At 68.3% G+C, this 94,959-nt stretch carries 82 protein-coding genes, 3 tRNA genes and 2 pseudogenes; 45 read left to right on the top strand and 42 right to left on the bottom strand.

Features of this window, described 5'->3' with window-relative positions; all coding sequences use genetic code 11:
• Window positions 1-518: pseudogene (locus KUM44_RS45770) on the bottom strand (flavohemoprotein); the annotation flags it as partial.
• Between the two features lie 672 nt (window positions 519-1,190).
• Between KUM44_RS45770 and KUM44_RS28410 the strand changes: the two are divergent.
• On the top strand, window positions 1,191-2,057 hold the full coding sequence (locus KUM44_RS28410) for a GNAT family N-acetyltransferase (protein ID WP_217212386.1): 867 nt from the start codon (window positions 1,191-1,193) through the stop codon (window positions 2,055-2,057).
• 108 nt (window positions 2,058-2,165) lie between these two features.
• Here KUM44_RS28410 and KUM44_RS28405 read toward each other — a convergent pair whose 3' ends face one another.
• Window positions 2,166-2,588 (bottom strand): heme-binding protein, encoded by a 423-nt coding sequence (locus KUM44_RS28405; protein ID WP_217212384.1) that lies wholly within the window; start codon window positions 2,586-2,588, stop codon window positions 2,166-2,168.
• A 90-nt stretch (window positions 2,589-2,678) separates the two neighbouring features.
• Entirely contained in the window at window positions 2,679-3,890 is a 1,212-nt protein-coding gene (locus KUM44_RS28400) for an MFS transporter (protein WP_217212382.1), read from the bottom strand.
• Window positions 3,891-4,032: 142 nt separating this feature from the next.
• Between KUM44_RS28400 and KUM44_RS28395 the strand changes: the two genes are divergently transcribed.
• Window positions 4,033-4,491, top strand: a complete 459-nt coding sequence (locus tag KUM44_RS28395; RefSeq protein ID WP_217212381.1) for a MarR family winged helix-turn-helix transcriptional regulator — start codon at window positions 4,033-4,035, stop codon at window positions 4,489-4,491.
• A gap of 9 nt (window positions 4,492-4,500) precedes the next feature.
• Window positions 4,501-4,953, top strand: coding sequence for a GNAT family N-acetyltransferase (locus KUM44_RS28390; protein WP_217212378.1), 453 nt, complete (start codon window positions 4,501-4,503; stop codon window positions 4,951-4,953).
• Between the two features lie 45 nt (window positions 4,954-4,998).
• On the opposite strand, the gene KUM44_RS28385 is transcribed toward KUM44_RS28390, so the two are convergent.
• On the bottom strand, window positions 4,999-6,390 hold the full coding sequence (locus tag KUM44_RS28385) for a serine hydrolase (protein WP_217212376.1): 1,392 nt from the start codon (window positions 6,388-6,390) through the stop codon (window positions 4,999-5,001).
• Between the two features lie 60 nt (window positions 6,391-6,450).
• Window positions 6,451-7,929: a replicative DNA helicase gene (gene dnaB / locus KUM44_RS28380; RefSeq protein ID WP_217212374.1), complete on the bottom strand. Its 1,479-nt coding sequence runs from the start codon at window positions 7,927-7,929 to the stop codon at window positions 6,451-6,453.
• A 459-nt stretch (window positions 7,930-8,388) separates the two neighbouring features.
• On the opposite strand from dnaB, the gene KUM44_RS28375 reads away from it, so the two are divergent.
• Entirely contained in the window at window positions 8,389-9,726 is a 1,338-nt protein-coding gene (locus tag KUM44_RS28375) for an MATE family efflux transporter (protein WP_217212372.1), read from the top strand.
• A gap of 157 nt (window positions 9,727-9,883) precedes the next feature.
• Here the strand turns inward: KUM44_RS28375 and rplI are convergent, their stop codons facing one another.
• The 4 genes from rplI to rpsF form a co-directional block, all read right to left on the bottom strand.
• Window positions 9,884-10,330, bottom strand: coding sequence for a 50S ribosomal protein L9 (gene rplI, locus KUM44_RS28370; RefSeq protein ID WP_217212371.1), 447 nt, complete (start codon window positions 10,328-10,330; stop codon window positions 9,884-9,886).
• A gap of 18 nt (window positions 10,331-10,348) precedes the next feature.
• The gene (gene rpsR / locus KUM44_RS28365) at window positions 10,349-10,585 is read right to left on the bottom strand and encodes a 30S ribosomal protein S18 (RefSeq protein ID WP_003949403.1); all 237 of its coding nucleotides are present in this window, start codon (window positions 10,583-10,585) and stop codon (window positions 10,349-10,351) included.
• A gap of 81 nt (window positions 10,586-10,666) precedes the next feature.
• Window positions 10,667-11,266 carry a single-stranded DNA-binding protein gene (locus KUM44_RS28360; RefSeq protein ID WP_217212370.1) on the bottom strand — a complete coding sequence of 200 codons (600 nt, stop codon included), beginning with the start codon at window positions 11,264-11,266 and terminating at the stop codon, window positions 10,667-10,669.
• An 81-nt stretch (window positions 11,267-11,347) separates the two neighbouring features.
• On the bottom strand, window positions 11,348-11,638 hold the full coding sequence (gene rpsF / locus KUM44_RS28355; RefSeq protein WP_005482942.1) for a 30S ribosomal protein S6: 291 nt from the start codon (window positions 11,636-11,638) through the stop codon (window positions 11,348-11,350).
• 263 nt (window positions 11,639-11,901) lie between these two features.
• Here rpsF and KUM44_RS28350 point away from each other — a divergent pair, with 263 nt between their 5' ends.
• The 3 genes from KUM44_RS28350 to KUM44_RS28340 all read left to right on the top strand — a co-directional run bounded on the left by KUM44_RS28350 (window position 11,902) and on the right by KUM44_RS28340 (window position 14,679).
• Entirely contained in the window at window positions 11,902-12,213 is a 312-nt protein-coding gene (locus tag KUM44_RS28350; protein WP_048581466.1) for a hypothetical protein, read from the top strand.
• A 217-nt stretch (window positions 12,214-12,430) separates the two neighbouring features.
• Window positions 12,431-13,549: a peptidoglycan bridge formation glycyltransferase FemX gene (gene femX, locus KUM44_RS28345; protein WP_217212369.1), complete on the top strand. Its 1,119-nt coding sequence runs from the start codon at window positions 12,431-12,433 to the stop codon at window positions 13,547-13,549.
• A gap of 98 nt (window positions 13,550-13,647) precedes the next feature.
• A complete protein-coding gene (locus KUM44_RS28340; protein ID WP_062721160.1) occupies window positions 13,648-14,679 on the top strand; it encodes an alanine racemase in 1,032 nt (343 codons plus the stop codon).
• 92 nt (window positions 14,680-14,771) lie between these two features.
• Here the strand turns inward: KUM44_RS28340 and KUM44_RS28335 are convergent, their stop codons facing one another.
• Complete coding sequence (locus KUM44_RS28335; RefSeq protein WP_217212367.1) at window positions 14,772-16,274, bottom strand: glycosyltransferase family 87 protein; 1,503 nt, start codon at window positions 16,272-16,274, stop codon at window positions 14,772-14,774.
• A 210-nt stretch (window positions 16,275-16,484) separates the two neighbouring features.
• Window positions 16,485-19,112: a transglycosylase domain-containing protein gene (locus KUM44_RS28330; protein ID WP_217212365.1), complete on the bottom strand. Its 2,628-nt coding sequence runs from the start codon at window positions 19,110-19,112 to the stop codon at window positions 16,485-16,487.
• A 352-nt stretch (window positions 19,113-19,464) separates the two neighbouring features.
• On the opposite strand from KUM44_RS28330, the gene KUM44_RS28325 reads away from it, so the two are divergent.
• From KUM44_RS28325 to KUM44_RS28310, 4 genes are all read left to right on the top strand, one after another.
• Complete coding sequence (locus KUM44_RS28325) at window positions 19,465-20,148, top strand: PadR family transcriptional regulator (protein ID WP_217212363.1); 684 nt, start codon at window positions 19,465-19,467, stop codon at window positions 20,146-20,148.
• A 44-nt stretch (window positions 20,149-20,192) separates the two neighbouring features.
• Complete coding sequence (locus KUM44_RS28320) at window positions 20,193-21,275, top strand: inositol-3-phosphate synthase (RefSeq protein WP_217212360.1); 1,083 nt, start codon at window positions 20,193-20,195, stop codon at window positions 21,273-21,275.
• A gap of 99 nt (window positions 21,276-21,374) precedes the next feature.
• Window positions 21,375-22,652: an MFS transporter gene (locus KUM44_RS28315; protein ID WP_217212358.1), complete on the top strand. Its 1,278-nt coding sequence runs from the start codon at window positions 21,375-21,377 to the stop codon at window positions 22,650-22,652.
• A gap of 110 nt (window positions 22,653-22,762) precedes the next feature.
• Window positions 22,763-23,281, top strand: a complete 519-nt coding sequence (locus KUM44_RS28310) for a hypothetical protein (RefSeq protein WP_217212356.1) — start codon at window positions 22,763-22,765, stop codon at window positions 23,279-23,281.
• A gap of 97 nt (window positions 23,282-23,378) precedes the next feature.
• Here KUM44_RS28310 and KUM44_RS28305 read toward each other — a convergent pair whose 3' ends face one another.
• Window positions 23,379-24,845, bottom strand: a complete 1,467-nt coding sequence (locus KUM44_RS28305) for a CCA tRNA nucleotidyltransferase (RefSeq protein ID WP_217212354.1) — start codon at window positions 24,843-24,845, stop codon at window positions 23,379-23,381.
• 271 nt (window positions 24,846-25,116) lie between these two features.
• Between KUM44_RS28305 and KUM44_RS28300 the strand changes: the two genes are divergently transcribed.
• The 7 genes from KUM44_RS28300 to trxA all read left to right on the top strand — a co-directional run bounded on the left by KUM44_RS28300 (window position 25,117) and on the right by trxA (window position 34,834).
• The gene (locus tag KUM44_RS28300) at window positions 25,117-27,525 is read left to right on the top strand and encodes a DUF6049 family protein (protein WP_217212352.1); all 2,409 of its coding nucleotides are present in this window, start codon (window positions 25,117-25,119) and stop codon (window positions 27,523-27,525) included.
• A gap of 45 nt (window positions 27,526-27,570) precedes the next feature.
• The gene (murJ, locus tag KUM44_RS28295) at window positions 27,571-29,811 is read left to right on the top strand and encodes a murein biosynthesis integral membrane protein MurJ (RefSeq protein ID WP_217212350.1); all 2,241 of its coding nucleotides are present in this window, start codon (window positions 27,571-27,573) and stop codon (window positions 29,809-29,811) included.
• Between the two features lie 136 nt (window positions 29,812-29,947).
• Entirely contained in the window at window positions 29,948-31,663 is a 1,716-nt protein-coding gene (locus KUM44_RS28290) for a protein kinase family protein (protein WP_217212348.1), read from the top strand.
• A 30-nt stretch (window positions 31,664-31,693) separates the two neighbouring features.
• Window positions 31,694-32,434, top strand: a complete 741-nt coding sequence (gene sigM / locus KUM44_RS28285) for an RNA polymerase sigma factor SigM (RefSeq protein WP_217212346.1) — start codon at window positions 31,694-31,696, stop codon at window positions 32,432-32,434.
• On the top strand, window positions 32,431-33,312 hold the full coding sequence (locus KUM44_RS28280) for an anti-sigma factor (RefSeq protein ID WP_217212344.1): 882 nt from the start codon (window positions 32,431-32,433) through the stop codon (window positions 33,310-33,312). The genes sigM and KUM44_RS28280 overlap by 4 nt, the downstream gene beginning before the upstream one ends.
• Before the next feature lie 168 nt (window positions 33,313-33,480).
• Window positions 33,481-34,449, top strand: coding sequence for a thioredoxin-disulfide reductase (gene trxB, locus KUM44_RS28275; protein ID WP_217212342.1), 969 nt, complete (start codon window positions 33,481-33,483; stop codon window positions 34,447-34,449).
• A 52-nt stretch (window positions 34,450-34,501) separates the two neighbouring features.
• Window positions 34,502-34,834: a thioredoxin gene (trxA, locus tag KUM44_RS28270; RefSeq protein WP_030049453.1), complete on the top strand. Its 333-nt coding sequence runs from the start codon at window positions 34,502-34,504 to the stop codon at window positions 34,832-34,834.
• A 115-nt stretch (window positions 34,835-34,949) separates the two neighbouring features.
• Here the strand turns inward: trxA and KUM44_RS28265 are convergent, their stop codons facing one another.
• The 9 genes from KUM44_RS28265 to rpmH form a co-directional block, all read right to left on the bottom strand.
• Window positions 34,950-35,567 (bottom strand): GNAT family N-acetyltransferase, encoded by a 618-nt coding sequence (locus tag KUM44_RS28265; protein WP_217212340.1) that lies wholly within the window; start codon window positions 35,565-35,567, stop codon window positions 34,950-34,952.
• A gap of 318 nt (window positions 35,568-35,885) precedes the next feature.
• Entirely contained in the window at window positions 35,886-36,992 is a 1,107-nt protein-coding gene (locus tag KUM44_RS28260) for a ParB/RepB/Spo0J family partition protein (protein WP_217212338.1), read from the bottom strand.
• Entirely contained in the window at window positions 36,989-38,062 is a 1,074-nt protein-coding gene (locus tag KUM44_RS28255; RefSeq protein WP_217212398.1) for a ParA family protein, read from the bottom strand. The genes KUM44_RS28260 and KUM44_RS28255 overlap by 4 nt, the downstream gene beginning before the upstream one ends.
• A gap of 298 nt (window positions 38,063-38,360) precedes the next feature.
• Window positions 38,361-39,077 (bottom strand): 16S rRNA (guanine(527)-N(7))-methyltransferase RsmG, encoded by a 717-nt coding sequence (rsmG, locus tag KUM44_RS28250; RefSeq protein ID WP_217212336.1) that lies wholly within the window; start codon window positions 39,075-39,077, stop codon window positions 38,361-38,363.
• A gap of 122 nt (window positions 39,078-39,199) precedes the next feature.
• Window positions 39,200-39,712, bottom strand: coding sequence for a R3H domain-containing nucleic acid-binding protein (locus tag KUM44_RS28245; RefSeq protein ID WP_217212334.1), 513 nt, complete (start codon window positions 39,710-39,712; stop codon window positions 39,200-39,202).
• Between the two features lie 15 nt (window positions 39,713-39,727).
• Entirely contained in the window at window positions 39,728-40,999 is a 1,272-nt protein-coding gene (gene yidC, locus KUM44_RS28240) for a membrane protein insertase YidC (RefSeq protein ID WP_217212332.1), read from the bottom strand.
• Between the two features lie 3 nt (window positions 41,000-41,002).
• Window positions 41,003-41,356 carry a membrane protein insertion efficiency factor YidD gene (yidD, locus tag KUM44_RS28235; protein ID WP_217212330.1) on the bottom strand — a complete coding sequence of 118 codons (354 nt, stop codon included), beginning with the start codon at window positions 41,354-41,356 and terminating at the stop codon, window positions 41,003-41,005.
• Window positions 41,353-41,724: a ribonuclease P protein component gene (gene rnpA / locus KUM44_RS28230; protein ID WP_217212328.1), complete on the bottom strand. Its 372-nt coding sequence runs from the start codon at window positions 41,722-41,724 to the stop codon at window positions 41,353-41,355. The genes yidD and rnpA overlap by 4 nt, the downstream gene beginning before the upstream one ends.
• Window positions 41,725-41,745: 21 nt before the next feature.
• A complete protein-coding gene (gene rpmH, locus KUM44_RS28225) occupies window positions 41,746-41,883 on the bottom strand; it encodes a 50S ribosomal protein L34 (RefSeq protein WP_003956500.1) in 138 nt (45 codons plus the stop codon).
• Between the two features lie 382 nt (window positions 41,884-42,265).
• Here rpmH and dnaA point away from each other — a divergent pair, with 382 nt between their 5' ends.
• From dnaA to KUM44_RS28170, 11 genes are all read left to right on the top strand, one after another.
• Entirely contained in the window at window positions 42,266-44,227 is a 1,962-nt protein-coding gene (dnaA, locus tag KUM44_RS28220; protein WP_217212326.1) for a chromosomal replication initiator protein DnaA, read from the top strand.
• A gap of 918 nt (window positions 44,228-45,145) precedes the next feature.
• Complete coding sequence (gene dnaN, locus KUM44_RS28215) at window positions 45,146-46,276, top strand: DNA polymerase III subunit beta (RefSeq protein WP_217212324.1); 1,131 nt, start codon at window positions 45,146-45,148, stop codon at window positions 46,274-46,276.
• Between the two features lie 216 nt (window positions 46,277-46,492).
• Window positions 46,493-47,368, top strand: coding sequence for a phosphogluconate dehydrogenase (NAD(+)-dependent, decarboxylating) (gene gnd, locus KUM44_RS28210; RefSeq protein ID WP_217212322.1), 876 nt, complete (start codon window positions 46,493-46,495; stop codon window positions 47,366-47,368).
• A 175-nt stretch (window positions 47,369-47,543) separates the two neighbouring features.
• Window positions 47,544-48,665 (top strand): DNA replication/repair protein RecF, encoded by a 1,122-nt coding sequence (gene recF / locus KUM44_RS28205; protein WP_217212320.1) that lies wholly within the window; start codon window positions 47,544-47,546, stop codon window positions 48,663-48,665.
• A complete protein-coding gene (locus KUM44_RS28200; RefSeq protein WP_217212318.1) occupies window positions 48,662-49,210 on the top strand; it encodes a DUF721 domain-containing protein in 549 nt (182 codons plus the stop codon). Before recF ends, KUM44_RS28200 begins: the two co-directional genes overlap by 4 nt.
• A gap of 481 nt (window positions 49,211-49,691) precedes the next feature.
• Window positions 49,692-51,764 carry a DNA topoisomerase (ATP-hydrolyzing) subunit B gene (gyrB, locus tag KUM44_RS28195; protein WP_308402745.1) on the top strand — a complete coding sequence of 691 codons (2,073 nt, stop codon included), beginning with the start codon at window positions 49,692-49,694 and terminating at the stop codon, window positions 51,762-51,764.
• Window positions 51,765-51,806: 42 nt separating this feature from the next.
• Window positions 51,807-54,404 carry a DNA gyrase subunit A gene (gene gyrA, locus KUM44_RS28190; RefSeq protein WP_217212316.1) on the top strand — a complete coding sequence of 866 codons (2,598 nt, stop codon included), beginning with the start codon at window positions 51,807-51,809 and terminating at the stop codon, window positions 54,402-54,404.
• Between the two features lie 18 nt (window positions 54,405-54,422).
• A complete protein-coding gene (locus KUM44_RS28185; RefSeq protein WP_217212314.1) occupies window positions 54,423-55,244 on the top strand; it encodes a DUF3566 domain-containing protein in 822 nt (273 codons plus the stop codon).
• A gap of 109 nt (window positions 55,245-55,353) precedes the next feature.
• A tRNA-Ile gene (locus tag KUM44_RS28180) sits at window positions 55,354-55,427 on the top strand.
• Window positions 55,428-55,526: 99 nt separating this feature from the next.
• Window positions 55,527-55,841 carry a VOC family protein gene (locus KUM44_RS28175; protein ID WP_217212312.1) on the top strand — a complete coding sequence of 105 codons (315 nt, stop codon included), beginning with the start codon at window positions 55,527-55,529 and terminating at the stop codon, window positions 55,839-55,841.
• A gap of 46 nt (window positions 55,842-55,887) precedes the next feature.
• Complete coding sequence (locus tag KUM44_RS28170; RefSeq protein WP_217212310.1) at window positions 55,888-56,631, top strand: ATP-binding cassette domain-containing protein; 744 nt, start codon at window positions 55,888-55,890, stop codon at window positions 56,629-56,631.
• Between the two features lie 100 nt (window positions 56,632-56,731).
• On the opposite strand, the gene KUM44_RS28165 is transcribed toward KUM44_RS28170, so the two are convergent.
• Window positions 56,732-57,109 (bottom strand): DUF6344 domain-containing protein, encoded by a 378-nt coding sequence (locus KUM44_RS28165; RefSeq protein WP_217212308.1) that lies wholly within the window; start codon window positions 57,107-57,109, stop codon window positions 56,732-56,734.
• Between the two features lie 337 nt (window positions 57,110-57,446).
• Between KUM44_RS28165 and KUM44_RS28160 the strand changes: the two genes are divergently transcribed.
• Window positions 57,447-57,575, top strand: coding sequence for a DLW-39 family protein (locus tag KUM44_RS28160; protein ID WP_003999697.1), 129 nt, complete (start codon window positions 57,447-57,449; stop codon window positions 57,573-57,575).
• Between the two features lie 339 nt (window positions 57,576-57,914).
• Entirely contained in the window at window positions 57,915-59,168 is a 1,254-nt protein-coding gene (locus tag KUM44_RS28155) for a hypothetical protein (RefSeq protein ID WP_308402744.1), read from the top strand.
• Between the two features lie 67 nt (window positions 59,169-59,235).
• Here the strand turns inward: KUM44_RS28155 and KUM44_RS28150 are convergent, their stop codons facing one another.
• Window positions 59,236-60,888 carry a serine/threonine-protein kinase gene (locus KUM44_RS28150; RefSeq protein ID WP_217212306.1) on the bottom strand — a complete coding sequence of 551 codons (1,653 nt, stop codon included), beginning with the start codon at window positions 60,886-60,888 and terminating at the stop codon, window positions 59,236-59,238.
• A gap of 151 nt (window positions 60,889-61,039) precedes the next feature.
• Entirely contained in the window at window positions 61,040-61,588 is a 549-nt protein-coding gene (locus KUM44_RS28145) for a hypothetical protein (RefSeq protein ID WP_062721195.1), read from the bottom strand.
• Window positions 61,589-61,769: 181 nt separating this feature from the next.
• On the opposite strand from KUM44_RS28145, the gene KUM44_RS28140 reads away from it, so the two are divergent.
• Together KUM44_RS28140 and KUM44_RS28135 are read left to right on the top strand one after the other, a co-directional pair.
• Window positions 61,770-61,842, top strand: a tRNA-Ala gene (locus KUM44_RS28140).
• A 142-nt stretch (window positions 61,843-61,984) separates the two neighbouring features.
• Window positions 61,985-62,566, top strand: a complete 582-nt coding sequence (locus KUM44_RS28135) for a TetR/AcrR family transcriptional regulator (RefSeq protein WP_217212304.1) — start codon at window positions 61,985-61,987, stop codon at window positions 62,564-62,566.
• A 326-nt stretch (window positions 62,567-62,892) separates the two neighbouring features.
• On the opposite strand, the pseudogene KUM44_RS28130 reads toward KUM44_RS28135, so the two are convergent.
• A pseudogene (locus tag KUM44_RS28130) lies at window positions 62,893-63,305 on the bottom strand (GTP-binding protein); the annotation flags it as partial.
• A 78-nt stretch (window positions 63,306-63,383) separates the two neighbouring features.
• Entirely contained in the window at window positions 63,384-64,823 is a 1,440-nt protein-coding gene (locus KUM44_RS28125) for a DHA2 family efflux MFS transporter permease subunit (RefSeq protein WP_217212303.1), read from the bottom strand.
• Between the two features lie 104 nt (window positions 64,824-64,927).
• Between KUM44_RS28125 and KUM44_RS28120 the strand changes: the two genes are divergently transcribed.
• Window positions 64,928-65,419, top strand: coding sequence for an FBP domain-containing protein (locus KUM44_RS28120; RefSeq protein WP_217212301.1), 492 nt, complete (start codon window positions 64,928-64,930; stop codon window positions 65,417-65,419).
• 107 nt (window positions 65,420-65,526) lie between these two features.
• Window positions 65,527-65,823 (top strand): hypothetical protein, encoded by a 297-nt coding sequence (locus KUM44_RS28115; protein ID WP_217212299.1) that lies wholly within the window; start codon window positions 65,527-65,529, stop codon window positions 65,821-65,823.
• Between the two features lie 164 nt (window positions 65,824-65,987).
• Here KUM44_RS28115 and KUM44_RS28110 read toward each other — a convergent pair whose 3' ends face one another.
• Window positions 65,988-66,701: a DUF5324 family protein gene (locus KUM44_RS28110; protein ID WP_217212297.1), complete on the bottom strand. Its 714-nt coding sequence runs from the start codon at window positions 66,699-66,701 to the stop codon at window positions 65,988-65,990.
• A 326-nt stretch (window positions 66,702-67,027) separates the two neighbouring features.
• On the opposite strand from KUM44_RS28110, the gene KUM44_RS28105 reads away from it, so the two are divergent.
• Window positions 67,028-67,561, top strand: a complete 534-nt coding sequence (locus KUM44_RS28105) for a peptidylprolyl isomerase (RefSeq protein ID WP_217212295.1) — start codon at window positions 67,028-67,030, stop codon at window positions 67,559-67,561.
• 117 nt (window positions 67,562-67,678) lie between these two features.
• Window positions 67,679-68,566 carry a rhomboid family intramembrane serine protease gene (locus tag KUM44_RS28100; protein ID WP_217212293.1) on the top strand — a complete coding sequence of 296 codons (888 nt, stop codon included), beginning with the start codon at window positions 67,679-67,681 and terminating at the stop codon, window positions 68,564-68,566.
• A gap of 281 nt (window positions 68,567-68,847) precedes the next feature.
• Here KUM44_RS28100 and crgA read toward each other — a convergent pair whose 3' ends face one another.
• Window positions 68,848-69,102 carry a cell division protein CrgA gene (gene crgA / locus KUM44_RS28095; protein WP_062721281.1) on the bottom strand — a complete coding sequence of 85 codons (255 nt, stop codon included), beginning with the start codon at window positions 69,100-69,102 and terminating at the stop codon, window positions 68,848-68,850.
• Between the two features lie 141 nt (window positions 69,103-69,243).
• Here crgA and KUM44_RS28090 point away from each other — a divergent pair, with 141 nt between their 5' ends.
• The 6 genes from KUM44_RS28090 to KUM44_RS28065 are packed head-to-tail and all read left to right on the top strand — an operon-like array spanning window position 69,244 to window position 73,686.
• A complete protein-coding gene (locus KUM44_RS28090; protein WP_217212292.1) occupies window positions 69,244-70,020 on the top strand; it encodes a DUF881 domain-containing protein in 777 nt (258 codons plus the stop codon).
• A 29-nt stretch (window positions 70,021-70,049) separates the two neighbouring features.
• On the top strand, window positions 70,050-70,748 hold the full coding sequence (locus KUM44_RS28085; RefSeq protein WP_217212290.1) for a class E sortase: 699 nt from the start codon (window positions 70,050-70,052) through the stop codon (window positions 70,746-70,748).
• Window positions 70,749-70,765: 17 nt separating this feature from the next.
• Window positions 70,766-70,963 carry a hypothetical protein gene (locus KUM44_RS28080; RefSeq protein ID WP_199830144.1) on the top strand — a complete coding sequence of 66 codons (198 nt, stop codon included), beginning with the start codon at window positions 70,766-70,768 and terminating at the stop codon, window positions 70,961-70,963.
• On the top strand, window positions 70,960-71,598 hold the full coding sequence (locus KUM44_RS28075; RefSeq protein WP_217212288.1) for an aminodeoxychorismate/anthranilate synthase component II: 639 nt from the start codon (window positions 70,960-70,962) through the stop codon (window positions 71,596-71,598). The genes KUM44_RS28080 and KUM44_RS28075 overlap by 4 nt, the downstream gene beginning before the upstream one ends.
• On the top strand, window positions 71,595-72,890 hold the full coding sequence (locus KUM44_RS28070) for a class E sortase (RefSeq protein ID WP_217212286.1): 1,296 nt from the start codon (window positions 71,595-71,597) through the stop codon (window positions 72,888-72,890). The genes KUM44_RS28075 and KUM44_RS28070 overlap by 4 nt, the downstream gene beginning before the upstream one ends.
• 13 nt (window positions 72,891-72,903) lie before the next feature.
• A complete protein-coding gene (locus KUM44_RS28065) occupies window positions 72,904-73,686 on the top strand; it encodes a class E sortase (protein WP_217212284.1) in 783 nt (260 codons plus the stop codon).
• A 405-nt stretch (window positions 73,687-74,091) separates the two neighbouring features.
• On the opposite strand, the gene KUM44_RS47285 is transcribed toward KUM44_RS28065, so the two are convergent.
• From KUM44_RS47285 to KUM44_RS28030, 7 genes are all read right to left on the bottom strand, one after another.
• Window positions 74,092-74,457, bottom strand: coding sequence for a hypothetical protein (locus tag KUM44_RS47285; protein WP_308402743.1), 366 nt, complete (start codon window positions 74,455-74,457; stop codon window positions 74,092-74,094).
• 89 nt (window positions 74,458-74,546) lie between these two features.
• Window positions 74,547-76,571: a Stk1 family PASTA domain-containing Ser/Thr kinase gene (pknB, locus tag KUM44_RS28055; RefSeq protein ID WP_217212282.1), complete on the bottom strand. Its 2,025-nt coding sequence runs from the start codon at window positions 76,569-76,571 to the stop codon at window positions 74,547-74,549.
• Window positions 76,572-76,740: 169 nt separating this feature from the next.
• Window positions 76,741-78,216 (bottom strand): penicillin-binding protein 2, encoded by a 1,476-nt coding sequence (locus KUM44_RS28050; protein WP_217212280.1) that lies wholly within the window; start codon window positions 78,214-78,216, stop codon window positions 76,741-76,743.
• The gene (locus KUM44_RS28045; protein WP_217212278.1) at window positions 78,213-79,664 is read right to left on the bottom strand and encodes an FtsW/RodA/SpoVE family cell cycle protein; all 1,452 of its coding nucleotides are present in this window, start codon (window positions 79,662-79,664) and stop codon (window positions 78,213-78,215) included. The genes KUM44_RS28050 and KUM44_RS28045 overlap by 4 nt, the downstream gene beginning before the upstream one ends.
• 27 nt (window positions 79,665-79,691) lie before the next feature.
• Window positions 79,692-81,269: a Stp1/IreP family PP2C-type Ser/Thr phosphatase gene (locus tag KUM44_RS28040; protein WP_217212392.1), complete on the bottom strand. Its 1,578-nt coding sequence runs from the start codon at window positions 81,267-81,269 to the stop codon at window positions 79,692-79,694.
• 90 nt (window positions 81,270-81,359) lie between these two features.
• Window positions 81,360-81,872: an FHA domain-containing protein gene (locus KUM44_RS28035; protein ID WP_003999678.1), complete on the bottom strand. Its 513-nt coding sequence runs from the start codon at window positions 81,870-81,872 to the stop codon at window positions 81,360-81,362.
• 10 nt (window positions 81,873-81,882) lie between these two features.
• The gene (locus KUM44_RS28030; RefSeq protein ID WP_217212276.1) at window positions 81,883-82,764 is read right to left on the bottom strand and encodes a DUF3662 and FHA domain-containing protein; all 882 of its coding nucleotides are present in this window, start codon (window positions 82,762-82,764) and stop codon (window positions 81,883-81,885) included.
• 505 nt (window positions 82,765-83,269) lie between these two features.
• Here KUM44_RS28030 and KUM44_RS28025 point away from each other — a divergent pair.
• Window positions 83,270-83,353 (top strand) — tRNA-Leu (locus tag KUM44_RS28025).
• A 302-nt stretch (window positions 83,354-83,655) separates the two neighbouring features.
• On the opposite strand, the gene KUM44_RS28020 is transcribed toward KUM44_RS28025, so the two are convergent.
• The 7 genes from KUM44_RS28020 to KUM44_RS27990 form a co-directional block, all read right to left on the bottom strand.
• On the bottom strand, window positions 83,656-84,354 hold the full coding sequence (locus KUM44_RS28020) for a ribosome-inactivating family protein (protein ID WP_217212275.1): 699 nt from the start codon (window positions 84,352-84,354) through the stop codon (window positions 83,656-83,658).
• Window positions 84,355-84,706: 352 nt separating this feature from the next.
• Window positions 84,707-86,137 carry a hypothetical protein gene (locus tag KUM44_RS28015; RefSeq protein ID WP_254390220.1) on the bottom strand — a complete coding sequence of 477 codons (1,431 nt, stop codon included), beginning with the start codon at window positions 86,135-86,137 and terminating at the stop codon, window positions 84,707-84,709.
• A complete protein-coding gene (locus tag KUM44_RS28010; protein WP_217212273.1) occupies window positions 86,134-87,411 on the bottom strand; it encodes a glycosyltransferase in 1,278 nt (425 codons plus the stop codon). Before KUM44_RS28010 ends, KUM44_RS28015 begins: the two co-directional genes overlap by 4 nt.
• A gap of 136 nt (window positions 87,412-87,547) precedes the next feature.
• Window positions 87,548-88,018: a carbonic anhydrase gene (locus tag KUM44_RS28005; RefSeq protein ID WP_308402742.1), complete on the bottom strand. Its 471-nt coding sequence runs from the start codon at window positions 88,016-88,018 to the stop codon at window positions 87,548-87,550.
• A gap of 634 nt (window positions 88,019-88,652) precedes the next feature.
• The gene (locus KUM44_RS28000; RefSeq protein WP_217212271.1) at window positions 88,653-92,372 is read right to left on the bottom strand and encodes a helix-turn-helix domain-containing protein; all 3,720 of its coding nucleotides are present in this window, start codon (window positions 92,370-92,372) and stop codon (window positions 88,653-88,655) included.
• A 582-nt stretch (window positions 92,373-92,954) separates the two neighbouring features.
• Window positions 92,955-93,317 carry a DUF1304 domain-containing protein gene (locus tag KUM44_RS27995; protein WP_217212269.1) on the bottom strand — a complete coding sequence of 121 codons (363 nt, stop codon included), beginning with the start codon at window positions 93,315-93,317 and terminating at the stop codon, window positions 92,955-92,957.
• A gap of 504 nt (window positions 93,318-93,821) precedes the next feature.
• Entirely contained in the window at window positions 93,822-94,472 is a 651-nt protein-coding gene (locus tag KUM44_RS27990; protein ID WP_217212267.1) for an FMN-dependent NADH-azoreductase, read from the bottom strand.
• 113 nt (window positions 94,473-94,585) lie between these two features.
• Here KUM44_RS27990 and KUM44_RS27985 point away from each other — a divergent pair.
• Window positions 94,586-94,959 (top strand): helix-turn-helix domain-containing protein (locus KUM44_RS27985; RefSeq protein ID WP_254390219.1); only part of this gene is annotated, 374 nt, incomplete at its 3' end.

Here is a 94,959-nt window from a genome sequence, read left to right as displayed (position 1 = left end):
GTCGGCACGCGTACGTGCGGGGCGGGCGGGGTGAGGGGGGTGGGGTTCGATATCTCCGGCCGTGCCGCGGTCGTCTGGGCGAAGCCTTGCGGCGCTGGTGCTGGGGATGCGTGTCCTGAGGATGCGTGTCCTGGGGACGAGGTGAGAGCGGGCGTCGGCAGAGCGGGCGACATAGGGCTCGGGGCGGGTGTCGCGGGGGGTGATATCGCCATCGGTGTCTCCCGCTCCGGGGCCTGAGGTCCCGTGGGCGCCGGGGTGGCGGGGACGGATCCGGTGTCCGGCGCAGTGGGTCCCGCCGGGGTGACCGTCGTGGTGGGCTGTGTGCCGTCCTGGGGCGGCGGTGTCGGATCGTCGGCTGCCGCCGTCCTGCCCACCGGGCGCATCGCCGCGAGGCGGCTGCCCTCGGCCGTCTCCTGTTCGCTGCCTGGAGTTGTCGCCAGCTGCTTGCGCGGCGTGAACCAGCCGCCTCCGCCGCCGGAAGTGCCGTTGTCGGCCGACGTGGTGGTCGGAGCGTCCATGGTGTGCCTCGCCTCGAACATCTTTCGGTCGGTCTGCGCACTTCCTCGATCGGAAGGTGCCTGCTTCCCCCGCGACGGCTTGCATTCCCCGTTCGTTGCCACAACCAATACGGCGACATTCAACCCGTATTCACACCCGGTACGGACAAGTAGGCGAGAGTGTGACATTGGCCGCAGTACTCTCTCGCAGCATCCCATCGCGTGTGGGCACCCGGCCGCATAACCGAGAATGCGGGTCTTCGATCTCTCCGTCCCGTTAGGCTGCATTGCCTTGCGCTCGGTCGCCGCTGTGAGCCTCGATCACAGCTCGGACACGAACCGGAGTCGACCATACCGGCAGCCGCCCCGATCACAAGTCCCCCCTTCCTTCCTCACGAATGGGCCGAGAGGCGAACGCGACGCGTTTTCTTCAATTACCGGCGGCTGCACACCAATTCATAGGCTTCCCACAGATCCATCCCATGGAGGAGCGGGTTGCATACGCTCGAGCGCGATGGTCTCCGTTTCCAGCCCGAGTTGCCGTGATGGACGCCCCACGTTCGTCCGTGTTTCACGTGAAACACCCGACGGCCATCGGAGCGCCACGCAGTGGACCATGACATGGCCAAAAGCTCGTACGTCTCCCCGGAAACGGCTGGACGACCAGTGCAGTCGTCAGACAGCCTGACCTGCGTGCCGACTCCTTCCCTCGCCGCTCTGCCCATCCGCCGTCTGTCGCCTCGCGACCTCACCGCCTGCGCCGACTTGTCCGAGGATCGGGGCTGGCCCCGTGAGGAACACAAGTGGAGCTTCCTTCTGACAGCCGGAAAGGGCTACGGGATCGACGACCCCGCCGGCGGACTCGTCAGCGCCTGCGTCATCACGGAGTACGGACCGCGGGACAGCCCCGACCTGGCCGCCATCGGCATGGTCCTGGTCGCCGAGCGCCACGCCCGCCAGGGCATCGGACGCCGGCTGATGCGGCACGTCATCTCCGCGATGGGCACGACACCGCTGACGTTGCACGCGACGCCGTACGGGCGACCGCTCTACGAGGAACTCGGCTTCAAGGCGACCGGCCGGGCGGAGATGCTGCGGGGGACCTTTATTCCCGGCACCTGGAAGCCCTCAGTCGCCACGCGTGCGGCCACCGCCGAGGATCTCAGCGCGATCCTCCGGCTCGACGAGGAGGTGTTCGGCGCCGATCGCACGCACATCATCACGCGGCTGCCCGCTTTCCTCGACCAGCTGCGGGTCGCCGAGGAGAACGGCCGGATCATCGGCTACGCGGGCGCCTGGCCCAACATGGCCACGCAGGTCGTGGGCCCACTGATCGCTCGCGACACGGGGACCGCGAAGGCCCTCATCGCTTCCCTCGCCACCCACACCGACCAACCGCTGCGCACCGATGTCGATGTACGCCATGAGCAGCTGCTGACCTGGGCGAAGGAGCACGGCTTGGCATCGGTCGCCTTCAACTCGGTCATGACGTCGGGCCTCTCGGAACTACCCGGCGACTGGACCCGGCGGTTCGCTCCCCTGACGGTCGCCGCGGGCTGAGATCCTCGGCTGCGAACTGAAGCACTCATGGGAAACGCCGGTCCCCGTCGGGGGCCGGCGTCTCGTCATCGATGCAGGGGTGCGGTCGGGTGCCGCAGAGGTGTGCCGTCAGGCGAGTGCCTCGATCGCGGCCGTCGCGAACTCGTGGTCCTGGTCCGGTGCGCCGCCGCCCACCCCGATCGCGCCGATCAGCCGGCCGTCCCGATGGATCGGCACACCTCCCGCGATGAAGAGCAGCGGCCGGTCGAGCGCGGTGGGCAGGGTGTGGAAGAGGCCACCGGGCTGTACGGCGTCGACGAGATCGGCGGTGGGGGCGTCGAGCTGGAGTGCCGTGTAGGCCTTGCGGGTGCTGGTCTCCCCGGAGATCAGCACGGCTCGGTCGTCCCGCCGGAAGGCGAGCAGCCGGCCTCCGGCATCCAGGATCGTGACGCTGACCGTCACCCCGGCGGCCTCGGCTGTCCGGTGTGCGGCCTCGACCAGGACATCGGCGTCCTGGGTGGTCAAGGGGGCGACGGCGAGGGTGGTGCTCACAGGAGTTCTCCTTGCGGTGTGGTGGTGCTGAGGTGGACTGTCCCGGGACCGGATGTGCGGGGGCGGCCCTGACCCCGCACTCGGGTCGGCTCAGTGGTGGGCGACGGCTCGCTGCTCGACGGGCGCGGTACCCGTGACGACGGTGCCGGAAGAGGCTCCGGCGCGGCGTTCCAGCACTGCCGAGAGGAACGCGAGCAGCAGCGCGGCCGCTGCGAGAGCGGCGCCCACCCAGTTGGGGGACGTGTAGCCGAAGCCGGCGGCGATGACGATGCCGCCGAGCCAGGCGGAGAGGGCGTTACCGAGGTTGAAGGCGCCGATGTTCACGGCCGAGGCGAGGGTCGGGGCGCCGTGTGCCTGGTCGAGGACTCGCTTCTGCAGCGGGGGAACGGTGGCGAATCCCAGGGCGCCGATCAGCGCGATGGTGACGGCCGCGAGGACCTTGTTGTGGGCCGTGAGAGTGAAGAGCGCGAGTACGGCGGCGAGGGCGCCCAGGGAGACGTAGAGCAGGGGCATCAGCGCGCGGTCGGCGTACTTGCCGCCGACGAGGTTGCCGCCGACCATGCCGAGTCCGAACAGGACCAGCAGCCAGGTGACGGATCCGTCGGCGAAGCCGGCGACATGGGTCATCATCGGCGCGATGTAGGTGATGGCCGCGAAGACGCCGCCGAAGCCGAGGACCGTCATCGCCATGGCGAGCAGCACCTGGGCGTTCTTGAACGCGGCCAGTTCGTGGCGCAGGCGTACACCCTGCTGCTTGGGCATGTCGGGGACCAGCTTGGCGATTCCGGCGAGGCCGACGAGCCCGAGGGCAGCGACGATGCCGAAGGTGACCCGCCAGCCCGCTGCCTGTCCGACGAACGTCCCCAGCGGCACGCCGACGACGTTGGCGACGGTCAGACCGGTGAACATCATGGCGATGGCTCCGGCCTTCTTGTCCGGGGCGACCAGGTCGGCCGCGACGACCGAGCCGATGCCGAAGAAGGCACCGTGGGCAAGCGAGGCGACCACGCGGCCGATCAACATGACGGAGAAGGCGGGGGCGAGAGCGGACAGCACGTTGCCGACGATGAACAGTCCCATCAGCAGCATCAGCATCCGCTTACGGGAGACCTTGGTGCCGAGCACGGTCATCAGGGGAGCGCCGAGGACCACGCCAAGCGCGTAGCCGGTCACCAGAAAGCCGGCCGTGGGGATGGAGACCCCGAAGTCGCCCGCGACCTCGGGCAGCAAGCCCATGATCACGAACTCGGTGGTTCCGATTCCGAAGGCCCCGATCGCGAGGGCCAGAAGCGCGAGAGGCATGAAGGGGTACACCTTCCCAGAAGATTGCAGGAGCGCTTTACATTCGCCAACAATACTTGCAGACGCTCTCTACTTGCAAGCGCGGGCTACCGCGACCTTGCTCTACTCTGACTTCAGCCGCTCCGGGACGGAGGAATACGCCATGACAGCGACGGACCCCGCGCTCACCGCCCTCGCGCAGGGCTGGTGCGCGCTCTCCCTGCTGCACGGCAGGATCGAGGCGCACATCGAGCGCGCCCTTCAGGCCGGGCACGATCTGAGCGTGCGCGAGTACTCCCTGCTGGACGTGCTCAGCCGCCAGCACGACGGCGACGGCGGCCACCTCCAGATGAAGCAGGTCGCCGACGCGGTCGTCCTCAGCCAGAGCGCCACCACCCGGCTCGTCACCCGCCTGGAAGACCGCGGCCTGCTCTCCCGCTACCTGTGCCCCACCGACCGCCGCGGCATCTACACCGACGTCACCGAAGCAGGCCTCCGCCTCCTGGAAGAAGCCCGCCCGACCAACGACAAAGCCCTGCGCGAAGCCCTCGACCAAGCCGCACAGAACCCCGAACTCGCCCCCCTGGTCCGGACGGTGGAGACGCTCCGGGCGCCCGCATAGGGTGCGGTCATGGGAGATCTTGAGATACGAGCCGCTGTCGCCGAAGACATCCCCGCGATCGTCGACATGCTCGCGGACGATCCGCTGGGCACCCAGCGCGAGTCACCGGACGACCTGACTCCTTACCTCGCCGCCCTGGAACGGCTCAGCAGCGACCCGAACCAGCACCTGGTCGTCGCCGTCCGCGAGGGCCTTGTCGTCGGCACGCTCCAGCTCACGATCATCCCCGGGCTGTCCCGCAAGGGCGCGACCCGCTCCATCATCGAAGGCGTACGTATCCATGCCGATGAGCGCGGCAGTGGTCTGGGGACGCAGCTCATCGCATGGGCTGTCGCTGAATCCCAGCGTCAGAACTGCCAGTTGGTGCAGCTGACCTCCGACAACTCCCGTACCGACGCCCACCGCTTCTATGAGCGTCTAGGCTTCACGGCCTCACATGTGGGATTCAAGCTCCAGTTGTGACAGGGCGATGCGCTGTTTCACGTGAAACAGCGCATCGCCCGACGGTCAGAACGAGCTGCTCCCCCGCCACCCGTCCGGATCCACTCCGCCCGGTACGGCAGCCCCCTCGTCGTACGGCTGGCGCGTGAAGACGAAGGATCCGAGGTCCAGATGGTCCACGATGCCGTCCGGGCGTCGTACGACCTTCAGGAGCTCGCCGGCGTAGTAGCCCTCCAGACCCGTCCATGTGCCGTCACCGTTGGGCCGGAACCGGGAGCGGCGGCCCTTGCCGGACAGCGGCTCCAGCGAAGCCAGGCCGTCGGCGGTCAGCCGCAGGGCGAAGGCGTGCGTCCCCCAGTACCACTGCCCCGCCAACTCCAGTTGTGCCGTGTCGACTTCATGCATCGGCCGCCAGGGCTCGGGGAGCCGCGGCTCGGCCTCCGCAACGATCCGGACGAGGTCGGCTGCGACGAGGGACACCAGCGGTCCAGAGGTGCAGTTGGTCAGCACCACGGCGGCCACGTCGTCCTCCACGCTGATCATCAAGCTCGCCAGGAAGCCCGGCAACGATCCACCATGGCCCACAAGCAGCCGCCCGTCCCTGTGCTGGATCTGCATACCGAGGCCGTAGGCCGCTCCCTCCGCCACATCAGCGGCCTCGGGCGGCGCTGCCGGCGTCCGCATCTCCCGTACGGACCGGGCACTGAGCACACGGTCGTCGCCCCGGGCCAGAAAGACGGCGAACCGGGCCAAGTCGGCGGTCGTCGACCACAGTTGGCCGGCCGGCGCCATCCGGCCCAGGTCCTCGCTGGGTTCGGGAAGCATCGCATCCGCCCAGGGATGCACGGCCCAGCCGCCCGCGTGCGGCGCCTGCGGGCGCGTACTCGTGCGGTTCAGCTCCAGCGGTTCGAGCACTTCTCGCCGGAGTACGTCCTCCCAGGCGGCGCCCCTCAACCTCTCGACCAGTGCGCCCAGCAGCGTGTAACCGGGGTTCGAGTAGTGGAACCGGCGTCCCGAAGGATGCAGGAAGGGCTGCACACCCAGCACATCGGACAACTCGGGCCGCAGCGATCCGGGGGTCCGCTCCCACCAGGGCCCCGGCGACTCGGCCGCCAACCCGGTGGTGTGCGCGAGCAGTTCGGCGATGGTCGCCTCCCCCACCCCGGTTCCCGGCAGATGTTTCTCCAACGGGTCAGCGAGGTCGAGCAGTCCCTCGTCGCGCAGTCGCAGAACAAGAACGGCAGTGAAGGTCTTGGTGATCGAGCCGATGCGGTACTGCACGCTCTCGTCCGGCCCATGCCCGTCCACCGAGGTACGCGAGCCATGCCAGACAGCCCTGCCGTCCCGTACCACGGCGGCGACCAGCGAGGGTGCACGGCCTTCGGCCTGGGCCACGGCGATGCGATGCAGAAGCGCCCGACGCGTGCTGGGAAGCAGCTCTTCCTGAGATGTCGTCATGGCCCCAGTCCACCCCGGTGGGCGGCCGACAGTCGAGCGCAAATCCCCGCAGGGGGTGGATCAGGTCTGCGCCATGTCGACGAAACGCGAGTAGTGCCCCTGGAAGGCGACCGTGATCGTCGCCGTAGGACCGTTACGGTGCTTGCCCACGATGATGTCCGCCTCGCCCGCGCGCGGCGACTCCTTCTCGTAGGCGTCCTCACGGTGCAGCAGGATCACCATGTCGGCGTCCTGCTCGATGGAGCCGGACTCACGCAGGTCGGACACCATCGGCTTCTTGTCCGTGCGCTGCTCGGGACCACGGTTGAGCTGCGAGAGCGCGATCACCGGGACCTCCAGCTCCTTGGCCAGAAGCTTGAGGTTACGGGACATGTCCGAGACCTCCTGCTGGCGGCTCTCGGAACGCTTGGACCCACCGGACTGCATCAGCTGCAGATAGTCGATGATCACGAGCTTGATGTCGTTGCGCTGCTTCAGCCGACGGCACTTCGCCCGGATCTCCATCATCGACAGGTTCGGGGAGTCATCGATGTAGAGCGGCGCCGCCGACACCTCGGGCATCCGGCGTGCCAGTCGGGTCCAGTCCTCGTCCGTCATGGTGCCGGAGCGCATGTGGTGCAGGGCCACGCGCGCCTCGGCCGACAGCAGACGCATCGCGATCTCGTTGCGCCCCATTTCCAGGGAGAAGATGACGCTCGCCAGGTTGTGCTTGATGGACGCCGCCCGCGCGAAGTCGAGGGCGAGCGTGGACTTGCCCATGGCGGGACGGGCCGCGATGACGATCATCTGACCCGGGTGCAGTCCGTTGGTGAGCGAGTCGAGGTCAGTGAACCCGGTGGGCACACCGGTCATCTCGCCAGTGCGGGAACCGATCGCCTCGATCTCGTCGAGCGCGCCCTCCATGATGTCGCCGAGCGGCAGATAGTCCTCGCTGGTGCGCTGCTCGGTGACCGCATAGATCTCGGCCTGGGCGCGGTTGACGATCTCGTCGACGTCATCGTCGGCCGCGTATCCCATCTGCGTGATGCGGGTGCCGGCCTCGACAAGTCGGCGCAGGACGGCCCGCTCGTGGACGATCTCCGCGTAGTACTCGGCGTTCGCCGCCGTCGGCACCGTCTGGACGAGCGTGTGGAGATACGCGGCACCGCCGACCTTGTTGATCTCGCCGCGCTTGGTGAGCTCGGCGGCGATGGTGATGGGGTCGGCCGGCTCACCCTTGGCATAGACGTCGAGGATCGCCTGGAAGATCGTCTCGTGCGCGGGCTTGTAGAAGTCATGGCCCTTGATGACCTCGACGACATCGGCGATGGCGTCCTTGGACAGCAGCATGCCGCCGAGGACGGACTGCTCGGCGTCGAGGTCCTGCGGCGGGACCCGCTCGAAGGCGGAGCCTCCGCCGTCCCACTGACCGTTGTCCCGGCCACGATCATGCTGCTCGTCACGTCCACGGCCGCTGTCACCACGTCGGCGGGAGGCGGGCAGACGATCACTGGGACCGCTGTCGGCCCAGGGGTCGTCCAAGGGCTCGGAAATACTCACCGAGCCACCTCCTCCCGTCCGCCGAGCGGACCTCGCCGTGCCCCTCAGTTCTACGGCACGCCACTGACAAATGAGACGCCCAACTCCGGTTCTGGCACGTCGGTTTTGTGATGGTTTCCCGGCCGACGGACGGAGTGGGCGCCGGACCACGGTAGGCCTGTCGGCACCGTCAGCCAATCTGGTTATCCACAGGCCATGTGGACGACGGCCCGGATGCTGTGGAGAACTCCACAAAACCTGTGCACGACACGGTGGACAGCCCTGTGAACAAGCCCCCAGAGATTCCCACACACCGCCCCTGACCTGCTAATTTACCGTCCACCGGCTGTGCAGAAGAAAAACTTCCCCAGTCGGACCAAGATCTCTTCGAACGGTGCACGCAAGCACAGAGCACAACAGAGCAAGTAAGGGTCAGTAGTTCATTGCATCTCTTACCTGTGGACGATTAGATTGGTGGCCATGACACAGGCTCCCGCGACTCCCAAGGCCGCCCGGCGACAGCACGACCGAGAGATCGTCGCCTTGGCCGTTCCGGCCTTCGGCGCACTCGTCGCCGAGCCCCTGTTCGTCATGGCCGACAGCGCGATCGTCGGCCATCTCGGCACAGCACAGCTCGCCGGACTCGGGGTCGCCTCAGCCCTCCTCATGACAGCTGTCAGCGTGTTCGTCTTCCTCGCCTACGCCACCACGGCGGCCGTTGCCCGTCGCGTCGGCGCCGGCGACCTCCAGGCCGCCATCCGCCAGGGCATGGACGGCATCTGGTTGGCCCTCCTTCTCGGTGCCGTCGTCGTCGCGGTCGTCCTGCCGTTGGCACCGTCCCTCGTGGAACTCTTCGGCGCCTCGGACACAGCGGCCCCGTACGCAATCACCTATCTACGTATCTCCGCTCTCGGTATCCCGGCCATGCTCGTCGTACTGGCTGCCACCGGTGTCCTGCGTGGACTGCAGGACACCAGGACCCCCCTCTATGTCGCCGGAGCGGGCTTCGTCGCCAATGCCGTCCTCAACGTGGGCCTTGTGTATGGCGCCGGCCTCGGCATCGCCGGATCCGCCTGGGGCACCGTCATCGCCCAGTGCGGCATGGCCGCGGTCTACCTCGTGGTCGTCGTCCGCGGGGCCCGAGAGCACGGTGCCTCCCTGCGCCCCGACGCGGCAGGCATAAGGGCCTGTGCACAGGCCGGTGTGCCCCTGCTGGTCCGCACCCTCTCGCTGCGGGCGATCCTGATGATTGCCACGGCTGTCGCGGCCCGCCTCGGGGACGCCGACATAGCCGCGCACCAGATCATCCTCTCGTTGTGGAGCCTGCTCGCCTTCGCATTGGACGCCATCGCCATCGCCGGACAAGCCATCATCGGCCGGTATCTCGGTGCCGGTGATGCCGAGGGCGCCCGTGTTGCCTGCCGCCGCATGGTGCAGTGGGGGATCGCAGCCGGCGTGGTACTCGGACTGCTCGTGGTGATCACACGGCCACTCTTCCTGCCATTGTTCACCAGCGACACGGTCGTCCAGGACACAGCTCTACCCGCGCTGCTCATGGTGGCGCTCTCCCAGCCGATCTGCGGCATTGTCTTCATCCTGGACGGCGTCCTCATGGGAGCAGGCGACGGCCCCTACCTCGCCTGGGCCATGGTGCTCACCCTGACTGCGTTCATTCCGGTGGCTCTGCTCGTCCCCGTGACCGGCGGCGGCCTTACCGCAGTCTGGGCAGCCATGACGCTGATGATGACGGTGCGCATGCTGACGCTCTGGCTGCGCACCCGCTCGGGCCGCTGGATCGTCACGGGCGCGACGCGCTGAATGTTTCACGTGAAACACGCTGTTTCACGTGAAACGGACGTACAGCGATCCGCACCTAGACGCCATCCGCACCAGGATGGCGCTGGCCGCACAGCGGAGGGGCCGCACCCCAACGGGTACGGCCCCTCCTCTCAGCTGTTCTAGCCGAGCGCGGTGATCAGGCCGCGACGACCTCGATGTTGACCTTGGCGGCAACCTCGGGGTGCAGACGCACGGACGTCTCGTGGGCGCCCAGGGTCTTGATCGGAGCACCGAGCTCGATGCGGCGCTTGTCGACCTCGGGACCACCGGCGGCCTTGATCGCGGAAGCGATGTCGGCCGGGGTGACGGAGCCGAAGAGACGACCGGCGTCGCCGGAGCGGACGGCCAGACGGACCTTGACCGCCTCGAGCTGGCCCTTGACCTGGTTGGCCTGCTCGATGGTCTGGATCTCGTGGATCTTGCGAGCACGACGGATCTGCTCGACGTCCTTCTCGCCACCCTTGGTCCAGCGGATCGCGAACTTCCGCGGGATCAGGTAGTTGCGAGCGTAACCGTCCTTGACGTCGACGACGTCGCCCGCGGCGCCGAGGCCGGAGACCTCGTGGGTGAGGATGATCTTCATTGGTCGGTCACCCTTCCCTTATCGCGCGGTGGAGGTGTAGGGCAGCAGCGCCATCTCACGGCTGTTCTTGACGGCCGTGGCGACGTCACGCTGGTGCTGCGTGCAGTTGCCGGTCACGCGGCGGGCACGGATCTTGCCGCGGTCGGAAATGAACTTCCGCAGCATGTTCGTGTCCTTGTAGTCCACGTACGTGACCTTGTCCTTGCAGAAAGCGCAGACCTTCTTCTTCGGCTTGCGCACAGGCGGCTTCGCCATGATGTTTCTCCTGTGTGATCAAGAAGTTTGGGTACGACCCGCCCTTTGACCCGGACCGGCCCGCAGGCCTGGCCCGAAGGCCTAGAAGGGGGGCTCGTCCGAGTAGCCGCCGCCCTGGCCGCCGCCGGAGTTTCCACCCCAGCCGCCGCCACCGCCGCCGCCCTGCTGGCCACCGGCGGGAGCGCCGGTCGCCCACGGGTCGTCGGCGGGAGCTCCGCCGCCCTGCTGGCCGCCACCGGAGCTTCCGCCCCAGCCGCCGCCACCCTGGCCGCCACCGCCACCGCCGCCGTAACCGCCCTGGCCACCGCGGGCACCACCAGAGGTCTTGGTGACCTTCGCCGTGGCGTTCCGCAGGCTGGCGCCGACTTCCTCGACGTCCAGCTCGTAGACCGTGCGCTTGACGCCCTCACGGTCCTCGTAGGACCGCTGCTTCAGCCGGCCCTGCACGATGACGCGCATGCCTCGCTGGAGCGACTCGGCGACGTTCTCCGCCGCCTGACGCCAGACCGAGCAGGTCAGGAACAGGCTCTCGCCGTCCTTCCACTCATTCGTCTGGCGGTCGAAGGTGCGGGGGGTGGACGCGACACGGAACTTCGCGACCGCCGCACCGGACGGGGTGAAGCGCAGCTCGGGGTCGTCGACAAGATTGCCGACGACCGTGATGACGGTCTCGCCTGCCATGGGGGAACCTCTCGGCGGGTTTGCTGCTCTGGCTGCTTGGTTGCTGCTACTCGAATCCCGAGTTCAGCTGAGCGGGAGAGCTCAGTGGGTCTCGGGGCGGAGGACCTTGGTCCGGAGGACCGACTCGTTCAGGTTCATCTGGCGGTCGAGCTCCTTGACGACCGCAGGCTCGGCCTGCAGGTCGATGACCGAGTAGATGCCCTCAGGCTTCTTCTTGATCTCGTACGAGAGACGACGACGGCCCCAGGTGTCGACCTTCTCGACCTTCCCGTTGCCCTCACGGACGACGGAGAGGAAGTTCTCGATCAGGGGGGCGACAGCGCGCTCCTCCAGATCGGGGTCGAGGATGACCATCACCTCGTAGTGACGCATGTGGAACCCACCTCCTTTGGACTCAGCGGCCACGGTCGTTCCGTGGCAGGAGGGTTGTGATGCGTACGCAACGGTATCGGCCGCCACTGACAATCGGGGGTGACCTCACGGTTCCCCGAGCTGGCCCGGGCAGACACCGGTGCAGACGCTACACAGTACCCGCACACCGGCTTCCGGTTGAAATCCGGCCGCCGACGCCCACAATCTGTACACATCGGGTGTGTATGGCGCTACGATGCGCCGCCTTCCGCAGGAGGTGCCCTATGGCACAGGCATTGCGACCCAACACCGTCGGAGGCCTTTTCGCCACGGACGGAAAGCCCCACCCTCTCCAGGACACCCTGCTCGTGGTGACCCTGGTGCTGGGCATCACGGCCTTCGTCACGGCGATGTTCCACAACCTGCACCTGCTCAGCTCCTGGACCGGCCTGGTGGGAATCCTCACCGGCGCATACGGGCAGTGGATCTCGGTGACGACCCGCGAACGCTTCGGGCTGATCATCGGCCTCGGCGCCTCGGCGGTCGGCTTCTTCCTCGGCATGGCGCACGGTGGCCTCTTCGGCGGGGTCTTCTGACGCCAGGGGCACTGTCCTCCCCACACCAACCACGGAGGTTGTCCTCCGAACACCGGTAGAACACCGCATAGTGCTCCATCGAACGCCTCGGCGGCCACCGGGCCGGGGCGAAGCTTCCGTACGCCCAGTCGGGGCGCTCGAAAGGCGCAGTAGGCTTCGGCGCGAGAGCCGGAGCCCCTGTACCCATGGGGACACACCAGCCCGAGGAGCGCCCCGAATGAGCCTGACCCTGAGGACGATCAGTCGCGAGCAGCATCTGGCATACATCCAGAGCCTGCCGTCGGCGAGCCACATGCAGGTCCCGGCCTGGGCGGACGTCAAGGCGGAGTGGCGCTCGGAGAGCCTCGGCTGGTTCGACAAGAGCGGCGAGCTCGTCGGCGCCGGCCTCGTCCTCTACCGGCAGCTGCCCAAGATCAAGCGCTACCTCGCCTATCTGCCCGAGGGCCCGGTCATCAACTGGTTCGCGCCGAATCTGACCGAGTGGCTGGAGCCGATGCTGGCGCACCTGAAGCAACAGGGCGCCTTCTCCGTGAAGATGGGCCCGCCGGTGATCATCCGGCGCTGGGAGGCGGGCTCCATCAAGCAGGGCATCCAGAACCCGGACGTGAAGCGGCTGCGCGACATCGAGGCCGACTTCATCGAGCCGCGTGCTTTCGAGGTCGCCGACAAGCTGCGCCGTATGGGCTGGCAGCAGGGCGAGGACGGCGGGGCCGGCTTCGGCGACGTACAGCCTCGCTACGTCTACCAGGTGCCGCTGGCCAACCGGTCCCTGGAAGAGGTCCACAAGAACTTCAACCAGCTGTGGCGACGCAACATCAAGAAGGCCGAGAAGGCCGGCGTCGAGGTCGTCCAGGGCGGTTACCAGGACCTCGCCGAGTGGCAGCGGCTGTACGAGATCACTGCCGTGCGGGACCATTTCCGCCCGCGTCCGCTGTCGTACTTCCAGCGCATGTGGACGGCCCTCAACACCGAGGACCCCAACCGCATGCGGCTGTACTTCGCCCGGCACAACGGTGTGAACCTGTCGGCGGCGACGATGCTGATCGTCGGCGGGCACGTCTGGTACTCCTACGGCGCCTCCGACAACATCGGACGTGAGGTCCGGCCCTCGAACGCGATGCAGTGGCGGATGCTGCGCGACGCCTACGCGCTCGGCGCCACCGTCTACGACCTGCGCGGAATCTCCGACTCGCTGGACGAGACCGACCACCTCTTCGGCCTGATCCAGTTCAAGGTGGGCACGGGCGGCCAGGCCGCCGAGTACCTCGGGGAGTGGGACTTCCCGCTCAACAAGCTGCTCCACAAGGCGCTCGACATCTACATGTCGCGCCGCTGACCTTGCGATCTCTGCTTCGATACCGTCAACAGCTGCACCGTCGATAGCTTCCATACCTCTGATACACCGCAGCCACGAGAAAGGTTCCAGGTCCGGCCATGGCGCTCACGCTCTACGTCGACACCGCGCGCTGGCGGGCGCACCACAAGCACGTGCAGGAGCAGTTCCCGGGACTCGTCCCGGTCTGCAAGGGCAACGGCTACGGGTTCGGGCACGAGCGGCTGGCGGAAGAGGCCACGCGCCTGGGTTCCGACGTCCTCGCCGTCGGAACGACGTACGAGGCCGCGCGCATCAAGGACTGGTTCGGTGGTGACCTGCTGGTGCTGACGCCGTACCGGCGCGGCGAGGAACCGGTTCCGCTGCCCGACCGGGTCATCCGCTCGGTCTCGTCGGTGGACGGCGTGTACGGACTCGTGGGCGCCCGTGTGGTCATCGAGGTGATGTCCTCGATGAAGCGGCACGGGGTCAGCGAGCACGATCTGCCACAGCTGCACGCCGCCATAGAGAATGTCCGGTTGGAGGGCTTCGCCATCCACCTGCCGCTGGACCGCACCGACGGCTCGGACGCCGTCGAGGAGGTCATCGGCTGGATGGACCGCCTGCGTGCGGCCCGGCTGCCGCTGCACACGATGTTCGTCAGCCACCTCAAGGCCGAGGAACTCGCCCGTCTGCAACAGCAGTTCCCGCAGACCCGCTTCCGGGCCCGCATCGGCACTCGGCTGTGGCTGGGCGACCACGAGGCCACCGAGTACCGCGGCGCGGTCTTGGACGTCACGCGTGTCTCCAAGGGTGACCGCTTCGGCTACCGGCAGCAGAAGACGGCCTCCGACGGCTTCCTGGTGGTCGTTGCGGGCGGTACGTCGCACGGGGTGGGCCTGGAGGCCCCCAAGGCCCTGCACGGCGTCATGCCGCGCGCCAAGGGCGTTGCCCGGGCCGGCCTCGCCACAGTCAACCGGAACCTTTCTCCCTTCGTGTGGGGCGGCAAGCAGCGCTGGTTCGCGGAGCCGCCGCACATGCAGGTCTCCATCCTGTTCGTCCCCGCGGACGCCCCCGAGCCGAAGGTCGGCGACGAACTGGTCGCCCATCTGCGGCACACCACCACGCAGTTCGACCGGATCGTCGACCGTTGAGCGACCGCCGCTCGGCAACGTCATAACCACGAAAGGCCGTACACGGAGGAGTCCGTGTACGGCCTTTCACTTGCGCCACCCCGCATGTTCGCTCAGAGCGAACCGTCGGTGGTCTTCCCCGGACTGCCCCACTCCACATGCGGCCCGTCGAAGTGAGCCGCGTGCCGTGGCGGATGGGCCGCGGGCCCGAACACGAACACGTCCTCCGCTCTGTCGAGCACCCCGCCCGAAGGGTCGTCCTCGCCTGCCCGGCGCACCGGATCGCGGTCCGGCATGAGGATGTCCCGTACGACGACGGCGCACAAGTACAGCGTCCCCAGCAGGTGCACGCCGATGGCCCAGTGGTAGCCATCGGGCGGCAGTCCCTTGTGGGCGTCCCCGCTGGTCGTGTACGCGAGGTACAGCCAGATCCCGAGGAAATACGCCACCTCGCACGCCTGCCAGATGAGGAAGTCCCGCCACCTCGGCCGGGCCAGCGCGGCCAGCGGCACCAGCCACAGGACGTACTGCGGCGAGTAGACCTTGTTGGTGAGGATGAACGCCGCGACGATCAGGAAGGCCAGCTGGGCGAACCGCGGACGTCGCGGCGCGGTGAGCGTGAGCGCGGCGATGCCGGCACAGCACAGCAGCATCAGCAGCGTGGCGAGCGTGTTGACGGTCTCCGTGGTGAGCGGGTCGGTGGAGTTCTGGGCCATGATCAACCAGAAGGAGCCGAAGTCGACGCCCCGTTCCTGACTGAACCGGTAGAACTGCGACCACCCGTCCCAGGCGAGCAGCATCACCGGCAGGTTCACGACCAGCCAGGCGACGACGGTGCCGCCCAGCGCCTTACCGAAGTCCCGCCACTTGCCCGTACGCCAGCACAGGACCAGCAGCGGACCGAGCAGGAAGACGGGGTAGAGCTTCGCGGCTGTGGCGAGCCCGAGCAGGATGCCGAAGGCGAGGGCGCGGCCGCGTGACCACATCAGCATCGCTGCGGCCGTCAGTGCGACGGCCAGCAGGTCCCAGTTAATGGTCGCGGTCAGCGCGAAGGCGGGTGCCAGGGCAACCAGCAGGCCGTCCCAGGGGCGCCGGGTGTGCGTGCGGCTCACGCAGACGGCGATGACGGCCGCGCACGCCATCAGCATCCCTGCGTTGACCATCCAGTACCACTGCTCCTGGTGCTGGATGGTGCCGCTCCCCGTCGTGAGCCAGGAGGCGACCTCCATGAACACGCCGGTCAGCACCGGGTACTCGAGGTACTGCATGTCGCCGGGAAGCTTGTCGAAGTACGGCACGAGCCCGTCGGCGAAGCCACGCCCCTGATAGAGGTGCGGGATGTCCGAATAGCAGGCATGCGTGTACTGCGAGCTGGCACCGAAGAACCAGCCGCCGTTGTAGCAGGGCGCCTTCTGGACCAGGCCGAGGGCGAACATGCCGATCGCCACGAGCGCGATGATCCGCACCGGAGTCCACCACGACGTCCCGAGCAGGGCACGCCGCCCGATGGGGCCGCCGATCAGCTCACTCCCGTTCGCGGCCACCTCGTCCTCCGCGGTCGGCCGCACCGGGTCTGGCTCGTGCACGCTCGTGGGCGTCGTCTCTGCACTGGGCATGGGGCACATCCTGCCGTACCAGTCTGAGAACGGGGCGAGGGCGATGGGCCTGAGGCGGCTGAGTGTTTCACGTGAAACCGACGTTTCACGTGAAACAGGCCGTGCTCCGAGGGGCGTAGCAGCGACAAAGGCCGGTGGCCGGCACCCCATTTTGCTGGGTGCCGGCCACCGGCCCTCACGCCTCGGCTGACCTGTCAATCAGCGTGCCAATCAGCCTGACGGTCCTCCGAAGAGGCCCCCGTTGCCGTTGGCATTGCCCCCGGAGTTGTCCGTCTCCGTCTCGGTAGGCGTCGGCGACGAGGTCGTGCCCCCGTCTGAACCGCCGTTCTGTCCACCGTTGACGTTGTTGCACTGCCAGTCGAACTCGTCGCAGGTCTCGGTCGGTGTCGGCGACGGGGACGTCAGCGACTCGGAGGGCGTCGGCGTGGGGCTCGGGCTCTCCTCGACCGTCTCCGTGGGCGTCGGAATCGCGCTCGGCGTCGGGGTGTCGTTGATGATTTCACCGATGGGCTCGGCCTTGGGGAAGGCCTCAGGAGTGACTCCCTTCATGGCCTCGACCATGTAGTCCTTCCAGACCTGCGCCGGGATGTCACCACCGTGGATGGACGGCACGCCACCGGTGCCGTTCATGGACAGCAGCTTGCCCTTGTCGGGGTCCGTTCGGAACAGCGTCACGGCCGTGGACAGTTCCCTGGTGTAGCCGACGAACCACGCCGACTTGTTCTCGTCGGTCGTACCCGTCTTGCCGGCCACCGGGAACCCGATGTCCGCGACCTTCTTGCCGGTGCCGTTCTGGACGACGTTCTCCAGGACGTCCGTCACGTTGTTCGCGACGTTCGGCTCCATGGCGTCCTGCTCCTCGGGTTCCTCGAACCCGTCGAGCTGCTTGCCCTTGTGGATCACCTTGGTGACGGAGTAAGGCTCGATGTGCTTGCCGTCGTTGGCGAAGGCACCGTACGCGTCCGCCATACGGATGGCGCTGGGCGTCGACGTACCGAGCGAGAAGGACACGTTCCTGAGGTTGGCCTTGTCGAAGAAGGCCTCCGAGATGCCCAAGTCCTTGGCCATCTCCTGGGTCCTGGACAGGCCGACATCGATACCCAGCTGCGCGAACGGGCTGTTGATCGACTGCTCCATGGCCTTCTTGAGCGTCACCTCGCCCCAGGCCGTGATGCCCTCGTTCTTCTGACGGAACGGCTTTCCGTTATCGCCCATGATCGGGTCGCCGTTCTGGTCCTTGATCTCGAGGAGGTCGTTGCCGTTGTACTTGGTCAACGGCGAGAGCGCCTTGCCGTTGGTCTTGTACGTCCCGTACTTCATCGATGCGGCCAGCACGATGGGCTTCCACGTCGATCCGACCGGCACACCCAGCGTGTTGGCATTGTTGGAGTAGTGGCCCTTGTTGTAGCCCGCGCCGCCGTACAGCGCGACGATCGCTCCGGTCTTGGGGTCGACCGACGCGCCACCGAACTGGACGTACTTGTCCTTCTCCCGCTTCTTGGGGTCGAGGAAGCTCTTCTCCGTCTTCTCGACGGCCGCCGCCAGCTCGTTGACCTTCTGCTTGTCAAACGTCGTGTAGATCCGGTAGCCGCCCTGCTCCAGGTCCTCGGGGGACAGGCCCGCCTTCTTGGCGACGTACTCTTTGGCGATGTCGATGAGATAGCCGGACTGACCGGACAGGTTCGAGCTCTGCTTCTTCAACGTGGGGAAGTCGCCGACCTTGGCACGCTCCGCCGGAGTCATCCGCTTGACCTCGACCATGCGGTCCAGGATCCACGACCAGCGTTCCTTGGCCCGCTTCGTGTTTGCCTTCTCCGTGGCGTTCGCTCCTACGCCACCGTCGGGGTTGTAGAAGTTCGGCCCCTTCAGCACTGCGGCGAGGAAGGCGCATTGCTCGGTGCTGAGCTTTTCGGCGTCCACGCCGAAGTACGCCTGTGCGGCTGCCTGGATTCCGTAGGAGTTACGACCGTAGTAGGCGGTGTTGAGATAGCCGGCGAGGATGTCGTCCTTGGACAGCTTCTGGTTCACCTTGATGGAGATGAACAGCTCTTTGAACTTGCGGGAGAGAGTCTGCTCCTGGCTCAGGTAGGTGTTCTTGACGAACTGCTGGGTGATGGTGGAACCACCCTGCGTCTCGCCGCCCCTCGCCATGTTGAGGACCGCGCGCGCGATACCGGCAGGGTCGATGCCCTTGTCGTCGTAGAAGGACGCATTCTCGGCGGAGACCACCGCGTCCTTCATCTCTGTCGGGATCTCCGCGTTGCTCACGAGCTGGCGGTTCGTCTGGCCGCCGGTCGACGCCATCTGCTTGCCATTGGACCAGTAGAAGACGTTGTTCTGGGCCATGGCCGTGTCCTGCGGCTTCGGGATGCCCACCATGGCGTACCCGATGCCCGCGGCTGCGACCAGACCGCCCATGAACGCGAGGAACGTCCCCGTGACAAGCCGCCACGACGGCACCCAGCGCGCCGCGCCGTACTTGCCCGCACGGGGGTAGTCGATGAACCGCTTCCCTGCGGGAGGGGCCGCACGCCCTCTACCACGCCCGGGGCCGTTCGGCCCGCCGGGAGCGGCACGGCGGCCGCCCCCACCAGGTTCGGCCGCTCTACGGCGGCTGCCCCCGCCTCTCTGGGCGGCGCGACGTGCCTCGGCGCGTCCGCCATACGGACGATCCTCGCCTTCCGAACCGCTGAGACCCGACCCGTACGAGTCGGAAGGAGATCCGGTGGCGCCTCGCGGTGCCGCTCGGCGGCCGGAGGACGAGCCGGCCTGGCCGCGTCGGGCCGCGGCACGTCCGCCTCCCTGCGGCTGCGGCGGTTTGCGACGGTGCTCGCTCATCGAACGACTACTCCTCGGGCAGGCGCACCCCTGCGCGCCTGACAACGGCGGCTGTTTTCCGGTCCCCCCGAAGTACGGATGCGGTCGGTTCCGCATTCACCCGTACTGCACCAAGGACGACGACGCCCTCAGGCGTCACTCGGTTCCCGGTGCTGTGCATGGCGCACAGACTACGCACCGTCAAAGCCCACCTAGCCCCGAACTTCACCCCAAATCAGGCAAGTCGCTCCACATGAATCGTTGATGTGATCCCGTTCACCGTTCCCCCACTTGTCGCGCCCGGAAGGCCGTTCTATCGTCTTGATGTATCGAGTCGATACATCAGCGCGAGATATGACGAGGAGGCGAGAGGATGAGCCGACGTTCCGGGATCCTCGAGTTCGCCGTACTCGGACTGCTCCGCGAATCCCCGATGCACGGCTATGAGCTGCGCAAACGACTCAATACGTCACTGGGCGTGTTCCGTGCGTTCAGCTACGGCACGCTCTACCCCTGCCTCAAGACGCTGGTCGCCAACGGCTGGTTGATCGAGGAACCGGGGAGCACCGCCGAGGACGCCCTCGCCGCACCACTCGCGGGGCGGCGCGCCAAGATCGTCTACCGGTTGACGGCGGAAGGTAAGGAACACTTCGAGGAACTGCTCTCGCAGACCGGCCCCGACGCGTACGAGGACGAGCACTTCGCTGCCCGATTTGCCTTCTTCGGACGCACACCACAGGACGTGCGCATGCGCGTGCTGGAGGGCCGCCGCAGCCGGCTGGAGGAGCGGCTGGAGAAGATGCGCGCCTCCCTGGCGCGCACTCGGGAGCGCCTCGACGACTACACGCTTGAGCTCCAGCGCCACGGGATGGAGTCCGTGGAGCGCGAAGTGCGCTGGCTGAACGAGCTCATCGAGAGCGAGCGGGCCGGACGGGACCTGAAGGGTTCCGCTTCCGGGGGGTCCGCTCAGCAGGACACCACATCTGGAGAGCCGGGCGATCTGCCCCGTCCCGGGGGTACCCCCGGGACGGATTCACCCGGCGACACCGCCACGTGAGAGCTCAGTCAGGGCCTCACTCGTACACACAGGGAGCAACCGGAATGGGTTCGGTTCGCGTAGCCGTCGTCGGCGTCGGCAACTGCGCCGCGTCGCTGGTTCAGGGAGTCGAGTACTACAAGGACGCCGACCCGGCGTCCAAGGTCCCCGGTCTGATGCACGTGCAGTTCGGCGACTACCACGTCCGTGACGTCGAGTTCGTCGCCGCGTTCGATGTCGACGCGAAGAAGGTCGGCCTCGACCTCGCGGACGCGATCGGCGCCAGCGAGAACAACACCATCAAGATCTGCGACGTGCCGCGCACCGGTGTGACCGTCCAGCGCGGCCACACCCTCGACGGCCTCGGCAAGTACTACCGCGAGACCATCGAGGAGTCCGCCGAGGCCCCGGTCGACGTCGTCCAGGTCCTCAAGGACAAGCAGGTCGACGTCCTCGTCTGCTACCTGCCCGTGGGCTCCGAGGACGCGGCGAAGTTCTACGCCCAGTGCGCGATCGACGCCAAGGTCGCCTTCGTCAACGCCCTGCCGGTCTTCATCGCCGGTACGAAGGAGTGGGCGGACAAGTTCACCGAGGCGGGCGTCCCGATCGTCGGCGACGACATTAAGTCCCAGGTCGGCGCGACCATCACGCACCGCGTCATGGCGAAGCTGTTCGAGGACCGCGGCGTCGTCCTGGACCGCACGATGCAGCTGAACGTCGGCGGCAACATGGACTTCAAGAACATGCTCGAGCGCGACCGCCTGGAATCCAAGAAGATCTCCAAGACGCAGGCCGTCACCTCCCAGATCCCGGACCGGGAGCTCGGCGAGAAGAACGTCCACATCGGCCCGTCCGACTACGTCGCCTGGCTCGACGACCGCAAGTGGGCCTACGTCCGCCTCGAGGGCCGCGCCTTCGGTGACGTCCCGCTGAACCTGGAGTACAAGCTCGAGGTGTGGGACTCCCCGAACTCCGCCGGCGTCATCATCGATGCCCTGCGCGCCGCGAAGATCGCCAAGGACCGCGGCATCGGCGGCCCGATCCTGTCGGCCTCCAGCTACTTCATGAAGTCTCCGCCGGTCCAGTACTTCGACGACGAGGCCCGCGAGAACGTCGAGAAGTTCATCAAGGGTGAGGTCGAGCGCTAAGGGCTCCTCAGCACCGCACCAGAACGCTCCTGCCAGAGCTGCCGAGGGTCCCCGGGTTGTACCGCCTGGGGACCCTCCCCGTATGTGAGGCTGTGACCCATGTCCGTCGTACGCGACCTGCGGGTCCTGCTGCGCTTCCGGGACTTCCGGCGCCTGCTCGTCGTACGTCTGCTCTCGCAGGGCGCCGACGGCGTCTACCAGACCGCGCTCGCCACGTACGTCGTCTTCTCCCCGGAGAAACAGACCTCGGCCGCCTCGATCGCCTCCGCGATGGCGGTGCTGCTCCTGCCGTACTCCCTGGTGGGCCCGTTCTCCGGCGTCCTGCTGGACCGCTGGCGCCGCCGCCAGGTTCTGCTGTACGGCAGCCTGCTGCGCACGGCACTCGCCTCGGCGACGGCCGCCCTGATCATCGCCGGGGTCCCGGACTGGCTCTTCTACGTCTCGGCCCTGTGCGTCACCGCCGTCAACCGCTTCGTGCTGTCCGGCCTGTCCGCCGCGCTGCCGCGCGTGGTCGACGAGGAGCGGCTCGTCATCGCCAACTCCCTGTCCCCGACCGCCGGAACGCTCGCGGCGGCCGCGGGTGCCGGTCTGGCCTTCGTCGTACGGCTGGTGGCGTGGGACTCCGAAGCAGCCGTGGTGCTTCTGGGGGCCGCGCTGTATCTGTGCGCCGGGCTGGCGTCACTGCGCATGTCCCGGGAACTGCTGGGTCCTGACCGAGAGTTGGTGCAGCCACGCCTCGCGGCAGCCATTTCCGGCACAGCGCGCGACCTGGCAGCGGGGGTGCGCCATCTCGCCACGCCGCCGCGGAGGGAGGCCGTCTGGGCGCTGTTCACGATGACCCTGATGCGCTTCTGCTACGGCGCCCTGCTGGTCACGCTGCTGATGCTCTGCCGGTACGCCTTCTCCTCGAACGCCGATGACGGACTCGCCCTGCTGGGGCTGGCGTTGGCCATCTCTGCCGCCGGCTTCTTCGCGGCGGCGGTGGCGACTCCTTGGGCTGCGGGGCGGCTGGGCTCGGGCCTCTGGATCGCCGTGTGTGCGGGGATCGCCGCGGTCCTCGTGCCCGCACTCGGCCTTCCGTTCACCACAACTCCCATGCTGGTGGCGGCATTCGTCCTGGGCCTGACGACGCAGGGAGCGAAGATCGCCACGGACACGATCGTGCAGGCCTCGGTCGAGGACGGCTTCCGTGGCCGGATCTTCTCCGTGTACGACGTGCTGTTCAACGTCTCCTTCGTCGGTGCGGCAGGCGTAGCCGCCCTGATGCTGCCGCCGGACGGACGCTCGGTGCCGCTCGTGGTCACAGTCGCCGTTATCTACGCGGCAGTTGCTGTGGCTATGGCCCGCTTTGAACACCAGCCTGTGTCACATCAATGACACGGAGCCACTCCCGGCCACTCCGGTGTCAGTGGGGACCGGTAACTTACGTGCGTCTTATTTCCGCGCTTAGTTCGCGCCACGCACCCACGTTCTAGGGGGACCCCCAAGTGACAACTCCGCCGCCCCAGGGCAACCCGTTCGCCCAGGGCCAGAACCCGTACGGCCAGCCGCAGGGCCAGGCACCGTACCCGTCCCAGGGCGGCTACCCGCAGCAGCCGGGCCAGCCCGGGTTCCCCCAGCAGGGGGCGGCTCCCTATGCGCCGGTTCCGCCGCAGTCCGGCCGCAAGTTCAGCTTCAAGAAGATCAAGAACATCGTCATCATCGCGGCCGCTGTGGTTGTGGCCATCGGGGGCTACATAGCCAGCCGGGACAACGCAGAGACGGCAGCGGTCGGCGACTGCATGCACCGCGGCAGCACCAGCTCGACCCGACCGGACCTCGAGGTCGTCGACTGTGGCTCTTCGGAGGCCCAGTACGTGGTGCTGGCCAAGATCGAGGGCTCCTACAGCACCGAACTCTCGGCCAGCAACAAGTGCGCCAGCGAGGCCAAGGACTTCGAGTACACGTACACGCAGAGCAGCAAGAGCAGCGACTTCCTGCTGTGCCTGAAGGAGTACAAGAAGTAGGGCAGACGCCAGGCGGGGCGGTGTTTCACGTGAAACACCGCCCCGCCTCGCATCCTCGGGTCATGTTTCACGTGAAACATGACCCCGTTTCACGACCTCAGCCTTGCTCGGCCCACCACTCCTTGAGCGCCGCCACCGCCTCGTCATGCACCATCGGCCCGTTCTCCAGCCGAAGCTCCAGCATGTGCTTGTAAGCCCGCCCGATGACCGGCCCGGGCCCCACGCCGAGGATCTCCATGATCTGGTTGCCGTCGAGGGCGGGGCGGATGGCGTCCAGTTCCTCCTGCTCCTGGAGCCGAGCGATCCGCTCCTCCAGGCCGTCGTAGGCACGGGACAGTGCGGCCGCCTTGCGCTTGTTCCGTGTAGTGCAGTCCGAGCGGGTCAGCTTGTGGAGGCGGTCAAGGAGCGGGCCGGCGTCACGGACATAGCGGCGAACCGCCGAGTCCGTCCACTCGCCCGTGCCATAGCCGTGGAAGCGCAGGTGGAGTTCGACCAGACGGGAAACGTCCTTCACCAGCTCGTTGGAGTACTTCAGGGCCGTCATGCGCTTCTTCGTCATCTTCGCGCCGACCACCTCGTGGTGGTGGAACGAGACACGGCCGTCCTTCTCGAAGCGGCGCGTGCGCGGCTTGCCGATGTCATGCAGCAGCGCGGCCAGCCGGAGGGTCAGGTCGGGACCGTTCTCCTCCAGCGCCATCGCCTGCTCCAGGACGATCAGCGAGTGCTCGTAGACGTCCTTGTGACGGTGGTGCTCGTCGCTCTCGAGGCGCAGAGCCGGGAGCTCGGGCAGCACATGGTCCGCGAGCCCGGTGTCGACCAGCAGGGTCAGGCCCTTGCGTGGCTGGGCGGAGAGGATCAGCTTGTTCAGCTCGTCCCGCACCCGCTCCGCCGAGACGATCTCGAGGCGAGCGGACATCTCCTTCATGGCGGTGACAACCTCAGGAGCCACCTCGAAGTCGAGCTGTGCCGCGAAGCGCGCCGCCCGCATCATGCGCAGGGGGTCGTCCGAGAAGGACTCCTCGGGGGTGCCCGGCGTGCGCAGGACACGCTCCGCGAGATCCTCCAGACCGCCGTGCGGGTCGATGAACTCCTTCGCCGGAAGCGCCACGGCCATCGCGTTCACCGTGAAGTCCCGCCGGACGAGGTCCTCCTCGATCGAGTCGCCGTACGACACCTCGGGCTTGCGCGAGGTCCGGTCGTACGCCTCCGAGCGGTAGGTGGTCACCTCGATCTGAAAGCATCGATCAGCGTCTCCGACGCGGGCGTCCTTCTGTGCCCCGACCGTGCCGAAAGCGATACCGACCTCCCACACGGCGTCCGCCCACGGGCGCACGATCTTCAACACGTCCTCGGGACGGGCGTCGGTCGTGAAGTCCAGGTCGTTGCCGAGCCGGCCGAGCAGCGCGTCCCGGACCGACCCGCCGACCAGGGCGAGTGAGAACCCGGCCTCCTGGAAACGGCGGGCGAGGTCGTCGGCGACAGGGGCGACCCGCAGCAGTTCACTGACCGCTCGGTGCTGCGCCTGGCTCAGGGCGCTGGGCTTGTCTTCGTTGGCGTTCGGCACAACAGAAGAGGGTACGTGGCCGGAGCGACCGGGAGCGCCTCCATTAAGCGTGCACATTCGGCGGCGCGGACAGCTCCGTCGATACGCGCACAAGGCCTGCTCTTGCGACGTTCGAAACCGCTCCCCTTTATACGGGTACATACGGGACAGGGCCGACGGTCCGAACCGATCTTGTGGATGAGACCGCGGCACTTCCTCTCAGCGCGCATCGTTACCATGCGTGGACGCACATTCCGACGACCACTGACGACGACGAGGGACGGGCGAGCGCGTGGCCGAGGCGGCAGACTTCCAGGGGATGAGTCCCTCACCTGCCCGCCGGTGGATGCGGCGCACCGGAGCATTGCTCGCCGGGGCGCCTCTGCTGACCGGCCTGCTCCAGCTGCCTGCCGCCACCCCCTCGCACGCCGCCGAACGGGATTCCCTGAAGGCCGCTTCCGGCTCGGGCGCGGTGGCCGTCGCTGTGGACTCGCTCACCCCCACTGTCCCCGCTGACGGCGACACGCTCACCGTGTCCGGCACGGTGACCAACGAGGGCAAGCAGGCGGTCACCGACGCTCAGGTGGACCTGCGCCTGGGGTCGCCCGTGAACACCCGCTCGGCCATCGACACGGTCGCCGGACGCACCGGCTACCAGGAGGGCCTCGACGGGGCCCCGGTGGGCGGGAAGTACGTCGAGGAGTTCTCCAAGCTCACCCCCGGCGTCTCCCAGCACTTCAGCATCTCCGTACCGGTCGACAAGCTGGATCTGGGCGCCGACGGGGTCTACGAGTTCGCCGTCTCCCTGTCCGGCGAGACGGCCGCGCAGCCGTGGAACCAGGTGCTCGGCATCCAGCGGACGTTCCTGCCGTGGCAGCCCGACGCGGCCGACACCCAGACCCGGACGACCGTTCTGTGGCCGCTCATGTCCACCTCGCACATGACGGCGCAGACGGGGTCGGACGAGTCGCAGACGCCGGTCTTCCGTGACGACGACCTCGCCAAGGAGATCTCCCCGGGCGGCCGGCTGCAACAGCTCGTGTCGCTGGGCAAGGAACTCGACGTCACCTGGGTGATCGACCCCGACCTGCTGGCCTCCGTGGACGCGATGACGGAGAGCTACCGCGTTCAGGGCGAGGGCGATACGACCAGGCCGGGCACCTATCGGACGGTCGCCACGCGGTGGCTGGCCGAGCTCCAGGACGCGGTGCAGGACAAGGAAGTGGTCGCCCTGCCCTTCGCCGACCCCGACCTGGCCTCCCTGGCGCACAACGGCACCAACGTCACCGGTTCCCTGAACCACCTCAAGGAGGCCACCGACGTCGCCGCGGACACGGTCGACTCGATCCTCCACGTGCAGCCGTCCACCGACTTCGCCTGGCCTGTGAACGGCGCCGTCGACCCGTCCATCGTCAAGGTCGCCACGTCCGCCGGCGCGGACAAGGTGATCGCCCGCAGCGACAGTCTCGTGGAGACCCGCGGCCTGACCTACACTCCCTCCGCGGCCCGCCCCATCGGCGGGGGCACTACGGCGGTCGTCGCGGACGCACGGATGTCGACGGCGTTCCAGGGCAACCTGACGAAGGCGTCGAGCTCGACGCTCGCCGTCCAGCGGTTCCTGGCCCTGAGCCTGGCCCTCAACCTACAGACGGACAAGCAGCGCAGCATCGTCGTCGCCCCGCAGCGGATGCCGACGACGAGCCAGGCCCGAGCGATGGCCGAGGCGGTCACGGCGCTCCAGGGCGGCACGTGGACCCAGTCCCAGGACCTCACGGCCGCCGCCACGGCCAAGCCGGACTCCGGCGCCACCACGCAGGTGCCGGCGGCGTCCAAGTACCCCTCCTCGCTGCGCAAGCAGCAACTGCCGCGATCGGCCTTCGAGCAGGTCGCCACCACGCAGGACAAGCTCGACAAGTTCAAGGTGATCCTCACCAACAAGTCCCGGGTGGTGACCCCCTTCGGGCGGGCCATGAACCGCGAGATGTCCACGTCGTGGCGCGGCCGCTCCGCGGAGGCCGCGGACTACCGCAACGGCATCGAGGCCTACGTCGACTCGCTGGCCGGACAGGTCACGCTGATCGAGAAGTCGGAGACCAAGCTCTCCGGCCGCAGTGCCACGATCCCCGTGACCGTGCAGAACAACCTGGTCCAGGGTGTCGATCACCTGGTGCTGCGGCTCACCTCGCAGAGCCCGCGGCGCCTCGAGATCGACGACGATTCCTTCTCCGAACAATCCGTCGCGGTCTCCGGCGGACACAGCCAGACCGTGAAGTTCCCCACGTCGGCTCAGGCCAACGGACAGGCCAGGGTCGTCGCCCAGCTGTTCACCGAGGACGGCCAGCCCTATGGCGCACCCGTCACCTTCGACGTGAAGGTCACCGAGTTCACGGCCACCGTGATGCTGGTCATCGGCGGCGGCTTCCTTCTGCTCGTCCTCGCCGGATTCCGTATGTACACGCAGCGCAAGCGCGCGGCGGCCCGCGCGGCCGAGGAGGACGGTGCCCAGGAGACGAGCGAGACCGACGGCGCCCCGGAGAACCAGGAAGGTCCGGAGGACCGTCTCTCGCCCGAGGAACTCCGCAAGGAAGAGTCGGACACCGGTACCCGGGCAGACGCCCCGGAGCAGCCGAGTGACCCTGCACCGGACACCGCAGCGGAAAGCGTCGACCCGTCCGGCACGGGTGAGAGAGTGGACCGTTGAGCGATGTCGTGGCCGGTGGGCCCGGGACGATGAGGTGGGGTAACCATGAACGCGCCGTACGACGGTGACCGCGGCCAGCCCGCGGTCCCCCCGGGGCACCCCGAGGGCCCGCCGGCCGAGCACGGCCAGGTACCGCCGCAGCATCCCGCGGACATGTACCTCCAGGACGCCTACGACCAGGACCCCTACCGGGCGCAGGATCTCTCCGCCCAGGACCCGGTAGCAGAAGCGCTGTACGACCGCGCCGCCCACCCGCCGCCCCCGCCGGGCACGTACCAGCCGCCCCAGGCGCTGTACGCCCAGCCGCCCCAGTCGCCGTACGCCCCTGACCCGCACGTGTGGGCGCAGACCCCGGCCCCCGAGCCGGAGGGCCCGACCCAGTACCTGCCGTACGGCGACGATCACCGGACGACCCAGTACGTGGGCGTCGACGACCTCGTCACGCACTCCACCGAGGAGCGCCCCGAGCACGACGCCTTCGCACACCTCTTCCGGGACCAGCAGCAGGGCGGCCATCCGCAGTACCAGCCGCCCGCGGTCCCGGGGCCGTCCCCGGCGCCGACCGCAGGCCCGTACCAGGGGGCTCCGCCGCCTGCTGCGGCCGAGAGCGCCGCGCCTGCGCCCGCTCCTGCCGCGGCGCCTGCGACAAAGAAGAGCGGGCGGGCCGGCGGCCTGCTGAAGTCGAGCGCCGTGATGGCCGCGGGCACGATGGTGTCCCGGCTCACCGGGTTCGTCCGGTCCATGATGATCGTCTCGGCGCTGGGCCTCGGCCTGCTGGGCGACTCGTTCCAGGTCGCCTACCAGCTGCCGACGATGATCTACATCCTGACCGTCGGCGGCGGTCTCAACTCGGTCTTCGTGCCGCAGCTGGTGCGCGCCATGAAGGACGACGAGGACGGTGGCGAGGCCTACGCGAACCGTCTGCTGACCCTGGTGATGGTGGCGCTCGCCGCCCTCACCGCACTCGCGATGGTCGGCGCGCCACTCCTGGTCAAGGCCCTGTCCACCCCCGTTGCCAACGACCCCGCCGCCAACGAGGTGGCCATCACCTTCACCCGCTACTTCCTGCCCTCGATCTTCTTCATGGGCGTCCACGTGGTGATGGGCCAGATCCTCAACGCCCGCGGCAAGTTCGGCGCGATGATGTGGACCCCGGTCCTGAACAACATCGTCATCATCGTGACGCTCGGAATGTTCCTCTGGGTGTACGGCACCGCGGAGCGCTCCGGCATGGCCGTCACGAACATCCCGCCGGAGGGCCAGCGGCTCCTCGGCATCGGTGTTCTGCTCGGCCTGGTCGTCCAGTCCCTGGCGATGATCCCGTACCTGCGTGAGACGGGTTTCCGGCTGCGGCTGCGCTTCGACTGGAAGGGCCACGGTCTCGGCAAGGCGGCGATGCTCGCGAAGTGGACGATCCTGTTCGTCCTCGCCAACCAGGCGGGTGCCCTCGTGGTCACCCAGCTGTCCACCGCCGCCGGGGTCGACTCCGACGTCGACGGAACCGGCTTCGCCGCCTACGCCAACGCCCAGCTGATCTGGGGTCTGCCCCAGGCCATCATCACCGTCTCGCTGATGGCCGCCCTGCTGCCGCGGCTATCGCGCTCGGCGGCCGAGGGCGACAGCGGCGCCGTCCGGGACGACATCTCCCAGGGACTGCGGACGACGGCGGTCGCGATCGTCCCCATCGCCTTCGGATTCCTGGCCCTCGGCATCCCGATGTGCACCCTGATGTTCGGCACCTCGGGCACGAGCGAGGCCACGAACATGGGCTTCATGCTGATGGCCTTCGGTCTCGGCCTGATCCCGTACTCCGTGCAGTACGTGGTCCTGCGCGCCTTCTACGCCTACGAGGACACCCGGACCCCCTTCTACAACACGGTCATCGTGGCGGCCGTCAACGCCGCCGCCTCCGCCGTCTGCTACTTCGTCATCCCGGCCCGCTGGGCCGTCGTCGGCATGGCCGCCTCGTACGGACTGGCCTACGCGATCGGTGTCGGCGTGGCCTGGAGCCGCCTGCGCAAGAAGCTCGGCGGCGACCTCGACGGGGCCCGCGTGATGCGGACGTACGCCAGACTCTGCATCGCCTCGGTGCCCGCGGCGCTGCTGAGCGGTGCGGCCTGCTACGGCATCGCCCAGAGCCTGGGGCAGGGCGTTCTCGGCTCCTTCGCCGCCCTGCTGGCCGGCGGAGCCGTACTGCTCGGGATCTTCTTCGTCGCCGCGCGCCGGATGCGGATCGAGGAGCTGAACTCACTGGTCGGCATGGTGCGCGGACGCCTGGGTCGCTGAGGCGGGGGTACGCGCACAACCATCGTCCGCCATCGTGTGTCGTGCATAGCGGCGGACTGTGGGCACAATTGGTTCGGCGTCGGACGGCGCGCACGGAGTCTGACGGCGCGCAATGGATGGGGAGGCAGGAACGACGGTGGCGGAACGGAGCACGGCTGCCGTCGACGTGGCAGACAACAGCGGCGACGAGCCGCTGACCGCTCAGGCGGACCAGTCCACGGCCGACGGGGTGGCCAAGAATCGGGAGCGGGTCACGGACATCGACGAGGCACAGGGGAGTGGCGGGACCGAGGGTCCCGGAAAGGCCTCACCGCCCGAACTGCACAGCGGTCACAAACTCGCCAGACGCTACCGCCTCGAGGAGTGCGTCACCCGTCTGGACGGTTTCAGCAGCTGGCGTGCGGTCGACGAGAAGCTCCGTCGCGCCGTCGGCGTGCACATCCTGCCCGCGGACCACGCACGAGCCCGGTCCGTCCTGGCCTCGGCCCGCTCCTCCGCACTTCTCGGTGACCCCCGCTTCGTGCAGGTCCTCGACGCCGTCGAGGAGAACGACCTCGTCTACGTCGTCCACGAGTGGCTCCCCGACGCCACCGAGATGAGCACCCTGCTCGCTGCGGGCCCGCTGGAGGTCTACGACGCCTACCAGATGGTCACCCAGGTGTCCGCGGCCATGGCTGCCGCCCATCGCGAGGGTCTGGCCCATCTCCGTCTCAACCCGAACGCCGTGCTGCGCACCTCGACCGGCCAGTGGCGCATCCGGGGCCTCGCGGTGAACGCCGCGCTGCGCGGCATCAGCTCCGACACCCCGCAGCGCACCGACACCGAGGCCATCGGTGCCCTGCTGTATGCCGCGCTCACCCAGCGGTGGCCGTACGAGAGCGACGCCTACGGCCTGTCCGGGCTGCCGAAGGACGTCGGTCTGATCGCTCCCGACCAGGTGCGTGCCGGCGTCCACCGTGGGCTGTCGGAACTCGCCATGCGCGCGCTGGTCAACGACGGCGCGACGGCGTCCCGCCATGAGTCCGCGTGCACGACGCCGGAGGAACTGGTGAAGGCGATCGGCGAGATGCCCCGCATCCGCCCACCGGAGCCCTCTTTCACGGCCCCGCCGGACTACCAGCGCACGACGTACCAGCAGGGCAACTACGGCCGCCAGACACCGCACCCTGGCGCCACCCAGCCAGTACCGACCCCGCCCCCTCCGCTGCAGAGCCGCACGGGCAAGGCCCTGAAGTGGGCCGTGTCAGCCCTCCTCATCGCCGCACTGGGCCTTGGCAGCTGGCAGTTGGCGGATGCGCTCATGGACCAGGGCGGCAAGTCCGAGGACAACCAGACGCAGACGACGGACGACAACGACAAGGGCAGCGACAAGGCCAAGCCGGTCAAGCCGATCGAGATTCAGAATGCCCAGGAGTTCGTCGCCAAGGGCGGGGCGCAGGCGCCGGAGGACGTGGGCAAGACGTACGACGGCGACAGCTCGACGTACTGGCGCAGCAAGAGCTTCCTCGACGGTCCGGACATGAACCCCGCCTACAAGCCTGGTGTCGGCATCGTCTACGACCTCGGCTCGGCTCAGACGGTGTCGGCCGCGTCGATAGGGCTGCTGTACCCCGGCAATCACACCACCGTCTCGCTCTACGCCTCGGACTCGCTGACGCCCTCGTCGCTGGACTCGATGGAAAAGATCGGCAGTGTCACGACGAACGGCACAAGTGCGACAGTGAAGGTCACCAAGCCGGTGAAGACCCAGTACGTTCTCGTATGGCTCACCGCCATGCCCCACGCGGACGGGGACCGGTACAGCGACGCCGGGTTCAAGCAGGCCATCACCGACCTGAAGTTCACCGGCTAGAACTCACGAGATCCAAGGGGAGGGGGTCCGATGGCAGATGGCACCGCTCACCGCGACGTGAGCGACCGGGATCTGCTCGCCCTCCACGTGAACGGTGACCCCGACGCCTTCGGTGAGCTCGTGCGGCGGCACCGTGATCGGCTCTGGGCGGTGGCGCTGCGGACGCTGGGCGACCGCGAGGAGGCCGCTGATGCCGTCCAGGACGCCCTCGTTTCCGCCTACCGGGCCGCCCACACCTTCAGGGGCCAGTCGGCCGTCACGACATGGCTGCACCGGATCACCGTGAACGCCTGCCTGGACCGCGCCCGCAAGGCGGCCTCCCGCAAGACCTCCCCCGTCGACGACACCGAGCGCCTTGAGCAGTTGCTGGAGCCTCACGAGGAGGCGTCCGCTCCGGCAGAGCGCAATGATCTGCACCGCCAGCTCCTGGAGGCCCTCGGCACGCTTCCACCGGACCAGCGCGCTGCACTCGTCCTGGTGGACATGCAGGGCTACCCGGTCGCGGAAGCGGCCCGCGTGCTCGATGTGCCGACCGGCACGATCAAGAGCCGATGCGCACGCGGCAGAGCCAGACTCCTGCCTCTGCTCACGCATCTCAGGCCGGAAAGCGTCGGCGACGGCAAGGACTCCGGCGAGAGGCGGAACCGGACGCAGGGGACATCCGTCCCACCGGCAGCGGGTCCACATGCCACGAGGCCACGGGCCACGGATCCGCGAGATACCGGGCCGAGTGATTCAGCTGCAGTGAAGGGCGGAGGTGGGCGAGCGTGACATCCACGACGGACACGGCCGGGCACCCGGACGTCGCCGAGATCTCCGACCTCACCGAGGGCCTTCTCCCCTCGTCCAGGGCTGCCGACGTACGGCGGCATCTGGAGCAGTGCGAGCTGTGCGCGGACGTCCATGCCTCACTGGAGGAGATCCGGGACCTGCTGGGCGCCGTCCCCGGCCCTCCGCGTATGCCCGCCGATGTCGCCGGCCGCATCGATGCCGCTCTCGCAGCGGAGGCGCTGCTGAACGCCACGGCGCCCGATGACGCGCACCACGGCACGCATGTTTCACGTGAAACGTCGGCAACGGCAGACCGTCCGGCAGGCCGCGCCCGCTCCGCGACCACCGGTCCCGGCCGCAAGAACCGCAAGACGGCAGGGCGACGCAAGGTCGCCGTCCTCAGCGCCGCATTCACGGCCGCCGCCCTGGGCCTCGGCTCGGTATTGCTGACCTCGCTGATGGGCGGCGGAGGGGCCGGCCCCACGGCAGACGGTGGGCAGACCGCCACGGACACGTTCTCCGCAGCGAAACTGGAGACGCAGGTCGCCGATCTCCTCGCCAAGAACAGGGGCTCCACAGAGGGCTCCCAAAAACCGGAACGCAGTCTGGGCACCCTGGGCGAACCCGACACCAAGAGCCCGCAGATCCTGCGTGAGATCACGGTGCCCGAGTGCGTCAGGAAGGGCATCGGCCGCGACGACGCGGCGCTCGCCGCTGAGGAAGGCGTCTACAAGGGCAAGGACGCTCTGCTAGTCGTGTTGCCGGATGCGACCAACGACAGCCGGGTCACCGTCTACCTGATGGACGCGGCCTGTGTGAAGCAGCCATCCTCCACCACGGCCAAAGTCCTTCTCCAGGAGTCCTACGCGCGTTCCTGAGAACCCGGCGGTTCGTCTCCCTGCCCTGGCAACCCCTGCGGTGTGGCGTCACCGTGTGCCCGGACACAGTGGGAATGCGCGCCCCTTAGGATCCGTTGGGTGGGATGAGAGTTCTGAAAAGGGCTCTCCCCGGTCCGACGACGCAGTCCAGAGACGAGGAATCAAGCCGTGAGCGACGTCCGTAACGTGATCATCATCGGCTCCGGGCCCGCCGGCTACACGGCGGCGCTCTACACCGCGCGCGCGTCGCTGAAGCCGCTTGTGTTCGAGGGGGCCGTCACCGCCGGCGGTGCGCTCATGAACACGACCGACGTGGAGAACTTCCCGGGCTTCCAGGACGGCATCATGGGCCCCGAGCTCATGGACAACATGCGCTCACAGGCCGAGCGCTTCGGGGCCGAGCTCATCCCGGACGACATCGTCAACGTCGACCTGAGCGGTGAGATCAAGACCGTCACGGACACCGCGGGCACGGTCCACCGGGCCAAGGCCGTCATCGTCGCCACCGGCTCGCAGCATCGCAAGCTCGGCCTGCCGAACGAGGACGCCCTCTCCGGCCGTGGCGTCTCCTGGTGTGCCACCTGCGACGGCTTCTTCTTCAAGGACCAGGACATCGCCGTGATCGGCGGCGGCGACACCGCGATGGAGGAGGCCACCTTCCTCTCGCGCTTCGCCAAGTCGGTGACCATCGTCCACCGGCGGGACACCCTGCGCGCCTCGAAGGCGATGCAGGACCGTGCCTTCGCCGACCCGAAGATCAAGTTCGTCTGGGACAGCGAGGTCGCCGAGGTCCAGGGCGACCAGAAGCTCTCCGGCCTGAAGCTGCGCAACATCAAGACCGGCGAACTCTCGGATCTGGCGGTCACGGGCCTGTTCATCGCGATCGGCCATGACCCGCGCACCGAGCTGTTCAAGGGCCAGCTGGAGCTGGACGCCGAGGGCTACCTCAAGGTCGACGCCCCCTCGACCCGCACCAACCTGACCGGTGTCTTCGGCGCCGGCGACGTGGTCGACCACACCTACCGCCAGGCGATCACCGCGGCCGGTACCGGCTGCTCCGCCGCTCTCGACGCCGAGCGCTTCCTTGCCGCCCTCGCGGACGAGGCGCAGGCCGAGCCCGAGAAGACCGCTGTCTGACCCCCGCCTGACCCCCATCCGCCCCACGCACCACACAGTTAAGGAGCCCGCCGTGGCCGGCACCCTGAAGAACGTGACCGACGACTCCTTCGAGCAGGACGTCCTCAAGAGCGACAAGCCCGTCCTGGTGGACTTCTGGGCCGCCTGGTGCGGACCGTGCCGCCAGATCGCGCCGTCCCTCGAGGCCATCGCCTCCGAGTACGGCGACAAGATCGAGGTCGTCAAGCTGAACATCGACGAGAACCCGGGTACGGCCGCCAAGTACGGCGTCATGTCCATCCCGACGCTGAACGTCTACCAGAACGGCGAGGTCGCCAAGACCATCGTCGGCGCGAAGCCGAAGGCCGCGATCGTTCGCGACCTCGAGGACTTCATCGCCGAGTAACGTTTCACGTGAAACACGAATGGGCCAACCCTCGGGGGTTGGCCCATTCGCTTTGGAGGCGCCGACTCTGCAACGTCGTCGCTCTGAAGCGGCCTTGCACTGAAACGGCCCGGCTCTAGAGCGGCCTCAACGCGGGTTCCTTCTGTACGGCCCCCAGCAACCGGTCGATCGCCATCTCCACGTCTTCCTTCCAGGACAGCGTCGTCCGCAGTTCCAGCCGCAGACGCGGGAAGGTGGGGTGGGGGCGCACCGTCTTGAAGCCCACGGCCAGGAGATGGTCGGCAGGCAGCACACACGCCGGCTCTTTCCAGCGCGCGTCTCCGAAGGCCTCGATGGCCTTGAAGCCCCGCCGCAGCAGATCTTTGGCGACCGTCTGGACCATCACCCGGCCCAGTCCCTGACCCTGGTAGCCCGGCATGATGAACGCGGTCATCAGCTGCACCGCATCCGGCGACACGGGGCTCGTGGGGAATGCTGTCGCCCGCGGGACGTAAGCCGGCGGGGCGTAGAGCACAAAGCCCACCGGTACGTCGTCGACGTAGATGACCCGACCGCAGGATCCCCAGTCCAGCAGGACGGCAGAGATCCAGGCTTCCTTCTCCAGTGCGGCGGTGCCGGCCTTTACCGCGGCTTCACCGCTGACCGGGTCCAACTCCCAGAAGACACACGCGCGGCAGCGCTTGGGAAGGTCCGGAAGGTTGTCCAGCGTGAGCGGTACGAGCCGACGCCCCATGAAGGCTGTTCCTCGCTTCCTTCGCCCGCGGCATCGCGAGCGGCTGTCAGGGCGCTCCGTTCCCTGAGCAGGCTGCCGACGAACCCGCCGACCGCGCCCAGCCCAAGACCCGCGCTCACCAGTCCGGTGCGACTCACCGTTCGCATGGACCCCGCCTCCCCTAAGAGGTCTTGCCAGGTGGATGCGCCATACCCGAACGCATCGTATCCACGAAGCGATTCCCTCGATACCGCCAGAAAGCAAAGTGCGGGCCGTGTTCCGGTACACACCGGACACGGCCCGCATGGATGGCCGGGAGGAGACCTGGCTGGCCGAGCCTCAGAGCTCGGTTTCGTCCGTGTCACCGTCCAGAAGACTCTTCTGCAGAGCCAGCTTCTCGCCCGGAGCGAGCGTACTGAGGATCCGCTCAAGGTCGTCCGGGGAGGCGAACTCGACCGTGATCTTGCCCTTCTTCTGGCCCAGTTCGACCTTCACCCGTGTCTCGAAGCGGTCCGAGAGACGGGTCGCGAGGTCGGACAGCGCCGGGGAGGGCACGGATCCGGCCCGTGGCCCCCTGGAGCGCTGGGTCTTCTGCGGGCGGGAGCCCATCAGGGTCACGATCTCTTCGACGGAGCGGACCGAGAGCCCCTCGGCCACCACCCGGTAGGCCAGCCGCTCCTGCTCCTCCGGATCGTCGACCGAGAGGAGGGCCCGCGCATGCCCGGCGGAGAGCACACCGGCGGCCACCCGGTTCTGGACCTTGGGCGAGAGCTTCAGCAGACGCAGGGTGTTGGAGACCTGCGGGCGCGAACGGCCGATACGGTCCGCCAACTGGTCGTGCGTGCAGTTGAAGTCCTTCAGCAGCTGATCGTAGGCAGCCGCCTCTTCGATCGGATTCAGCTGAGCCCGGTGCAGGTTCTCCAGGAGGGCATCCAGGAGAAGCTTCTCGTCGTCCGTGGCCCGCACGATCGCCGGGATCGCCTCGAGGCCGGCCTCGCGGCAGGCACGCCAGCGCCGCTCGCCCATGATGAGCTCGTAGCGTGCGGGGCCGATCTGCCGTACGACGATCGGCTGGAGGAGCCCGACCTCCTGGATGGAGGTGACAAGTTCTTGCAGCGCATCCTCATCGAAGACCTCACGCGGCTGCCGCGGGTTCGGCGTGATCGCCTCAAGGGGGATCTCCGCGAAGTGGGCGCCCATGGGAGGTGCGGGCGTCTCCACGGCACCGTGAGGTCCGTGCGGTGCCGACTCCTCGGTTTCATGTGAAACAGGCGGCAGTGTGGCCACCTTGGCTGCGGCCACCCCTCGCTCGCTCAGCACCGGAATGGCAGCCGGAGACGGGGAAGCAGCCCCTCCCATGGCAGCAGGGGGCACCGTCTTCTCAGTCGGTGCAGCAGGGATCAGTGCGCCGAGACCACGGCCCAACCCCCTCCGTCGCTCGCTCACTGGATCCCCTCCGCCATGCTTGGATTGCTCTGGGCGCCGAAGTGGGCGTGGGTCGGGTCGTAACTGACGCCGACACCCTTCAGCGCGATTTCTCGTGCCGCCTCAAGATACGACAAGGCACCGCTCGATCCTGGATCGTAAGTCAGGACCGTCTGCCCATAGCTCGGCGCCTCGGAGATACGGACCGAGCGGGGAATGCTGGTCTTCAGCACCTCGTCACCGAAGTGGGTGCGCACCTCGTCCGCGACCTGGGACGCGAGCCGCGTCCGGCCGTCGTACATCGTGAGCAGGATCGTCGAGACGTGCAGAGTGGGGTTGAGGTGTCCCCGTACCAGGTCGACGTTCCGCAGCAGCTGACCCAGGCCCTCCAGCGCGTAGTACTCGCACTGGATGGGAATCAGGACCTCCTGCCCGGCCACCAGCGCATTGACCGTCAGCAGGCCGAGCGAGGGCGGGCAGTCGATGAGGACGTAGTCCAGCGGCTGCTCGTAAGCCTGAATCGCCCGCTGGAGTCGGCTCTCGCGCGCCACCAGAGACACCAGCTCGATCTCCGCACCGGCGAGATCGATCGTGGCAGGGGCGCAGAAGAGACCCTCGACATCAGGGACCGGCTGGACGACTTCCGCAAGCGGCTTGCTCTCGACCAACACGTCGTAGATGGAAGGGACTTCGGCGTGATGATCGATCCCCAGGGCAGTGGATGCGTTGCCCTGCGGGTCGAGGTCGATGACCAGCACGCGGCCACCATGAAGAGCCAGCGATGCGGCAAGGTTGACGGTCGTCGTCGTCTTGCCCACGCCCCCCTTCTGGTTGGCGACCACGATGACGCGGGTCTGCTCGGGCCGTGGCAGGCCCTCGCCGGCGCGACCTAGAGCCTCCACCGCCAGTTGGGCAGCACGACCGATGGGAGTGTCGTCCATCGGGGGCGGTGTTTCACGTGAAACATCCTCCCCCGTCGACTCGGTACGGGGACCGGGGACCGGATCGGTCATCGGTCCCGCGATGTTGGCGTCGGACCGCACGGATTCACTCTCCTCGACTTCAGGCTCGCAGTGAACAGAGCCTCCCATGTCTTCGGGGTCGTGAACCAGTGAGGCCTGGTGTTCTGTGGAGAAATCCACCTCTGTGGACAACTCCGTGCCCCTCAAGGGGGACGGAGTGTCGTCAGAAGCACCCTCTCCGAGAGAACCGAGGGGCTTTCGGTCCCGAGGTTCGGCCGCGGCGCGGCCACGACTGATGATGCCGTGCAGCAGTGAGCGACGTTTCACGTGAAACACGATGCACAGGCGCCGTCGCTGATCTGTCGCGACACTCCGGCATGGGTAGGTTTGCCAGCTTGTGTGGAGTACGTCTCGTCGTCAGGACGGATCAGCGTCGGCGCCGCGCCCGCCCCGTCCTCGCCGCCTTGGCCCGCTTCGCAGCGAACCGCACACCGCCCGGACTCTCCCCGACCTCGACCCGCACGACTGTCGACAGAGGATCCACGACGCCGTCACCCACATGCAGGATCGACGTCTCCACCGCACCAAGCTTGCTCAGGGCGGTCGACGCGCTCTTCAGCTCTTCCTCGGCAGTGTCGCCCTTGAGGGCGAGCATCTCGCCGTACGGGCGCAGCAACGGGATGCCCCAGGTGGCCAACCGGTCCAGCGGTGCCACCGCACGTGCGGTCACCACATGCACCGGCGGCAGCTTCCCCATGACCTCCTCGGCACGCCCACGGACGACCGTCACATGATCCAGCCCCAGCAGCTCCACGACCTCTGTCAGGAAGTTCGTACGCCGCAGCAGGGGCTCCAGCAGCGTGATCTTCAGGTCCTCCCGGACCAGGGCCAGGGGAATGCCGGGCAGGCCCGCGCCCGAGCCGACGTCGCACACCGTCACACTCTCGGGCACGACCTCGGAGAGCACCGCACAGTTCAGCAGATGCCGCTCCCACAGGCGGGGCACCTCACGTGGGCCGATCAGACCACGCTGCACACCCGCCTCGGCGAGCAGTTCGGCGTAGCGGACCGCATCAGCGAAGCGATCGCCGAACACCTCACGTGCCTGCTCGGGCGCAGGGGGAAGCTCCGCTGCCTCCGTCACGGGGACCGTCCTTCCGTACCGTCGGCGCACTGAACGCCGACACCAGAACCACCAGAACTATCAGGCTGACAAAGTTCGGCCCCGCCTGCGGGCAGACGGGGCCGGGGGAACGAACGGGCCGATCAGGCGGGGAGCACGACGACGAACCGCTGCGGTTCCTCGCCCTCGGACTCGCTGCGCAGGCCCGCGGACTTGACCGCGTCGTGCACGACCTTGCGCTCGAACGGCGTCATCGGCTTCAGCTTCACGGGCTCGCCCGTGCTCTTGGCCTCGGCGGCGGCCTTGGCACCCAGCTCGGAGAGCTCGGTGCGCTTCTGGGCCCGGTAGCCCGCGATGTCCAGCATCAGCCGGCTGCGGTCCCCGGTCTCCCGGTGCACGGCCAGGCGCGTGAGCTCCTGCAATGCCTCCAGCACCTCGCCGTCACGCCCGACCAGCTTCTGCAGGTCTCGGCTGCCCGCGTCGCTGATGATCGAGACAGCGGCGCGGTCGGCCTCGACGTCCATGTCGATGTCGCCGTCGAGATCGGCGATGTCGAGCAGACCCTCGAGGTAATCCGCCGCGATCTCGCCCTCCTGCTCCAGGCGGGTCAGGGTGTCTGCACCCTCGGCAGCGGCGGAGGTGGTGCCTTCCGTCACGGGATGGGCTCCTTCTTACTTCTTGGACGGGGACTTGGGGCGCTGCGGGCCGCCCTTGCGCTGCCCGGACTGGGCCTTGCTGCGGGTGCCGCCGCCGGGCTTCTGCGCGGCCTTCTTGACAGCGTCGGGCTTGGCGTCCTCGGGTTCGTCGGACTTCTGAAGCGAGGTGGTCGGCTCACCGGCCTGCTTCGCACCACCGGACTGACGCTGGGACTTGCTCTGCCGCTTCGGCTGCTGACGCTTGGGGGTACCAGCCGTGGTCGGCGTACCGTCCTCGGTCACGGTGGCGACAGAACCCTCGCTCTTCACCACACTGCCGTCGCCCTGCGCCGCGAGACCCGCCTTGCTCAGGCCGTTGATGAACTTGCGCTCGTACTCGTTACGGTCACGGCCCTTGGCGACGATCGCCTTGATGATGACGCGCTCGCTGCGCTTGCGGGCCTTGCCGTGCTGCGTGACGTGCTTGGTGAGACGCTCCAGGTACGCGGCCTGGGCCTTGGAACCCGGCGTCGGGTTGTTGCGGATGACGTACATCTGCTGGCCCATGGTCCACACGTTGGTGGTCAGCCAGTAGACGAGGACACCGACCGGGAAGTTGATACCGAAGACGGCGAACATGACCGGGAAGACGTACATCAGCATCTTCTGCTGCTGCATGAACGGCGTTTTCACCGTGGTGTCGACGTTCTTCGTCATCAGCTGACGCTGCGTGTAGAACTGCGACGCCGACATCAGGACGATCATGACCGCGGTGACGATCCGGACCGTGGTCAGCGAGGCCTCGAGGGCAGCGACGTCCGAGGCGCTGTCGGTGAACTTCGCGGCCAGCGGGGCCCCGAAGATATGCGCCTGCTGCGCGCTCTTCAGCAGGCTTTCGTTGATGACACCGATGGTGTCGTTGTTAGCGATGCTGTTGAGCACGTGGTACAGGGCGAAGAAGAACGGCGACTGCGCCAGGATGGGAAGGCACGAGGAGAGCGGGTTGGTGCCCGTCTCCTTGTACAGCTTCATCATCTCTTCGGACTGACGCTGCTTGTCGTTCTTGTAGCGCTCCTGGATCTTCTTCATCTCGGGCTGGAGCGTCTGCATGGCCCGGGTCGCCTTGATCTGCTTCACAAAGAGCGGGATCAGGCAGATACGGATCAGGATCACCAGGGACACGATGGACAGGCCCCAGGCCCACCCGGTGTCAGGGCCGAAGATGGCGCCGTACACCTTGTGGAACTGGACGATGACCCATGAGACGGGTGTCGTGATGAAGCTGAAGAGGCTGGCAATCGTGTCCACTAATCATGCTCCTTGGGCATGGGGCGAGGTCTCTGCGGCCGGGCTCGAAGGAACATTCTCTTCGGTGGCCGTTTCGGCGGCGGAGGGCCCGCCCTTGCGTGCGCGCCAAGCGCCCCGCAGCATCTCGTGCCACCGCGGGCGCTTGCGTGGCGGGACATGGTCCACACCACCCAGCGACCACGGATTGCACCGCAAGATGCGCCAGGCGGTGAGCGCCGTGCCCTTGATCGCACCGTGCCGGTCGATCGCCGTGTAGCCGTAATGGGAACACGACGGGTAGTACTTGCACACCGGCCCGAGCAGCGGACTGATCGTCCACTGGTACAGCTTGATCAGAGCCAGCAGTGGGTACTTCATCGCGCGCCCCCTCCCAGGAGCCGCTGCAGAGCGGCATCCAGGTCTCGGGCCAGCTGTGCATGGTCGGCGTCACCCGCACCGGGCAGCGCTCGTACGACTACCAGGCTACCGGGGGGCAGCTGGTCGACTCGGTCGCGCATCAGATGGCGAAGCCGGCGCTTCACTGTGTTCCGCACGACCGCACCACCCACAGCCTTGCTCACGACGAAACCCGCACGTGTCCGGGGAGCGCTCTCCCCAGACGCGTGCGGGTCCGTGGCACCGCTACGAAGGTGGACGACGAGTGTCGGGCGTCCTGCCCGGCGACCCCGTCGTACCGCGGTCGCGAAGTCCTCGCGCCGCCTCAGCCGGTTCTCGGTGGGCAGCACGACGTCATGACCTGATCGGAATCAGGCGGACAGACGGGCGCGACCCTTGCTACGGCGGGACGCGAGAATCGCGCGGCCGGCACGGGTGCGCATACGCAGCCGGAAGCCGTGGGTCTTCGCGCGACGACGGTTGTTCGGCTGGAAGGTGCGCTTGCTCACTCGGGGGCTCCAGAAGAAATCGGTGTTCGGCGGGTGCCGTCCTGGCTGTCACCGTGCGCCCACGAGTAGCTCGCGTTACGCCCGAGTGCACCGCTTCCCGATCACCCGAGGCGATCTGTGCCCATCGGAGGCAGGCGGCAGCAGCCATCGACAACTCGACCTGGTTACGGTACGCGCGGCTGCGCCATCCGGTCAAACCGGAGGCCAAGGGGAGACACTATCCACAGCCTGGGGACAACAACTTGAACCGCACCCGCCGCGCTGACTACCGTGGCTGAACTCCGATTCGTTCCCTTGTCCCCTTGATTCTGGCTCCACCCCTTTTGAATCCCGACCCGTCCCACCATCACACGTTCGTGGGACCCGTGAGAGAGCGTGCCCTGTGGCTGACGTACCTGCCGATCTTGCCGCAGTGTGGCCACGAGTACTCGAGCATCTCCTCGGTGAGGGCCGCGGGCAGGGCGTCGAGGTCAAGGACGAACACTGGATCCGCCGCTGCCAGCCGCTCGCGCTGGTGGCGGACACCGCCCTCCTCGCCGTACCGAACGAATTTGCGAAGGGCGTACTGGAGGGCCGTCTGGCCCCCATCGTCAGCGAGACCCTGAGCCGCGAATGCGGCCGCCCGATCCGCATCGCGATCACCGTCGACGACTCCGCCGGCGAACCCCCCGCCCCACCCGCACCCCCCACCCCGCCCCAGCCCCGCTACGAGGAGCCCGAGCTCCCCTCGTACGACGGCTACGGCCGCCACCGCGCCGACGACCGCGGGACCGGCACACCCAACGACCCGCTGCCCACCGCCCGCCCGGCCTACCCGAACGAGTACCAGCGCCCCGAGCCCACCCCCGGCAGCTGGCCCCGCCCGACCCAGGACGACTACGGCTGGCAGCAGCAGCGACTCGGCTTCCCGGAGCGAGACCCGTACGCATCGCCGTCACAGGACTCGTACGCACAGGACTCCTACGGCGCGCCCACCCAGGATTACCGCCCGCAGCGGATGGAACGCCCGTCCTACGACGGCCACCGCTCCGACTACGAGCAGCACCGTCCTGACCGCGACCAGCACCGCCCCGAGTACGAGCAGCAGCGGCCCGACTACGACCAGCACCGCCCCGAGTACGAGCAGCAGCGGCCCGACTACGACCAGCCGCGCGCCGACTACGACCGCGACGCACGCCGCGACCTGCCCGACCCGCCCCCCGGCTCCGGTCATGTGCACCGCGGCGGCCCCGTCGGCGCGAACCTGCCGACCACCGGCGCCCCCGGCCCCCTGGCCGCACAGCCCGCACCGGCCGCCGGCCCCGGTGAGCCCACCGCGCGCCTGAACCCGAAGTACCTCTTCGACACGTTCGTCATCGGCGCCTCCAACCGCTTCGCCCACGCGGCCGCCGTCGCCGTCGCCGAGGCTCCCGCCAAGGCGTACAACCCCCTCTTCATCTACGGGGAGTCGGGCCTCGGCAAGACACACCTGCTGCACGCGATCGGGCACTACGCGCGCAGCCTCTACCCAGGCACACGCGTGCGATATGTGAGCTCCGAGGAGTTCACCAACGAGTTCATCAACTCCATCCGCGACGGCAAGGGCGACAGCTTCCGCAAGCGCTACCGCGAGATGGACATCCTGCTCGTCGACGACATCCAGTTCCTCGCGGACAAGGAGTCGACGCAGGAGGAGTTCTTCCACACCTTCAACACACTCCACAACGCCAACAAGCAGATCGTCCTCTCCAGCGACCGGCCGCCCAAGCAGCTGGTCACGCTGGAGGACCGGCTGCGGAACCGTTTCGAGTGGGGCCTGATCACCGACGTACAGCCGCCCGAGCTGGAGACGCGTATCGCGATCCTCCGCAAGAAGGCGGTCCAGGAGCAGCTCAACGCCCCGCCGGAGGTCCTGGAGTTCATCGCCTCCCGCATCTCGCGCAACATCCGCGAGCTGGAGGGCGCGCTGATCCGGGTGACGGCCTTCGCGTCGCTCAACCGGCAGCCGGTGGACCTGGGCCTGACGGAGATCGTCCTGAAGGACCTGATCCCCGGTGGCGAGGACTCGGCTCCCGAGATCACCTCCACGGCCATCATGAGCGCGACCGCCGACTACTTCGGCCTGACCGTCGAGGACCTGTGCGGCACCTCACGCGGCCGCGCCCTCGTCACGGCCCGGCAGATCGCCATGTACCTGTGCCGCGAGCTCACGGACCTGTCGCTGCCGAAGATCGGCGCGCTGTTCGGCGGCCGCGACCACACCACGGTGATGCACGCCGACCGCAAGATCCGCAATCTGATGGCCGAGCGGCGCTCCATCTACAACCAGGTCACCGAGCTGACCAACCGCATCAAGAACGGCTGACGGAGCCGGCCGACCAGCGGCCGGAACAGCCGCCGTACGACGCCGAGGGCGCCCCCGGAGACGGTTCCGGGGGCGCCCTTCGTCATGTCGCCCGTCATGCCGCCCGTCATGCCGCAGCCGAACGTCAGGACACCGGCTGTTCGATTAACTGCCGCGTTACGGCCACTCTCCACAGATTCGGTGACTTTCTGGCGTCCACACCCTGGGGACTGGGAAGTTGTCCAGACTGTGTCCACAGAGGCCCCTGTTGAAAGACCATCAGACCAGGTCAGCTGCTTGTGGATTCGTGGACGAACGATCTCCACAGACTGTGGACAGCGAGAAGATCCACAGGCTGTGCATCAAGTTGTCCACCGGCAACCCACAGGCTGTGACCAGTTGTCCCCAGCGATCCCCATCTTCTCCACACCGCTGTCCACTGTTCGGCAACGCGGCGCGCCTCCTCACCGGCCCGAGTGAAAGGCGTCACACGAAGGTGCCGGGTTGGGCTGTGGGAAAGGTGGGTAAAGCTGGGGACGGCACTGGGGAGAAGTCGCCCCAGCCTGTGCACGGGGTGTGCAGAACTTTCCGTTCTCCACAGAAACGCCGAGTTGTCCACCGCCGTCACCCACAGGCCCCGTGGACAAAATCTCCGCTCTGACCTGGGAAAACGAGGTTATCCACGGTATCCACAGGCCCTACTACTACTCCCAACTAGAGAGAGCTGGGAATTCGTTTCGAAGAGGGTCCTGTGCACAACTCGCCGTCCGGCTCCCGGCTGCCCCTCGTCACGACTTGACCCCGAGAGGCACCTACTGTCAGTGCCGTGCGTCAGACTGGTCCCCGGTGTCCTTCCCCTCACTGGGGCCGACGACACAGAGACAGACGACGAGGGCCAGGCAGAGCGAGAAGCGCCGGCAACAGCAGGAGGCGGCAACAGTGAAGATCCGGGTGGAACGCGACGTACTCGCGGAGGCAGTGGCCTGGGCGGCACGCAGCCTCCCGGCCCGTCCGCCGGCGCCTGTCCTCGCCGGCCTCCTCCTCAAGGCCGAGGACGGCCAGCTGAGCCTGTCCAGCTTCGACTACGAGGTCTCGGCACGGGTGTCCGTGGAGACGGAGGTCGAGGAGGAGGGCACGGTCCTGGTCTCCGGCCGCCTGCTCGCGGACATCTGCCGCGCTCTGCCCAACCGGCCGGTGGAGATTTCCACAGACGGTGTACGGGCGACCGTGGTCTGCGGCTCCTCGCGGTTCACACTCCACACCCTGCCTGTGGAGGAGTACCCGGCGCTGCCGCAGATGCCGAGCGCCACAGGCACCGTCCCCGGCGAGGTCTTCGCGTCCGCGGCCGCCCAGGTCGCCATCGCCGCCGGCCGTGACGACACGCTGCCCGTGCTGACCGGTGTGCGCATCGAGATCGAGGGCGACACCGTCACGCTGGCCTCCACCGACCGCTACCGCTTCGCGGTCCGCGAGTTCCTGTGGAAGCCGGAGAACCCGGAGGCCTCCGCGGTCGCCCTGGTCCCGGCCAAGACGCTGCTGGACACCGCCAAGGCGCTCACCAGCGGAGACAGCGTGACGCTTGCGCTGTCCGGCTCGGGTGCGGGCGAGGGCCTGATCGGCTTCGAGGGCGCCGGTCGTCGTACGACGACCCGTCTGCTGGAGGGCGACCTCCCGAAGTACCGCACGCTGTTCCCGACGGAGTTCAATTCCGTCGCCGTGATCGAGACCGCCCCCTTCGTGGAGGCCGTCAAGCGTGTGGCCCTGGTCGCCGAGCGCAACACCCCGGTGCGGCTGAGCTTCGAGCAGGGTGTGCTGATCCTGGAGGCGGGTTCCAGCGACGACGCACAGGCTGTGGAGAGGGTTGACGCCCAACTGGAGGGCGACGACATCTCGATCGCCTTCAACCCGACCTTCCTGCTGGACGGCCTGAGCGCCATCGACTCCCCGGTCGCCCAGCTGTCCTTCACGACGTCCACGAAGCCCGCGTTGCTCAGCGGCAAGCCGGCGTTGGACGCCGAGGCGGACGAGGCCTACAAGTACCTGATCATGCCGGTGCGGCTGAGCGGCTGAGCGGCTGTCCTTGGCGCCGCAGTTGTCCACAGCGTCCCCAGGCCCGGTGGATCATCGGGCCTGGGGACGATCTGTCGGGCGGAGCCGCAGGTGAGGACGCTGATGAGGGTGTACGTATGAGCGCCTATGCCCACGGATGTGCGCATGCGTCCGGGTTTAGGCTCGTGCGTGGGTACGAACGTGCCCCACACGCCACAGCAACCTAAGGAACAACTGATGGAGCTCGGTCTCGTCGGCCTCGGCAAGATGGGCGGCAACATGCGCGAGCGGATACGCCGCGCGGGCCACACCGTCGTCGGATACGACCGCAACGCGGACCTCGCGGATGTCCACAGCCTGGAAGAGCTTGTGGGCAAGCTCCCCGGGCCGCGCGTTGTCTGGGTGATGGTCCCGGCAGGTGCCCCGACCCAGTCGACCATCGACGAGCTCGCCGAGCTGCTGGAGCCCGGTGACGTCGTGGTGGACGGCGGGAACTCGCGCTGGACCGACGACGAGCGGCATGCCGAGGAGCTGGCGGCCAAGAGCATCGGCTTCGTCGACTGCGGCGTCTCCGGCGGTGTCTGGGGCCTGGAGAACGGCTATGCGCTGATGTACGGCGGCGACGCGGAGAACGTGGCCAAGGTGCAGCCGATCTTCGACGCCTTGAAGCCGGAGGGCGACTTCGGTGCGGTGCACGCCGGCAAGGTCGGCGCGGGGCACTTCGCGAAGATGGTCCACAACGGCATCGAGTACGCGATGATGCAGGCTTATGCCGAGGGCTGGGAGCTGCTGGAGAAGGTCGACTCCGTGACCGACGTCCGGGAGATCTTCCGTTCCTGGCAGGAGGGCACGGTCATCCGGTCCTGGCTGCTGGACCTCGCGGTGAACGCCCTCGACGAGGACGAGCATCTGGACAGGCTCAAGGGTTTTGCACAGGACTCCGGTGAGGGACGCTGGACTGTGGAGGCTGCGATCGACCACGCGGTGCCGCTGCCGGCGATCACCGCGTCGCTGTTCGCGCGGTTCGCGTCCCGCCAGGACGACTCCCCGCAGATGAAGATGATCGCGGCGCTGCGGAACCAGTTCGGTGGCCACGCGGTCGAGACGAAGTAGTCGAGACGACGTAACCGTCGGGCACGACCGTCGCGAACGGCGTCGGGAGCGCCCGTCGGAACGAGAAGAAGTAATCCACACCCTGGGGATGGCACCCTGGCACCCTCGGGAGTGACCCGGTTGTCCACAACTGGGGAAGGTTGAACCACACGTTGGGGGAGGTCGGCGAACGACCATGCACGTCACGCATCTGTCGCTGGCCGACTTCCGCTCGTACGCCCGGGTTGAAGTTCCGCTCGACCCGGGCGTCGCCGCCTTCGTCGGCCCCAACGGCCAGGGAAAGACCAACCTCGTCGAGGCCGTCGGCTATCTCGCCACCCTTGGCAGCCATCGCGTTGCCTCCGACGCCCCGCTGGTCCGCATGGGCGCCGACCGGGCGATCATCCGGGCGCAGGTGCGCCAGGGCGACCGGCAGCAGTTGGTCGAGCTGGAGCTGAACCCCGGCAGGTCCAACCGGGCCCGTATCAACCGGTCCTCGCAGGTCAGACCCCGTGACGTGCTCGGCATCGTGCGGACCGTCCTGTTCGCGCCGGAGGATCTCGCCCTGGTCAAGGGCGACCCAGGGGAGCGGCGCCGCTTCCTCGACGAGCTGATCACCGCCCGCTCCCCGCGCATGGCCGGCGTGCGCTCCGACTACGAGCGGGTCCTCAAGCAGCGCAACACCCTGTTGAAGTCGGCCGCGCTGGCCCGTCGGCACGGCGGGCGTTCCATGGACCTGTCCACCCTCGACGTCTGGGACCAGCACCTGGCGCGCGCGGGTGCCGAGCTGCTCGCCCAGCGTCTCGATCTGATCGCCGCGATCCAGCCGCTGGCCGACAAGGCGTACGAGCAGCTGGCCCCCGGTGGCGGTCCGGTCTCCTTGGACTACAAGCCGTCGGCTCCTGGCGAGGCGCATACGCGCGACGATCTCTTCGAGCAGCTGATGGCGGCGCTCGCCGAGGCCCGTAAGCAGGAGATCGAGCGGGGCGTCACCCTCGTGGGCCCTCATCGGGACGATGTGCTTCTCAAACTCGGTCAGCTGCCCGCCAAGGGATACGCCTCGCACGGCGAGTCCTGGTCCTACGCGCTGTCGCTGCGGCTGGCCTCGTACGACCTGCTCAGGGCTGAAGGCAATGAGCCGGTGCTGGTCCTCGACGACGTCTTCGCCGAGTTGGACGCCCGGCGTCGTGAGCGGCTGGCGGAGTTGGTCGCGCCCGGCGAGCAGGTTCTGGTGACCGCCGCGGTCGACGACGACGTACCGCATGTGTTGGCGGGGGCGCGGTACGCGGTGGCCGAGGGGACGGTGGAGCGCGTATGAGCGAGAACCCGTCCGAGAAGGCGCCGGATGCCGCCAAGAAGGCTCCAGAACCCTCTGGCGTCGACCTCGCGCGCGTGGCGCTCAGGGCGGCCAAGGAGCAGGCACGCGCGCGTGGGGATGCGGCGCAGCAGAAGAAGCAGGCGCGGCGCGGGGGGCTGCGCTCGGGCGCGCGCGCCGACGGCCGCGACCCCTTGGCGCTCGGCGCTGCCATTAACCGCTTGATCACCGAGCGGGGCTGGGAGGCACCGGCCGCGGTGGGCGGTGTGATGGGCCGTTGGCCGCAGATCGTCGGCGAGGACGTCGCCAAGCACTGTGTGCCGGAGAAGTACGACGAGGACGAGCGGGTCCTGGTCGTGCGCTGCGATTCGACGGCCTGGGCGACGAACCTGCGGCTGCTCGCCCCGACCTTGGTGGCCCGCCTCAACGAGGATCTCGGCCATGGCGCGGTGCGGCAGATCAAGGTGCAGGGGCCGGGCGGACCCGCTCGCCGGTACGGCCCGCTGCGTGCGCCCGGCAGCACGGGGCCCGGCGACACCTACGGGTGACGGGTGACGGGTGACGGGCAAGGCGTGATCGTGTTGTCCGTGTTGGGTGAGTCGGGCCTCTCGAGCGGCCGTCACAGCAGTCCCTGGGGCCTCGTCTGCCGCAGGTGACCGACATCACATCAGCAGTTGCCGGCGGTCCCGAAGTGCCGTCGGTGACCTACTCGTCGTGCCACCGCACGCGGTTGCGAATCGCGACCTGACTCCGAAGTAGCCAAGGGTTGACGGCCGGAAGCGCTGAGTGGCTCCCTGAGCCTCTTGGAGCCCCCATCCGCATATCGGGAGTCGGCCGAGCCGGGTTCAGGGCGGCACATGCGGACTCAGGTACCGGCAAACCCCCATCACTGTCGGCGCAACCGGTAGACTGGAAGCCAATCCCGCCCCAATCGTGGGGACCGTCCGGGAAAAGCTGAGCAACGCTGATCAAGGCTTACCAACGCAACATGCCGCAGCCGCTCCGGCAACCCGCCGACGAGCCTGGCTCGTGCTGTGCCAGAAAGGGCGCTTCGTGGCCGATTCCGGCAACCCCAACGAGAACATCCCGTCCACCGACGCCGAGGCGGCCTCGTCGAACGGCGAGGTAACCGCCTCGTACGACGCCAGTGCCATCACCGTCCTCGAGGGTCTGGACGCGGTCCGCAAGCGACCCGGTATGTACATCGGCTCGACCGGCGAGCGCGGCCTGCACCACCTGGTGCAGGAGGTCGTCGACAACTCCGTCGACGAGGCGCTGGCGGGCCACGCGGACACCATCGACGTGACGATCCTGCCCGACGGCGGGGTCCGGGTCGTGGACAACGGCCGTGGTATCCCGGTCGGCATCGTGCCCTCCGAGGGCAAGCCGGCCGTCGAGGTCGTGCTCACCGTGCTGCACGCGGGCGGAAAGTTCGGCGGTGGCGGCTACGCGGTCTCCGGCGGTCTGCACGGCGTGGGTGTCTCCGTGGTGAACGCCCTGTCGACCAAGGTGGCCGTCGAGGTCAAGACCGACGGCTACCGCTGGACGCAGGACTACAAGCTCGGCGTCCCGACGGCTCCGCTGGCCAAGCACGAGGCCACGGACGAGCACGGCACCTCGGTGACCTTCTGGGCCGACCCGGACATCTTCGAGACCACCGACTACTCCTTCGAGACACTCTCGCGCCGCTTCCAGGAGATGGCGTTCCTCAACAAGGGTTTGAGGATCAAACTCACCGATGAGCGGGAGTCGGCCAAGGCGACGTCCGGCGCGGACGAGGCGGGCGCGGACGAGAGCGCCGAGGTCAAGTCGGTCGACTACCACTACGAGGGCGGCATCGTCGACTTCGTGAAGTACCTCAACTCCCGCAAGGGAGACGTGGTGCACCCCACCGTCATCGACCTCGAGGCCGAGGACAAGGAGCGCAGCCTCTCCCTCGAAGTCGCGATGCAGTGGAACAGCAGCTACACCGAGGGCGTGTACTCCTTCGCGAACATCATCCACACGCACGAGGGCGGTACGCACGAAGAGGGCTTCCGGGCCGCGCTGACCTCGCTGATCAACAAGTACGCGCGCGACAAGAAGCTGCTGCGCGAGAAGGACGACAACCTCACGGGCGACGACATCCGCGAGGGTCTGACCGCGATCATCTCGGTGAAGCTGAGCGAGCCCCAGTTCGAGGGGCAGACGAAGACCAAGCTGGGCAACACCGAGGTGAAGACCTTCGTCCAGAAGGTCGTCTACGAGCACCTCAACGACTGGCTGGACCGCAACCCGAACGAGGCGGCGGACATCATCCGCAAGGGCATCCAGGCGGCCACCGCGCGCGTGGCGGCCCGTAAGGCCCGTGACCTGACGCGTCGTAAGGGCCTGCTGGAGACCGCGTCGCTGCCGGGCAAGCTCTCCGACTGCCAGTCGAACGACCCGACCAAGTGCGAGATCTTCATCGTCGAGGGTGACTCCGCCGGCGGCTCGGCCAAGTCCGGCCGCAACCCCGAGTACCAGGCGATCCTCCCGATCCGGGGCAAGATCCTCAACGTCGAGAAGGCGCGGATCGACAAGATCCTCCAGAACCAGGAGATCCAGGCGCTGATCTCGGCCTTCGGCACCGGAGTCCACGAGGACTTCGACATCGAGAAGCTGCGCTATCACAAGATCATCTTGATGGCGGACGCCGACGTCGACGGCCAGCACATCAACACCCTGCTGCTGACCTTCCTGTTCCGCTTCATGCGGCCGCTGGTCGAGGCCGGGCACGTGTTCCTGTCCCGCCCCCCGCTCTACAAGCTCAAGTGGGGCCGGGACGAGGTCGAGTACGCCTACTCCGACCGCGAGCGCGACGCGCTGATCGAGATGGGCCGCCAGCGCGGCAAGCGCGTCCGTGAGGACTCGATCCAGCGCTTCAAGGGTCTCGGCGAGATGAACGCCGAGGAGCTGCGCATCACGACCATGGACCAGGAGCACCGCGTCCTCGGCCAGGTCACCCTCGACGACGCCGCCCAGGCCGACGACCTGTTCTCGGTCCTCATGGGCGAGGACGTCGAGGCCCGCCGCGCGTTCATCCAGCGCAACGCCAAGGACGTCCGCTTCCTCGACATCTGAGTCGGTCTCAGCTGACCGCACCAGGAAGGATCTTCACCAGCAATGACCGACGAGAACACTCCCGTCACGCCTGACGAGGGCGGCGACATCGCCCAGCGTGTCGAGCCCGTCGGGCTCGAGACGGAGATGCAGCGCTCGTACCTCGACTACGCGATGTCCGTCATCGTCTCGCGTGCGCTCCCGGACGTCCGCGACGGCCTCAAGCCCGTCCACCGCCGCGTCCTGTACGCCATGTACGACGGCGGCTACCGCCCCGAGCGCGGCTTCTACAAGTGCGCGCGCGTGGTCGGCGACGTCATGGGCAACTACCACCCCCACGGCGACTCCTCGATCTACGACGCCCTGGTCCGCCTCGCCCAGCCGTGGTCGATGCGGATGCCGCTCGTGGACTCCAACGGCAACTTCGGCTCTCCGGGCAACGACCCGGCGGCGGCCATGCGCTACACCGAGTGCAAGATGGCGCCGCTGTCGATGGAGATGGTCCGTGACATCGACGAGGAGACCGTCGACTTCACGGACAACTACGACGGCCGCTCGCAGGAGCCGACCGTCCTGCCGGCCCGCTTCCCGAACCTGCTGATCAACGGCTCGGCGGGCATCGCGGTCGGCATGGCGACCAACATCCCGCCGCACAACCTGCGCGAGGTAGCGGCCGGCGCCCAGTGGTACCTGGAGAACCCGGAGGCCTCGCACGAGGAGCTCCTGGACGCCCTGATCGAGCGCATCAAGGGCCCCGATTTCCCGACGGGCGCCCTTGTGGTGGGCCGTAAGGGCATCGAAGAGGCGTACCGGACCGGCCGTGGCTCGATCACCATGCGCGCGGTCGTCGAGGTCGAGGAGATCCAGAACCGCCAGTGCCTGGTGGTCACGGAGCTGCCCTACCAGGTCAACCCCGACAACCTCGCGCAGAAGATCGCCGACCTGGTGAAGGACGGCAAGATCGGCGGCATCGCGGACGTCCGGGACGAGACCAGCTCCCGTACCGGTCAGCGTCTTGTCATCGTGCTCAAGAGGGACGCGGTCGCCAAGGTCGTACTGAATAACCTCTACAAGCACACGGACCTTCAGACGAACTTCGGCGCCAACATGCTGGCGCTCGTCGACGGTGTCCCGCGCACCCTCTCCCTGGACGCGTTCATCCGCCACTGGGTGACGCACCAGATCGAGGTCATCGTCCGCCGTACGAAGTTCCGTCTGCGCAAGGCCGAGGAGCGGGCGCACATCCTGCGCGGTCTGCTGAAGGCCCTGGACGCCATCGACGAGGTCATCGCGCTGATCCGGCGCAGCGACACCGTCGACATCGCGCGCGGGGGCCTGATGGAGCTCCTGGAGATCGACGAGATCCAGGCCAACGCCATCCTCGAGATGCAGCTGCGCCGACTGGCCGCCCTGGAGCGCCAGAAGATCATCCAGGAGCACGACGAACTCCAGGCGAAGATCACCGAGTACAACGAGATCCTCGCCTCGCCGGTCCGCCAGCGCGGCATCGTCAGCGCGGAGCTCGCCGCGATCGTCGAGAAGTACGGCGACGACCGCAAGACCATGCTGGTCCCCTACGACGGCGACATGTCCATCGAGGACCTCATCGCCGAAGAGGACATCGTGGTCACGGTCTCGCGCGGCGGTTACGTCAAGCGCACCAAGACCGTCGACTACCGGGCGCAGAAGCGCGGCGGCAAGGGCGTACGCGGCACGAAGCTGAAGGAAGACGACATCGTCGACCACTTCTTCGTCTCGACCACGCACCACTGGCTGCTGTTCTTCACCAACAAGGGCCGTGTGTACCGGGCGAAGGCGTACGAGCTTCCCGACGCCGGGCGTGACGCGCGCGGGCAGCACGTCGCGAACCTGCTCGCCTTCCAGCCGGACGAGGCCATCGCCGAGATCCTCGCGATCCGCGACTACGAGGCGGCGCCGTACCTGGTGCTCGCCACGAAGGCGGGTCTGGTGAAGAAGACGCCTCTGAAGGATTACGATTCGCCCCGCTCCGGTGGTGTCATCGCGATCAACCTCCGTGAACGGGAGGACGGTTCCGACGACGAACTGATCGGCGCCGAACTCGTCTCGGCCGACGACGATCTGCTTCTGATCAGCAAGAAGGCACAGTCGATCAGGTTCACGGCCACGGACGAGTCACTGCGTCCCATGGGCCGCGCCACTTCCGGCGTCAAGGGCATGAGCTTCCGCGAGGGAGACGAGCTGCTCTCGATGAATGTTGTTCGAACCGGTACGTTCGTGTTCACTGCCACCGACGGCGGGTACGCGAAGCGGACCCCCGTCGACGAGTACCGCGTCCAGGGTCGCGGTGGCCTCGGTATCAAGGCCGCCAAGATCGTCGAGGACCGAGGCTCGCTCGTCGGTGCGCTGGTGGTCGAGGAGACCGACGAGATCCTCGCCATCACGCTGGGCGGCGGTGTGATTCGTACGCGAGTCAACGAGGTCAGGGAGACGGGCCGTGACACCATGGGCGTCCAACTGATCAACCTGGGCAAGCGCGATGCCGTCGTGGGCATCGCACGTAACGCCGAGGCGGGACGCGAGGCGGAGGAGGTCGACGGCGATGTGGCCGTCGACGAGACCGCCGAGGATGCCGCCGCGACCATCGGCACGGACGAGGGTGAGGCACCCTCGGCCGAGTAGCACGAGGAGTGAGTCATCGTGAGCGGAGCCACGGGCGCCGGATCGTCCGGAACCCCGACCGGTTCTACGGCCGGTAAGGAGACGGACAGCGGAGGCCGTGGCTCCGCCGCGCGTGCGACGGACACGCACACCACGCAGCTGAAGGCGATCAAGTCGCCCGCGAAGGACTCGCCCTCGTCAGGCGCGCCTGGATCCCAGGGGGGAACCGTGACGGACACCCGAGGCACGGGGCAGCCCCAGCAGTACGCGGCCGGCGCGGGCTCGGCCGGTTCCGGTACCAAGCCACAGCCGCAGTCCGCGCCCACAGGGGCGCAGCAGGCGGCCGCCGCGCCGTCCGCGTCGCCGCTCCCCGGGGAACGGCAGGCACAGCAGCCCGCGGCCGGGCCCTATCACCCGCCGCAGGCCTACCAGACGCCCGCTCCGGCGAGCGCGGTACGCCGGCCGCGCACGGGGGCCAGTACGACGCCCCGCACCCGTAAGGCACGCCTGCGCGTGGCCAAAGCCGACCCGTGGTCGGTGATGAAGGTCAGTTTCCTGCTCTCCATCGCGCTGGGCATCTGCACGATCGTGGCGTCCGCGGTGCTCTGGATGGTCATGGACGCGATGGGCGTCTTCTCGACGGTCGGCGGCACGATCTCCGAGGCCACCGGCTCGAACGAGTCGAACGGCTTCGACCTGCAGTCCTTCCTGTCCCTGCCGCACGTGCTGATGTTCACGTCGATCATCGCGGTCATCGATGTCGTCCTCGCGACGGCGCTGGCGACACTCGGCGCGTTCATCTACAACCTCTCCGCCGGCTTCGTGGGCGGCGTCGAGCTGACGCTGGCCGAGGACGAGTGACCTGCGGCTGAACCGCCGCTGACCGTCCCCCGACAACCGATTTTGGGACTGCCCCGGTCGTGCGCTAATCTTCAGGAGTCAGCGCGCGGGACACACCGCAGAGCGCGGCGGGGCTATAGCTCAGTTGGTTAGAGCGCATCCCTGATAAGGATGAGGCCACAGGTTCAAATCCTGTTAGCCCCACATACGAAAAGACCCCCAACCGATCATGGTTGGGGGTCTTTGGCATGCACGACTGACATCGGCCGATGCGTGAACTCCCGGTCTGCCTCCACTCACCGGATGACCTTGGAATGGCGACATGTGATCGTTCACTCGGTGGATCCGGCGGCGCTGGGGCAGTGGTGGGCCGACGCTCTCGGCTGGGTTGTGGTCCACACCTCCGACGTGGAGTTCGCGATCCGCCCGGAGCCGGACCGTTCGGCCAAGAACCGACTGCATCTCGACTTCGTGCCCGATGACCAGGACGCCGAGGTGGCCCGCCTGGAGTTCCTTGGCGCGAAGCGCGTCGACATAGGCCAGGGCGACCACTCATGGGTGGTCATGGAAGACCCCGAGGGCAACGAGTTCTGTGTCCTGGCACAACGCCGGCAGTGAAGGATCGACCGGCGCGGTTGTCAGTGCCGGATGAGAGCCTGGCGGCATGATCGTCGAACGGGCTTACGCGCATGTCGCCGAGGGCGAGCTGGGGGAAGGCAGCCAGTGGCCGTGGTCGGTGCCGTGCGTGCGGCAGTTGCTGGAGGACGGCCTGACGTTCACCACGCCAGTCACGTTCCTGGTGGGGGAGAACGGCTCGGGCAAGTCGACCCTCGTAGAGGCGCTGGCGGAGGGGTTCGGCCTGGACTCCTGGGGCGGATCCGCCGGCTACAAGTACGCGAGCCGGCGTGAGCCGTCGGCGCTGGGCGGGCGGATACGGTTCGAGGCGACGGCGGCGGGGCGTCGGATGCTGCGCGGGCCTCGAACGCGCCGCAGAGGCTTCTTTCTGCGGGCGGAGACGGCGCTGGACGCGCTGGGCCGGGAACAGGAGACGGGAAGGCTGTCCGGGGCCGCGGACGAGATGAGCCACGGCGAGGGCTTTCTGATGGCCTTCCGCGAGCGGTTTCAGGAGCCTGGGCTGTACGTCTTGGACGAACCCGAGGCCGCGCTGTCCTTCGCTTCCTGTCTTCAACTCGTCGGACATCTGCATGAACTGGGGCGTTCCGGTGCACAGATCGTCTGCGCCACTCACTCACCCGTGCTGACGGCGCTGCCAGGCGCCGAGATCATCGAGGTGGGCGACCACGGAATGCGTCCCGCCGGCTGGCGGGATCTGGAACTCGTCGACCACTGGAGGCGTTACCTCAACGATCCATGGGCCTATCTGCGGCACATCGTCGAAGCGGAGTGAAGCACGCTCTGGGGGCCGTTGTCACCATCGGTACTGAGGAGAATCAACTGGCGTTGCGCAGAGGGGCAAAGGGGGACGGCTCGGTGGGCGAGCCGTCGGTTCAACGCTGGTGCGGGACGAGCGGTTGAGCCGGGGAGCCGGCGTGGGCGCACTCGCGGGTGGCCGAGTCGGACATGGCCGCTTCCGTGTCCGTGAGCGGACGGTGGCGGCAGCCGGGGGTCTTGCCGTGGGCCTCGGCCCGGATGCGCTGCTTCATCGTGGGCGGCAGCGCCCTGGCGTAGGACCAGGCCCAGTGAGGCATCGCCGGCACCGTCAGCTCCGCGTTGCGGTCGCTGTCGTCGCTGCCGCTCTTGCGAGTCGTCTCGGTGTGCGGTACGGCCGCGGCAGCGGAGGTCGAGACGAATCCGAGCGCCGAGAACAGCGCGAGGAAGGCGGTGACAATGCCGGTCCACAGCTTCATGACCTTGTTCCTGGTCATGGCCCCTCACTTTCGGGTTGGGCGATTTGCGTACTTTCCTCATGATGTGTATGGGGGCCGAGAAGTCATGGACCAACGCCCATGACGCGTCGATCTTCAGATGAACAACACTCGAATGGGTGCAAGAAACCCGAAGAGCGCAGAAACGCGGAGGAAGAGTGGCGAAGTCACCCTCTGTCGAGATGTGATCACCCTCCGATCGGAGCGACACGATCCGCTTCTACTGCGCTGTTCCGGAGGGCAGTTGAGCCTCGACGCAGGTCACCGATCGATATCGGTCGGTGTGTATAGTCGGGCGCCAGAGGTCCCCTACGTCAAGGAAAGACGAGGTCGCGCGGTGAAGAAGCTTCTCCTGGTCGCACTGGCCGCCATCGGCGGGCTCCTCGTGTACCGCCAGATCCAGGCGGATCGCGCCGAGCAGGATCTGTGGACGGAGGCGACTGACTCCGTGCCCACGGGTTCGTGAGTCACCACATCGGAATCTGAAGCAGACCCCGGCCGCCAAGCGGTCGGGGTTTTGTGCGCCCGGACCTGTCTGCTCGGACCACCTGTGCGGTGGCGGCGCGAAGCGTCACGGCTCGAGTTGCGGGAGCCGGGCGGAGACCTTAGAGCCGGGTGTTTCGGACGGTCGTACGGATTGCGGGGGTGGCGGGCGGCCCGGCTGGGCAGGATGGGCGACGGTCCATGGTCCTGCGGCGACGAGGGGTGGCGCGTGATGAGGCGGCGGCGTACGGCGTGGTGGCGCCGGGCGAGGATGCGGCGCGGTCATCCCGCGGCACGCGTGCGCGTGGCCGTCGTAGGGGCAATGGTGCTGTGTACGACGGCTGCCCTGCCGGGCGGGCCCGCGCTCGCGGCCGGAACGCCCAGCCCCTACGCCTTCGCGCCGGAGGCACGGTTCGTCCCGGGAGCGACGGGTACCGCGGACGCCGCACCTCTCACACCGGGCAGGACGTACCGCAGCTCCCTGCCGAGCGACGGAGGGGTCTATTACAGCCTCGAACTCGACGCAGCCTCGGACGCGTACGTCTCCGCGACCGCCGTCCCCGCCGCCGGCAGCACCATCCGCTCGGGCGACGGCATCAAGATCGCCGTGGAGGACTCCAACGGCCGCGTCTGCTCCTCCGACAGCGAAACCTTCGGCATCGTCCGCACCGCCCGCCCGATCGCGACCTGGGCCGGGCGCGAGATCTCCGCAAAGCACTCCGGCTGTGAGACCAGGGGCACCTATTACGTGGTCCTCGAGCGCGTCAGTACGACGACGTCCGTGCCGGACACCTGGGACCTGGAGCTCTTCGCCGTCTCGGAACCCTCCCTGGAGCAGACCGGTGCGACAGAAGCCCCCAAGGACTGGAACTCCGCCCCGCCGGCACCCCTCACCGGCGACGCCGCCCGGCGCGAGGGCGGCTCCGGCTTCGCCTCGGCGGCATCCATCGGGAACGGCGTCTGGAGTTCCGACATCGAGCCCGGCCGGACGTTCTTCTACAAGGTGCCGGTCGACTGGGGGCGCCAGCTGCACGCCATCGCCGAACTGGGCAGCTCGAACAGTGGCGAGGGCTCCGCGGGCGGCGCCCTGAACCTCTCGCTCTACAACCCCGTGCGCGGCTTCGTCGACGAGGCGAGCGTCACCTACGACGGCCGCCAGAAGTCCGCCGAACTCGACCCTCTGCCGCCGGTCATGTACGAGAACCGGTACGCCCGGCCCGAAGCGCTCAACGGGATGCGGTTCGCCGGTTCCTACTACCTCGTGGTGAACCTTGCGGCCGAGGTCGCCGAGAAGTACGGCGAGGGACCGTTCCCGCTGACGCTGCGCGTGCGGGTGGAGGGTGCGTCGGAGGCGGGTCCCGGTTATGCGGGGGAGTCTGAGCCCGAGGGCCTCTTCCAGATCGGGCGGGCCGGGATCGGTGGCGATCAGGGGACCGCCGCCGCGGGCGGGGCCGGGAGCCACGGGGACGCCGCGATGACGGTGCTCGCGGTGAGCGGGATCGGCACGGGGACTGTGGTGCTGGTGGTGCTGGGGGTGTGGACCGTGGTGGCCCGGCGGAGGGCTGCGGCCCTGTAGGGACGCCAGGGCAGCGCAGTGCGGGGCTGCGGACACGGGCGTGGACGCCGCCGGCGCCACAGCGACCTCAGATGCGGGCCAGCGCCCAGAAACCCACGGCGTAGCAGGCCAGCGCCAGCAGCAGGAGTGGTACGGCCACCCTCGCCGGCGGGCCGGGACGGCGGCGAGCCAGGCGGCGGGCGGCGCGGTGGCCGCCGCGGCGGTGGGGCTGCGGAATTGAGGGCGCCGAAGGTGGAACCTGCGGGCTCTGAGCGGTGTACGAAGCAGTAGAGGCATCGACGCGTTGGTGTTGCACCGGCGTCGGAGGCTGAGGCGGGTACTGCGGTGTGCGGGGCCGGGGGGAGGACAGGACATGCGTGGTGTCGTAGGGGGAGGCGTGGGAGAAGTGATGCTGTGCGCCTTGGTGTGCCTGGTCCGGCTGGCCTTGGGCCGGGCCCGGGGCCCAGGGCGGTTGGGGTGGCTGGGGCGGGGGTGTTTGAGGCTGCGAGGAGGAGACGGCGTCCTGAGGGGGCGGCAGGTGGAAGCTGCCGGTGTCCGACATGCTGAGGGGCCCGTCCCTGTCGCCGGACGGCGAGGAGGCCGACCGCTCCCGGGAATCCGGGGTCGGCCCGGCCACGCCCTGGCGCGGATCGCTCGGCGTGCTGCCCGAGCCGGTGCCTGCCGTCCGGTAGCCGGAGTCGGAGCCGGAGCCATTGCCATGGACGATGCCAGTGGACGCCGAGCCGGTACCTGTATGCCGGGGGCCGGAGTTGGCAGCCCCCAACGAGTCCGCGCTCGTGCCCAACCGGCGTCGGCCGCCCGTGCTCGCACCCGTGCTCTCCTCGACCCCCGGCGCCCGTTTGAGCGGCCCGTCCGGCCCGAACCCCGTGGGCAGGGGCCCGATCTGGTCGAAGATCTCGATGAGCTCGTCGTCCGGGCCCGGTTCCGGCAGGAGCTCGGCGGCCGAGGCGAGGGCCTTGCGCGCCCCCGTGGCCGTGCGGAACCGCGCGTGGGGATCCGGCTGAAGCAGCGACGCCACGACCTGCCAGAGTGGTTCGGGAATACCCTTGGGCGCACCGGGTGTCCCGTGATCCGCGAAGTACTGGACGAGGGCCTTCACGTCAGGCTTGGCGCCCTCCAGCAGATACAGGGCGACAAGTCCTACGGCGAACAGGTCGGCGGGGAAGTCCGGCTCCGCACCCATGAGTTGCTCGGGCGCGAGATAGCCGGGGGTGCCCACCACGAGGTTGGTCTCGGTCAGCCGGGGCTCACCCAGTCGCATGGCGATGCCGAAGTCGGACAGACGCAGCCGCGGACGTGCCGTGCCGGTGGCCTCGAGGAGCAGGTTGGCGGGCTTGATGTCACGGTGGACGACGCCCTCCGCGTGCACCGCGGCCAGCCCGGCGAGGAGTTGGTCGAGGAGCGTACAGACGAAAGAGGGCGCCAAGGGGCCGTAGTCCCCGATGAGATGGACCAGCGAACCGCCGGCCACCAGGTCCATGGTGAACAGGACCTTGTCGTCGTCGGCGGCCCAGCTGGCCGGCGCGAGCACATGGGGGTGATCGATGCGGAGTGCCTGTTCGCGGACGAACCGCAGCAGCGAGTGCGCGTCGCTCTGCTGGAGCACCTTGGCGGCCACATACCGGCGGCGCCGGTGGTCCCAGGCACGCCAGACGGCACCTACGCCGCCGCGTCCGATCGGGTCGACCAGTTCGTACCGGCCGGCGAAGACCTCACCCATGGCTGTGCGTCGCTCCTCCCCCTTCGGCTACCCCCCTTGCTTCCCCCTCGACGAGCGATACGACTCCCCCCTCGCTGACACATCCGCGTCCTTTCGGAACGTGGGCCGTCGGCCCGGTTGCCGAACCCCCTTCGGCGACCGGGCCTCGGGGTCAGTTCTGGTGGGACTGGTAGTGCGCGACCGCGTCGGAGGTGCGGCCTGCGCCGTACACCCGGAGGAACTCTGCCAGTTCCGGGTGGGTGGGGGCGAGGGTGTCCGCGGCCTCGATGATGTCCCCCGCGGCCGCGACCGAGCGCAGCAGTGACTGGATCTCCCGGACCACCCGCTTGACCGTGGGCGCCCCCGAACTGTTCGTCGTCTGTGTGGTGTTGCTGAGCACCGAGCCCCCCTGCGACTTCTTGATCTCGTCCATCCGCTCGGTCGCCTCGGCCGCGCTCACACTGCCGTCCGCGACCTGTCCCGCCAGGTCCTGCAACAACTGCACCCGCTGGACCACGGCGGGATTGCCGATCTTTGCTCGCTGACCGCTCATCAGCTGCGACAGCATCGGTGCGGACAGTCCCAGTACCCCCGCGAGACGAGCCTGGTTGAGACCAAGATCGTCGATGAGCTTACGAAAGAGCGTCCCCAGCGGCTCCCCGTACCAGTTCCGCTGCAGATCCCGCGCTCTTGCGGTGGCTTCCTGCTGTGCGGCGTCCATTGCGTCTCCCCATCGCTTCCCCAAAACCGCGGTTCGCTGTAGCGAACCACGCCGAGCATCTTACGGAGAGTGGTCGTTCACCGGGACCCCCAATCTTTTTGCTAGATACGGGGGGCGACCAGGTACTCTGGTCTGCGGCGCCCGCCGGAACGCGGTTCTTCCGGTCGGACGCTCCTCTTACGGGGCCTTAGCTCAGTTGGTAGAGCGCTGTCTTTGCATGGCAGATGTCAGGGGTTCGACTCCCCTAGGCTCCACAATCAAGCCCCCTGATCTGCGGAAACGCGGTGTCAGGGGGCATTTTGGTGCGTGGACGGTGCGCGCGCGGTGACTTCGTGCTTCCGGGGCGCTGGCTTATGATCCAAGGGAATAAACTTGAGCCATTAGGTAGGGGAATGGATGAAGACGCGTCCGGGTCTGACCGTCGACAAGATCGCACAGGCTGCTGCCGCCCTGGCCGACGAGGTCGGATTCGAAGGGGTCACCCTCTCGGCCCTTGCACGTAGCTTCGGTGTGAAGGACGCCAGCCTGTACTCGCACGTCAAGAACATTCAGGACGTACGGACCCGGGTGGCCCTGCTGGCGGCCGAAGAGATGAGTGCCGAACTCGCCGTCGCCATCGCCGGACGGTCGGCCGAGGACGCGCTGGTGGCCTTCGCCGACACCTACCGTGCCTTTGCCCTGCGCTACCCCGGGCGGTACGCGGCGACACAGATGCGGCTGGATCTTGAACAGATCGCCGATGAGAAGGGGTTCGTCCGCAACATCGAGCTGACTTACGCGGTGCTGCGTGCCTACGACCTGGAAGAGCCGGATCTGACGGACGCGGTGCGCTTCATGCGCAGTACGTTCCACGGCTTCATCAACATCGAGTCGGCCGGCGGGTTCGGACATCCGCGGAACCTCGACGAGTCCTGGCGCAAGACCGTTGCGGCGGTGCACTCGGTGCTCCGGCAATGGCCCCGCACCAAGGCCGCCTAGGCCGTCTCTCGGGATCGCCTCGCTGGGGATCTTCACGGCCGGTGGCGCGACAGGGAGGGGCGAAGTCCTGTCGCACCGACTGGATTTCGCCATTCGCCCCACTTCATGTAGATGACGGTCGGCTCGCGGCCGGGAGCCGGCGCGGTCTCCCCGGGCCACTTCGGGTGGGCCAGCTCGTCGAAGGCGAGGATGCCGCCCTTGGTCAGGCGCGGCCTGATCGCTTCGAGGAGTTCCTTCGTCGGCTGGTACACGTCGAGGTCGAAGCAGGCGAGCGCGGAGAGCGGCTCGTCGTCCGACGGCTTGCGCTGGACGACCTCCTCCGGGTCGACCAGTGGCTGGGCACCCAGGCGGTCGCGGATTATGTCGACGCATGGTGGAACTCGGCCCCGGTGCGGTCGAGTTTGTTGGCGAAGCGGATGCGCGGGATGCCGTAGCGGTCGCCTGACGTCACAACGTCTCGGACTGCGACTCGAGACCGGAGGCACCGGCGACACCGGCGACACCGGCGACACCGGCGACACCGGCGACACCGGAGGCACCGGAGGCACCGGAGACACCGGCCAACACCGCCACGGCACCGTCGAGCACCCGGAGGTTGCGTTCGACCTCGGCGGTGAAGTCGACGTAGTCCGGGGCGTCGATGATGTACCTCACCGATCTTGTAGGACACACCGGTGTAGAACAGGATCCGCTCGGTGGTGGTCGTCTTGCCCGCGTCGATGTGCGCCGTGATCCCGATAGTGCGGTCCTGAACGGAGGGGCGGGGCGCGTTCCGAGGGCACGCCCGTGCGGCCTGCTCAGGCCTGCTCAGGCCTGCTCAGGCCTGCTTGGAGCTGCCGGGCGGGAGGAACAGCGCGGGGACCGCGGTGAGAGCCACGAAGAGGAGGGCCCACCAGAAGACGGCGCCGAACTCCGCGGCCGTGCCGCCTGCCGAGTAGACGCAGTGCTGAAGGAGCAGCGCGATGACCGTGGTGCCCACGGCACCGCCGAGCTGCTGCGAGACGGCGTTGGCCGTGGTCGCGGCGGGCACGCTGGTGGTCGGCAGCGAGTGGTACAGCGTGACCATGACGGGCGCCGCCGCCAGGGCCAGGCCGATGCCCTGGGCGAACAGGGCGGCGAGCAGGAGAACGTTCACTTCGGCGGTGTCGGCCAGGGCGAACGTGGTGAGGCCCGCCGCGACCAGGAGGAGCCCGACGAGGACCAGCGCGCGGGGGTTGCTCTTGGTGTCGATGACCCGGCTGACGAGCAGCACTGCCACTGCCGTTCCGGCTCCCTGAGCCATCATGATCGCTCCGGCGCCCAGGGGCCCTTTCCCGCCGGCCTGCTGGAAGAACAGCGGGATCAGCACGACGACTCCGTAGAGACCGAAGTTGTTGAGCAGGGTGATGGAGGTGGAGGCCGTAAAGGCCCGGTCACGGAAGAGGGAGAAGTCCACCACTCTGGGAGTCTCGGCCCGGGCGGCCCGCACCCCGTGCACGGCGAGCAGCAGCACGCCGACCGCGATCGGCAGGAGAACCGGCGTGCCGGTCAGCGACGTGCCCTTGGCCAGGTTGCTGAAGCCGAGGATGGCCACGGCCAGACCGCCGCCCATGGTGAGCAGCCCGGTGAGGTCGAGACGCCCCGGCGCCTGCCCCTTGGCGTTCGGGATGTTCCGCGCGGACAGGACGATCACGGTGAGGATGATCGGCACATTCAGGAAGAACACCCACCGCCAGGAGAACTCCTGGATGAGCGTGCCGCCCAGGACCGGGCCGAGTACCGGCGCGACCAGCAGTGGAACGGACATCATCGTCATCATCCGGCCCATCTGGGCCCGCCCGGCGACCTCGACGACGATGATCCGCATCAGCGGGAAGAGCATGCTGGCGCCGAGACCCTGTACCGCCCGGAAGACGATGAGGCTGCCCAGCGACCAGGCGGCACCGCACAGGAGCGAGCCCAGCAGGAAGACGGCGAGCGAGGCGGTCCAGGTGGCGGTCGCGCCGAAGCGCTGAGCCGCCCACCCGGTCGCCGGGATGACCGAGGACATCGCGAGGAGATACGCGGTGGACGCCCACTGGGCGTCCGCGAGCGAGACGTCGAAGTACTCGGTGAACGAGTGCATGGCGACGCCGACGATCGTGGTGTCCAACAGGGCGACGAACGCGCCCAGCGCCAGGACGAGCGCCACGACGACGGGTGAGCGCTCCGACGGCCCGGTGGCCGCTTCGTCCGGCGCCTCCCTCTCGGTTCTCGTGGTGCTGATCTCCGAGGACATGAAGGGGCCTCTCCTGCGTAGCGACTGGGCAGTGACCCATAAGCCATAACCTAGGGGTCATTGTTTTTTGCCTACTATACATAGGCCCTGCTACGGTCCGGATCATGAAGGAATTGACCGAACCCGAAATCCGCTCGTCGTTCGTCAACTGCACGAAGGGCGAGGTCAGTCGACTCACGGTGCCGCGGGATCTTCCCGAACTCCCCTGGGGAGACCTGGACTTCCTCGGATGGCGCGACCCCGCCGCGCCGCAGCGCAGCTACATCGTGGCCGAGCACGAAGGTCAACTCGTAGGCTTCGCCCTCCGTCTGGCCCCCCGCACGGGGAACACACACCACCGCTCCATGTGCTCCATCTGTCTGACGACGCACCCCGCAAGCGGGGTGGCGCTGATGACGGCCCGCAAAGCGCGCCAGACCGGCAACGGTGACGAGACGGTGGGTCAGTACCTCTGCACCGACCTGGCCTGCTCCTTGTACGTGCGCGGCAAGAAGCGGACCCAGCCCGGAGGCCGCCTGAAGGAGACCCTCACCGAGGAGGAGAAGATCGAGCGCATGCGGGCACAGCTCGCCGGCTTCCTGAGCAAGCTCCTCTAGGGCCCCGGGTAAAGCTCGCCCCGTCGCCAGGAGAAAAACGTTGTCCATTCAGGCTTCGGCATGCGCACGGCCAGCTCGTCCCGCACCAGGCGGTGCACCACCCGGAAGTGGATGACGGGCTGATGTGGATCTCCTGTGCCAGTTCCGCGATGCGCAACTGCCTAGGTATCAGGGCGAGTTACTCGAGTGCGAGGAAGGTCGAAGGGGACAGCCCGAGCCCGCCGCCGAATTCGCGCGCCAGCGCCCACGACCCGGAAGTCCTGGCCCGGGTCATGGTCATGGTCATCGTCTCCGGGTTCTTCGGCGTGCAGCACACCTCCGACGTACTCACAGGCCCGGCCGACCTGATGGAACGCTACGCCGGACTACGCGACGCCCTCTTCAAGGGCTTCATCTTCGATTGAGCCCCCGGACCAGCCCTGTCCCCCCCCCACGCGGGAGCGACCAACTGGCGCTGAGGGACGACCACAGCGATGTTCCACGTGAAACACCGCTGTGGGGCAGGAGACCCGCAAGTCTCCCGCCCCACAGCGCAGTTCGACGCCCAGGCCGTCACCGGCCCTTCACATCACCGGCCCTCGTCACGCCGGGCCGCATCCTCCTCGGCTTCCTTCGCCTGGACCTCGGGATCGAGGACGGACTGGCCGCTGCCGTCCACCGACGACAGACGATTCGCTTCGGGAACCTCGGTCGCGGCGGGCGGCTCGACCAACCAGTCAGGGTTGGCCTGCTTGTCCCACCACTTCCAGGCGGCGAAGGCGCCGCCCGCGAGAACGCCGAGCACCGCCAGCATCTTCGCGGCACGACCGGCCTTGGCGCGCCTCTGATGCTTGCGGACCAGCTTCTGAATCTCCTTCGGCGAGACCTGACCGCGCAACGCGGCCAACGCTGCCGCCCCGCGCGCGGTGGCCTCGTCCCTGACGGGTCCGGCAGCGGCCACGGCCTGCTCCAGCCTCGGCCGGGAGTAGACGGCGGCCTGCCGGGCAGCCTGCCGCGTACGGACGGCGGCCTCATGAGCGGCATGGTCGACCTTCGGCGGCACATGTGCACGCGCCTGCTCCAAGCGCGGAGCAACATACGTGCCGTACTGCATAAGGGCCTGCGCGCGGGCCTGCTCGGTGGCCTGCGTCACCTTCGGCGCGAGCCGTACGCGTGCCTCGTGTGCATAGTGCGTAGCCCTGTCCTTGGCGGTGTCGGCGTAAGGCGCCACCACTTCCGCGGCGTGCAGCACGCTGTCCTTCGCCGAGCCGGTCGCGGCGCGCACGCTGTCGATGCGGGTCACGGGTTCCTCCTCCTCGGTGGCGTACGGTATTTCGACTTTCCACCCTTTTACGGATCATGCCTGCCGGAACGCTCTGCGGCATGTGAGGGCGGGCATATGGGTGCCGATGTGCTTGATCAAGCGCAATAACGGATCAATGCGGGTCAACTGTGGCTTGTCGTCGACAATGCCACGGTTCTTCCCGTCGCGCCCCTGCCACGGACCGACTCGATGGGTTTTCTGCAAGTAATCGGCCGGGTTGCGTGCGGGTGAACGAACGCCGGACGACGGACACCCCCGTCCGTGCGAGGATCGGGGAGTCACAAGAAGACAACGGAAGGCAGATCGTGGCCGAGCAGCTCTACGCCACCCTGAAGACCAGCCAAGGCGACATCGAGGTCCGGCTCCTCCCGAACCACGCGCCGATCACGGTCAAGAACTTCGTCGAACTTGCCCAGGGCGAGCGTGAGTGGACGAACCCCACTACCGGTGAGAAGTCCTCGGCCAAGCTCTACGACGGCACGGTCTTCCACCGCGTCATCAGCGGCTTCATGATCCAGGGCGGCGACCCCCTCGGCAACGGCACCGGCGGCCCCGGCTACCAGTTCCAGGACGAATTCCACCCCGACCTCCGCTTCGACAAGCCCTACCTGCTCGCCATGGCCAACGCCGGCCCCGGCACCAACGGCTCGCAGTTCTTCATCACCGTCTCCCCGACCACCTGGCTGAACCGGAAGCACACCATCTTCGGCGAGGTCACCGACCCCGCCAGCCAGAAGATCGTCGACACCATCGCCGCCGTCCAGACCAACCCGCGCACCGAACGCCCGGTCAACGACATCGTCATCGAGTCGGTCGTCATCGAGACCCGCGAGAGCTGAGACACGACGCGACAGCGTCCGACACCTCCCACAGGGAACCAAACGCCCCGCTCGTCCGTAAGGATGAGCGGGGCGGTGCATGAGGCGTGCACCGCGTACGACGACCTAGGGGACCTCATGGACCAGCCGGCAGGCAGCCCGCAGGACGCCCAGAGCCTGCCCGTCTGCTACCGCCACCCGGACCGCGAGACCGGCATCCGCTGCACCCGCTGCGAACGCCCCATCTGCCCCGAATGCATGGTCAACGCCTCCGTCGGCTTCCAATGCCCCCACTGCGTCCGCACCGGCTCCGGCACCGGCCACGCCCCCACCGCCTCCCAACCCCGCACCCTGGCAGGAGGCACCCTCACCGCCGACCCCCGCCTCCTCACCAAGATCCTCATCGGGATCAACCTGGCAATCTTCATCGCCGTCCAGACCAGCGACTCACTCCTGAACGACCTGGTCCTCCTCGGCGCATGGCCACCAGCGCCCTACACACCCACCCAAGGCGTCGCGGGAGGCGAGTGGTACCGCCTGGTCACCTCGATGTTCACCCACGAGGCTCCCTGGCACATCGGCTTCAACATGCTCAGCCTCTGGTGGCTCGGCGGCCCCCTGGAAACCGCCCTCGGCCGCGCCCGCTACCTCACGGTCTACTTCGTCTCCGGCCTCGCGGGCAGCGCCCTCGCCTACCTCCTGGCCTCACCGACCACCGCCACCCTCGGTGCCTCCGGCGCCATCTTCGGCCTCTTCGGCGCCACCGCCGTCCTGATGCGACGCCTCAACTACGACATGCGGCCGATCATCGCCCTGCTGGTGATCAACCTGATCTTCACCTTCGCCCCGGGATTCAACATCTCCTGGCAGGCCCACATCGGTGGCCTCGTCGCCGGCGTGATCACGGGCTACGCGATGGTCCACGCCCCACGTGAGCACCGGGCGCTGATCCAGTACGGCACCTGCGCGCTGGTCCTGGCTGTCGTAGTGCTCCTGACCCTGCTCAGGACTGCCCAGCTCACTTAACGCGCCCTGTTGTCCACAGTGAGTGCCGGATCTTGTGCACACTGTGCGGGAACAGCTGTGCCCCCTGCCGCCGACCCGAGTTTCCGCAGGTCAGGCAGGGGGCGAACAGGTTTTCGGTTACGGGTGTCCAGCCGGTGGTTCGTCACACCGGCGTCAACAGTCGATGAGTTATCCACAGATCGTCTTTTCTTTTTCAACACTGTGGACAACGGCTGTGGATAACTCACCGGATAGCCCTGGGCAGAGCTGCGTTCACCGCGAAGTGAGCGCCCGTTCGACGGCTACTTCCACTGGGTGGAGACGCCGAATCCGGCGGCGATGAAGCCGAAGCCCACGACGATGTTCCAGTTGCCCAGGGCGTCGATGGGCAGTGAACCGTCGGTCACGTAGAAGACGACGATCCAGGCGAGGCCGATGAGGAACATGGCCAGCATCACAGGCGCGACCCAGGCGCGGCTGTTCAGCTTGATGGCGGCCGCCTGCTTGGACGGCGGCGGCGTGTAGTCGGCCTTCTTGCGGATACGTGACTTCGGCACGAGGGTCTCTCCTGTCGATGCGCTGCGTGGCCGCGCAGGGAACTGTGGCTGGCTCGGGGCAGCGTACAAGGGGACTCTGATTGCTCCCCCGGGCGTCCGTTAGCGTAGTGCTTCCGCGGCGCCGAAGGAGATAAGGGTACGTTGAGCAATTCTGCCGACTCCCCCGGGACGGGATCCAGTCCTGTCCGTGGCCGATTCCGGCCGGTGCGGGTACTGACCGCGGCCGTCTTCGCTCTCGCGGGGCTCATTTTCTTCACCAGCTTCAACACGGCCAAGGGCACCAACATCCGTACAGATGCCTCGCTGCTGAAGCTGTCGGACCTCATCCAGGAGCGCAGCCACAAGAACGGCCAGCTCAACGAGTCCAATGCGGTCCTGCGGGATGACGTGGAGGCGTTGGCCGAGCGTGATGACGGCAGTACCAGGGCCGAGGACGACAAGCTGGCGGCGCTGGAGCGGAACGCGGGGACGCAGAAGCTGACGGGTGAGGCGATTTCGGTCACACTCAACGACGCGCCGCCGGATGCGACGGCCAAGCTTCCTGGTTATCCGGAGCCGCAGCCCGACTACCTGGTCATTCACCAGCAGGATCTTCAGGCGGTGGTCAACGCGCTGTGGCAGAGCGGCGCCAAGGGGATCAAGGTGATGGATCAGCGGTTGATCTCCACCAGTGCGGTGCGCTGCGTGGGCAACACGCTGATTCTCCAGGGCCGGGTCTACTCGCCGCCGTACAAGATCACGGCGGTCGGGGATCCGGAGGAGATGCAGAAGGCGCTCGCGGCCTCGCCGGCGATCCAGAACTACATGGTGTACGTCAATGTCTACGGTCTCGGCTGGAAAGTCACCGAGGACGGGACGGTGACTCTGCCGGGTTACTCCGGCACAGTGGATCTGCAGTACGCCAAGCCTGTGGAGTGAGCCCGCTCTAGCCCTCTCTGGAGCTGCCGGTGCGTGTCGTCGTCAGGACCGTCAGCGAGCTGTGTATCACCGTCGGCACGGTGATCGTCCTGTTCGTCGTCTATGTGCTGTTCTGGACCGGTGTGAAGGCCGATCACGTCATGGACGACCAGATCGACCGGTTACAGGAGCAGTGGGCGCAGGGGGCGGTGCGGCCGACGGCCGCGGCTCCTGGTGGTGAGGCCGGCGGCGAGGGTGCGCCCACCCCTGGCCCGTACAGCACGGACAAGCCTTTCGCGATCATGTACATCCCGCGTCTTGGTTTCACGTGGAACAAGCCGGTGCTCGAAGGCACTGCCACCAGGACTCTGAAAAAGGGGCTCGGTCACTACGCGAGCACCGCGCAGCTGGGGCAGAAGGGGAACTTCTCGGTGGCCGGTCACCGGCGTACGTACGGTGATCCCTTCAAGGACTTTCCGAGGCTGCGACCCGGTGACGCCGTGGTCCTGACCGAGGGGACCACCTGGTTCACATATCGGATCGACAAAGGCCCTTACAAAACGCTGCCCACGGACATTGAGGTGATCGACGCTGTGCCCCGTAAGTCGGGGTATACGCGTGAGGGCCGCTATCTGACCCTGACCACGTGTGATCCGGAGTGGGGACACAGTCACCGGCTGATCGTGTGGGCGCATCTGGACTCCACCCAGCCTGTGGAGGCCGGGAAACCGGAGGCGTTGCGCCGTTAGTCTGTTGGCTGTACGGCGTGAGTCTGGTGCCGTGGTGCGACGGAAGGGACGGCATGTACGGCTGGATCTGGCGGCATCTACCGGGGAATGCGTGGGTGAGGGCGCTGATCTCGCTCGCTCTGGTCGTGGCCGTGGTCTACGTCCTGTTCAACTACGTCTTCCCGTGGGCCGAACCGCTGCTGCCCTTCAACGATGTGACGGTGGACAACCAGTGAGCGCGCGCATTCTGGTCGTGGACAACTACGACAGCTTCGTCTTCAACCTGGTCCAGTACCTCTACCAGCTGGGTGCCGAGTGCGAGGTGCTGCGCAACGACGAGGTGTCGACGGCGCATGCCCAGGACGGCTTCGACGGCGTGCTGCTGTCGCCGGGGCCGGGCACGCCGGAGGAGGCGGGCGTGTGCGTGGACATGGTCCGGCACTGTGCTTCGACCGGGGTGCCGGTCTTCGGCGTGTGTCTCGGTATGCAGTCGATGCAGGTGGCGTACGGCGGTGTGGTGGACCGTGCGCCGGAGCTGCTGCACGGCAAGACCTCGCTGGTCGAGCACGAGGGCAAGGGTGTCTTCGCGGGCCTGCCGACGCCTTTCACGGCGACCCGCTATCACTCCCTGGCGGCGGAACCGGGGACGGTGCCGGCCGAGCTGGAGGTCACGGCTCGTACGCACGACGGGATCATCATGGGTCTGCGGCATCGTGAACTGGCGGTGGAGGGGGTGCAGTTCCACCCCGAGTCGGTGCTGACCGAGCATGGGCACCGGATGCTGGCCAACTGGCTGGTGGAGTGCGGCGACCAGGGTGCGGTGGCGAGGTCGGCGGGGCTTGCCCCGGTGGTGGGCAGGGCCACGGCGTGACCGCGCTGCGCCCCGAGCGCGAGTCCGGCGCCTCGTACGGGGAGTCCTTCACGGACTCCTACGGCGGCGTCGGCGACCAGGGCACCTCGTACGGGCAGCAGCCGTACGAGGCCTCTGGTGCGCTCGGGGAGTGGCAGGGCGGGGAGGACTACGTCACGCAGGGGCAGGCGCAGGGCGTCGAGGGGTACAGCGCTGATGGCTACGGCGGTGACGACTATGCCGCTGGGGGTTATGGCGGTGACGGGTATGGCCGTGACGGGTATGGCGGTGGCTCCTATGAGGAGTCGTACGAGGAGCCGTACGCAGAGTCGTACTCAGAGCAGTACATACCCCCCGCGGACGACGAGACCGTAGCGCTGCGGGTACCGGATCCGTCGGCCTCCGGCGAGTCCATATCGGCCTCTGCCGCCTCTGCCGCCTCTGCCGCCTCTTCTGTCACTTCGGCCACCGGAACCCCGACCGGCGGCCGTGCGGCCCGCAGAAGGGCCGCCAAGCGGCGTCACGGGCGTCATGGCGGTTCCCGGCAGGTGTCGGAGGCCGTGGAAGCGGAATCGGGCCCGGAGGGTTCCGGTGCGCCGCTCTCGCGGGTGGAGGCCCGTAGACAGGCCAAGGCGCGCAAGCCCAGCCCCGGGGTGCTGGCCAGCCGGGCGGTCGGTGAGGTGTTCATCACCACCGGTGTGCTGATGCTGCTGTTCGTGAGCTACCAGCTGTGGTGGACGAACGTCCGGGCGCATGCGCAGGCGGACAAGGAGGCCAGCAGCCTCCAGGACGACTGGGCGAGCGGCAAGCGCAACCCGGGGACGTTCGAGCCGGGGCAGGGCTTCGCCATCCTGCACATCCCGAAGCTGGACGTGGTCGTCCCGATCGCCGAGGGCATCAGCAACAAGAAGGTGCTCGACCGGGGCATGGTCGGTCACTACGGCGAGGGCAAGCTGAAGACGCCGATGCCGGACGCCAAGACCGGGAACTTCGGGTTGGCGGGGCATCGCAACACCCATGGTGAACCGTTCCGGTACATCAACCGGCTCTCGCAGGGCGACGCGATCGTCGTGGAGACGCAGGACAAGTACTTCGTGTACAAGATGGCGTCGATCCTGCCGGTGACGTCGCCGAGCAATGTGAGTGTGCTGGATCCGGTTCCGCCGGGCTCGGGTTTCACCAAGGCGGGCCGTTACATCACACTCACCACGTGTACGCCGGAGTTCACCAGCAAGTACCGGATGATCGTCTGGGGCAAGATGGTCGAGGAACGGCCGCGCAGCAAGGGCAAGCCGGATGCGCTCGTCAGTTAAGGGCAGATGAAAAGTGGCAGCCACCACCGACGGCACGGACACCTCCGACGGCACGGAAGAGGACACGGCCGCCCCCGCGTCACGGCGTCGCCCGGCACGCCGTCGGGGTATGGGGCGGATCGCGATGGCGGTCAGCGTCTTCGGCGAACTCCTCATCACGGCGGGCCTGGTGCTGGGGCTGTTCGTCGTCTACTCGCTGTGGTGGACGAACGTCGTCGCCGATCGCGCGGCGGCGAAGCAGGCCGACAAGGTGCGTGACATCTGGGCCAACCAGGACGACGGGGACTCCGGTCGTCCCGCCGAGTTCGACTCGAAGAACGGCATCGGCTTCCTGCATGTCCCCACGATGAGCGGGGAGGACATCCTGGTCGAGAAGGGCACGTCGACGAAGATCCTCAACGACGGTGTCGCCGGCTACTACACCGACCCGGTCAAGGCGACCCTGCCGACCTCGGGCAAGAAGGGCAACTTCTCGGTCGCCGCCCACCGTGACGGGCACGGGGCCGAGTTCCACAACATCCACAAGATCGAGAAGGGCGACCCGATCGTCTTCGAGACGAAGGACAAGTGGTACGTCTACAAGGTCTACGGCATCCTCCCCGAGACCTCGAAGTACAACGTCAAGGTCCTCTCCGCCATCCCGAAGGAGTCGGGCAAGACCAAGGCGGGGCACTACATCACGCTGACGACCTGCACGCCGGTGTACACGAGCCGGTACCGGTACATCGTGTGGGGGGAGTTGGAGCGGGTGGAGAAGGTGGATGCGGAGCGGACGCTGCCGGAGGAACTGCGTTGACTGACCCCCTTTGAGGGGGGGCAGTCACTGACATGGCGAAGGCCCGAAGCCGCAACTTGCTCTTGCGGCTTCGGGCCTCCTTCATGTGCCGCCTGTCGCAGCGCTTTGAGACGCGCTCCTGCGCTCCACGCCTCCAACTCGTCACGGTTCACGGTGATGACTCCGCTCAGGTCGGCGATTGCTTGTGCCTCGCTGCTGAAGTTGCAGGTGGCGACGGAGAGCGCGATATCCACTTGGCTGATCGCGCGTGCCGCTCCGGCGAACTACTGCATCTCGGCGCTGGGGACGGACACACGACCGGTCCGGTTCTTGCACTGGACGGCCACGCTACGGCCGTCGGCCGCGCGTCCGGTGATGTCGATGCCGGTTCGATGAGTTCGCCGCGGTGTTCGCCGGCGGTGGCGATCAGGGCGTTGAACATGGGGACGGCGGACTTGCCGAGGATGTGGGTGACGCGTTGGTCGATGCGGTCATCGAGGGAGGCGATGTCAGTCGGCGGCGGGTTTTCCACAGGCTGTGTGCGGGCCAAGTACTCCATGTCGAGGAGGATGAGGAACTCACCTTGAGGTTCTGAAATTCCCGCAGGTCAGCGCCGCGCAGTACCCGCAGGCCGTTGGACTCCAGCTCCTGTCGGTGGCGGCTGAGCAGGTTGTTGACGACCGTCTCGGCGACCTCGAAGTACGCCGCCACCATCGCCGTAGTCACATGCATCCCGTCCGGCAGCAGCGACAGTGCCTTCACCCTGTCGAGGACGTCGGTTCGTTCCAGCACGCCTACGAGCCTCGTCCGGTGGTGGTAGAGACATGGCTGAGCCCCGGCACCCTGCTAAGGGCGCCGGGGCTCAGCCACCTGCGTGTGGGTCAGTCCTCCGTGCGGGCGGACGTTCCCGTCACGCCGCCGAAGATCTGGCCGCCGTTGTTACCACCGTTGTTGTTGCCGCCGTTGCCGGCGCCGAAGGTGGTCAGCGTGATCTGGGTGCTGGCCGCGTCGTCGACTTCCTGGTCGGCGGGCGGGTCCTGGTTGGTGACGAAGGCGCCGTCGCTCTGGTCGCTGCCCTCGGCGAACTGGATGTTGGTGAAGCCGCTGGCCGCCAGGATCTGCTTGGCCTGGCCGACCGTGCGGCCGACCACGTTCGGCACCTTGGCCTTCTGCGCGGCCTGCTTGCCGATCTGGATCGTCACCGTGGAGTTCTTGTCCGCCTGGCTGCCGGCCTCCGGCGAGGTCGCGATGACCTTGCCGACCTGGTTCGGGTCCTGGGTCTCGACCTCGGTGCAGTTGCCGACCAGGTCATTGGCCGTCATCTGGGCCTTCGCCTCGTCGCAGGTCTTGCCGAGGACGGCCGGGACCGTGGACTTCTCCTCTTCCTTGGCGACGATGAGGGTGATCGGCGAGCCCTTCTCGACCTCTTCGCCCTTGACCGGGTTCTGGTCGAGGACTGTGCCCGGGTCATCAGACGAGGTCTCACGCGTCTCGATCTTGACCTCGAGTTCGTAGTCGTCGCCCTTGAGCTTCGACTCGGCGTCCTCCTGGGACAGACCGATCACGCTTGGCACCGTCACCTTCGGGGCGCCGGTCGAGATGACCAGGTTGACTTCGGACTTCTTCTTTACCTTCTCACCGGCCTGAGGGTCCTGCGTGCAGACCTTGCCCTTGACCTGGTCCGCGCAGGGCTTCTCCGTGAACTTCAGCGTCAGTTCGGCGTTCTCGGCCGCCCTCTCGGCTTCGGTCCTGGTGTTGCTCACGAAGTCCGGGACGGAAGTGGTGTCGTTGGCCACCCCCTCCCCGTCGAAGATCCACTTACCGATCAGAACTGCGCCCACCAGGACCAGCACAGCCGCGACGACCAGCAGGATCGTGGAGGTGTTGGACTTCTTCTGGCGGCGCCGGTCCACGCGGTCGTCGTAGCCGCCGTAGCCGTCGTCCGGGTTCATGGGCGGCATCATCGACGTGGCGCCGGCGTCCGTGGCGCGCAGGGCCGTGGTCGGCTGGTCGTCGGGGTAGCCGCCGTAGCCCACCGAGCCCATCGCGGCCGTGGCGGCGACGGGCTGGCCGTCGAGGCAGGCCTCGATGTCGGCGCGCATCTCGTCGGCCGACTGGTAGCGGTAGTTGGGGTCCTTGGTGAGGGCCTTCAGCACGATCGCGTCCATCTCGGGCGTGATCTCGGGGTCGAAGACCGAGGGGGCCTGGGCCTCCTCGCGGACGTGCTGGTAGGCCACGGCCACCGGGGAGTCGCCGACGAAGGGCGGGCGGACCGTCAGGAGCTCGTACAGCAGGCAGCCGGTCGAGTAGAGGTCGGACCTCGCGTCGACCTGCTCGCCCTTCGCCTGCTCCGGCGAGAGGTACTGGGCGGTGCCGATGACGGCGGCCGTCTGGGTCATCGTCATGCCGGAGTCGCCCATGGCGCGGGCGATGCCGAAGTCCATCACCTTGACCTGGCCGTTGCGCGTCAGCATGACGTTGGCCGGCTTGATGTCGCGGTGGACGATGCCGCTGCGGTGGGCGTACTCGAGGCCCTGGAGGATGCCGATCGTCATCTCCATGGCGCGCTCCGGCAGCAGCTTGCGGCCGGAGTGAAGAAGCTCACGCAGTGTGGAGCCGTCCACGTACTCCATGACGATGTACGGGATCGACACGTTGTCGATGTAGTCCTCGCCCGTGTCGTAGACCGCGACGATCGCGGGATGGTTGAGCGAGGCGGCCGACTGGGCCTCCCGGCGGAACCGGGCCTGGAATGACGGGTCGCGCGCGAGGTCTGCTCGCAGCGTCTTCACCGCCACGGTGCGGCCGAGGCGGGTGTCATGCGCGAGGTAGACCTCCGCCATGCCACCACGACCGAGCACCTGGCCCAGTTCGTACCGGCCGCCGAGGCGACGCGGCTCTTCCATAGCTACCTACCAGCCCTCTCCGTCGGTCCCGCCGTCACCCTTGTGGGTGTGGCGGTGGTCCGTCCGGGCATACCGTACCCGGCTCATCTTGTGTGACCTGGCCAAGCCCGTAACCCGATACAGGACCGGTATCGCAACGTGCACCGATGTGAAGGGGACGTGAGCGGGGTCACTTCTTGCTGTCGATGACCGCCTCCATGACGCTCTTGGCGATGGGGGCCGCGAGGCCGCCGCCGGAGATGTTCTCGCGGACCGCGTTGTCGTCCTCGACCACCACGGCCACGGCCACCGGCGAGCTGTTGTCGCTGAGCTTGGCGTAGGAGATGAACCACGCGTAGGGGTTCTCGCTGTTCTCCACACCGTGCTGGGCGGTACCGGTCTTGCCGCCGACCTTCACGCCGTCGATCCGGGCCTTCTTGCCGGTGCCGTCCTCGACGACGGTCTCCATCATCGACTGGAGGATCTGGGCGTTCTCCGCGGTCAGCGGCCGGCTCAGCTCCTCGGGGTCGGTCTTCTCGAGGGCGTCGAGGTTGTGCGTCTGGAGCTCGTCGACCATGTACGGCTTCATCAGCGAGCCGTTGTTGGCGATGGCCGAGGCGACCATGGCCATTTGCAGCGGGGTGGCGGCGGTGTTGAACTGGCCGATGGAGGACAGCGCGGTCTGCGAGGGGTTCATGTCGTCGGAGAAGACCGAGGCGCTGGTGCGGGTCGGCGTGAACTGCTGCTCGGTGAAGCCGAACTTCTTGGCTTCCTCCAGCATCTTGTCGTTGCCGAGGTCGGAGCCGATCTTGCCGAAGACGGTGTTGCAGGACCACTGGAGGGCGACCCGCAGGGTGGCGTTCTCGCAGGGGATCGTGCCCTCGTTGGGCAGCTTGGTGGTGGTGCCCTTCATGATCCACGGGTCCGGCGACCGCGTCTTCTCGTCGGCGGTCTTGTACAGACCGTTCTCCAGGGCCGCGGCGGCGGTGACGACCTTGAAGGTGGAGCCGGGCGGGTAGACCTCGCGCAGCGCCCGGTTGAGCATCGGGTCGTCGGGGTTGTTCTTCTTGTCGAGCTTCTTCCAGGCCTCCGCGTCGGACTCGCCGCCACCGGCGATCGTGGAGGGGTCGTACGAGGGGAAGGAGGCCAGTGCCAGGATCTTGCCGGTGGACGGCTCGATGGCGGCGACGGCGCCCTTGCCGCCCTGGTTCTTCAGGCCGTCGTACGCGGCCTTCTGCGCGGCGGCGTTGAGGGTGGTGACGACGTTGCCGCCCTTGTTCTCCTTACCCGTGATCATGTCGAGGGTGTTGCGGAAGAAGAGCCGGTCGTCGGTGCCGCTGAGGATGCCGTCCTGGATGGACTCCAGCTGGTTGGCGCCGTAGGCCTGCGAGACGAAGCCGGTGACGGGCGCCCACATGGCGCCGTTCTTGTACGTGCGCTTGAACTTGAAGTCGCCCGAGGTGGTCTCGGCGTGCCCGGTGATCGGGTCGCCGCCGACGATTATGTCGCCGCGGGGGGTGGCGTAGCGGGCGATGAGGACGCGGCGGTTGTTGGGGTCCTCCCGCAGGGTGTCGGCCTTGACGTACTGGAGCCAGTTGTCGCGAATGAGCAGGGCGAGGACGAGAAGGCCGCAGAAGATCGCGATCCGGCGCAGGGGCTTGTTCATGACGGGCGGACCACCTGGGTCATCTCGGCGTCGGGGCTGGGGGCGGGGGCGGGCGCCGGACGGCGGGCGGTGTCGCTGATGCGGATGAGTACGCCGATGAGCGCCCAGTTGGCGATGACGGAGGAACCGCCGTATGCCAGGAACGGCATCGTCATACCGGTCAGCGGGATGAGACCCATGACGCCGCCGGCGACGACGAAGACCTGGAGCGCGAAGGCGCCGGAGAGGCCGACGGCGAGCAGCTTGCCGAAGGGGTCGCGCGCGGCGAGGGCGGTGCGCACGCCGCGCTCCACGATCAGGCCGTAGATCAGCAGGATCGCCATGATGCCGGCCAGGCCGAGCTCCTCGCCGAAGGTGGCGAGGATGAAGTCGGAGTTGGCGGCGAAGCGGATGAGCTCGGAGTGGCCCTGGCCCCAGCCGGTGCCGAGGGTGCCGCCGGAGCCGAAGGCCCACAGGGCCTGCATGGCCTGCTCGGAGTGGACCAGGCCGTCGCCGTTCGGGGTGCGGCTCAGCGTGTACTCGCGCATCGGGTCGAGCCAGGCCTGGACTCGGGTCTGGACGTGCGGTTCGAAGCTCGCCACACCGACCGCGCCGGCCGCGGACATCAGCAGACCGAAGACGATCCAGCTGGTCCGCTCGGTGGCGACGTACAGCATGATGACGAACATTCCGAAGAACAGCAGCGACGTACCGAGGTCGGTCTCGAAGACCAGGATGAGGATCGAGATCATCCAGACGACGATGATCGGGCCGAGGTCGCGGCCGCGGGGCAGGTACAGGCCCATGAAGCGACGGCTGGCGAGGGCGAGGGCGTCGCGCTTGACCATCAGGTAGCCGGCGAAGAAGACCGCGAGGACGATCTTGGCGAACTCGCCGGGCTGGATGGTGAAGCTGCCGACCTGGATCCAGATCTTGGCGCCGTAGGTGATGTCGGCGCCGAGGCCGGGCACCAGCGGGAGCAGCAGCAGGAACAGCGCGCCGGCCATGGAGATGTAGGTGTAGCGCTGTAGCGTGCGGTGGTCCTTGAGGAAGATCAGCACGGCGATGAAGAGGGCGATCCCCATGGCCGTGTAGATCAGCTGGTTGGTCGCCTTGCCGCCGGCCTGTCCGATCTGCTGGAGCAGCTTCGACTGGTCCAGCCGCCAGATGGCGACCAGTCCCAGTCCGTTCAGCAGGGTCGCCAATGGCAGCAGCAGCGGGTCCGCGTAGGGCGCGAACTTCCGTACGGCGAGATGGCCGACGCCGGCCAGCAGGCCGAGGCCCAGGCCGTAGCCGAGCAGCCCGGCGGGCACTTCGTCATGGATCGCCAGGCCCACGTTGGCGTAGGCGAACACCGGAATGACGACCGCGAACACCAACAGCGCGAGCTCGGTGTTGCGCCTGCTCGGCGCGCCGATCGCGCCGATCGTGGACGTGTGATGCGTCGGCGAGTTCGTAGTACTGCTCATCGTGTGACGGGGCCTCTCACGGCTTGCCTACTGCGTACCGCAGTTCGAGACGACCTTCTGCTCTTCCTCCGAGAGAGTGGGGCCGGGGCTTGGCGTCGCAGTCGGTGTCGGGGAGGTGGTGTTGGGCGGGGTCGAGGGCTTGGACGCCGAGGGGTTCGGTGTCGGTGTCGCCTTGGACGTAAGGGAGGTACGGGTGGTTCCCGTGGTGCCTCCGGCCTCGCCCTCGCCGGTCCGGGCGTTCTTGTCGCTCTCGGCTGCCTGCTGCTCGGACCGCTTCTTGCACGCGGAGGCCTGGAGGGCGAGCTCGTCGATCTTCGTCTGGGCGTCCTTGAGGCCGCCCTCGGTGATGGTCGCCTCGACGAGCTTCTGCTGGTAGGGCGGCAGGTACTTGAGTTCGATCTCGGGGTGGTCCTTTTCGACCTTCGAGAGCGAGACCCAGGCCAGGTCCTGGCTGATCCCCCGGTACAGGGCGACGTGTTCGTTGTTGGCGCCCACGTAGTACTGGGTCTGTGTCCAGCGCCAGCCGCCGTACAGACCGCCGCCGATCACGCCGAGCGCGAGGGCGAGGTAGAGGGATCTCTTCAGCCAGCGGCCCTTGCGGGGCTTGACGAAGTCGTCGTCGGTGTAGTCGCCGAAGCTGCCCGTGGGGATGTAGCCGGTGGTGTCGCCGGAGCCGGGCGGGCCGAACTCGCCGCCTCCGCCGCCCTGTCCGGGCACGTGGCGGCCGAGCCCGGAGGCGCGGCCGGCGGGGGTCTGCATGATGCCGTTGTCGTGCAGGTGGTTCTGGTTCTCGGCGACGGCGCCGACCACGACCGGGGTGTCGGACAGCTGCCCGGCGAGGGTGTCGCCGGTGTCCAGGTCGAGGACGTCGGCGATGATCACGGTGATGTTGTCGGGGCCGCCGCCGCGCAACGCGAGCTCGATCAGCTGCTGCACGGTCTCCTGCGGGCCCTGGTAGCTGGCGAGGGTGTCCTCCAGGGTCTGGTGGGACACGACGCCGGAGAGGCCGTCGGAGCAGATCAGGTAGCGGTCGCCGGCGCGGACCTCGCGGATGGAGAGGTCGGGTTCGACGTGGTCGCCGCTGCCCAACGCCCGCATCAGCAGGGAGCGCTGGGGGTGGGTGGTGGCCTCTTCCTCGGTGATGCGGCCCTCGTCGACGAGACGCTGCACCCAGGTGTGGTCCTGCGTGATCTGGGTGAGGACGCCGTCGCGGAGCAGGTAGGCGCGGGAGTCGCCGACGTGGACGAGGCCGAGGCGCTGCCCGGTCCACAGGAGGGCCGTGAGCGTGGTGCCCATGCCCTCCAGCTGCGGGTCCTCCTCGACCATCGAGCGCAGCTGGTCGTTGGCGCGCTGTACGGCGGTGCCGAGCGAGGTGAGGATGTCGGAGCCGGGGACGTCGTCGTCGAGGGCGACGATCGTGGAGATGGCCTCGGAGGAGGCGACCTCGCCGGCCGCGGCGCCGCCCATGCCGTCGGCGATGGCGAGCAGGCGAGGTCCGGCGTATCCGGAGTCCTCGTTGCCCTCCCGGATCATGCCTTTGTGCGATCCGGCGGCGAAGCGCAGTGACAGACTCATGCGCACCTCGCCCGTCGGCTCCGGGTACATCCGCACGGTGCCCACCCTCCGGTCGGGAGCGCGCCGGGGCCCCTGCTGGGGGCCGCCGCTGCGTGCTCGCTCCGCTCGCTCATTGTCGTACTACTTCCGCAGCTCGATGACGGTCTTGCCGATGCGGATCGGCGCGCCCAGCGGGATCGGTGTGGGGGTCGTGAGCCGCGTTCGGTCGAGGTACGTGCCGTTGGTGGAGCCCAGGTCCTCGACGATCCACTGGCCGTCGCGGTCCGGGTAGATCCTGGCATGCCGGCTGGAGGCGTAGTCGTCGTCCAGCACGATGGTGCTGTCGTGCGCCCGGCCCAGGGTGATGGTCTGGCCCTGGAGCGCGACGGTGGTGCCGGTCAGGGTGCCCTCGGACACGACCAGCTTGGTGGGGGCGTTACGGCGCTGGCGGCCGCCGCCCTGCTGGCCGCGCTGCTGCGGAGGCGCCGCCTGTCGTGCGGCCTGCTGCGGCCGGGCGGCCTCGCGGCGCGATCCGCGCTGCGTGACGCGCGTACCGAACAGGTCGCTGCGGATGACCTGCACGGCCACGATCACGAACAGCCACAGGACGGCCAGGAAACCCAGCCGCATGACCGTGAGGGTCAGCTCTGACATTGCCCCCGCTTCACCCTTCGGCTTGCCTATAGATAACGGTGGTGCTGCCCACGACGATCCGCGAGCCGTCGCGGAGCGTAGCGCGGGTGGTGTGCTGCCCGTCCACCACGATGCCGTTGGTGGACCCGAGATCCTGGATCGTCGAGGGCGTTCCGGTCCGGATCTCGCAGTGCCGGCGGGAGACGCCGGGGTCGTCGATCCGCACGTCGGCGTCGGTGCTGCGGCCCAGCACGAGCGTGGCGCGGGAGATCTGATGGCGGGTGCCGTTGATCTCGATCCAGTAGCGGGTGCGGCCGCCGGCCGCGGGTGCGGCGGGGGGTCGCTGGCCGCCCGCGGGCTGCGGGTAGCCGTAACCGCCGGGGCGGCCGCCGGGCGGCGGCGCGGCCGGCATGGGCGGGGCGCCCGCGGGTGCGGCGGCCGGCGGATAGCCGTAGCCGCCCTGGCCCTGGGCACCACCGGGCCGCCCGGCCGGGGCGGCGGGTGCGGGGGCCTGCCGGCCGCCGCTCTGCTGGTCGGTGGAGCCGGCGAGCGTGCGGCTGCGCACGCGGTACAGGCCGGTGTCGAGGTCGTCGGCCTTCTCCAGGTTGACCTTGATCGGGCCCATGAAGGTGTAGCGCTGCTGCTTGGCGTAGTCGCGGACCATGCCGGCGAGCTCGTCGCCGAGCTGGCCGGAGTAGGGGCTCAGCCGCTCGTAGTCCGGCGCGCTGAGCTCCACGATGAAGTCATTGGGGACGACCGTGCGGTCGCGGTTCCAGATGGTCGCGTTGTTGTCGCACTCGCGCTGGAGCGCTCCCGCGATCTCCACGGGCTGGACCTCGGACTTGAACACCTTGGCGAAGGTGCCGTTGACCAGACCTTCGAGACGCTGCTCGAACTTCTTCAGGACTCCCATGGGGCACCTCCTCCGTAGCCTGCTTCGTCCTGCATCCCGCCGGGCGGGTACTGCCTTACCTGGTACTGCTTACTGATCGTATCCACGCGCCGGTCAATCGGCTGGTTCCCCCTGTCGGCCCGGTCGACGGGTGTCGACGCCCTCGAAGTTCCCTGTGGAGCTCCCCTTCGAACTCCTCAGGGGCACAGTCTTGCCATGGATCGTAGAGGCGGCCGAAGACCAGTGTCCCGCACCTGACTGTGGACCCCGACCGGCTCCTGGGGAGATGCGTGGTACCGGTACGAGGTTGATACGTGAACAGGTACTCGTTGATACGGAGCGGAGGGCGTCGCGGGTCGGTCGCCGTCGGGTGGGATGTGCCGACTGTGCTGGTGGGCGCGCGCACGCCGCTTGCACCGCGGCTGCCTGGGGATAAGCGATGTGAATCCACCCTGGACGGCGTGCTAATGTTCTGCGTGTCGGAAGGCGCCGGACCGCAAGGGAAGAGCCCGAGGACACACCCAATGCGCGGGTGGCGGAATAGGCAGACGCGCTGGATTCAGGTTCCAGTGCCCGCAAGGGCGTGGGGGTTCAACTCCCCCCTCGCGCACAGTGAGAACCGATGAAACGGGTCTCTGCGAGTGACGGAAGTCACCGCAGGGGCCCGTTTCTCGTTTCCAAGATCGCTGTGAGGCATCACACAGCTTGAGCAGGTCATACGACAGGCCCCGACGCGTGAGCTATCTCACGGGTGGGGCCTGTCTCTGTGGTGCTGCCGTGCGGGATCGGATTGATCTGTGCCGCCGGTGTGAGGTGGCCGGTCGGGGTCCGGCTCCCCGGTTCTCCGATCGGGCGGCGATCAGGAGGTCGGGGCGGTTGGTGTGGCCGATGAAGTCATCGCTGACGGCCGGCCTAGTTACGTATCAGGCCGACCTGCTGTGCGGTGACGAAGACGTCGGAGCCGGTGGCCATGCCGTGCGCGATGCGGTGGGCGATGGGGCGGAACCGGGAGGCCTCGGTGATGGCGATGATGTAGCGCAGCATGCCGCGCGCCTGGGCGGTGCGGTCGGTGCCGGGGATGCCGAGGTCCCTGAGGCTGTTCTCAAGGCTGCGCTCGTTCAGGTTGACGGCGGTCAGTGACTGGTTCGCGACGCGGGTGAGGGTGTCGTAGCCCTGCTTGCCGAGGAACCAGTTGTCGTCGGCGTCGTCATGGTCGGGGACGTCGGAGGCGAGGTTCAGGACGAAGTTGTGCGGGGTGTCGCTGGAGAAGAACCGCACGACGCCGAAGTCGCTGAGCCGCACGATCGCATGTACTGCGGAGGTGTGGTCGCCGCTGCTGATCACGATGTCGGCGAAACTCCGGCTCTCCGCGTTGCCGGTGGCGGCGACGCCGTTGGCCGAGGTCTCGGCGAGGTTGCGCAGCTGGTCGAGCATGGTCAGATAGGCGCCCGAGCCGCGGTTGATGTTCCAGCGGACCTGTGGGAAGTCGACGTGTCTCCTGCCGGCGACGGTCTCGGCGGGGGATGCCTCGGTGCCCCTGGGCACCGTGAAGAACACCAGGATCCCGAGAAGGACGGACAAGGCGACCGCGATCAGGACGCTGGTGGGCATGGTGTGCTCCGGTGGTTCGACGTGTGGCGATGTCACGACCGACGCTCACAGCCGGGAGGTTGTTTGGCAGGCCCCTTTTGCCGCCGCATACAATTCCGGAGGACAGAGTTCCACATTTCTTGTCCGGACGTAACACTCTGTCGTCGCTCTACGTCTCTACCTCACTGGCTTTCGCCTCCGACGGCACGACGTATCGACACCTCCGAGCAACCTCTGGCGGGCGGCACGCTGGTGCCGGACGCCAGCCACAGGTCGGACTGGCGGTGCCGGCCGCTCCAGCCACAGATGGACGGCGCCGCAGTGGGCCTGGGGGCCGCATCGCCCTACCGGTCCTGAGGCGCACAGCCAGCCGTCATGGACGCACGACGACGGTCCATCCGGGGTGGTAGGTGTCCGGCACCGGAAAACTCTGCCAGTCGCGTGCCCAGTGCGGTGGCTTCCCCCCGCGAAGGACCAGCGCACTGGGGGGCGCCGGGGGATCCGTCTCCGAGACAGTGCAGCCCGCGCTATGGGCGATGGGAATCGTCGCACTGTTCCCCGCGAGGACACACGGCGGGTGCACCCCGTGCTCGCGCAGCACGGAGGCGATCCGGACCCAGTCTCCGCGGGCCCGCTGATGGTTGCCCGCAAGATAGTGGACGAGCCCGGCCTGGATGCCCAAGTGCCCGAGGAGTACCAGGGCGAGCACCGCGGCTGTCGGCACCGAACGGCGGGTGCGGGCCCGGTGGACGACGGCGAGGAGCCCGACAGCGGCAGGGAGCGCCAGCAGGGCGTAGGCCGGCAGCAGGAACCGCGGCGCGGCGTAGGGGACGAGGAAGAGATACGGCGCCGCCGCGGCCACCGCCACCGCCACCGACAGCCACAGCGGTGCGGCGGACCGGCGAGCCCGGCGCTCCGCCCACAGTCCCAGGCCGACCAGCAGCGGCAGCAGCACCCACCACTCCGCCACGGGCAGCCGTACGCTGTCGCCCGTACAGGGACGGCACAGCAGCGGGCCGTCCAGCGCGGTGAAATGGGCGCCCAGGGAGAAGACGGCCCGCAGGCCGCCCTGGGCCTCGTCGGCCTCCGCGAGCCGGCTGCGCACCCCGCCGAACCGCACCTCGGCCTCGACGACCCAGGGCAGCGCACCCGCCGCGAGTCCGGCCGCCACGGCCGACAGACGCCCCTTCAGGCGGCCGTCGCCGCGCAGTGCGGGCATCAGTACGGCCGCCAGGAGCAGCGGTGCGGCGACGGCCACACCGTCGTTGGGCCGCATCAGGGTCACGACCGCCAGGCCTGCCGCGACACCCGCGTACCGGGGACGCGGCGCGAGGAAACAGCCCAACGCGGCGGTGGCGCCCATCGCGGTGTAGTGGTTCGGCATCGCGGAACCGGCGTAGAACAGAGTGATCCACAGGCTGCCGTACAGCCCGGCCGCCACCCACACCGCCGCCGGGCGGTGCACGATCCGCAGCCAGGGCCTGAATCCCAGCCAGAGAGCACCGCCGGCCAGCAGGAGCAGCCACACCCTCAGCAGCACCGTCGAGTCGCTCCAGGAGGCGATCGGAGCGAGCAGCAGGGGGACCCCGCGGGTACGCGGGGCGCTGAACGGGGTGGCGGGACCGTACGATCCGAAGCGGCTGGCGTACACGAGCTCGTCCCAGCCGAGCGGCAGGGTGAGCGGTACGAGGACGGCCGACACCAGACAGAACCCGGCGGCCACGATCCACAGCATCCGCTGTGCCGAGAGCATCCGCTGTGCCGAGGCCGTTGTGCGATCCGCGTTCATGCGATCCGCGTTCATCCGACCCACCCCAGCTTGCGTCGCCCGCGGCGTACAGCCGCGCGGGAGAGGATGCCTGTCGTGGCGGCGAGCACGGTGGCACGGTCGAGCCAGTCGGCCGGGCCGGGCGGTGGCGGAGCGGCCCGCCCGGCCCGCTCCTCCAGCAGTGTGCTGAACAGGCGCTCGTAGCGGTCGGCGATGCCATCCGGCGTGAATCGTTTCGCCGCACCGGCCCGGGCGGCCCTGCCCATCTCCGCACGCCGTCCGTCGTCCCGCATCAGTGCCAGCAGCGCGTCGGCCACGCCCCGGGTGCTGTCGCGCGGGACGAGACAGCCGTCCACACCGTGGCGGATGATCTCGCCGGGCCCGTGGGGGCAGGCGGTGCTCACCACGGGCAGGCCGCAGCGCATGGCCTCCACGATCGTCATTCCGAACGACTCGTGCGCGGAGGTCACCGCGGCGATGGAGCCCTTGACCCACTCGGCCTCGATGGGAGTGGCCGGACCCATCAGGAAGACCCGGTCACCCAGGCCGTGGTGGGTTATCCGGTCGGCTATCCGGGCGCGCTCCGGGCCGTCCCCGTAGATGCGCAGGGACCAGTCGGGGCAGGCCGCGCCGGCCAGGGCGAACGCGTCGACCAGCATCTCGTACCGCTTGACGCGGGCCAGCCGTCCCGCCGCGACGACGACCTTGGCCGCCGCGTCGGCCGGCGGCACCGGGGGTTCGGGAACGCTGTTGGGGATGGCCAGCACCCGGGTGTGCGGCAGCCGCATGCCGCGCCGGTGGTCGCGCGCGTCGGCCTCGGTCATGGTGACCAGCGCGTCGAGACCGCCGTACCAGCGCTGGAGTTCCGTCCGCAGTCGGTGCGGGTGGTTGTTGTGGGTGAGGTGCTCCTGGCCGACGCGTACGGCATGGCGTGGCCCGAACCGGGCCACCAGCGCGTTGAGTCCGGCCCTGGTGCCCACGATGACGTCGGCGTCCGTCTCCCGCAGCCAGTCGATGATCCGCTGCTCGGCGAGCCGGTGGTACTGGTGCGAACGGCTGTCCCCCTTCGGGAAGACCTCTCCGGCCCGCTGGGCGAGAGGGTCCGCCGCGTCCGCGGATCCTTTGCGCCGGTCCACCAGGGCCCGCAGCGGCACCTTTGGCGGCCGCCCCAGTTGTGGTTTCTCGCTGTGCCGGAACACCGACACGAGTTCCACCTGGTGTCGCCCGGCGAGCGTGTCGGCGAGCGTCATGGTCGTCCGTACGGTGCCGCCCATCGCGTAGGCGTTGTGCAGCAGGAAGGCGATGCGCACGTGCGGCGTCCCCCGGTTTCCCTGTGAAATGGCTGGTCAGTGTCACTGTGTTCGCCTTCGGCGAGGCGACCGCACCCGTGCCGGCCAGAGCCGGCGGAGCTACGGGCGGGCCCTGCCGCCCGCGTTCTGCGAAGGCTCAGCGCGGGCCGGTTCGAGCCCGAAACGGCCGGCGACCGATCCGGGTGGCCGGTGGCGGCGCCTTGCGCGGGCCCGGTCGGGCGATCTTCAGGCGGAGGGTGCTCCGGTGAGGACTTCTGCGCGGCCGGTGTCGAGTGAGTAGTAGGCGCTGACCACGGCCGGTTCGCCCTTCTTCACGCCGGGGGGTGAGCTCCTGGTTGGAGCGCGGGGCCGCGGAAGTCTGCTTGGTGGGGATGCGGATCATGGCGTCCACCGGCTCGGGGTGCGTGTCCTTGGCCGCCTCGTCGTAGGCCGGCTTCAGGGCTTCGGCGATGGCCTGGAGGCTGCCGGGCCGTTTCTTCAGTTTCTCGCCGGCCTTCATCGCCTTGTACGCGGCCTTGATGGCGCCGCAGCGCTGGTGTCCGAGGACGACGATCGGCGGGGTGCCGGAGGTGGAGGTCAGGAGGCCGTACTCGACGGAACCGGTCACGACGCGCCAGGGTGGTGACGACCTGGCCGACAGTGATCTTGCGGGTGCCGCGTCGCGGCGGCTGCTGAGGCGCCTCCGATTCGGGAGCGTCATCGCGCCGGTGGAAGACATGTGCTCTTCTCCGGGTGACTCAGGGTGCCGGGATCCGGCCTTGCTGCACCGACGCTCGCAACCGGAATGTTGTTTGGCACGCCCCTTTTGCCAGGCCGGACAATCCTGTGTTCGGTTGCGGACCGGCCGGCGTCAGAGGCTTCCGCCGCGCTTCCTCTGTCGGGCCGCCCCTTGACAGTGCTTGCCCGGCATCCGCGCAAGGTTCTCGGCTCCGGGTGACCGGGCGTCCGCCAGCGCCTCACGCTCGGCGACGGGTCGCCGGTGAGGGAGATTGTTCGGCCTGGTGGGTGGGACGGGCTGGAGGGACAACTCCAGGGCCTCTGAGGATCGACCCGTCGCTGCCCCGGTCCGCCCCCACGGCCGGGGCAGCAGCCCGACCCCGATCGACGGTTCGGGAATCCGACGGGAGAGCCGCCCATGAGATCCGGAAGACCGGCCTGCGCCGAACGGCCGCGCTAAGTGGTACTGGGCGAACGGGACATGCCGACCCGGCCACTTTCATGATTCACGTCACCGGGGACGGTCAGGAGCAGACCCGCCTGTACGGCTGGTCCGGAACGTAGGTGTGCCACTGCGCACGAGTCAGCTCGGCCTTCCCGGCACGGGCGCAGACAAGGGACACCGCTCGGTCCGGATCCACCACGTACCGCTGGAGCGGGACGTGCTTGCCGCCCGCGTACAGCGTGGTGCTGTCCGGGCTGAAGGCGAGCGTGTCGACGCTTCCACCGGGGGTGGGCAGGGAAGGGCCGAGGGGCTGCTGGGTCGCGATGTCCCAGAGTTGGACGGTGCCCGAGTTGCCGCCGACGGCGAGTGTGCTGCCGTCCGGACTGAACGCGAGAGACGTGATCGCCTCGGCTGAGCCGGAGGACGGATCGACGGGCGCCGGAAAGACGTTCCTCAGGATGCCCGCTCGGTGCCGGAGGTCGCCGTCCCAGACGGCCACCCGACCTGTCCAGTCGCCCGCCGCCAGTCCGGAGCCGTCGGGAGCGAAGGCGATGGCTCCGATTCCGTCGTGCTGGACGAGGTCATGGGTGTGGGACCGGCCCGCTCGGACGACGCGGTTGTCGGTCAGGAGGAGCTTGCCGTCCGGGCTGACGGCCAGATGACCGCCGCCCGGGCCGGACAGGCGTGCCGTCCTGCGCTGCCGCGTGGTGTCCCATGTCTCGTTGAAGTAGCCGTCTTCGGTCAGACGTGCGGTGAGGAGTGTACGACCGCCCGGTCCCAGGGCGATCGCGTCCGTAGACGTCGTGGACGTCGTCGCCAGGTCCACCGTGGTCTTCGCGTGTCCGGCGGCCACGTCCCACACCGTCACACGCTGAGGCGCCGTGTCCCAGGGGGCGGAGATTCCGTACGCGAACATGCCTCCGTCGGGGCTGAAGGACAGCAAAGGCTCGGTGACTTCCCCTTGGACTGTCGGGTTGCCGGTGCGGAAGGCGGGCCATGACGGGGTCGGCAGGGTGCGCAGCAGACGGCCGTCGCGCGTGTTCCGCAGCTGGAAGACGTAGCGGTCACCGATGCGTTCGGCGGTGGCGAGCGTCCTGCCGTCGGGGCTGAGCCGGACCCCGGCGAGCGGACTCTTGCGCCAGGCTCGGGTGAGCGTCGTGGTGAGGTCGAGGGTGTGGACCGTGCCCCCTTCGAGGTACCGCAGCAGGGGCCGCGAGGAGTCCCAGGCGAGACCGGAGAGCGACGCGTTGCCCAGGGAGTGCCGGAAAACGGGGGCGCCGCCGTCGGGCATACGCCACACCCTGATCTCCTGGCCGCCGCCGGTCGCCAGAAACGAGCCGTCCGCGCTCACGACGGCGCCACGGGCACCCGGGTGCGCGACGTCGGCGAGCTCTCGTCCCGACGTGGTGTCCCATACACGCACCCGGTCCCCGTTGAGAGTGAGGAGCCGGCCGCCGGTGAGGCCGAGGAAAGTACGGTCACCATCACAGACGCCGCGAGCGCTCGTCCAGGCACCGGACCGGACGCTGCGCGCGGAGGTGTCCCAGACCTGCGGGGCCCGGCCGCGCGGGCAGACTGCCAGCAGCCGGTCGTCGGCCGCCGCGTCGGCGAGCTCCCCGCTGCCGGCCGACGGGGTCCGGAAGAGCAGATGGCCGTCGAGGGAGTAGAGCCCAGCCCGGTCGTCGAACATGCTCGTCACCAGGTAATTGCGGCCACTCGCCCCGAAGCGCACGGTGTCCCCGAGCGGCAGGGGACCCCCGATCCAGCGCCTCGTTCGGGTGTCCCACAGCCGCTGGGTCCTGGCAGAGGCCGAGATGACGAGCACCCGGCCACCCGGACCCGCGGCGAGTATGTTCCCGTGAGGTACCGGCCCCGAGGCGATACGGCGGTGGGTGTCCACGTCCCACGTCCGCCAGGTGTCGTCGCCGATGCTGTGCAGAGTGCGCCCGGAGCTGTCGAGGTACCGGGTCGGTTCGTCACCGGGCGCCGGGTCGGTGAAGGTGTCCAGTTCGGGCTGGGCCAGCGCGCCCAGCAGGGCTCGGCGGGACTCCGGCAGCTCAGAGATGCGCCATGCGGCTACGCCGAGCAGCATCGCGGTGCGCGGGTCGGTGCTGCGCAGCGAGTCGGCGACCGCGGCCACCCGGCGGGCCGCCGTGTCGGTGGTCTGCTTCTCGCTGTCCTGACGCAGTCGCACGGCGGTCAGGCCGACGACCAGGGCCACCGCCAGCACGGCGCAGAGCGAGGCCGTGAGCGTGCGGCTGCGGCGCCGGGCCCGGGTGGCGGCCCGCTGCTCCGCCGCCCGCTGCTCCGCCGCGGCGCCCAGGAAGGCCGTCTCCTCGGACGTCAGACCGTCGTAGCCGCCGCCGTCGCCCGCGAACAGCTCCTCGGCCCGCGCCAGGCGGGTGCCACGGTAAAGCGTGCCCGGGTCGCGGTCGTGCTCCAGCCAGGTGCGGGCGGCATCGGTCAGCTGCCGGTGGTGGCGCAGCCGCTCCCGGTCCGTGTCGATCCACTCGCGCAGCCGCGGCCAGCAGGTGATGAGCGCCTCGTGGGCGAGCTGCACTCCGTCGTCGTCGGTGGTCAGCAGCCGGGCCCGGGTCAGCCGCCCGGCGACGGCTCGCACTTCGGGGTCCTCCCACCCGGCCATCTCCTCCCAGCTGAGCGGGCGGCGCGTGTCGGCGTTGCCCTGGCCGGGCTCGACCATCCGCAGGAGCAGGTGCCGGGCGGCGTGCGCCTGCGCCGGTGAGAGTTCCCCGTACGCCTCCTCGGCGCTGGCCGCGATCGCGCCGCGTACCCCGCCGGCCGCTTCGTACGCGTCCAGGGTCAGCATCCGTCCCTTGCGCCGCCGCCAGGTCTCCAACAGGGCGTGGGACAGCATCGGAAGTCCGCCGGGCTCGTCGAGCACGTCCTCGACGATCCGTGCGGTCAGGGCCCGCTCCACGATGAGTCCGGCCGCCTGCGCGGGACCGACCACCGCCTCGCGCAGCTCGTCGGCGGTCATGGACCTGACCAGGAACCCGCTCCTGTGCAGCGCCTGCGCCAGTCGCGGGTGCTCGGCGCACCGCGCATAGAAGTCGGACCGTACGGCTATGAGCACGCGCAGTCGGCTTCCCGGGTCGCGCGCGGTGAGCAGAAGGTCGAGGAAGCGGTCCCGCTCGGCGCGTTCGCGGCAGAGGGTGAAGACCTCCTCGAACTGATCCACCACCACCCAGCTCTCCGGATCGTCGGCCTCCGGCGTCAGCAGATGTCCGTAGGTGGTCGCGGGCCGGGCTCCTGGTGTGAGGATGCGAAGCACCGCGGTACGTCCCTGCTGCGCGATCTTCTCCCGCAGCAGGGGAATCAGACCGGCCCGCAGCAGGGAGGACTTGCCGCTGCCGGACGCCCCGAACACCATGGCGAACGGGGACCCGCACGTCAGCTCGCCCAGCTCGTCGATCAGCCGGTCCCGGCCGAAGAACAGCTCACGGTCGTCCGGCTCGAAACGCGCGAGGCCACGGTAGGGCGGTGCGGAGTCGGCATCCTCCTGCCTCTCCTCCCCGGCCAGCGCCTCAGCCTCCGCCCACCGCGCCTCCCACGCAGCGGGGTCCTCCCCGCATGCCTGGACGTAGGCCTGGAGCACCGCCAACGACGGCAGTCGCTCGCCGCTCGCCGCCTTCGCCAGGGTCGTCACCGAGAAGCCGGCCTTCTTCGCCATGGCCCGGTACGACACGCCACCCGCCGAACGGCGCAGCTCCCGAAGATCATGGGCGAGTCGCTGCACGGGACCGGCCGCCGGGTCGACCGGTAGTTCGGGACGGCCCATCGCGAAGCCTCTTTCACACACAAGAAGAAAAAGCTGATCAGCAGCACAAGGTACTTTTCGTCCCCCTCGGGCGAGAACCCTTCCCGACTGTGATGTCCGCCGGAGAAGTTGTTCGTACCAGCGGTTCTGAGTCTGTTTTCCCTGATGAGAGGGGGATGGCTGACAACTCCCGGGTGGCCGGGCTCCTCGACACGGTCGAGTTCGATGTCGCTGGTCGCCGAGGGCCCGGAGACTGATCGGACAGCAGAGCCTGCTGCCGGCCACGGCGACCGGAGCGGTCGCCGGACGCCTCTCGCGCCCGGCGGCCGCCCGATCATGGACGTGCTGCTGTGGTACCTGCTGCCGTATCTCGTGCTGCTCGCCGGTGTCGTGGGACTGGGCGGCGTGTTCATGGGCGGAGGACGGTCGCGGTCGCTGCTCCGGATCACCCTGTTCGGCGCCCTGGTGCAACTGCCGCCGGCCTACGGGCTGAGCTCGCTGCCGGCCCTCGGGGTCCGTGGGGTGTGGCTGTCGGTGATCATCGGTACGGCAGCCCAGTACACGATGACGCTCCTGCTCTTCCGGCGGCGTCCGGGGCGGGACTCAGCCGGCCGCGATGACCGCGGCGAGGCTCACGGCGGCGGGCAGTGCCTGGGCGAAGAGGATGCGGCGGTTGGCGGTGGCCGCGCCGTACACGCCCGCGACGATGATGCAGGACAGGAAGAAGATCTGGACGCGGTAGCCGGTCGGGTCGTCGGCGATCAGGCCCCAGACCAGGCCCGCGGCCAGGAAGCCGTTGTAGAGGCCCTGGTTGGCTGCCAGGGGTGCGGTGGCGCGGGCCATCTCGGCGTCGAAGCCGGAGAAGCTGCGGCCCGGGCCGCGCTGCCACAGGAACATCTCCAGGACCAGGATGTAGACGTGCAGCAGCGCCATGAGGGCGACGAGGACGACAGAGAGCGTATGCATGCGGTGATTGTGCCGGTGGGCCGTCCGGCCGGCTCGGTCGGGGCGGTCGGACTTTCGGCCGGGCGGCTCGCTCCGCGGTCCGTGAACGGTGGCCGTTCGGCCGACGTGGCGGCCCTCGCCTCGCCGCGAGATCGGAGCTCCCCCTCTCCAGGAGCCCACCGATGCCACCCGAGTCGCTCTCCTTGGTCGCCGGAGTCGGGCCGGGCGGCCCGGTCCTCGCCCCCGCAGCCCCCGCAGCCCCCGCTTCCCTCGTCACCCCCGCGCGCCAGGCGCCACCCCGGAACAGCCCGACGCCGCCCGCTCATACGCCTCGTACGCCTCGTCTGCGCCGCCGCATACCCCGCGACGTGCTGTTCTGGCTCGGATGCGCGGTCTTCGCGCTGTCGCTGGTCCTGGGCACCAACCTCACCCCGCACCGGATCTGGGGCGGCTCCGCGGCACGCGCACGCGTAGAGGCCCGGACCGCTCGACCGGGGCCTTACGCGCGCGTGCCCGTCCGCGGGACTAGGCCGCGAGCCGCTGAGCCAGCTGCTTCGCCTTCGCGGAGGCCTCGGCGAGGGCGCGCTCACGAGAGGCCTCGAAGAGCGGGACCAGGTCGGCCATCCCCGGGTCGGCCGGGGCCATCGTGAGCTCCGGGACGATGAAGTCGAGGTCGGCGCCGAGGAAGTCCGCCAGCACCGCCGACAGGTAGTTCTGCACGTACTCGTAGCCCGCGCGCGGGGTGCCCGGACCGTAGGCGCCGCCGCGGCTGGCCACGACGGTGATCGGGGTGCCCTTGACCGACTGGGCGTCGCCCGCCGTACGACCGAACAGGACCACGTTGTCCAGCCAGGCCTTCAGCGTCGACGGGATCGTCAGGTTGTACATCGGCGCGCCGATCAGCACCGCGTCCGCACGCTCCAGCTCCTCGATCAGCTTCACACGCTCCGCGAAGGCGGCGGCCTGCTCGGGGCTGTGCGTGGCCGGGTCGGAGAAGCCGGCGGTGTGGGCGTGGGCGGTGATGTGCGGCACGGGCTTCGCGGCGAGGTCGCGGTGGATCACCGTGCCCTCGGGGTGCTGTTCCTGCCAGGCGCTGCGGAAGGCGTCGGCGACGGCACGGGAGGAGGAGGCGTCGGCCGGGAAGACGGAGGAGTCGATGTGCAGGAGCGTGGCCATGAGGGTCTCCAGAAGGACGAAACAGAAGTGGCTGAGAATTTGTACACGACTATGGATAGCACAGTTACTTACTTTTCTTCACCCCCATGCCGGAGGGCAGTACCCTGAAGGACATGGCGGCTGACATGGCGGGTGGGACGGCGGGTGAGCAGAGTCACGACGTAGGGGCGTGCAAGCAGGTCGACAACGGGATCACCCAGGTCTTCCAGCTGCTCGGCAAGCGCTGGACAGGCCCGATCGTGTCCGTCCTGACCGCGGGGCCGGCGTACTTCGTCGCCCTGCGCCGGGCGATCCCCGGCATCAGCGAGCGCATGCTCTCCGACCGGCTCACCGAACTCGCCGCCGCGGGACTGGTGGTACGCGAGGTCTATGAGGGGCCGCCGCTGCGAGTGGTCTACCGGCTGACGGAGGCGGGCGCCGCGCTGGAGCCGGCGCTGACCGAGCTGGGCGGGTGGGCGAAGACGTATCTGGGGGGCGGGGCGGGGTC

The sequence above is a fragment of the Streptomyces sp. AC550_RSS872 genome (assembly GCF_019049285.1).
Taxonomy (GTDB): domain Bacteria; phylum Actinomycetota; class Actinomycetes; order Streptomycetales; family Streptomycetaceae; genus Streptomyces.
This window is presented reverse-complemented; position numbering and strand designations above follow the sequence as displayed.

Excerpts from the sequence above, each read along its gene's own strand:
- KUM44_RS28385 (WP_217212376.1), bottom strand. The coding sequence starts at position 6,390 with ATGACGACATCTCAGGAAGAGCTGCTTCCCAGCACGCGTCGGGCGCTT.
- KUM44_RS28170 (WP_217212310.1), top strand. The coding sequence starts at position 55,888 with ATGATCGTCGAACGGGCTTACGCGCATGTCGCCGAGGGCGAGCTGGGG.
- rpsF (WP_005482942.1), bottom strand. The coding sequence starts at position 11,638 with ATGCGTCACTACGAGGTGATGGTCATCCTCGACCCCGATCTGGAGGAG.
- KUM44_RS28040 (WP_217212392.1), bottom strand. The coding sequence starts at position 81,269 with ATGTACCCGGAGCCGACGGGCGAGGTGCGCATGAGTCTGTCACTGCGC.
- KUM44_RS28400 (WP_217212382.1), bottom strand. The coding sequence starts at position 3,890 with ATGCCTCTCGCGCTTCTGGCCCTCGCGATCGGGGCCTTCGGAATCGGA.
- KUM44_RS28050 (WP_217212280.1), bottom strand. The coding sequence starts at position 78,216 with ATGAACAAGCCCCTGCGCCGGATCGCGATCTTCTGCGGCCTTCTCGTC.
- KUM44_RS28315 (WP_217212358.1), top strand. The coding sequence starts at position 21,375 with ATGTCCGTCGTACGCGACCTGCGGGTCCTGCTGCGCTTCCGGGACTTC.
- KUM44_RS27995 (WP_217212269.1), bottom strand. The coding sequence starts at position 93,317 with ATGCATACGCTCTCTGTCGTCCTCGTCGCCCTCATGGCGCTGCTGCAC.
- KUM44_RS28035 (WP_003999678.1), bottom strand. The coding sequence starts at position 81,872 with ATGTCAGAGCTGACCCTCACGGTCATGCGGCTGGGTTTCCTGGCCGTC.
- KUM44_RS28200 (WP_217212318.1), top strand. The coding sequence starts at position 48,662 with ATGAGCGAGAACCCGTCCGAGAAGGCGCCGGATGCCGCCAAGAAGGCT.
- gnd (WP_217212322.1), top strand. The coding sequence starts at position 46,493 with ATGGAGCTCGGTCTCGTCGGCCTCGGCAAGATGGGCGGCAACATGCGC.
- KUM44_RS28375 (WP_217212372.1), top strand. The coding sequence starts at position 8,389 with ATGACACAGGCTCCCGCGACTCCCAAGGCCGCCCGGCGACAGCACGAC.
- KUM44_RS28325 (WP_217212363.1), top strand. The coding sequence starts at position 19,465 with ATGAGCCGACGTTCCGGGATCCTCGAGTTCGCCGTACTCGGACTGCTC.
- KUM44_RS28255 (WP_217212398.1), bottom strand. The coding sequence starts at position 38,062 with ATGGGAGGCTCTGTTCACTGCGAGCCTGAAGTCGAGGAGAGTGAATCC.
- sigM (WP_217212346.1), top strand. The coding sequence starts at position 31,694 with ATGGCAGATGGCACCGCTCACCGCGACGTGAGCGACCGGGATCTGCTC.
- KUM44_RS27990 (WP_217212267.1), bottom strand. The coding sequence starts at position 94,472 with ATGGCCACGCTCCTGCACATCGACTCCTCCGTCTTCCCGGCCGACGCC.
- gyrA (WP_217212316.1), top strand. The coding sequence starts at position 51,807 with ATGACCGACGAGAACACTCCCGTCACGCCTGACGAGGGCGGCGACATC.
- KUM44_RS28125 (WP_217212303.1), bottom strand. The coding sequence starts at position 64,823 with ATGTCCTCGGAGATCAGCACCACGAGAACCGAGAGGGAGGCGCCGGAC.
- KUM44_RS28135 (WP_217212304.1), top strand. The coding sequence starts at position 61,985 with ATGAAGACGCGTCCGGGTCTGACCGTCGACAAGATCGCACAGGCTGCT.
- yidD (WP_217212330.1), bottom strand. The coding sequence starts at position 41,356 with ATGAAGTACCCACTGCTGGCTCTGATCAAGCTGTACCAGTGGACGATC.
- KUM44_RS28390 (WP_217212378.1), top strand. The coding sequence starts at position 4,501 with ATGGGAGATCTTGAGATACGAGCCGCTGTCGCCGAAGACATCCCCGCG.
- murJ (WP_217212350.1), top strand. The coding sequence starts at position 27,571 with ATGAACGCGCCGTACGACGGTGACCGCGGCCAGCCCGCGGTCCCCCCG.
- rpsR (WP_003949403.1), bottom strand. The coding sequence starts at position 10,585 with ATGGCGAAGCCGCCTGTGCGCAAGCCGAAGAAGAAGGTCTGCGCTTTC.
- pknB (WP_217212282.1), bottom strand. The coding sequence starts at position 76,571 with ATGGAAGAGCCGCGTCGCCTCGGCGGCCGGTACGAACTGGGCCAGGTG.
- KUM44_RS28350 (WP_048581466.1), top strand. The coding sequence starts at position 11,902 with ATGGCACAGGCATTGCGACCCAACACCGTCGGAGGCCTTTTCGCCACG.
- KUM44_RS28155 (WP_308402744.1), top strand. The coding sequence starts at position 57,915 with ATGGTGCTGTGTACGACGGCTGCCCTGCCGGGCGGGCCCGCGCTCGCG.
- KUM44_RS28360 (WP_217212370.1), bottom strand. The coding sequence starts at position 11,266 with ATGGCAGGCGAGACCGTCATCACGGTCGTCGGCAATCTTGTCGACGAC.
- KUM44_RS28150 (WP_217212306.1), bottom strand. The coding sequence starts at position 60,888 with ATGGGTGAGGTCTTCGCCGGCCGGTACGAACTGGTCGACCCGATCGGA.
- KUM44_RS28320 (WP_217212360.1), top strand. The coding sequence starts at position 20,193 with ATGGGTTCGGTTCGCGTAGCCGTCGTCGGCGTCGGCAACTGCGCCGCG.
- KUM44_RS28165 (WP_217212308.1), bottom strand. The coding sequence starts at position 57,109 with ATGACCAGGAACAAGGTCATGAAGCTGTGGACCGGCATTGTCACCGCC.
- KUM44_RS28020 (WP_217212275.1), bottom strand. The coding sequence starts at position 84,354 with ATGCCCACCAGCGTCCTGATCGCGGTCGCCTTGTCCGTCCTTCTCGGG.
- rplI (WP_217212371.1), bottom strand. The coding sequence starts at position 10,330 with ATGAAGATCATCCTCACCCACGAGGTCTCCGGCCTCGGCGCCGCGGGC.
- femX (WP_217212369.1), top strand. The coding sequence starts at position 12,431 with ATGAGCCTGACCCTGAGGACGATCAGTCGCGAGCAGCATCTGGCATAC.
- KUM44_RS28265 (WP_217212340.1), bottom strand. The coding sequence starts at position 35,567 with ATGGGGCGTCGGCTCGTACCGCTCACGCTGGACAACCTTCCGGACCTT.
- KUM44_RS28330 (WP_217212365.1), bottom strand. The coding sequence starts at position 19,112 with ATGAGCGAGCACCGTCGCAAACCGCCGCAGCCGCAGGGAGGCGGACGT.
- KUM44_RS28000 (WP_217212271.1), bottom strand. The coding sequence starts at position 92,372 with ATGGGCCGTCCCGAACTACCGGTCGACCCGGCGGCCGGTCCCGTGCAG.
- KUM44_RS28335 (WP_217212367.1), bottom strand. The coding sequence starts at position 16,274 with ATGCCCAGTGCAGAGACGACGCCCACGAGCGTGCACGAGCCAGACCCG.
- KUM44_RS28030 (WP_217212276.1), bottom strand. The coding sequence starts at position 82,764 with ATGGGAGTCCTGAAGAAGTTCGAGCAGCGTCTCGAAGGTCTGGTCAAC.
- KUM44_RS28045 (WP_217212278.1), bottom strand. The coding sequence starts at position 79,664 with ATGAGCAGTACTACGAACTCGCCGACGCATCACACGTCCACGATCGGC.
- KUM44_RS28100 (WP_217212293.1), top strand. The coding sequence starts at position 67,679 with ATGGACCAGCCGGCAGGCAGCCCGCAGGACGCCCAGAGCCTGCCCGTC.
- recF (WP_217212320.1), top strand. The coding sequence starts at position 47,544 with ATGCACGTCACGCATCTGTCGCTGGCCGACTTCCGCTCGTACGCCCGG.
- KUM44_RS28145 (WP_062721195.1), bottom strand. The coding sequence starts at position 61,588 with ATGGACGCCGCACAGCAGGAAGCCACCGCAAGAGCGCGGGATCTGCAG.
- KUM44_RS28015 (WP_254390220.1), bottom strand. The coding sequence starts at position 86,137 with ATGAACGCGGATCGCATGAACGCGGATCGCACAACGGCCTCGGCACAG.
- KUM44_RS28395 (WP_217212381.1), top strand. The coding sequence starts at position 4,033 with ATGACAGCGACGGACCCCGCGCTCACCGCCCTCGCGCAGGGCTGGTGC.
- KUM44_RS28120 (WP_217212301.1), top strand. The coding sequence starts at position 64,928 with ATGAAGGAATTGACCGAACCCGAAATCCGCTCGTCGTTCGTCAACTGC.
- KUM44_RS28340 (WP_062721160.1), top strand. The coding sequence starts at position 13,648 with ATGGCGCTCACGCTCTACGTCGACACCGCGCGCTGGCGGGCGCACCAC.
- KUM44_RS28175 (WP_217212312.1), top strand. The coding sequence starts at position 55,527 with ATGACCTTGGAATGGCGACATGTGATCGTTCACTCGGTGGATCCGGCG.